This window comes from Streptomyces sp. NPDC039430, assembly GCF_055639435.1.
This window is the reverse complement of record NZ_JBVKAK010000008.1, coordinates 115344-230686: the sequence shown is the minus strand read 5'-3', so window position 1 is coordinate 230686 and position 115343 is coordinate 115344. Positions and strand designations below refer to the sequence as shown.

Sequence of the window (115343 nt, the reverse complement as noted above, 5' to 3'; positions counted from 1 at the left end):
CGGCCGCCCGGCGGCCCGTGCCGTCTCGGCCAGTTCACCCGCGACGCGCAGTTCCGCGGCGGCGAGCGCCGGGCTGTCGAGACCGTATCTGCCGAAGTACCCGGACAGGACGACGCTGTCGACCTCTCCGGAGCACAACAGGGCGGCCGTGACCTCGCGATAGGTACCGAGGTCTCGTTCACCGGCGCCCGCGAGGTCGACCGGGTTGGCGGTCGCCGCGCCGCCGGGCAGGGAACGGGCGAACGCCGAGACGACCGGCTCGCTCAGTTCCGGCACCGACAGCCCCCGCCGGCTCGCACGGTCGGCGGCCAGTGCGCCCTGTCCGCCGCTGTCGCTGACGATTCCGACGCGTGGCCCGGCGGGCATGCTGTCCGCGAGCAGGCACGCGGCCACATCGACCAGCGCGGACGGCGTCCGCACCCGCACCGCGCCCGCCGCCCGGCAGGCGGCGTCGACGAGTTCCATCGGCGAGGTGAGCGCGCTGGTGTGGGAGCGCGCGGCACGGGCCCCGGCCTCGCTGCCGCCGGCGGCGAGCAGTACGACGGGTTTGCCCGCGGCGCGCAGGGCTCGTACCGCGTCGAAGATCCGCCGGCCGTCCCGGAAGCTTTCGAGGTAGACGCCGACGGCACGGGTGAGGCCGTGGTCGGCGAGGTCCTCCAGCAGATCCGCCGCCGTGACGTCGGCCTGGCCGCCCACGGAGACGAACCGCGAGATCCCGAGGCCGGCCCGCCGCGCGAGCAACGCGATCTCGCTGCCCACCTGTCCGCTCTGCGACACCACGGCCAGCGCGCCGGACGGGAAGTCCCCCCACGCGATCCGCAGGGAGGAAGCGGCGTCGAACAGTCCGAGGCTGCTGGGGCCGATCATCCTGGCACCCGACGCGACGACCCTGGCGGCGAGCGCGGATTCGTCCGGCACCCCGGCGGTGATGCCCAGCAGCCCTCGGACACCCAGCGCGAGGGCCTCGTCGACCACCGCCGGGACGTCCGCCGCGGGTACGCAGAAGGCGACCAGCTCGGGCACTTCGGGGAGGTCGCTCAGCGAGGCGGCGGTGGGTGTGCCGAGGATCTCGCCACCACCGCGTGTGACCAGGTGCACCGCGCGCCGGGCCGAGCCCGTCAGGGCGCCGCGGGCCAGCCAGTACCCCCACTTCGCGGGGTTGGCCGACGCGCCGACGACGGCGACGGAGGACGGGTCACGGAAGACGGCCAGGCCGCTGTCTCGGGTTCCTCGGGCGGACGGGTTCGCAGGCATGGTGCCGGCAACTCCTCTCGGCGAAGAGGCGGTTGGGGGTGGGGCGGGGGTGGTCACCCGGAGGGGCACGGTCCGTACCGGCCCGGCCTCCGGTCCTCCTGTGGTCGCTACTGACTGACGGAACAGTCAGGTAGGGGAAGCATGTGGCGGCCCGGAAACCTTGTCAATGCCTCTCGCGCGATATTCCTGACCGAGGGATCGGTCACCGGGCCGGCGCCCGATCGCCACGGTGGGCGGGCACGGGATGGCGGTGGCCTATCCTCGGGGCGTGACACGAAGCCGCAAGGACGCTGGTCTGCGCCGCGGCGAGATTCTCGGCGCCGCCGTCGCCCAGATAGAGAAGCAGGGCATCCACCCGCTGCGGATCTCCGATGTGGCCCGCGATCTCGGGGTCAGCCCCGCACTCGTGATCTACCACTTCGGGACCAAGGAGGCGCTGATCGGCGAAGCCTTCACCTGGGCCGTCCAGCGCGACCTGGACCGTCTCGCCGGCCTGACCGACGGCTGCTCCACCGTGCTGGCACGGCTCACCACCGCCCTCGACTGGTACGCCCCGACCGGGGGAGCCAAGGGGTGGACGCTGTGGATCGAGGGCTGGGCCGCCGCGCTGCGCGAGCCGGCGCTGCGGAAGGTCGGCAGAGAACTCGACCTGCGCTGGAAGGAGGCGCTCACCGCGATCATCCAGGACGGTGTGGCCGCCGGGGAGTTCACGACGGACGACCCGCGCGGCGCCGCGTGGCGGATCACGGCCCTGCTGGACGGGGTGGCCGTGCAGACAGTGGTCCACCGAGGGGCGCACGACCGTGAGCAGACCGAGGCGTGGTCCCGCCAGATCGTCGCCCGCGAACTGGGCCTGCGCGCGACCGATCTGGAGCGCGGCTGATCCGGCGGCGCCGCCCCTGGACCGCTCTCCGCCGGCGGGCCGCGGACCGCGCGCCCCGTGCCGGCCGTGGTCCGTGGTCCGTGCGGGCGAAGGGCCGCCCACGCGAGAACACCGGCGAACCGCTCTTGACAGGCGTGAATCCGTTACTGCATCGTCGTTCAGTATTCGCGTCCTCGCGGAGGCCGCCCTCACGCGTCCGTCCCGCCCCGGGGCGCCGTTCCGATCACCGTGAGTGGTTCCCAAGCCCTTTCCGTCGTCGCCGTTCCCCCGGCCCGGTCCGGGGGCGCGCGACACGGGCTCCACGTCGAGAGGCCACCTATGAACGTGCACACAGGGACCGAGTCGTTCGATGTCATCGTCGTGGGTCTGGGAGGACTCGGCTCCGCCACGGCGTGGCAACTCGCGGATTCGGGGCGGCGCGTGCTCGGACTGGAACAGTTCGCGCTCGGCCACGAACGCGGCGCGTCACACGACACATCACGCATCCTCCGGCACAGCTACCACCGACCCGACTACGTACGCCTGACCCGCCACGCGTACGACGACTGGGCCCGCCTGGAGCAGGCCGCCGGTGAGCGGTTCGTCACGCGCACGGGCGGAGTCGATCTGTGCCCGGAGAACTCCGGCCTGCCGCTCGACGACTACTGGCAGAGCCTCGCCGCCGAGGGTATTCCCTACGAACTCCTGGACGCGGACGAGGTGCGCGTCCGCTGGCCCCGGATCGCCGTCCCCGACGGCACGACGGCGATGTACCAGGAACGTACGTCCATCGTGCCCGCGGCGCGGTCCACGGCCGCGATGCAGCGGCTGGCCGTGGAGGCGGGCGCCCGGCTGCGGGACAACACACCGGTCACCGCGATACGGCACGGCGCACACGGGGTGGAGGTCGTCACACCGCACGCGCGCTACTCCGCCGACAAGGTCGTGCTGTGCACGGACGCGTGGGCCAACACCCTTCTGGGGCCGCTGGGCTGGGACATCCCGCTGGTGGTGCTGGAGGAACAGGTCACCTACTTCGAGCCGGCGGACCCGGCCCCGTTCGCGCCCGGGATATTCCCCGTCTGGATCTGGCTCGACGACCCGTGCTTCTACGGCTTCCCGGCCTACGGCGAGGCGACGGTGAAGGCAGGCCAGGACTGCGGCGGCCCGGAGGTCCGGCCGGACGACCGGTCCGGTACGACCGATCCGGACATGCTGAGCCTGCTGTCCCGCTTCATGGAGGAACGGTTCCCCGGGAGCGGCAGGCCGGTCCGGTCCAAGCGCTGTCTGTACACCCTCACACCGGACCGCGATTTCGTGCTCGGTCCGGTACCGGGCGCGGAGCGGGTGCTGGTCGGCCTCGGTGCCGCGCACGCCTTCAAGTTCGCGCCCACGCTCGGCCGGATGCTGTCCGAGCTGGTGGGGGACCCGGCGCTCGCGACGGCCGAGCCCTACACCACGTTCCGGCTCGACCGGCCCGCGCTGACCGACCGCGACCACCCGGTCAACTGGATGACCTGACCGCTCCGGGCGTCCCGCCGTTCCCTACGGCGGCCCCGCTTCCCGGAACGGCGCCCCGCTTCACCGCAGCGGGCGGCCGTCCCCCCACGCCCCCTTGAGAACGCACCCGTCTGCGACGAGTGCCCGCACCGGACGGAAGCCATGACAGCCAGCCCACTCAGCACTCCCGCCGCGACCGCCGCAACTGTCGCCGCACCGCCGCACCTTCAGATGATCTGGACGGACCCGGTCACCGGACGGCGGGGATTCGTCGTCATCGACCGGCTGGTCAGAGGCGTCGCCAGCGGAGGCCTCCGCATGCGCGAGGGGTGCACACTCGACGAGGTGCGCGGCCTGGCGGCCGGAATGACCCGTAAGGAAGCGCTCCACTACGACCCGGTCAGCCGGTACATCCCGCTCGGCGGCGCCAAGGGCGGCATCGACTGCAGTCCGCACGACCCGGAGGCCCGTGCCGTCCTCGGCCGCTTCCTCGACGCCGTACGGTCCGTCCTGAAACACCACTGGACCACCGGCGAAGACCTCGGACTGCGCCAGGACACCATCGACGAAGTCCTCGCCGAACTGGGCCTGGACAGTTCCATCGAGGCCATCTACCCGCTGCTGGACGATCCCGTGGAGGCCCGCGAACGACTGGCGGACGCGTTCGGCGTCGACGTCGACGGCATCACGCTGCCCGAACTCGTCGGCGGCCTCGGTGTCGCCGAATCGGCCCTCACCGCCCTCGACCATCTCGGCATCGCCCGCACGTCGGCGCGGGCCGTCGTCCAGGGATTCGGGTCCATGGGCGGCGCGACCGCCCGCTACCTCGCGCGGGCCGGCGTCACCGTCGTGGGTCTGGCCGACGCCCGGGGCGTGATCGTCAACCCCGAGGGGCTCGATGTCGAGCGGCTGCTCCTCACCCGCGACGCCCTGGGCGGCATCGACCGCGCGCAGCTGAGCCCCGGAGACGGCCTGGCCGCCGCCGACGCGTGGCTCGACATCGACTGCGAGATTCTCGTTCCGGCGGCGGTCTCCTACTGCATCGACGCGTCCGACCAGGCGCGGATCAAGGCCCGCGTCATCGCCGAGGCCGCCAACATGCCCACGCTGCCCGAGGCGGAAGCCGCGCTGCACGCGCGCGGCACCCTGGTCCTGCCGGACTTCGTGGCCAACTCCGCTACCAACGCGTGGTGGTGGTGGACGCTGTTCGGCGACATCGGCGCCGACTCGGCCCAGGCCCACGCGAAGGTCAGGGAGGCCATGGGCCGCCTCACCACCGACATGCTCTCGTACGCCGGGAAGCACGGTGTCACACCGCGTGAGGCGGCGCTCGGGGTGGTCGACCGCAACATCGCTCACATCGAGGCCAGGTTCGGCCGGCACGCCGGGCCCGCCGGCACACACCCCACCGGAGGCGGCCATGACGACCCGTGCTGAACTCATCGTGATCGGCGGCGGGTTGATGGGCGCCGCCACCGCGTGGGCGGCCTCGCGCCGCGGCCTGTCGGTGCTCCTGCTGGAGCAGTTCGACCCCGGGCACCACCGGGGCAGCTCGCACGGCAGCGCCCGCATCGTCCGGCGCGGCTACGAGGACGCGCTGTACACCGAGCTGACCGGAAGGTCGTTCGAGCTCTGGCGGGAGCTGGAGTCCGACGCGGGTGTGCCGTTGCTGCGGATGCTCGGCAGTCTGGACTTCGGGACGGAGCAGTACGCCGGTGCGGTCGCCGCGCGGCTCGCCGCCGCGGCGGTGGCCCACGAGGTGCTGGACGCGCACGAGGCGGAACGCCGCTGGCCGGGCATGCGCTTCGAGGGCCCGGTCGTCCACCACACGCAGGGCGGTACCGTCGACGCCGCTTCGGCGGTGACCGCGTTCCTGGACTGCGCCGTCCGCAGGGGCGCGACCGTCCGCTACGGCACCGAGGTCCGGTCGCTCGACGCGGCGGCGGACGGAGTGCGCGTCCTGCTGGCCGACGGCGACACGCTACGGGCCGAGCGGGTCGTCGTCGCCGCCGGAGCGTGGACGGCGGGACTGCTCGGCGAGCATCTCGCCCTGCCCCCGCTGACCGTGACCCAACAGGACACCTTCCACTTCCCGCGGCTGGATCCAACGGCCCCCGCGTGGCCCAGCGTTCTCCATGAGCGGGGGGACGGGATCTACCACCTGGCGGGCGGGCGCGACGGCGGTCCTGGCGACGACCGCAAGATCGGCGAGCACTACAGCGGCCGGAAGACGACCGCCACCGGCCGGGACGGCGTGATCACCCCGCGGTCACGGGCCCGGGTCACCGAGTATGTGAAGCGGTGGCTGCCCGGTCTGGATCCGACACCCCGCGCCGAGACCAGCTGCCTGTTCACCTTCACGCCGAGCGAGGACTTCCTGCTCGACCGGGCCGGACCGTTCGTCGTCTGCTCGCCCTGCTCGGGGCACGGGGCGAAGTTCGCGCCGCTCATCGGCGAACTCACCGCGGACCTGGCGACCGGGGCCGGAGGACCGCCCGAGCGGTTCCGGCTCATCGCCCATGTCCTCGGCGCCGCGGGTTCCCGCTGACGGCGCCCGCCGACCGGCACCCGCCGGCCCGCCGGGTGTCCTGACACGCGAGTCAGGACACCCGGGTAAGGTGTCGTCCGTGGCACGCAAAAAGGTTGTCCTGAGGCGTGAGGAAATCCTCGAAGCGACAGTGGAGCAGATCAAGCAGCGGGGCATCGCGACCACGCGGATCGCCGACGTCGCCGGGGCGCTGAAGGTGAGCAGCGGACTGGTCCACTACCACTTCGCGACCAAGGAACTGCTCGTGGAGGAGGCCTTCGCCTACGCGGCGCGGCGCGAGATGGAGGCCCTGCGGACGACTGTCTCCCGGGCCGGGTCCGTCGTGGCCCGGATGAAGGCGCTGATCCGGCTGTACGCGCCGACGGGACAGGCGCCCGGCTGGCGGCTGTGGATCGACGGCTGGTCGGCGGGCATGCGGGACAAGGGTCTCCACGACGTGATGCGCGAGATGGACGAGGAGTGGAAGTCCCGGATCACCGCGCTGGTCCAAGAAGGAATGGACAGCGGCGAGTTCCACTGCGCCGACGCGCGGGCCGTGGCATGGCGCATCACACTCTTTCTCGACGGTCTCGCCGTACAGCTCGTCGCCCGGCGCGGAGCGCTGGAGAAGGCGGAAGCCTCCCAGTGGGTGCGCGAGCATGTGGCAGGGCAGCTCGGCATCGATCCCGCGCTCCTCGGCCCGCGCCGAGCCGCCGGCCGGCAGGCCGCCGACATCTCCTGAGCACCGCGACCTGACATCTCCTGAGCACCGGGACCTCAGCCGTACGCCGGGACCGGTGCACACCGTCACACCCCATCTATTGACTGACGGATCAGTCAATAAATACGCTGGGGGTGGGCGGACGCCCGTCGTGGCTCAACCGACCGCCGCGTACCGCGAGGGGGACTCAGTGGTGTCCACGCGTCAGACGAAGACCGTCTCCGACCGTACGGACTCGGGCCGTCGTCTCGCCTTCGTGGCGCTGACGTGTGCCACCGCGGTCTGGGGCTGGAGTTATCTGGCGACGGTCTGGCTCCTCCCGGAAATGGGCACGGCGAGTCTGGTCGCCGTCCGCTTCCTCCTCGCCGGACTGATCATGGTGGCGGTCCGGCCCCGCGCGATCCTGGCGCTCGGCCGCCGGCACACGCTCGTCGGACTGGGCCTCGCCTGCTTCCTCGGCTCCGGAACGCTCCTCCAGGTCCAGGGTCAGCACTACCTCCCCGCCTCCCAATCCGGCTTCCTCACCTCGCTGTTCGTGATCCTGACACCGCTGGTGGCGCGGATCCTCTTCAAGACGAAGGTGACGAGGGGCGTCTGGGGCGGTGTGCTCGCGGCGATGGCGGGCCTGGGCGTCATCGCCTTCAACGGGGTCTCCTTCAGCTTCGGCACCTGGCTGACCCTGGCCGGCGCGGTGTCGTACTCGGTGCAGATGGCGTTCCTGTCGGCGTACTCGTCGGCCGACAAGGTCTACGGGCTGGCCACCCTGCAGATCCTCGGCACCGGCGTGATCGCGTCGGTCTGGGCGGTACCGAGCGGGATCGACCTGCCGGACACCCCGGCCGGCTGGGGCTGGCTCGCCTACTCGACCCTGCTGGCGACACTCGGCATGTACGTGGTGCAGACCTGGGCGCAGTCCCGGCTCACCGCCGCGAGCGCCGCGGTCGTCATGGCCTGCGAACCGCTGTTCGTGGCCCTCTTCAGTCTGCTCGTCGGGGCGTCGCTGTCGGACCGGACGATCGTCGGCGGCCTGCTGATCCTGCTGGCGATGTACCTCGTCATCGCCGTCGACCGCCCGGTCGCGCCACCGCTCGCGGATCCGCTCGCCGTCAGCCCCGCGCCGTCAGACCGTTCTTGACGACCTGTCCGCCCTTCATGACGAAACGCACATCCGTGAACGCCGACAGATCGCCCGACGTGCCGGGGACGGCGATGAGGTCGGCGTACTTGCCAGGAGTGACCGAACCGACCCTGTCCTCCCAGCCCATGCACTCGGCGCTGGTGAGCGTGGCCGTACGCAGCGCCTGCGCCGGCGTCATACCGTACGCGCACAGGGTCATGAGCTGGCGGGCCTGCATGCCGTGCGGGAACCCGCCGGCGTCCGTTCCGAAGCCGATCTTCACGCCGGCCCGCACGGCCTTCGTGAACGCCTGGCGCTGCGCTTCGGTGGCGTGGTCGTTCTTCGCCTGCGACTCGGCGTCGAAGCCCGCGGCGTCCGCGTTCTCGGCCAGCCAGTCGCTCCACCAGAGGTCGGCGGAGAGATAGGTGCCGTGCTCCAGCATCAGTTCGATGCCCTCGTCGTCGAGGTAGCAGCCGTGTTCGATGGAACGGACGCCCGCGCGGGCCGCCATCCTGATGCCCTCGCTGCCGTGGGCGTGCACCGCGACGTACGCCCCGTAGAGGGCGGCCTCCTCCACCGCGGCGCGGATCTGCGCCTCGGTGAGTTCCGGAGCGCCGGGTACGGTGCCCGCCGCCATGACCGCGCCGGTGCCGATCAGCTTGATCAGATCGGCGCCGCCGTGCAGGATCTGCCGCACGCGCTCGCGTACGTCGTCCACGCCCCGCACGGAACCGAAGCGGAACTCCCGGGGCAGTTCGATGTCAGGGGCCAGGCCGGTGATCATCCCGCCCCCGGTGGAGACCGTCACATAGGCCCCGGCGACGGCCATGCGGGGCCCGACGACGATGCCGCTGTCGATCGCGTCCCGCAGGGCCGTGTCGACGAACGCGCGGAACGCTCCCACGTCCCGGACCGTGGTGAAGCCCGCGAGCAGGGTGTCGCGCGCGTGGCTGATCGACGCGAAGGCCTGCTGCGCCGCACTCTGCTTGATCTCCTGTACCGGGTCCCCACAGGCGGCGATGCCGACCAGATGCGTGTGCAGGTCGATCAGACCGGGGCTCAGCGTGGCCTCGCCCAGATCGATCACCTCGACACCTTCCGGAACCGGTGCCGCGCCGGGCAGCACCGCCCGGATCCGTTCCCCTTCCACCAGCACGGTCCGGTCGGTCAGCACCTCACCGGCCTCGACATCGATCAGGCGCGCGCATCGCAACGCGAGGGCCATCAGTCCTCCTCGACGGGTTGGACGCGGAGGCCGGGACCGTCCCGGCCTCCGCGCGACGACGGTACGAACGAACTCACCGCTCCAGCAGGGCCATGGCCGCGTTGTGGCCCGGGATACCGCTCACGCCGCCGCCGCGCACCGCGCCCGCGCCGCAGAGCAGCACGTTCTTGTGCGAGGTCTCGACTCCCCAGCGGCCGGTGCCCCTCTCCTCATCGGCGAACGGGAACGCCAGCGACCGGTGGAAGATGTTCCCCCGTGGCAACCGCAGCTCCTCCTCCAGGTCGAGGGGGGTCTTCGCCTCGACACACGGCCTGCCCTCCCCGTCCAGCGCCAGACAGTCGGCGATCGGCTCGTCCAGCACCGCGTCGAGCTCGGCGAGAGCCGTCTTGAGCAGGGCCTCCCGCTTCGCGGCGTTGTCCTCGGCGAACAGCCGCGCCGGTGCGTGGACGCCGAACATCGTCAGCGTCTGATAGCCGCGGGCGACCAGCTCGGGGGCGAGGATGGTGGGGTCGGTGAGCGAGTGGCAGTAGATCTCCGAGGGAGGCGACGACGGCAGCGAGCCGCCGGCGGCCTCCCGGTAGGCCGTGGCCAGTTGTCCGTAACCCTCCGCGATGTGGAACGTACCGGAGAACGCCTCGCGCGGGTCGACGGAGGTGTCACGCAGCCGCGGCAGCCGGCGCAGCAGCATGTTGACCTTGAGCTGGGCGCCCTCGGCCCGCTCGGCCGGGGGCTCGTCGCCGACGAGCTGGGCGAGGGCCTCGGGGGAGGCGTTCACCAGGACCTTGCGGGCCGCGACGGTGCCCTCTCCCGCCGTGGTGCGGTAGGTGACGACGGAGTGGGGATCGTCCGGGTCGACGCGGAGCACTTCGTGGCCGGTGACGATCTCGGCCCCGGCCGCGCGGGCCGCACGGGCCAGCGCGTCGGTGAAGGCGCCCATGCCGCCGACCGGAACGTCCCAGTCGCCCGTGCCCCCGCCGATCACGTGGTACAGGAAGCAGATGTTCTGGGCCAGAGAGGCGTCGTGCGCGTCGCTGAAGGTACCGATGATGCCGTCGGTGAGAACGACGCCGCGCACCAGGTCGTCCTTGAACCTCTCCTCGATCGCGACGCCCAGCGGCTGCTCGAAGAGCATGTGCCAGGCGGTGTCGTCGCCGATCCGCGCGCGCAGCGCCTCCCGGGTGGGCAACGGCTCGGTGAGCGTGGGGAAGACACTCCGGGCGACGCGCTCGGTCGTGGCGTAGAAGTCCTGCCACGCCTCGTACTCGGCGTCGGATCCCGTGAGAGCGCGGAAGGACGCGCGGGTGCGCTGCTCACCGCCGCCGATGAACAGTCCGGTGGCACGGCCGTCGCGCACCGTGGGCGTGTAGGAGGCCACCGTGCGCTTCCGTACGGCGAAGCTCAGGCCGAGGTCGTCGACGATCTTCGACGGCAGCAGGGAGACGAGATACGAATAGCGGGACAGGCGCGCGTCCACGCCCGCGAAGGCCCGGGTCGAGACGGCGGCGCCGCCCGTGACGCCGAGACGTTCGAGGACGAGTACGGAGCGCCCCGCACGGGCGAGATAGGCCGCGGCGACCAGCCCGTTGTGCCCGCCGCCGACAATGACGACGTCGTAGACGTCCCTGGTGAATTCCGTGTGTGCAGCCATGACGGTGATATTCCGTTCCTTTCGTGTCTCCTGGACATCCAGGGTCATGCGGGCGCCTGCTCCGCGCCCTTCGGAGCGGTCGGGGAGCCGGGGGTGAGCGGCGCGCCGATACGCCGTTCACGGGGCGAGACGGCGGGGACCGCGCCGAGCAGCCGCCGCGTGTACGCGTGCCGGGGACGGTGGGTGACCTGGTCCGCGCTGCCGCGCTCCACGACCGTGCCACGCAGCAGCACATCGACTTCGTCGCTGATCCGGCGGACCACGTCCAGATCATGTGTGATGAACAAGTAGGCCAGGCCGCGGCGCTGTTGGAGGTCCAGCAGCAGATTGAGGATCTGCGCCTGGACGGAGACGTCGAGCGCCGACGTGGGCTCGTCACAGATGACCAGGTCGGGGTCGGTGGCCAGGGCCCGTGCGATGCAGACGCGTTGTCGCTGTCCTCCGGAGAACCGGTGCGGGTAGGCGTCGGGCTCGACGCCCTCCATACCGACGGCGTCGAGCAGTTCGCGGACGCGGTCCCGTTCGTCGTGCCGGTGCAGCCGCTGGGCGCGCAGCGGCTCCGCGACGGCGTCGCCGATCGTCAGCCGTGGATCCAGCGACTCGTAGGGGTCCTGGAAGACCATGCCGACACTGCGGTGGAACGCCCGCCTGGCCCGACGGCCGCGGACCGTATCGCCGCGGAAGCGTACGGTGCCGCTGTCGGCGCGCTCCAGACCGACGAGGACCCGCGCGAGGGTGGACTTGCCCGAGCCGGACTCGCCCACGATGCTGACCGTACGGCCCGCCTCGATCCGCAGGTCCACCGCGTCGAGCGCGGTGTATCGGCCGTAGCGCTTGGTGATGCCGGTCGCCTCCAGCAGGGGCGCCGCTCCGGTGCCGGCGCTCTCGGCCTCCCTCACCGGACGTCCCGCCGTGTTCATCGGACCTCCTCCAGACGGTGGCAGGCCGCGATGTGGTCCGCCGACAGCCGCAGCGGCTCGGGGAGATCGGTGCCGCAGCGGACATCGGCGTGCGGGCACCGGGTGTGGAAGGGACAGCCCGCGGGAGGACCGCCGATGGGCGGGCTCCCGGAGATCGTGGTGAACGGCTCCTTGGGCCCGGCGCCGCGACCGCTCCGGAAGCACTTGAGCAGGGCCTGGGTGTACGGGTGCCTGGCGCCCTCGAAGAGGGTGAGCACATCGGTGTGCTCGACCAGCCGGCCGCCGTAGAGCACCGCGACATGGTCGGCGATCTCCGCGACGACCGACATGTCGTGGGTGATCCAGACGACGGTGAGTCCGTACTCCTGCTGGAGCCGGCTGATCAGCCCGAGGATCTCGGCCTGCACCGTCACATCCAGCGCGGTGGTCGGCTCGTCGGCGATCAGCAGCCGGGGATGGAAGGCCAGCGCCATCGCGATGATCACGCGCTGGCGCATGCCGCCGGAGAGCGCGTGGGGATAGAGCCGGGCGACGCGATCGGGGTCCGGGATACCGACATCGGAGAGGGCCTCACGGGCCAGCCGGCCGGACTCCGACCTGCCGGCGCCGTTGCGCACCCGGTGGACCTCCGCGATCTGTTTTCCCACGCGGATCACGGGGTTGAGGGCCGCGGAGGCGTCCTGCGCGAGATAGGCCGCGGTGCGGCCCCGCGCCTCGCGAAGGGCCGTGCCGTCGAGCGCCGTCAGCTCCACGTCCCCGACCCGGACGGACCCGGCGGTGATCCGCGCGCCCGCCGGGAGGATCCGGCCCGCGGCGAGGGCGAGCGTGGACTTGCCGGAACCGGACTCGCCCACGAGGGCCGTGGTGCTGCCGGCCGGTACGTGGAGCGTGACGTCCCGCAGGGCGGGAAAGTCGCCGTAGGCGACGCTGAGGCCGTCGATCGCGACGTCACTGCCGAGACGGCGCACGGTGGGTGTCTCCGGAGCGGGGGTCATGGTGTCTCCGATGCGGCACGGGGGTCGATGGCGGTCCTGATCAGGTCCACCAGCAGATTCGCCGTCACGACGAGGGACGCGGCGACGATCACCGTGCCGGTGAGCAGCGGACGGTCGAGGGCGGCGAACGCCGACGTCTGCAGCTGGCCGATGCCGGGCCAGCCGAAGATCGTCTCGACGAAGACGACGCCGGAGAGGAACACCGCCACGTCCATGCCGAGCAGGGTCGTCACCGGCGACGCCGTATTGCGCAGCACATGCCGGGTGACGATCCGGCGGCGGCTCAGGCCCTTGGCGACCGCCGTCCGCACATAGGCCGAGGACAGGGCCTCGCGCACACTGTCCCGGACGACGTTCGCGTAGTAGGGGGCGCCGAGGATCCCGAGCGTCATCGCCGGGAGCACGATCTGTGCCGGGCCGGTTCCGCCGTCGATCGGGAAGACCGGCAGCTGGTATCCGAAGAAGAGCAGCAGCAGGAAGCCGAGCGAGAACACGGGCATCGACAGCAGGCCCACGTTGATCGTCGCCAGCAGCCAGCTGCGCCTGGGCCGCAGCGCCTCCCACAGTCCCCACAGCCCGCCGAGGACCAGCTCCGTGGTGAGGGCGGCCGCCGCGAGGACGGCGGTGGCCGGCAGCCGTTCGAGGATCAGCGAGAGCACGGGACGGTCGTGGGAGTAGGAGGTGCCCAGGTCTCCGGTGGCCACGGAGCCCAGATAGTGGCCGAGCTGCGACCAGAGCGGGTCGTCCAGGCGCAGCCTCCCGCGGATCTCGGCGAGGACCTCGGGACTGGCCTTGGGACCGGCGATGCTGCGGGCCGGGTCGCCGGGGACGACGTACTGAAGGACGAAGGTGAGCAGGACCACCGCGGTGACGGTGAACAGGCCCAGCAGGATGCGTATGCCTATGCGTCGAGCCATGAGCGTCGCTCCGAGAGTGGGTTGCGGCGGTTCAGCCCTTCGGCGATCAGAACGAACGCCAGGACGGTCGCGATGACGAGGGCGAGGGGAACGAACAGGGTGTGCGGGGCGTAGGTCATGCTGTCGGAACCGTCCGCGAGCATGTTGCCGATCTCCGGGGTCGGCGGCTGGATCCCCGCCCCGAGGTACGACAGTCCGGCGCCGACCACCACGACGGCCGCGCCGTTGAGCGCCGCGACGTTGAGCAGGACGGTGGACAGATGGGGCAGCACATGGCGGCGCAGCGCGGTGTGGCGGCGCACACCGTGCGCGAGGGCCGCCTCGACGTACCCGCGGTTGCGCAGCCGCAGCGTCTCACCGTGCACCAGCCGCGCGGTCCAGGCCCAGTACAGGGCGGTGACGACGATGATGATGCCGGTGGTGCCGCGGCCCACGATGCTCGCGAGCGCGAGTCCCGACAGCACGGTGGGGATGGACAGGAACACATCGACCAGACGCATCAGGCACTGTTCGAGCCAGCCCTGGTAGAAACCGGCGACGAGCCCCACCGCGGCGCCCAGGCCGACGGAGGTGATGTTGGCGACGAGTGCGATGACCAGCGTGGCCCGCAGCCCGTGGAGCGAACGGGCGAGCAGGTCACGGCCGATGGCGTCGGTCCCGAGCGGGTGGCCGTCCGCGCCGATCCCGGCGGGCAGGCCGTTGGCGGTGAGGCTGTCGGTGTGGATCGTGTACGGCGATCCGGCCAGGGGGGCCAGCAGAGCCAGCAGGCCCAGCACACCGAGCAGGCAGAGCCCGGCGAGCCACAGACGGCTCCCCCTGTCCCGCGCGGACCGGGACCCCGCGGTGGCCGGCCCGGGGAGACCGTTCCCCGGGGTGGACTTCGCCGCGGTGGAGGCGGACGTCCGCGTGGTGACGGGAAGGGCGCTCATCGTTTCACCCACAACCGGTCGTAGTACGTGCCGGTTTCTCCGCGCATCTGGTAGTTGCGGATCCCCGGCGCGCGTGCGGCGAGGAAGTTCATGCTGCCGATGAAGATCCCGGCGGCGTCCCGGACGAGTTCCTCCTCGGTCTCCGCGAGGAGCGAGTTGGCCGCTTCGGCGGTGGGCGTCTTCCGGGCCCTGGCCGTCAGGGCGTCCACACGCGCGTTCGCGTACCCGGAGTAGTTCTGGGCGGCGGACGAGGTGAAGCAGGACGAGGCGGTTTCGAGGGCGCTGTCCAGCGTGACGTACAGGTGGGAGCCGTAGAGGTCGCCCTCGCCCTTCGACGTGGCCAGCTCGAACGCGGACTGGCTCATGGCGTTCAGGCTGATCTCCACCCCCACCGCCTTGAGCTGCTGCTGGAGGACCTGGCCCAGCAGCGGCCAGGGATCCTGGGTGCCGTGCAGGAAGTCCAGGCGGAGGCGGCGCACCCCCGCCTGTTCGAGGAGGCCGCGGGCCCGCCCGGGATCGTGGGTGTACGGCTTCGCCGTGCGCCGGTACCGGCTGAGCTGCTTGGGGAAGGGGCATCCCCATGGATCCGACAGGCCGAAGGACAGACGCATGAGCTGTTCCCGGTCGACCGCCCAGTTCAGGGCCTGCCGTACCCGTGGGTCGCGGAGTTCCGCGCGCTTGTTGTTCGCCGAGATCCACTGACTGCCGCGCACCGGGACGGTCTGTACGTACCGCTCGCGCATGGACGGGTCGGCGGTGAACTTGGCGGCCTGGCTGGCCACCAGTCCTTCACCGAGCACATCCACCCTGCCCCCGCTCAGCTGGAGCGTCTGAAGGGGATAGTCGATGCCCCAGCGGTATTCCAGGGTGTCGATGAGCGGGGTGCCGCGCCAGAAGTACCGGTCGAACGCCGTGAAGACGGCCCGCCGGCCCTTGCTGTCGTACCGGGCGATACGGAACGGGCCGTTGCCGACCGGGGTACGGCCGAAGTCCGGGCCGAGCCTGCGGATCTCCTCCTGGGGCAGGGCGGCGGTGTAGGGCATGCACAGCACCGCGAGCAGGAGGACGTCCGGCTCGGTGAGCTGGATCCGCAGCGTGTGCGCGTCCAGCGCCCGCAGCCCGCTGACCTTCGCCGCCTTTTGCTGGTTGACCGCCTCGGCCCCCTCGATCCCGAGGAGATAGCCGGACGCCCAGGACGCCAGTTCGGGATCCAGCAGACGCGTCCACGTATAGACGTAGTCCTGGGCGGTCACCGGCCGGCCGTTGTGGAATCGCACGTCCCGCCGCAGGGGGACGGTGTACACCCTCCGGTCCGCGGATATCCGGGGCATGGCCGCCGCGGCGTGCGGGGCGGGTCCGTCGTACTGACGCGCGTACTGGTACAGCGGGGCGTACAGCACCGTCGAGATCGCTTCCCAGCTGTGCAGATCCCAGCCGATCGCCGGGTCGTAGGACTGCGCCTCGTTCGACCACGCCGTGATCACCCGGCCCGTGCGCCGCGCGCCGACGGGGTCGCCCGGCCCCGGCGCCCATTCCACGACATCGGCCGCGGGTCCCAGCCGGGAGCGCGGCGGACCGGCGTCACAGCCGCTCAGCAGCGCGCCGGCGGCTCCCGCGGCCCCTGTGGCCAGAACCTGACGTCGGGTCGGTTTATGGTGTGGTCCGGCCATGAGAGTCCTCTCCTGAAGCTGCCGCTGCGCGGAATGACCGGACGGCGGGGCAAGTCCTGGCCTCGGATGTGAGGTATGGCGTTTCACCTGCGGGCACGCCATCGGGAGTATGGGGATGCGCGGGGGCCGGGGACGGTCCTCCCCGGGCGGTGGTGTGATCCGGATGGCACCGCGCCCGGCGGCGTCCGGGCCCATCCCACCTCATCCGGGGCCGTTCTGTCACCATTGGATTGTTTTCGTTTCCATATATTCGAGGAGGCCGTGTACGCCCAGTTCCCGGCCGATTCCGGATTGTTTGTATCCGCCGGTGGGGGCGAGGACGTTGAACTCGCCGTTGTTCACGGTGACGAGCCCGGCCCGGATCCGCCGGGCGATCCGCTCCGCGCGGAGCGGATCGGCACACCACACCGCTCCCGCGAGTCCGTAGATCGAGTCGTTGGCGATCCGGACGGCCTCCTGCTCGTCCCGGTAGCGCATGAGGCACACCACCGGGCCGAAGATCTCTTCCCTGGCGATCGTCATGTCGCCGGTGACGTCGGCGAAGACCGTGGGGAGGACCCAGTGGCCCGCGTCCAGGCCGTCGGGAATCCGGTCCCGCGGAGCGCTGCCGCCGGCGACCAGACGGGCGCCCTCCGCCACCCCCCGCTCGATATGGGACAGCACACTGGCGTACTGCCTGGCCGTGGCGACGGGACCGAGGTGGTCCCCGGCCGCGGCCGGATCGCCGAGCCGCCGGCGGCCGGCCTCCGCCGCGGCGAGCGCGACCGCCTCGTCGTACACCGCGTCGGGCAGCAGTACGCGGGTGCACGCGGTGCACGTCTGCCCGGAGTTGAAGAAGGCGTCGGCGAGCGCCACCCGTATGGCCCGGTCCAGATCCTTGACCGTCCGGCCGTCCCGCTCGTCGGCGAGGATCACCCGGGCGGACTTCCCGCCCAGCTCCAGACCCACCCGCTTGACGGTTTTGGCGGCGGCCGCCGCGACGGAGCGGCCCGCCGCGGTGGAGCCGGTGAACGAGACCGCGTCGACGTCGGGATGGGAGGCGAGGGCATCGCCGACCACCGCGCCCGAGCCCGTGATGAGGTTGAACACCCCGCCGGGCGCGCCGACGGCGGGGCACGCGTCGGCGAAGACCTCGGCCAGCAGGAAGGCGTTCAGCGGGGCGTCGCAGCTCGGCTTGAGGACGACCGTGCAGCCCGCGGCCAGCGCCGCCGCGACCTTGGCCGCGGCGAGGTAGAGGGGGTAGTTCCACGGTGTGATGGCGGCGACGACGCCCACCGGTTCCCGTACGACCTGGGAGGACCCGATGCGTTCCTCCCACGTGTGGCCGGCCAGGATGTCGGCGTAGGAACGGAACACCTCGGCCGCGAGACGCGTCTGCGCGTGGAGGGCGTTGTCGAGCGGGGCGCCCATCTCCGCGCCGATCACCTCGGCGAAGTCCGCCTCGCGTTCCCGGATTCCTGTCGCGACCGCGGTGAGCAGCGCCCGGCGGGTGGCGACATCCGCCGCCGCCCAGGCCGGGAACGCGGCGCGGGCCGCGGCCACCGCGCGGGACACATCCTCCGGCGTCCCGTCCGGCACCTGGCCCACCGCGCCGCGGCCGGTGGGATCGGTCACGACGGTGTACGGGCCGCCGGGCCCGCCGCAGGGAGCCTGCCACGCGCCGCCTATCCGGAAGTGCGCGCGTTCCGTATCGAGGCGGCTTCTGGTGGTGTGGGTGACCGGATGACCCATGGTCGTGCTCCTCAAGGGCGACTGGGGATTCGGTGGACGGCGCGACGGGGCGGCGGGGGGAGCCGTGCCTGGCTGGTTCCGAACGGTAGGTCGCTACTGATTCGAGAGTCAATAGAGGTCGCGTAATTGCTGACTCTCGAATCAATATCCGGCCGTGCGTTTCGCCGCCCGGGTGGGCTTGGCCTGGGTGAGCGCGTCCCGGGCATGCGCCGAGGGACGTGGTGGCGACGGACGTGACCGCGAGCGGAAACGGGAAGCGGAAACAGGAAGCGGGGCGGAAAGGTGAACGGAGGCGCAGGGGCTGGGTATTGGTCTAGGCCAAGCCGTCCTGTCCCTGTATCCTCATCCGTAGCCAGTAGCACACAATCCCCCCACCCAGGTTGCGTGCTGGCACGGGCGACGCCCCTGACAACTGCCCAAAGCAGCCGGGTTCCCCCCATTCGCCGACCAGGAGGGTCACGGTGAAAATCCGCACCAGAAGCTCGGCGGTCATCGGCTCCATCTGCCTCGTCGCTTCCCTCGCCTTCACCACGGCGTCCGCCGACGAGCCCGCGGCCCCGCGTCAGGCGGCGGCCGAAGTGGCGCTCACGAAAGTGGCCACAGCCCAGAATCCCATCGCCGGCGCCGCCGGGCCCGGTGGCACGGTCTGGATAGCCGAACGCGCGGGCACCGTAAGGGTCCTGGGCGATCAGGGGCTCGGCGCCCCCGTCCTCGACATATCGGGCGAGACCACCACCGACGGCGAACGCGGCCTGCTGGGCATCGCGTTCGACAAGAAGTTCGCGCACTTCTACATCTCGTTCACCGACCTCGAAGGCACCAGCACCGTGGACGAGTTCGCCGTACGGCGCGGCAAGCTCCAGCCGAACACCCGGCGCACGGTCCTCACCCAGACGCAGCCGTACGCCAACCACAACGGCGGCGACATCAAGTTCGGCCCCGACGGCTATCTCTACATCGCGTTCGGCGACGGCGGTTCGGGCGGCGATCCGCACGGCAACGGGCAGAAGCTCGACACGCTGCTCGGCAAGCTCCTGCGGATCGACCCGCGCGGCGGCGAGCCGTACGCGATCCCGGCGGACAACCCGTTCGTGGACGACCCGAACGCCAAGGGCGAGATCTGGGCGTACGGGCTGCGCAACCCGTGGCGGTTCTCCTTCGACGCGGACAAGGGCGACCTGCTGATCGCCGACGTCGGCCAGAGCGCCTGGGAGGAGATCGACTGGGCCCCGGCGGACAGCGAGGGCGGCGAGAACTACGGCTGGTCCTCGATGGAGGGCAACCACCCCTTCCGGGGCGGGACGGAGCCCGCGAACCACGTGCCGCCGATCCACGAGTACGACCGTAACGGGCTGGGCTGCTCGGTGACCGGCGGTTACGTCTACCGGGGCGACGCGATCCCGGAGCTCAAGGGACAGTATCTGTTCGCCGACTACTGCGACGGCACGGTCCGCGCTCTGCGGATGGAGAACGGCAAGGTGACCGGCGAGAGCGACCTCGGAGTCAACGGCGGCGAGACCATCTCGTTCGTGCAGGACGGCGACGGCGAGCTGTATGTGCTCGGCATCGGCGGCAGCATCTCCCGTATCGACCCGGCGTAACCAACGAGCCCGGTTCGACGGGGCGGCGGATTGCCGGCCCATCGCCCCGGCGGATGAAACACAGCAGGTCAGGCCCGGTGCTGAGAAATCAGCACCGGGCCTGATGTGGTGTACGCCCCCGACAGCGCACCACGGAACGTGACCACGCGGCCCCGGCCGGTACGGTGCGTCGCCGACCGTCTCGGGAGACCATGGAAGCACCGGAAGGGCACGGGGATCATTCCGGCGCCGCGGCTCCGGGGCCCGCGCCGGAAGCGCCCCGCACCGGCGGGTGGAAGGAGCGACCGGGATGGGTGGGACGGGACCCCGCGACGCCGGTGGCGCCGGCGACTTCTCCGGCCCTTTCCCGGAGTGGCCGAGCGGGGTGCTGGACGCCCTCGGTGTCGCGGTGGTGGCGCTCGGCAGAGCCGGGCGGATCATCCTCTGGGGCGCACGGGCCGAGGAGCTCTTCGGCTACTCCGCGCGGGAAGCGCTGGGACGGCACGCGGCACGGCTGCTGGCCGACGACCGGTGCGCGGACCTGGTGGCCGGCCGCGATCACAGCGGCGGCCCAGGCACGCCGGCGCCTGGCCCTGAGCGCCGAGGGCTCCGCCCGTATCGGAACCACGCTGGACATCACACAGACGGCCCGGGAGCCGGCCGATGTCCTGGTGCCCGGACTCAGCGACATCGCGGTGGTGGACGTACTCGACTCCACCCCGGGCCATCGCCGGCCCGCGGCACTCGACAGCGGCCCGGTGGTCGTGCGCCCCCTCGCGGTGAAGGCCGCCTGCCCCACAGAGGTGGCACCCGCCGTCGGCACCGCCGACGAGCTGGTCCGCTACGACGCCGACCGGCTGGTCACCCAGTGCCTGCGGACCGGTCACCCGGTCATGGTGGCGCACGTGGACGAAGGAGATCTGGCGCGCATCGCCCGTGACGCCGGAGCGGCCGCTGCCTGGCCGGGAGCGGCATCCAGTCATATCTCGCGATTCCGCTGACCGCCCAGGGCGAGCCATCGGGAGTGCTGAGCCTGACGCGCGGTCCCAACGCGCTCCCGTTCACGGCGGACGACTCGATCCTGGCCGGTGACCTGGCGGGCCGGACCGCGGTGTCCCTCGACAACGCGCGCCTGTACGAGAGCGTCCGCGACACGGCGGTGACACTCCAGCGCAGCCTGTTGCCGCGGCCGGCGCCGCCCGAGAGCCTGGAGGTGGCCACGCGCTGCCAACCCGCGGTGGCCGCCAACGAGGTGGGCGGCGACTGGTTCGATGTCATCCCCCTCGCGGAGGACAGGACCGCGCTCGTGGTGGGCGATGTGATGGGCAGCGGCATCGCCGCGGCAGCCGCGATGGGGCGCCCGCGCACCGCCACCGCCACGCCGGCCGACCTCGGCCTCCCGCCCTCCGAGGTGCTGCGACACCTCGACAAGATCACCGGTGCCTTCGCCAGGACGGGAAGGGCCTCGCCGAGCCGGTCGAAGTAGGAGGCGACGAGCAGTTTCGGCCGGTCGGCCGCACCGCCGAGGTCGCGGTACGCACGGGCGGCGGCGTTCAGCTCGGCGGGCGTGCGGTCCTGGGCCAGGGCGGGCTCGTCGAGCTGGACCCACTCGGCGCCGGCGGCGCGCAGTGCGGCGAGCACCTCGGCGTAGACGGGCAGCAGCCGGTCCAGGAGGGTGAGTGGTTCGAAATCGGCGGCCACCCCCGGGGCCGGCTTGGCCAGCAGGAGATACGTGACCGGGCCGACCAGCACCGGGCGGGCGGCCAGTCCCAGCGCGAGGGCTTCCCCCAGCTCGGCGACCTGCTTGGCGGAGTCGGCCGCGAAGACCGTGTCCGGCCCCAACTCGGGGACCAGATAGTGGTAGTTGGTGTCGAACCACTTGGTCATCTCAAGGGGGGCCACGTCCTGGTTGCCGCGCGCCATCGCGAAGTAGCCGTCGAGCGCGCCTGCTTCGACGGCCGCGCGGTGCCGCTGGGGGACGGCGCCGACCATGACACTGGTGTCCAGGACGTGGTCGTAGTACGAGAAGTCACCTGTCGGCACCTCGCTGATGCCGGCGTCGGCCAACTGCCGCCAGTGCGAACGGCGCAGGTCCTTGGCCGTCTCCTGGAGGGCGTCGGCGGTGACGCGGCCCTTCCAGTAGCCCTCGATGGCCTTCTTCAGTTCACGGTTCCGGCCCTGGCGGGGGTAGCCGCACACGGTGGCCCGTGCTGCCGCGGACTTCGCTGTCACGGAAATCTCCTTCGCGAGAAGATTCCTGAACTCCCGGAGACGGGACGCGAACGCGAAGGGGTGACGAACCGGACGGACCCGGCGCGCGCGTCGGCGCGGCCTTCCGTCTGGTGATGTACGCCGACCCGCCCACGAGGTCACCGGGATATCCGCACGCGATCGGTCACGTACGGGCAACGGGCAGGTCTTCGGACTCGCGGGCACGTCTGCCGGGGCAGATTCCTACTGGCCGTCGCTTCCCAGATCCACGGTCGGATCCAGTGCGTATGACGGCGGTCGTTCCCGCTCACCGCTGCGGGGCAGTCCCGGATTCCCACCGGGTTCCCTCTTACGACGCGCCTGCCTGGCGGACAGGGCGAACCAGCTGCACGGTCCACCCTGGAGGGCGGACCGTTTCTCGCGCACCACCGCTCACATTCCGGAACGTGACGTGGGACGCGGGATCCGCGTCGCCAGGGGCCGGTCCTCAGGGACGGCTGGTGAGGTAGCCGCCCATGGAGGTGAAGTACTCGGTCGCGGGCAGCTCGCGGCCGTCCTCCGTCCGTACGCGGGTGATGGCCAGGCCGTGGTTCCGTCCGGTGCGGGCGTCCGCGCCGGCGACGATCACCACGCCCTCGCCCTCGCGGTAGAAGACGCGGCCGGGCGTGCCTCCGTAGCGGCCCTCCGAAACGACCGCGGTCAGCACCTCCAGACGCTTGCCCCTGTGGAAGGTGAAGGCGCTCGGGTACGGCGCGGACTGGGCGCGGACCAGCCGCTCCAGGACGTCGGCCGGCCAGTCCCAGTTGATCCGGATGTCCTCCTCGGCCCGCTTGTGGAAGAAGGTGGCCCGGGAGCGGTCCTGCTGGGTGAACTCGGTCTGCCCGGAGGCGATCCGGTCCAGGGCGCCGACCGTCACGGGGGCGATGAGGCCGACCGTCTTGTGGAACAGGTCGGTGGCGGTGTCGGTGGGCTCCACCGGCACCGCGCGCTGGTCCACGATGTCGCCCGCGTCGAGCACCTCGTCCATCATGTGGGCCGTGACGCCGACTTCGGTCTCCCCGTTGATGAGGGCCCAGATCAGCGGCGAGAAGCCGGCGTACTTCGGCAGGAGCGAGTCGTGGATGTTCAGTGTGCCGAAGCGGGGAAGGCCGTAGATCCGCGGCGGGATCCATGTGCGCCAGTTGTTGGCCACGATGATGTCCGGGCCGGCTTCCTTGAGCCGCTGGAACAGCTCCTCGTCGTCCGGCCTGTTGCGGATGATGACGGGGACGCCGTGCTCCTCGGCCAGGTCGGCGACCGAGTCGCTCCAGATCTTCTCGTAGGCGTGCTCGCTCTTGGGATGCGTCACGACCGTCACCACGTCGTGCTCGGAGTCCAGGAGTGCTCGCAGCGTGCGATGTCCCCAGGTCTGGTAACCGAACATGACGACCCGCATGGGGTTCCTCCTCAGAAGAGCGAATGATCGCAGTAAGTAAAGCAAGCCTTACCTAAGGATGCAACGGGCGCCGTTTCCAGGCCCGTTCGACGCCGAGGTGGGCCGCTTGCCCGATTCGTCCGGTCGACAGGTCGAGCTAGGTCAGGTTAGCTTTACCTAAGTTCGACTGGCCGGTGTCCTCGGCGGGCTCGGCGTCTTCGTTTCTTCTCACCCACGCCTGACAGGCGGCTGTCCCGCACGATGGGAGTGACATGTCACAGGTTCTTCCTGGCGACGCACCTCTGATCCACGACCTCATAGGAATCGGCTTCGGGCCGTCCAATGTGGCCATGGCGATCGCGCTCAGCGAGCACAACGCGAGCGTCGGCAGGCAGGAGGCGGTCACTGCTCACTTCTTCGAGAGCCAGCCGAGCTTCGGCTGGCACCGCGGCATGCTGATCGACGACGCGACGATGCAGGTGTCCTTCCTCAAGGACCTGGTGACGCTGCGCAACCCGTCCAGCGAGTACACGTTCCTGCGGTACCTGCAGAGCAAGGGCCGGCTGATCGACTTCGTCAACCACAAGAACCTCTTCCCGCTCCGCGTCGAGTTCCACGACTACTTCGAGTGGGCCGCGGCGAAGGTCGACGACATGGTCTCCTACGGCCATGAGGTCGTCGCCGTCGCCCCCGTCATACGCGACGGAGTCGTGGAGTACCTCGATGTGACGGCCCGTTCGGGCACGGAGACGGTCGTCCACCGTGCCCGCAACCTCGTCATCGGCACGGGGCTGCGCCCCCTCCTGCCGGAGGGGATCGAGCGGACCGAGCGGGTCTGGCACAACTCCGACCTCCTCGCGAAGGTGGACGGCCTGGAGGGCGCGGACCCCACGCGCTTCATCGTGGTCGGCGCCGGCCAGAGCGCCGCGGAGAACGTGGCGTATCTGCACCGCCGCTTCCCGGGCGCCGAGGTCTGCGCGGTCTTCTCCCGCTACGGCTACAGCCCCGCCGACGACAGCAGTTTCGCCAACCGCATCTTCGATCCCGAGGCGGTCGACGAGTACTTCACGGCCCCCGACGACATCAAGCGCCGGCTGATGGACTACCACGGCAACACCAACTACTCCGTCGTGGACATCGATCTGATCGACGACCTGTACCGGCAGGCGTACCAGGAGAAGGTCCTGGGCACCGAGCGGCTGCGGTTCCTCAACATCTCGCGGCTGACCGCCGTCGAGGAGGCCGGGGACCAGGTGCGCGCCACCGTCACCTCCCTGGTCAACGGCGAGGAAGAGGTGCTGGACGCCGACGTCGTGGTCCTCGCCACCGGCTACAGCCAGGCCGACCCCCTCGGCCTCCTCGGCGGCGTCGCGGACAGCTGCCACCGCGACGACCAGGGCCGTGTCCGCGTCGAGCGGGACTACCGCGTCACGACGGACCCCGAACTGCGCTGCGGCATCTACCTCCAGGGCGGTACCGAGCACACGCACGGCATCACGTCGTCCCTGCTCTCCAACACCGCGATCAGGGTCGGCGAGATCCTGGACTCGATCCTCGACCGTGGCCAGGAGCCCGCGCGGGGCGAGTCCCGGCCGGTCGCCGACGGCATCGGCTCCGTCCGCTGAGGACTCCTTCGTCCCCGGCATCCCTCCCTGGCAGAACCCCCCGGCCCCGGCAGAACTCCCCGGCCCCACCGCCACGCTCGCCTTCCTGCGCCGTCGTACGCGACGGGCGTGGCACGCACCGTGCAATCCCCGTGAAAGGAACAACCGTGTCCACTGGTACGCGCCCCCGTCCGACGCGTCGCGTCAGCTACCTCCCCCGTGTGGCGGTCGCCATCGTCGCCGCACTCGCTCTGTCCGCCTGTGGGGGCGGTACCGACACGGCCGAGTCGAAGCCCTCGGACGCGGCGGGCGGCTCGTCGGCCGCCTTCCCGGTGACCGTGGAGCACAAGTACGGCAGCACGACGGTCGAGTCGGAGCCCAAGAGGGTGGTCACCCTGGGCCTGTCGGACCAGGACGCGGTTCTGGCGCTCGGCGTCAAGCCCGTCGGGGCGGTCGACTGGTTCAAGGAGCAGCCGTACGGCAAGTGGCCCTGGACGAAGGACAAGTGGGGGTCCACGAAGCCGGAGATCGTCGGCGAGCGTGACGAGTACAACATCGAGAAGATCGCGGCGCTGAAGCCGGACCTGGTCATCGCGCAGTACTCGGGGATGAAGAAGGAGCAGTACGACACGCTCTCGAAGTTCACCAAGGTCGTCGCCCAGCCCAAGGGCCTGCCCGACTACGGGGCGTCCTGGCAGGTGATGACCCGGCAGATCGGCAAGTCCCTCGGCAAGGAAGCCGCGAGCGAGAAGCTGATCGCCGGCATCGACGCGCGCTTCAAGGCCGTGCGCGAGAAGAACCCCGGATTCGCCCAGCAGACCCTCGCCGTCGCCGACAGCTTCGAGGCGGGCAAGTACTCGGGCTTCACGAAGACCGACCCGAAGTCCATCTTCTTCTCCGAGCTCGGCTTCAAGCTCAAGCCCGAGCTGGACACCCTGGCGAAGCCGGGCTGGAACGTGGCCGAACTGAGCGCCGAGAAGCTGAACGTGCTCGACGTCGACCGTCTCGTCTGGGTCACCTCCAGCACGGAGGCCAACGACCGCATCAAGGCCGAGCCGCTCTACCGGAAGCTGAAGGTCCACCAGGAGAAGCGCGACCTCTTCGTGCCCTACCAGGACCCGGACATCGGCGCGGCCTTCTCCTTCAACACCGTCCTCTCGATCCCGTACGCCATCGACGAGGTCGAGCCGCTGATCGCGGCCATCAAGTAGGCGCCGGTCCAACGGGGTCCCCGTCCCTCCGCGCCGGCAGCGCCGCGGACGGGCGGGGCCCACGACACACCTCACTGACGTACCACCAGGGAAAGGCCCTTTCGAACGATGCTTGACGTCGAGTCGGACCGGACATCCGCTTCCGGCATACCCGTCACGGGTGGGCAGTCCGGTATCTGGCTTGCCCAGCAGATCGACCCGGACAGCTCCGCCTACAACATCGTTTTCACCCTGGACCTGCGTGGTCACATCGACCTCGACCGCCTGGCCGCCTCCGTCCGGCAGGCCGTCGGGGAAGCCGAGAGCCTGCACGTGCGGGTCGGCGCCGGAGACGGCGGACCCCGGCAGACGCCCGCACCCGTCCCCTTCGACGTCACCGTCGTCGACCTGCGCAGCGCCCCGGACCCCGAGCGGGCCGCCGCCGACTGGATGGACGCCGAGCGCGACCGCCCGGCCGATCCGGCCCGGGGCGCCCTCTTCGCCCAGGTCCTGCTGCGCCTGACGGACGACCATGTCACCTGGTACCAGCGCTACCACCACATCGTCAACGACGGCATGGGCGTCGCGCTGATCACGCGCCGGGCGGGGGAGATCTACACCGACGGCGACCGGTCTCCCGCCCCCGGCGACTGGCGGATCTCCCGCTTGGTCGAGGCCGATCTCGCCTACCGCGCCTCGGACCGCCACCAGGAGGACCGCGCCTACTGGCTGGCCCGCATGGCCGGACGCCCCGAGCCCGTACGCCTCGTGGAACGCGCCCCGGCGCTCATGACACGGCGGCTGCGACGTACCTCGGAACTCTCCGCCGCGGACGTCCGGTCGCTGCACGCCGCCGCCGAGCGGGCCGGCACCCGCGTCTCCCGCCTGCTGATCGCGGCCGTGGCCGCCTACCTGCACCGCGTCAGCGGTGAGCGTGACCTCGTCCTCGGCCTGCCGGTCGCCGCCCGCCAGGACGCCGTGTCGGCCGGCATCCCCGGCATGGTGTCCAACATCGTCCCGCTGCGCCTCTCCGTCCGTCCGGACACGACCGGCGGCGAGCTGCTGGCCGGCGTACGTGCCGCGGTCGCCGAGGCCGTCGACCACGGGCGCTACCGCGCCGAGGACCTGGCCAGGGAACTGGGCCTGGCCGACGGCGTGCCCGAACTCGTCGGCCCGACGGTCAACATCCTGCCCCGCGGCGACGACCTGCGGTTCTCCGGCCACGCGAGCCAACTCGAACCGGTCTGGGTCGGCCCCGTCAGCGACCTGGCCCTCACCTTCGTCGAGACGCGGGGAGGACTCGGGCTCCGGGTCCACCTCGACGCCGACGCGGACATGTGCGACGCGGAGACCCTGCGCGCACACGAGCGCCGCTTCCTGGCGCTGCTGGCCGACCTGGCCGGGGACCCGGACCGCCCCGTCGGCCGTATCGAACTGACCTCCGACGCGGAACGCGCCCGGCTCCTCGACGAGTTCGGCGTGTCACCGCGTGAGACAGCGGAACTCTCCTGGCCCGCCGCGTTCGAGCGCCAGGTCCGCCGGGCCCCGGACTCCGTCGCCCTCGTCTGCGAGGACCGGGAGCTGACCTACGCCGAACTGAACGCGGCGGCCAACCGGCTGGCCCGCCTCCTCGCCGCCCGTGGCGTGGGCGCGGAGGACGTCGTCGCCGTGGCCATGCCGCGTTCCCCCGAACTCGTGGTGTCGCTGCTCGGGGTCATGAAGGCGGGCGCCGCCTATCTGCCGCTGGACGTCGACCACCCGCGGGACCGCGTCCGCTACATGCTGGACGACGCCGGGGCACGCACCGTCGTCACCACCCGTGAGCTGTCCGATGTCCTGCCGAACGCCGACGGCGTCGCCCATCTGCTGCTCGACGACCCGTCCGTGGCCTCCGAGTGCGCCGCCCTCGACGCCACGGACCCGGGTGTGCGCCTCACCCTGGACCAGGCCGCGTACGTCATCTACACCTCGGGCTCCACCGGTCGCCCCAAGGGCGTCGTCGTCTCCCACGACGGCGTCGGCAGCCTCGTCGCCACCGCCACCGACCGCGTCGGCATCACGTCCGACAGCCGCGTCGTCCAGTTCGCCTCCGCCGGTTTCGACGTGACGGTCTGGGACCTGATCATGTCGCTGTGCGTGGGCGGCCGCGTCATCGTCGTCCCCACCGAGCGGCGCGTCGCCGGACCCGCCCTCACGGACTACATCGCCCACCACCGCGCCACCCACATGATCCTGCCGCCGTCCCTTGTCTCGGCCCTGCCGCAGGAGTGCGACCTGCCCGACGGCGCCGTGCTGATCGTCGGCACCGAAGCGGTGCCCAGCGAACTGATCGGCCGCTGGTCCGGCCGGCTCCAGGTGGTCGTCGCGTACGGCCTCACCGAAGCCACCGTCAACTCCACCCTGTGGATCGCCGCCCCGGACAGGCCGGGACCCGCTCCCATCGGCGAGCCCGACCCCAACACCCGTGCGTACGTGCTCGACTCCGCGCTCCGCTGCGTACCGGTCGGCGCCGTCGGAGAGCTGTACGTCGCCGGACGCGGCCTCGCCCGCGGCTACCTGGGCAGGCCGGGGCTCACCGCCGAGCGCTTCGTCGCCGACCCGTACGCGGCCGAGCCGGGCGCGCGCATGTACCGGACGGGCGACCGCGTCCGCTGGGCCGCCGACGGCAACCTGGAGTTCCTGGGGCGCGCCGACGGACAGATCAAGATACGCGGCCACCGCATCGAGCCCGGCGAGATCGAGAGCGCCTTCATGGCCTGCCCCGGCATCGCCCAGGCCGCCGTCCTCGTCCGCGAGGACCACCGGAGCGCCAAGCGGCTCGTCGCCTACCTGGTGGCCGAGGGGGGTACGGACGCGGACGCCTCCGTGGCGGACGCGCGCGCCCGGATCGCCGGGGCGCTGCCCGACCACATGGTCCCTTCCGCCGTCGTACGCCTCGACGGGCCGTTGCCGCTGACGCCCAACGGCAAGCTCGACCACCGCGCCCTGCCCGAGCCCCGGTGGACCGCGACGGCCGGCGGCGACGCGCCCACCACCCCGGCCGAGACCGCGCTCGCCGCGCTGTTCGCCGAGGTGCTCGGACTGCCGTCGGCCGGGGTCCACGACAGCTTCTTCGAGCTGGGCGGCGACAGCATCGTCGCGATCCAGCTGGTCAACCGCGCCCGCGACGCCGGGCTCGTCATCAGCCCACGCGACGTGTTCCGGCAGCGGACCGTGTCGGCGCTCGCCAGGACGGCGGGCCCGGCCGGCGCGGCCGGGGCGCCGGGGGCCGGGACGGCCGTACGGGCGGTACCCCTCGACGAGGACGCCCTGCCCGTCTCCCCGCTCCAGGAAGGCTTCTTCTTCCACGCGGAGTTCGACCCGGAGGCCGGCGACCTGTACGTCGTGCAGGAACTCCTCGACCTCGCGGGCACCGTCGACCCGGACCGGCTGCGTCGGTCCCTTCAACTGCTGCTCGACCGGCACCCGCTGCTGCGCGCCTCGTTCCGCCAGCTCCCGGGCGGCGACGTCGTCCAGCGCCTCCCCGGCCACGCGGCCCTTCCGTGGCGCGAGGCGGACACCGCCGACACCGCGCTGGAGGACCTGCTGCGCCAGGACCGCGCCGAGCGGTTCGACCTCGCCCGGCCGCCCCTGCTGCGGGCCACCCTGATCCGGGACGGGCAGCGTCGGCGGCTCCTGCTCACCCTGCACCACATCATCGCCGACGCCTGGTCGGTCGCCGTCCTGCTGCGCGAACTCACCGCCGTCCACCGGGGCGAGGCCCTGCCCGAGCCGCCCGCCCCGCGGCCGTACCTCTCCTGGCTGGCCGGCCGGGACCGCGACGCCGCCCGCGACGCCTGGCGGCGGGCGCTGGCCGGTCTGGACGGCCCCACCCGGCTGACCGCCTCCCTCCCTGCCCCCGCCCCCGGCTCCGCCGTCGCGACGGCGGACGAGCAGGCGGCACCGGCCGCCAGGTCCGAGCATGTGGACGTCCGGCTGCCCGAGTCGCTCACCGCCGACCTGACCGCCTTCGCCCGCGGCCACGGCCTCACCCTCAGCACCGTCGTGCACGGCGCCTGGGCCCTGCTGCTCGGTGGCCTGACCGGCAGCCAGGACATCGTGTTCGGCACCACCGTCTCCGGACGCACCACCGAGGTCGAGGGCCTGGACTCGGCCGTCGGCCTGTTCATCAACACCGTGCCGGCCCGTGTCACCCTGCGCGCGGGGGAGTCGTCCGCCGACCTGCTGCGGCGCGTCCAGGACGAGCACGCGGCCCTCCTCGACCACCAGCACCTCGGGCTCGCCGAGATCCAGCGGATCGCGGGCGGCGGTGAACTCTTCGACACGCTCGTGGTGTTCGAGAACTTCCCGTCCGGTGACCAGTCCACCGGACAGGACGAGGACACGTTGCGCGTCACCGGCGCCGAGGTGTTCGACGCCGTGCACTACCCGCTCGCGCTGATCGTCGAACCCGGCGCCCATCTGTCCCTGCGGTTCACCTACGACGCGGTCCGGCTCGGCCAGCTGTCCGTGGCCGTGCTCGCCCGCCGGTTCGAGGCGCTGCTGCGGGCCCTCCTGTCCGACCCCGCCCGCCCGGTCGCCCGGATCGGGATGCTGTCCGGCCGCGAGCGGGAGCGCGTGACCGCGCTGAACGCCACGGCGCACCCGCTGCCCGACGCGGACGCGACCCTCGCCTCGCTTGTCGCCGCGCAGGTGGCACGGACCCCGCACGCCCCGGCCGTCGTCTTCGAGGACACCACCCTGACCTACGCCGAACTGGACCGGCGCGCGGAGGCACTCGCCCGGCGGCTGCGGGCGCGCGGCGCGGGCCCGGAGCGCTTCGTCGCGGTCGCGGTGCCCCGTTCGGCGGAGCTGATGGTCGCGCTGCTCGGCGTGCACAAGGCGGGCGCCGCCTACCTGCCCGTGGACCTCGACTACCCTGCCGACCGCGTGGCGTTCATGCTCGCCGACTCGGGGGCCCGGACCGTCGTGACCACCAGTGACTCGGCCGGGCGACTGCCCGGCGTGCCGGGTCTCGAACACCTCGTCGTGGACCACGACGAGGACGCACCCGACACCCCCGGCGCGCACGCGGGACCCGACCACCCCGCCTACCTGATCTACACCTCCGGCTCCACCGGGCGCCCCAAGGGCGTCACCGTCACCCACCGGGCGATCGTCAACCGCCTCGCCTGGATGCAGGGCGCGTACGGCCTCACCGCCGACGACCGGGTGCTCCAGAAGACCCCGTCCAGCTTCGACGTGTCCGTCTGGGAGTTCTTCTGGGCCCTGGCCGAGGGCGCGACCGTCGTCCTCGCCCGGCCCGACGGCCATCGCGACCCGGCGTATCTGGCCGGGCTGATCCACGCCCGGCGGATCACGACGGCGCACTTCGTGCCGTCGATGCTGGCCGCGTTCGTCCAGGCGATGGACGCCGCCGCCGACACCCCGGACTGGACGGCGAGCCTGCGCCGGGTGTTCTGCAGCGGCGAGGCCCTCACCGGACCGGACGCCCGCCGCTGGCGGGAGCTGACAGCCCGGGGCGCCCACGGACCCGTCCCGCTGCACAATCTGTACGGCCCCACCGAAGCGGCCGTCGACGTCACGTACTTCCCGTACGAGGGCGGTACCGAGCCCGCCGTCCCCATCGGCCGGCCCGTGTGGAACACCCGCCTCCACGTGCTCGACGCCTTCCTGCGCCCCGTGCCGGACGGCGTGCCGGGCGAGCTGTACCTGGCCGGCGTCCAACTGGCCCGCGGCTACCACGACCGGCACCGGCTGACCGCCGAACGCTTCGTCGCCGACCCGTTCGGCGGGCCCGGCGCGCGCATGTACCGGACCGGCGACCTGGTCCGGCGCCGCGCCGACGGCGCCGTCGAGTACCTGGGGCGCACCGACCGGCAGGTGAAGATCCGCGGCAATCGCGTCGAACTCGGCGAGATCGAAGCCGCCCTGGCCGCTCTGCCGGGTGTCGCCCGCCCCGCCGTGATCGTCCGGGACGGGGCGCTCCTGGGCTACGCCGTACCCGCCCCCGGCGCCGCCCCGGACGGCGAGGCCCTCCACGGGGCGCTCGCCGGAGCACTGCCCGCGGCGATGGTGCCGTCGGCAGTCGTGGTCGTCGGCGAACTGCCGTTGACCCCCAGCGGCAAGCTCGACCAGAACGCCCTGCCCTCGCCGTCCGTCGTTCCCGGGGCCGGTGGCCGGGCGCCACGGGACGAGTGCGAACGCGCCCTGTGCGAGACCTTCACCGATGTCCTCGGCCTGACCGGGATCGGTGCCGACGACGACTTCTTCATGCTCGGCGGCGACAGCCTCACCTCGGTCGCCGTCGCCACCGGGGCCCGTGAAAGGGGACTGACCATCAGCCCGCGCGATGTGTTCGAGCACCGCACACCCGCCGCGCTCGCCGCGGCGGCCGCGAGCGCGCCCGCGGAGCCCGCTCCCGCCGGCCGGGGCGGTACGGACGCGCCCACCGGCGCCGTGACCGTCTCCGCCGCCGAGGCCGGGCAGGCGGCCGCCGCCCTCCAGGCCGTACTGGCCCAGCAGCAGCGGTCCGGTGCGGCGGCCGACCCGGCCCTGAAGGCGCTCCTGGACCAGCTGACCGCCGGTCTGCCGGTGGCGGAGCCCCCCGCCCCCGCCCCGCTGGGCGGACTGGAGCTGTCCCCGGAGGAGAACGCCCGCGTCGAGGCCGTCGCCGGGCTGCCGGTCGCCGACATCTGGCCGCTCTCCCCGCTCCAGGAGGGCATGTACTTCCACGCCACCTACGACACGGGCGACGCGCTCGACGTCTACCTGTCGCAGGAGACCCTGGACTTCGGCCACCGCCTGGACATCGCCCGGCTGCGCGCCGCCTGCTGGGCCCTCCTGGAGCGCAACGCCGGCCTGCGCGCCGGATTCACCAGCGACGGCCCGCCCCGGCCCGTGCAGTTCATCGTGGACGGCGCCGAGATCCCGCTGGTGGAGACCGATCTGTCCGGGCTGCCCGCGGAGGAACGGCGCGCCCGCGTGGACGCGTTGCTGGCCGCCGACCGCCGCAAGCGCTTCGACCTGTCGGCGCCGCCGCTGTGCCGCCTCCAGCTGATCCGGCTCGACGACGGCCGCGACCGGCTCGTCGTCACCCACCACCTCATCCTGTGGGACGGCTGGTCCGCGTGGCTGTTCCTGGAGGAGCTGTTCACGCTCTACGAGCGGGCCGGTGACACCACGGGCCTGCCCGCCCCCGGCTCGTACCGCGACTACCTGGCATGGCTCGACGAGCAGGACACGACCCGGGCCGCCGGCGCGTGGCGCGGCGCGCTCCGCGGTCTCGACGAGCCGACCGTCGTCGCCCCGACGGGCCGCGACGCGGATCCGGTCATTCCCGCCGACTTCGACGCGGTGCTGACACGCGAGACCAGCGACCGGCTGCGCGCCCTGGCCCGGCGGTACGGCCTCACCCTGAACACGGTGCTCAACGCCGCCTGGGGACTGGTCCTCTCCGCCATGACCGGCCGCGACGACGTCGTCTTCGGCACGGCGGTCGCCGGCCGGCCCGCGGACGTGCCGAATGTCGCCGGCATCATCGGCATGTTCCTCAACACCATCCCGGCACGGGTCCGGTTCGCGCCCGACGAGCCACTGCCCGACCTGCTGCGGCGCATGCAGTCCGAGCGGGCCGCGGTCATGCCGTACGAGTACGTCGGACTCGGCACGATCCAGCAGGAGACCGGCCACCGCCGCCTGTTCGACACGCTCTTCGTGCTCCGTTCCGCCGACGGTGAGGACCGGGCGGCGGCGCTCCGGCAGCGGCACGGCATCACCGGCGTGTCGAACGTGGACGGCACCCACTTCCCGCTCACGCTCATCGTCACCCCCGAGAGCCGGCTGCGGGTGACCCTGGCGGCCCGGCCCGACCTGTTCGGCCCGGAGGCCGCGACCACGGTCCTCGGACGGTTCACGACCGTCCTCGAACGGCTCGGGGAGAGCCTCGCCGCCCCGGACGCCGCCTCCGCCCGTACCGTCGGCGTGGACCTGCTGCTGCCGCCGGAGCGCGCCGCCCTGACGGCCGAGTGGGCCGCCAGCCGGGAGCCCGTGCCGAACGAGACCATCGCCGACCTGCTGACGGCCCAGGTCGCCCGTACCCCCGACGCCGTGGCGCTGGTCTTCGGCGAGCGGGCCCTCACGTACGCCGAACTGGACGCGCGCGTCAACCGGCTGGCCCGCCTGCTCCTCGCCCGGGGCGCGGGGCCGGAGAAGGTCGTGGCGCTGGCGCTGCCCCGTTCCATCGACATGGTGGCCGCGCTGTTCGCCGTCCTGCGCACCGGCGCCGCGTACCTGCCGCTCGACCTGGACCACCCGGCCGACCGGCTGCGGCTCATGGCCGAGGACACCGGACCCCTGTGCCTCGTCTCCACCACGGCGGTCGCCCCGGCCCTCCGCGGTGACGCCGGTGCGGCGGCTCCCGAACTCCTGCTGGACGACGAGGCCGTGGCCGCCGAACTGGCCGCCCTGCCCGGCGGGGAGATCGCGGACGACGAGCGGCCCGCGTTCGCCCGCGACGTGCCGGACCGGCTGGAGCACCCGGCGTACATCATCTACACCTCCGGCTCCACCGGCCGCCCCAAGGGCGTCGTCACCCCCTACCGGGGACTGACCAACATGCAGCTCAACCACCAGAAGGAGATCTTCGACCCGGCCATCCGCTCGGCCGGCGGACGGCGGCTGCGCATCGCGCACACCGTGTCCTTCGCCTTCGACATGTCCTGGGAGGAACTGCTCTGGCTCGTCGAAGGCCATGAAGTGCACGTCTGCGACGAGGACCTGCGCCGCGACGCCGAGGCGCTGGTCGCCTACTGCGACCGGCACCAGGTCGACGTGGTCAACGTGACCCCCACCTACGCCCAGCTCCTCATCGAGGAGGGCCTCCTCGACCGGGACGCGACGGCCGGCAAGCACCGCCCGGCTCTCGTCCTCCTCGGCGGCGAGGCCGTCTCCGACACCGTATGGACGAAGCTGCGCCGCACCGAGGGCACCTACGGCTACAACCTGTACGGGCCGACCGAGTACACCATCAACACCCTCGGCGGCTCGACGACGGACAGCGCGACCCCCACGGTCGGCCTGCCCATCCGCAACACCCGCGCCTACGTCCTGGACGCGATGCTGCGCCCGGTTCCGCCGGGCTGCCCCGGCGAGCTGTACATCGCGGGCACCGGACTGGCCCGCGGCTACCACGACCGTCCCGCCCTGAGCGCCGAGCGGTTCGTCGCGGACCCGTTCGGGGAGCCGGGCGAGCGGATGTACCGCACGGGCGACCTGGTACGGCAGCGGCCCGACGGCCTGCTCGACTTCCTGGGCCGCACCGACGACCAGGTGAAGATCCGCGGCTACCGGATCGAACTGGGCGAGATCTCCACGGCCCTGTCCGCGCACCCCGAGGTCGCCCACGCCGCGGTCGTCGTGAACGAGAGCACCGGCACGAAGCGCCTGGTCGGCTACTTCGCGCCGGAGGACGGCCCGGAGCCGGGCGAGCACCTCCTCCAGCGGCTGCGCGACCACCTGAAGGCGGGACTGCCCGACTACATGGTCCCGTCCGCGCTCGTCCCCGTGGACACGCTGCCGCTCACCGTCAACGGCAAGCTGGACGTACGGGCCCTGCCCGCCCCGGACTTCGCCGCGACGGGCACGAGCCGCGCTCCCCGCACGCCGCGCGAGGAGACGCTGTGCGCCCTCTTCGCTGAGGTGCTGGGCCTGCCCGAGGGCAGCGTCGGCATCGACAGCGACTTCTTCGAGCTGGGCGGCCACTCACTGCTCGCCACCCGTCTCGTCAGCCGTGCCCGCACCGCGCTCGACGCCGAACTCGCGATCCGCGACCTGTTCGAGGCGCCCACCGTCGCCGAACTGGTCGAGCGCGCGGCCCGCTCCGGCGCCGCCGCCCGCCCGGCGCTGACCGCCGGTGAACGCCCCGACGTGCTGCCGCTCTCGTACGCCCAGCAGCGGCTGTGGGTCATCCAGCAGATCGAGTGTGCCTCCGCCGCGTACAACTTCCCGCTGGTCATGCGGTTGCGCGGCGACCTCGACAGCGAGGCGTGGGGCGCGGCGCTCGCCGATGTGACGGCCCGGCACGAAGCCCTGCGGACGGTGTTCGTGGAACCGGACGGCCAGGTAGTCCAGCACGTACTGCCCGCCGAGGAGGCGCGGCCCGTCGTGGAGCGGCTGCGCGCCACCGAGGACGAGCTGCCCGCCCTCGTCGACGCGGCCGTCAACCGGCCGTTCGACCTCGCCGTCGAACCGCCGCTGCGCACCACCCTCGTGGAGCTGGCACCGCGGGACCATGTCGTCGTCCTGCTGCTGCACCACATCACCACCGACGAGTGGTCGGACCGCCCGTTCCTCCGCGACCTCGCCACCGCCTACGCGGCCCGTGTCTCCGGCGCGGCACCGCGGTGGGAGCCGCTGCCGGTCCAGTACGCCGACTACGCGCTGTGGCAGCGGCGCCTGCTCGGCGACCCGGCGGACGCGGCCGGCCTGGCGGCCCGGCAGCTGGAGTACTGGCGCACGGCCCTGGAGGGCGCACCCGAGGAGCTGGAACTGCCCACCGACCGGCCGCGCCCGGCACGGCCCGCGTTCTCCGGCGCCGAGCTGGACCTCGCGTTCGACACCGGCGTCCACGAGGGGCTCAGGCGGCTCGCCCGCGAGACCGGCGCCACCATGTTCATGGTGGTGCACGCCGCCGTGGCCGCCCTGCTGCACCGCATGGGCGCCGGCACGGACATCCCCCTCGGCTCGCCGATCGCGGGACGCGGCGACGAAGCGCTGGACGACCTGGTCGGCTTCTTCGTCAACACGCTTGTGCTGCGCACGGACCTGAGCGGCGACCCGAGCTTCACCGAACTGCTGGCGCGGGTGCGGGAGACCGACCTGGCCGCGTTCTCCCACGCGGACGTGCCGTTCGAGTCGGTCGTGGAGAAGCTCAACCCCACGCGCTCACTGTCCCGGAACCCGCTGTTCCAGGTCATGGTCGGCTATCACGCCCGCACGGGCGACGGACTGGAACTGCCCGGCCTTCAGGCGGACTACGTGCCGTTCCGGGTCCGCTCGGCCAAGTTCGACCTGGTGTTCAGCTTCACCGAGCACACCTCCGCCGACGGGGGAGCGGGCTCACTGGGCTGCCGTCTCGAATACGCCACGGAGCTGTTCGACCACGAGACCGCCGCACGCTTCGGCGACCGCCTCCTGGCGCTCGTCGCGGCCCTCGTCGCCGCACCCGGGCAGCCCGTCTCGCGGGCGGAGATCCTCGCCGACGACGAGCGGCGGATGGTCCTGGAAGGCTTCAACGCCACGGCCCGCGCGGTCGAGGAGGAGTCGTTCCCGGCGCTGTTCGCCCGGCGCCTCGCCGAGCGCCCCGACGCGGTCGCCGTCGTCGACCGCGCCCGCTCCGTGACGTACGCGCGGCTCGACGCCCGCGCCAACCGCGTGGCCCGGCTGCTGGCCGCGCGCGGTGTGGGCGCCGGGAGCGTGGTCGGCGTGGCCGTGCCCCGCTCGGCCGACATGGTCGCCACGGTGCTCGCCGCGATGAAGCTGGGCGCCGCGTTCCTGCCGCTCGACCTGATCCACCCGGCCGACCGCCTCACGTACATGATCGAGGACTCGCGGGCGGCGCTCGTGGTCGGCACCGAGCCGGTCGCGGGGAAGATCCCGGACGTGGCGGGCGTACCGGTGGTGCTGCTCGACGAGCCTTCGGTCGCCGCCGAACTGGACACGCTGCCCGAGGCCGCGGTCGAGGGGACGCGGGCCGGCCTGGACCAGGCCGCGTACGTCATCTACACGTCCGGTTCGACCGGCCGCCCCAAGGGCGTGGTCGTCCCGCACGAGGGCATCGCCAGCCTCGTCGCCACCGCCGTCGACCGGATGGGCCTCGCACGCGACAGCCGTGTCCTGCAGTTCGCGTCCATCGGCTTCGACGTCTTCGCCTTCGAGCTGTCCATGGCGCTGTGCCAGGGCGGCCGGCTCGTTCTCATCACCGACGAGGCGCGGGTCGCCGGACCCGCGCTCACCGACTTCCTCGCGGACCAGCGGATCACCCATATGATCCTTCCGCCGTCCCTCGTGTCGGCGCTGCCGCCGGGATGCGAACTGCCCGAGGGGTCGACCGTCCTGGTCGGTACGGAGACGGTGCCGCCGGACCTGTTCGAGCGGTTCGGCCACACGGCCCACCTGATCTGCGCGTACGGGCTCACCGAGGCGACCGTCAACTCCACGCTGTGGCCCGCGCGCGAGCACGGCGGACGCCCGTCGGGCCGGGTGCCCATCGGCCGGCCCGACCCCAACACCCGCTGCTACGTCCTGGACGACGGCCTGCGGCCGGTCCCGCCGGGTGTGGCGGGCGAGCTGTATGTCTCCGGACGCGGCCTCGCGCGCGGCTACCTCGGCAAGGCCGCCCTGACGTCGGAGCGGTTCGTCGCCGACCCGTACGGCCCGCCCGGCGGCCGGATGTACCGCACCGGCGACCGTGCCCGCTGGCGCCAGGACGGCAACCTCGACTTCCTCGGCCGGGTCGACACGCAGGTCAAGGTCCGCGGCTTCCGCATCGAGCTGGGTGAGATCGAGGCGGCCCTCGCCGGACACCCCTCGGTCGCGCAGGCCGCCGTGGTGCCCGACCGCGACGGCGACATCGTCCGGCTCGTCGGCTACGCCGTACCGGACGCCGGCACCCTCGACCCGGGGGAGCTGCGCGCCCATGTGGCCGGTGTGCTGCCCGAGTACATGGTCCCGGCGCTCGTCGTGCCCCTGGACGGCCCGCTGCCGCTGACCCCCAACGGCAAGCTGGACCGCACGGCGCTGCCCGCGCCGGACTGGGCCGCGATGACCGGAGGCGCGCTCCCGGTCACCGGGACACAGGCCAGGCTCGCCGAGCTGTTCTGCGAGATCCTCAAGCTGGAGAAGGTCGGTATCCACGACAACTTCTTCGCGCTGGGCGGCCACTCCATGGCGTCGATGCGGCTGCTGGCCCGTATCCGCGCCGAGTTCGGGGCCGAGCTGAGCATCCGGGACGTCTTCGACGCGCTGACCGTCGCCGGTCTCGAAGGCAAGCTGAAGGACGCGTCGACGGCCCGCCCGGCACTGCGACCGGCGCGGGAGCGCCGGCAGCCGCCGGTGGCGGCCCCGGTCCAGCGCTGGCAGTGGGACGCCCACCGCCGTGCCGCGCGCTTCGACCACGCGCTCGTCCTGCGCTCGTCCGGCGGTCTGGACGCCGACGCGCTGTCCGCCGCGCTCGCCGATGTGGCCGCTCGTCACGAGCCGCTCCGTACGGCGTTCACGGAACGGGACGGCGCGCTGTACCACCGGGCCGCCGGGCCTCCGGTGCTGGCGCAGGAGGACTGCGACGACCTGGAGGCACGCCTGACGGAACTGGCGGCCGGGGAGCCGGACCCGGTCCGTGGAGCGCCGCTCGGGGCCCATCTGCTGACGGCGGCCACGGGGCAGCAGGCACTGCTGCTGACCATGCACTACCTGGCGGTGGACGAGTGGTCCGTCGTCCCGCTCTTCCGCGACCTGACGGCGGCGTACGCGGCCCGTGAGGAAGGCCGCGCGCCCGAGTGGCCCCCACTGCCGGTCTCGTACGCGGACTACGCCCAGTGGGCCGGTGAGATCCTGGGCGACCTGGGCGATCCGGACAGCAGGGGCGGCCGGCAGCTCGCCTACTGGCGCGAGACGTTGCGGGACATGCCCGCCGGACCGGTCCTCCCGGCGGACGGGCCGTCCGCCACCTCGCCCGGCGCCGGGCAGGTGGGCTTCGTCCTCGACGAGCGGACGCACGCCGCCGTGGACGGACTGGCCCGCGCCACCGGCACCAGCATGTTCATGGTTCTGCACTCCGCCCTGGCGGCGCTGCTCACCGCCCATGGCGCGGGCACGGACCTGCCCATCGGCACGATGGTCGCCGGCCGCACGGACGAGCAGCTGGCCGACCTGGTGGGCTGCTTCTTCAACACGGTCGTGCTGCGTACCGACGTGGCGGGCGACCCGTCGTTCGCGGAACTGCTGTCCCGCGTGCGGGAGACCACCCTCAGCGCCCTCGACCGGCAGGAAGTCCCGTTCGAGGAGGTCGTACGGGCGACCGGACTGCCTCCCGAGGGCCCGCAGGTGATGGTGATCCATCACGAGCAGGCGGACCTGGAGCGGCTGGAAGGCGGCGTCGGCTCCCTCGACGCCGTACCGACCGGTGCGCCCCGGGCCCGGCTGACCCTCAGCTTCTACGAGCCGCGGGGTGACGGTCCCGTTCACTGCGGCCTGATCCACGCCACCGACCTGCTCGGCACCGCCGCGGCACGACGGCTCGCCGACGAACTCCAGTGGCTGCTGCGTACCGTGGCAGCCGACCCGCGGCAGCCGCTCTCGGAGCTGTTCACCGCCCTGTCCACAAGGAGGGACACCGTATGACCACCAACCCGTTCGAGGACCCGCAGGGCCGCTTCCTGGTCCTGGTCAACGACGAGAACCAGCACTCGCTGTGGCCGTCCTTCGCGGAGGTTCCCGCCGGCTGGCGGACCGCCTTCGGCGAGGACACGCGCGAGGCCTGCCTCGCGTACGTCGAGGAGCACTGGACGGACCTGCGCCCGGCGAGCCTCGTCGCTCAGCAGGGCTGACCGGCGCGGTACGGCTGACCGCACAACACGCCTGACCCGCACGGCCGGACGCCGCCGCCCAGGGAGCACCGCTCCGCGGGCGGCGGCGTTCCGCACGCGGGCGGTCCGCGGATCTCCGGGGCCCGCGACAGCACGAGGCTCCCGCCCGGATGTCATGGGCGGGAGCCTCGCGCGACTGGAGAGGGGCGGCCGGCGCTACTTTCGCAACACGCCCTGGGCAGGCACGGCCGGTTCCTGTTCCGGTTCCTGGCGGCTGTCGGACCACGCCGACCAGAGTTCGGCGTAGCGGCCGCCCGCCGCGACGAGTTCGTCGTGGGTGCCTGTCTCGACGACGCGGCCCTCGTTCAGGACGACGACGCGGTCCGCGGTCGCCGCCTGGGGGAGGCGGTGGGCGACCATCACGCCCGTACGGCCCTCCAGCGCGCGCAGGGCGGCGGTTTCCAGCACACGGGCGCCCGCGCTGCCGGCGTCGGCGGTGGCCTCGTCCAGGATCGCGACGGGCGGATCGGCGAGAACGAGCCGGGCGAGGGCGAGTTGCTGGGCCTGGGTCACCGTGAGGCGGTGACCGCCCTCGCCCACGACCGTGGCCAGGCCCTCGGGCAGCGCGTCGGCCCAGTCCAGCGCGTCGACGCGGGCCAGCGCGGCGCGCAGCTCCTCGTCCGTCGCCCCGGGGCGGGCCAGTCGCAGGTCCTCGGAGAGCGGGCCGGCGAAGACATGGACCTCCTGGCTGATCAGGGTGACGGACTGGCGGATCCCGGCGGGGCCCAGCTCCCGGGAGTCCACGCCGCCCAGGGAGATCGCACCCGTCGCCGGGGTGTGGACGCCCGCGATCAGCTTCGCCAGCGTGGTCTTTCCCGCGCCGCTGGCGCCGACCAGGGCCACGCGTTCGCCGTCCCGCACCTCCAGGTCCACCGCGCGGAGCACCGGGTGGCCGTCCACGTACGCGTGGCCGAGGTCCACCACCTCGACCGAGCCGTCCGCCGGCGCGGCGGCCCGGCCGTCGCGCTCCCGTTCGGCCGGGAGGCTGGACACGCCGACGAGACGGGCGAGGCTCGCGCCGGCGGACTGGGCGTCGTCGATGAGGAAGAGCGCCGCGTTGATCGGGTTGAACAGCCCGTGGAAGTAGAGCGCCGCGGCGGTCGCCGTACCGATGCTCACCGAGCCGCTGTCGACGAGGAGGAAGCCGGTGACGAGGATCGACGTCATGCCCATGAACTCGGCGATGTTCAGCCGGGAGAAGAAGCCCGAGACGAGGCGCATGCCCCGCGCCGCCAGGTCGACGGCCGCCTGTGACCGCTGCTCCAGCAGCTCCCCGTGCCGCCCGTTCAGACGGAACGCCCGTACCGTACGCACCCCGCCGACGCTGTCGAGCAGCTGGTGCTGGAGGGCGCCGGTCGCCACCCGGTGCGCGGCGTAGATGCGCGCGGCGCGCGGGATGTACCAGCGCACCGTGAGGACATGGACCGGGACGGACACCAGTACGGCGAGCAGGAAGCGCCAGTCGAGGAGGGCGAGACCGCCCAGCGTCAGCACGATGGTGAGGAAGGCGCTGACGAACTCGGGCAGCGCCTGCCGTACCGCCCTGGCGATCAGGGTGACGTCACCTGTCACCCGCGAGGTCAGGTCGCCGGAACCGGCCTGTTCCACCCGTTCGAGCGGCAGGCGCAGTGCCCGCGCGATGAACCGTTCCCGCAGGTCCGCGAGGACCGTCTCGCCGAGCCTGGCGACGAGGGACTTGCCGATGGCGGTCGCGACGGCCCTGGCGACGGCGACGGTCAGGAGGAGCACCATCGGCAGGGTCAGCGCGCTCGCGCCGCGCTCGTCCACGACCAGGTCCACGATGTGTCCGAGCAGCGGCGCGGTCAGCAGCCCGGTGCCCGTGCCGATGACCAGGACGGTCAGCGCGCCCATCGTCAGCAGCCGGTGCCTGTGCAGCAGTCCGCGGACGACGGCCAGGGTCCTGGCGCCGGTGGCGGTGGGCAGGAGCTCGCGTTCTGGCGTGCCGGGTCCGCTCATCGTCCGTGCGTCGTCCTTCTCGTCCGGGTCGTGTGGGTCTGGGTTCCGAGGGGTGGTCGTCATGCCAGCACCGCCGAGCGGTACGTCTCGTGGGCGCCGGCCAGTTCGGGGTGGCTGCCCCGGGCGGCCACCCTGCCCTCGTCGAGCATGAACACGACGTCGGTTCCGGCGAGCAGGGCGGGGCTGGTGGTGACCAGGACCGTGGTGCGGCCCCCGCGCAGGTCCCGCAGCCGGGCCGCGATACGGGCCTCGGTGACCGTGTCGACGGCGGTGGTCGGGTCGTGGACGACGAGCACCGGCGGGCCGGCGGCCAGGGCCCGCGCCAGTGCCACCCGCTGGCGCTGGCCGCCGGAGAGCGAGCGGCCCCGTTCGGTGAGGACGGTGTCCACTCCCTCGGGCAGGGCCTGGGCGACGTCGTCCGCCGCCGAGGCGGCCAGCGCGGCGCTCATGTCCGCCTCCTCGGTGTCCGATCCGGCCCGTACGTTGGCGAGGAGGCTGTCCTCGAAGAGGTCGGCGTCGTGGTGGGCGACCAGGATCGCGCGCCGGACGTCGTCCGGGTCGAGGTCGGTCAGGGGTACGCCGTCGAGTTCGACGGTGCCTTCGTCGGGGTCGAGTTCGCGGCCCAGGCAGAGCAGCAGGTCGTTCGCGGCGGCCGGGTCACGGGTGACCACACCGACGAGGCTGCCGGGGGCGATGTCGAGGTCGACGCCGCGCAGCGCGCCCTGGGTGACGCCGCGCAGCCGCAGCCGTCCGGCGACCGGCTCGGGGAGCGCGGACTTCCCGGCCACGACGGCGGGAGGCGAGGCGAGGATCTCGGCGATCCGGTCGGCCGAGGCGCGGCCCTGCGCGAACTCGCCGTTGACGAACGTGAGGAGCTGGAAAGGACCGAGGAGGTACTGGGCGAGACCGACGGCCGCCACCAGGTCACCCACGCTGATGGTGCCTCGCATCGCCAGATGGGCGCCGACGAGCCCGATCACCGCGATGAAGATGCCCGTCAGGGCGAGGATCGCGCCGTCGTGCCAGGCCCGGCTGCCGGCCGCGCGCAGCGCGGCGGACAGCGAGTCGCGGCTCGTCTTCCGGTACCGGTCGACCGCCGCCGGTTCGGCGCCGATCCCCTTCAGTACGCGCAGGCCGCTCACCAGATCGGCGGCGACCCCGGACGCGTGGGCCGCGTGCTCCTGCTCGGCCTCGCTGCGCCGTTCGAGCGGGCGGCTGATGAGATGGCCGATCCACAGCAGGGGCGGGACGCCGAGGAGGACGAGCAGGCCGAGCGGCACGGAGATACGGAGCAGCGCCACCGCGCTGATGGCCAGCCCGGCGAGCGCGGACAGCGCGTACGGCAGCGCGGAGGCGACGGAGCCGACGCGCCGGGCGTCGCCGGTCGCGACGGCGGTGAGCGCGCCGGGCAGCCGTCCGGAGTCGGCGCCGCCCCGCGGATCGAGCACGCGGGCGGCGAGGTCCTGCCGGATCCGGTGCGCGGCGCCTTCGCCCGCGCCTTCGGTGAGCCGCGCGGAGTTCCGGTAACACGTGGACAGCACGAGGAAGAGACCGGCGAGCACCAGCAGCCAGCGCAGGAGGGCGCCGGAGGAACCGGTCGCCACCGCCTCGTCGATGACCAGGCCGATGACCACGGGGACGAGCGCCTCGCACGCCTGGTGCGTCATGCCGAGGACTGATGCTCCGACGACGGGGCGGCGCTGGTCGGCGAGCGCTCTCCGGAGGACCAGGCCCCCCGTTGGTCCTCCAGCGGGTGGTCCTCCAGCGGGCATGCGCGGCCTCCACAAGAACAGGGCAGGATAGTTAGGTAAGCCTACCTTAATCGGGGACGGGATCGAGGGGGTGCGCGCGGCACCGGCGGTGGTCCGCGGTGCGGGCCTCGGCGCAGGCGGCACCGCCGCGTTGACCCCGTAGCGGCCGTACGGTTAGGCTCACCTAAGTTCCTCGTTCGTATGTCATATCGCTTGCGGCACCCCCATGTTCAACGCCTCGCGCGCTGCGTGGGGCTCGAAATCGCCGCCAGGGGAGTGGTCCTTGTCTGTCGAAGTCCGGGCGGCGTCCGGAAGCGAGACCGATGGTCCCGTCGTGCCCGCGGCACGTCCGGCCACGGCGGCCCTGCGCGGGCTCGGGCTGCTCGTGACGCTCGGCGCGCTCGTCCTCGTCTCGCTGATCAGTGTCTGGGTGGGCACCAGAGGGATTCCGTTCGCGTCGACATGGGACCTGCTGTGGAACCCTGACGGGTCGGAAGCCTCCGTCATCGTCCACGACTACCGCATCCCCCGCACTCTCCTCGGCGTCATCGTCGGAGTGGCCCTCGGGCTGTCCGGCGCCCTGATGCAGGCCCTGACCCGCAATCCGCTCGCCGACCCGGGACTGCTCGGAGTGAATCTGGGCGCCTCCGCGGGCGTCGTCGTGGCCATCGCGTTCATGGGCGTGGCCGCGCCGCTCGGCTATGTGTGGTTCGCCCTCGCCGGGGCGGCCGTGGCGTCCGTGGGCGTCCATCTCCTCGGCTCCTCCGGGCGGAAACTGGCCACCCCCGACCGGCTCGTCGTCGCGGGAGCGGCGGTGACCGCCGTGCTGTACGCCTTCAACTGGGGCGTGCTGCTCTTCGACCCGGAGGCGTTCGACCAGTTCCGCTTCTGGACGGTGGGCTCCCTCGCGGGCCGGTACTACGACATCGTGTTCCTCGTCCTGCCGTTCGTCGCCACCGGAACGATCATCGCGTTCCTCCTTGCCCCGTCCCTCAACGCCCTCGCCATGGGAGACCAGTTGGGGCGCGCCCTCGGCGTGAACGTCGGCCGTACCCGCGTGCTGGCGGCGGTCGCCGTGATGCTGCTGTGCGGCGCCGCCACCGCCGCCGTCGGGCCGATCAGCTTCGTCGGCCTGGCCGTTCCGCATGTCGCCCGGTTCCTCTCCGGAACCGACCAGCGCTGGGTGCTCGCGTACTCGATGCTGCTCGCACCGGTCCTGCTCATCGGCTCGGACGTGCTGGGCCGTGTGCTCGGCGCGCCGGGCGAGGTGCAGGTCGGCATCGTCACCGCGTTCATCGGCGCACCCCTGTTCATCGCGCTGTGCCGCCGTCGAAAGCTGGTCATGCTGTGAGTGCCGTGGAGGAGGCGGACACCTCCGTGCCCGGATCCGCCGAGACCCCCGCCCCCCGTGTCATCAGCGGCCGGGTCCTGCGCACCGCAGCGGGCGGTGTCTCGCTGCGCCTCCAGGGCCGTGTGTTCGCCGTGACCGCCCTGCTGTTCCTCGCGCTGATCGCCGTCATGGGTGTCACCCTGACCACCGGCGACTTCCCGCTCTCCGTCACGGAGGTCTTCCAGGCCCTGACCGGCACCGGATCCGACGCCGCGGGCTTCGTCGTCAACACCCTGCGCATGCCGCGCGTCCTGACCGCCGTCTTCGTCGGCGCGGCCCTCGCGGTGAGCGGTGCGATCCTGCAGAGTCTCACCCGCAACTCCCTCGGCAGCCCCGACATCATCGGCTTCACCAACGGCTCCGCCGTGGGCGCGCTCGTCGTCATCATCGTGCTGCACGGCAGCATGACCCAGATCGCGTTCGGCGCGCTGACCGGCGGTCTCGCCACGGCGCTCGCCGTCAACCTCCTCCTGGTCGGCCGGGGGTTGCAGGGTTTCCGGCTGGTCGTCATCGGCATCGGCGTCAGCGCCCTGCTGCTGGCCGTCAACTCGTACCTGGTCACCCGGGCGACCTTCCAGGAGGCACTGGAGGCCCAGGCATGGCTGATCGGCAGCCTGGGGAACCGGCTGTGGACGCACGCGAACGCCATCGGTCTCGCCCTCGCCGTTCTGCTGCCGCCGGCCTTCCTGCTCTCCCGCCGGCTCACCATGGTGGAGATGGGCGACACCACGGCCATGGCGCTCGGCGTCGACGTGCGGCGCACCCGCACCATTCTCCTCGTCATCAGCGTCGCGCTGGCCGCGTTCGCCACCGCCGTCACCGGACCCATCTGGTTCATCGCCCTGGCCGCGCCCCAGGTGGTCCGCAGACTCACCGGTTCGTCCGGGCCCGCGCTGCTGCCGTCCGCCCTCATGGGCGCCTTCCTGCTCGCCCTGAGCGACCTCGTCGTGCAGCGGGTCTTCGCACCCGCGCTCCTTCCCGTGGGCACGGCGACCGGCGCCATCGGCGGGCTCTACCTCATCTGGCTGCTGATCACCGAGTCGCGAAAGAGCCGCGTATGACTGCAACGAACGCCCCGCGGCCCCGGCTGCGTGCCGAGGACCTCACGCTCTCCTACGACCAGCGGACGGTCGCCACGTCCCTGAGCGTCGACATCCCCGACCACTCCTTCACGGTGATCATCGGGCCCAACGCCTGCGGCAAGTCGACGCTGCTCACGGCGCTGGCGCGGATGCTCAAGCCCAAGGCCGGACAGGTCTACCTCGACGGCGCCGCCATCGCCTCGTACCGCTCCCGCGAGGTCGCACGCCGCCTCGGCCTGCTCCCGCAGTCCTCCAGCGCGCCGGGCGGGATCACGGCCGGCGACCTCGTCGCCCGCGGCCGGTACCCGCACCAGCGGCTGCTGAAGCAGTGGTCCGTCGAGGACGAGGCGGCCGTCACCGAGGCGATGCGGCAGACCGGCGTACTCGAACTCGCCGACCGCCCCGTGGACGACCTCTCCGGCGGCCAGCGGCAGCGCGTGTGGCTGTCCATGGTGCTCGCTCAGCAGACCTCCATCCTTCTGCTGGACGAACCCACCACCTTCCTCGACATCGCCCACCAGGTCGAGGTGCTCGACCTGTGCGCCGAACTCCACGCCCGCGAGGGCCACACCGTCGTCGCGGTCCTGCACGACCTCAACCAGGCGTGCCGCTACGCGACTCACCTCATCGTGATGCGGCCGGGCGGCGTCATCGCCGCCGAGGGAGACCCCGCCACCGTCATGACCGCCGAGCTCGTCGAGGACGTGTTCGGCCTGCCCTGCCGCATCATCGCCGACCCCGAGACCGGCACCCCGCTGATGGTTCCGGCCGCCCCCAGGCGGTACCGGCCGGAGGACGGCGGCGCGGCCGGCGTCCCGTACCCGGCCACCGACTCCGTGCTCGCCGAAACCTCCTGAGGACGGACGACCGCCCATGATGCTCTGCACGAGGCTGACGAACGCGCGCTTCCTCACCATGGATCCGGAGCATCCGGTCGCTCACGACCTGGGCATCTGGCGGGGGCGGATCGCGGGCCTGGACGAGGCCGTCACCGCACTGCCCGCCCGCGAGGTGATCGACCTCCAGGGCGCCACCGTCCTGCCGGGATTCATCGACAGCCATGTCCACCTGGCGTGGACGGGGCTCAAGGCGGGCACCCCGAGCATCGCCGGCCTCGAACGCGTCGAGGACGTCCTCGCCGTCGTGGAGGAGGCCGTCTCCCGCGAACACGCCCCCGGGGAGTGGGTGCACATCGGCGGGTACGACCAGCGAGCCCTCGGGCGGCATCTGACCGCGGCGGATCTCGACCGGGTCAGCCACGGCCGGCGGGTGTTCGTGATGCACGACTCCGGCCATGCCTGCGTGGTCAACAGCACCGTGCTCGGCCTGCTGCCGGCCGAAGTCCCTCATGACAACGGCGTTCTCGTGGAGGGCGCGATGAGCGCCGTACGGCGCCTGCGGCTGCCGTACTCCCAGCGGGAGCTGGCCGACGCCATCGAGTACGCCGCGCACGCCTGCCTCGCCGAAGGCGTCACGGGCTGCGCCGAGGCCGGCATCGGCGGCGGCCTGCTGGGCCACACCCCCGTCGAACTGGGCGCCTACCAACTCCTGCGCGACCAGGGCCGCCTGCCCCTGCGGATCCAGCTCATGCCGGGCGCCGACATTCCGCGTCCGCTCGGCGCGCACGAGGACGACGGTATCCCGCGCGCGCTCGACCTCGGCCTGCGCACGGGATTCGGTGACGACTGGCTGTCCATCGGCGCTCTCAAGATCTACACCGACGGCGGCATGATGGCCCGTACGGCCGCCCTCACGGAGCCGTACGAGGGGATGACGCACACGGGCCGGCTCCAGGACGACCCGGAGCACCTCACCTCCCTCATCGTCGACGGCCACCTGGCCGGCTGGCAGCTCGCCGTCCACGCCATCGGCGACCGGGCCGCCGACCTCGCCCTGGACGCCCTGGAGCGGGCCCAGGCGCTGCGGCCCCGCACCGACGCGCGCCACCGTGTCGAGCACGCCGGGCTCATCCGGCCCGACCAGCTGCCCCGCTTCGCGCGGCTGGGACTCAGCGCCGTGATCCAGCCCAACTTCCTGCGTTACTTCGGCGACGACTACGCGACGATCATGGGCGCGGAGCGTGCGCCCTGGATGTATCGCGGCCGGGCCTTCCTCGACCACGGCATCACGCTCGTCGGCAGCTCCGACCGTCCCGTCACCGACGGATCGCCGCTGAGGGCCATTCAGTTCATGGTCGAGCGTGCCTCGCTCTCGGGGCAGCTCATCGGGCCCGACGAGGCGATCACCGTCGACGAGGCCCTGCACGCCTACACGGTCGCCGGGGCGTACGCCGCGCGGTGGGACGACAGCGCCGGCAGCCTCACCCCCGGCAAGCGCGCCGACTTCGTCGTCCTGGGCGACGATCCGCGTCGTGTCGACACGTCCAGGATCGGCGACATCGAGGTCGTCGCGGCCTTCGTGGACGGACGCGAGGCGACGCGGGCACGGAGGCTGTGAGCGCACCGGCCACGACTTGGCCTCAAGCTTAGGTAAGGCTAACCTTACTTCGACTGAGCTTCGCTGGCGTGAGCCGACGCACCACAGGGGTGTCTCACGCGGTGGAGCCGAGGAAGGAACGCCTTGATCACGGCCAGGCCGCGCCCCGCATCGCAGCAGCTGTCCGACACGCGTCACCCGATATCTCCGCCTCCGGCACCCGTCTGTTCGGTGCGTACCGCCCGCCCCCGGGACGCCACGGCGCTCGCCGCTCTCTCCGAGCCCTTCGTCCGCTCGGGCGCCCTGCGTGCCCGGCCGTCGCGGGTCTACGCCTGGCACGCCGCCGACTTCCTGGTCGCCGAGGCGCCCGACGGGTCGTTGGCGGGCTGCCTGGCGCTGCGCGTCCACCCCGAACCGACGCGCGACGGGCGGGTGACCGGCGTGCTGTACAACTTCTGCGTCGCGCACGGCAGTCAGGGCGGTGGCCTGGGCGCACAGCTCCTGACCGCCGCCCTCACCGAGGGGAGTTCGCGGGCACTTGACGCGCTGTTCACCGCGACGACCGGAAGCGGCCGCCTCTTCCTCCGCCACGGCTTCGCCCCCGTCCCCCCTCGCCTCGCCCCGGAGGCCTGGGCGCGGTCGCTGGATCCGCGACGCGGCGCCACGGTCCTCGCCCGCGTCCTGTGACCACGCCCCGGCGCGGGGGCGGCGCAACGACGCCCCCGCGCGGGGGCAGCACAACGACGGGGGCCCGAGCCGGATGGCTCGGGCCCCCGTCGGTCCCGCGGTCTATACCCGGGGCTCCTCGTCCGGGACGACCGTCGTGCCCGTGCCCTCCTCGGCGAAGACACCGCGCAGCAGCGCGTGCGGCACCCGGCCGTCCAGTACATGGGCCCTGCGGACACCCGCGCGAACCGCCCGCAGGCACCCCTCCATCTTCGGGAGCATGCCGCTCTTGAGCCCCGGGAGCAGCGCGTCCAGTTCACCGGCCGTGAGCCGGCCGATCACCTCGGTGCTGTGCGGCCAGTCCGCGTACAGCCCCGCGACGTCGGTCAGCACCACCAGTCGCTCCGCTCCGAGCGCGGCGGCGAGCGCCGACGCCGCGAGATCGGCGTTGACGTTGTAGACCTCTCCGTCCGTACCCCGGGCGATGGGGGAGACGACGGGGATGCGGCCCGCGTCGAGCAGTGTGCGCAGGGCGCCGGGGTCCACGGACACCACCTCTCCGACGAGGCCGATGTCGACCGTGCGTCCGTCCACCCGCGCCGGGCGCCGTACGGCCGTCATGGTGTGCGCGTCCTCGCCCGACATGCCCACGGCGTAGGGTCCATGGGCGTTGAGCGCGCCGACCAGCTCCCGCTGGACCCGGCCGGTCAGGACCATGCGCGCCACGTCCATGGTCTCGGGCGTGGTCACCCGCAGCCCCGCCTCGAACCGGACCTCCAGTCCGAGGCGGTCGAGCATCGCGCTGATCTGCGGTCCGCCACCGTGCACGACGACCGGCCGCAGCCCCGCGCGCCGCAGCTCCACGACGTCCTGCGCGAACGTCCGGTGGAGCGCGGTGTCCACCATGGCGTTACCGCCGAATTTGATGACCACGGTGCGGCCCCGGAGGTCCTTGAGCCACGGTGGATCCGCTGTGACCAGACCGGCGGCGGTGTCGGGCCGGCTGAAAGGGAGTGATCTCATCCGCGTCTTCGTTCCGTCTTTCCGCGTGGGGAGGAGCTGTTGAGTGGGGGCGAGAGGGGGGAGGGCCTTCATGCGATCCGTGTCGATTTGTGGAGAAGCGGGTCGCGCGGCAGCGCGTCCGTCGTGCGGACCACGCCGCACCTGGCCGCCCACCGCAGCGCCATGGTGTGGTCCTCCGCGGAGAAGTCGGCCACGGCGTCCGCGGCGGCGAAGGGCTGAATGTCGTTCATGAAGGCGTCGGCGGCTGTCAGGAGAACCCCGAGGTGTGCGCGCACACCGCAGATGATCAGCTGATCGCGGTTCTCCAGCCGCAGCAGTCTGCCCAGATGGCTCCGGAGAAAGGCGTTGTGGCGCACGTTCGTCATCAGATGTTCGCCGGGTCGTGGGGTCAGCGGGGCGGTGATGGCCGAGGCACCGGGTCCGTCACCGATTCCGGGACCCCAGACGTCCCCCATGAGCCCGCGCCGGCCGGGCGGTTGGGCCGCCGGTTCGGCGGTGAACACCACCGGCGTGCCGAGCGTCCTGGCGAGCCGGCGCAGTGCGGCGATGTTGCGGACCAGGTCGATGACAGGGGGCGCGAAGGCCGGAAAGGCCCGTACGAAATGGTTCTGCATGTCGTGCACGAGGAGCGCCGTCCGGTCGGGATCGGCGTCCCACGCGGCGCACGACGCGGGGAGCGCGGAGCGGTCGGGCATCGGATACGACGCGATGGCCGACAGGCCCATGGCTGTCCCTCCCCGGTCGACGTGCTATGCCCCACCGAATGAACTTAGCTAAGCCTAGCCTAACTTGCATGGTGTTCGGTCGGCTCGCCCCCAGGGACCCGGCGGTGCGCGGCCCTCGTGTCCCGGCAGGGGCTGAGCTCCGGCCGCCTCACCCGCGGGGGCTGACCCCCTCCATGGTCAGACCGAGCAGCCGGTGTGCCTCGGCGGCGGGGTCCGGATGGTGTTCCGTGGCCAGGGCGATGCCCGTGACCAGCGTGACCAGGTCGGCGGCGGTCACGCCCGGTGCCACCGCGCCGGCCTGGGCGGCGCGGTGCAGCAGCGGGTCGGCCGCCCAGGAGAGCTTGGCCGAGCAGGCGTTCACCTGGCCAGGACCGTCCGTCTCGTCCAGGGCCAGCGCGTCGCCCATGCCCCGCGCGGAGGCGGCGTAGGCGGTGAGCGCGCCCAGCCACTCCAGCAGAGCTGCCCGCGCGTCGGCCGCCGAGGCCAGCTCCACGGCGCGGGCGCACAGGGCCTCGATCCGTTCGCCGAACACCGCCTCCAGCAGCGCGCGCCGGCCGGGGAAGTGCCGGCGCACCGTGGCCGATCCGACGCCCGCGACGCGGGCGATCTGTTCCAGGGAGGCGTCCGCGCCGTGCGCGGCGACCTCCTCCTCGGCCACGGCGAGGATCCGTGCGTAGTTGCGCCGGGCGTCCGCGCGCTGGACGGTCATGGCGTCATCTCCGGGGTTGCTAAGTGGCGGGGCCCTCCGTATCGTACCCGAGCATAAGTGGCGGGCCTCGCCGCTTAGCCCTGTCCGGCCGGTCCTCGCAGGTCCGCGACGCGACCGGACGGCACCTGGCTGCCTCTCACCACCCGAGGAACCACCATGACGTCACATTCCGCCCCCGCCCTGGTCGTCGGCGCCACCGGCCGGCAGGGCGGCGCCACCGCCCGCGCCCTGCTCGCGAAGGGCATCCCCGTCCGGGCGCTGGTCCGTGACCCGGCCACCGACCGGGCGAAGGCCGTCGAGGCGCTCGGCGCCGAACTGGTCACCGGCGACCTCGACGACCGCGACTCCGTGACCAGGGCCGCCGAAGGGGCCCGCGCCGTCTTCTCCGTCCAGATGCCCGACATGAACGGACGCGCCTTCGAGGGTGAGGTCGCCCAGGCCGTCCGGCTGATCGAGGGCGCGAGGGCCGCGGGAGTGCCGCAGTTCGTGCACACGTCCGTCTCCGGCGCCGGGCAGCACGCCGGCTCGGTCAAGGGCCGTTGGGCCTGGATGGATCCCTACTACGCCGCGAAGTCCGGGATCCAGGACCGGGTCCGTGAGGCGGGCTTCACGCACTGGACACTCATCAAGCCGGGCTTCTTCATGGAGAACTTCCTCCCCTCCGAGGAAATCCTGTTCCCCCGCGGGGTCCGGGGCGGCCTGGTGAGCCTCCTGAAGCCCGCGACCCGGCTGTCCCTCGTCGCGGTCCAGGACATCGGCACGGCGGCCGCCGCGGCCATCGCCGCGCCCGAGCGGTTCGACCGTGTCGAACTGGAGCTGGCCAGTGACTATCTGACGATGACGGACATCGCCGAGGTCCTCTCCCGTGCCCTGGGCGCCGAGCTGGCCGCGCCCGACATGACCGCGGAGGAGGCGACCGCCGCCGGGATGCCCGACATGGGCTTCGGGCAGGCGCATGTCAATGAGTTCCCGCAGCCCGCGCTCCCGGAGTTCGCGCGGGACCTCGGTCTCCCTCTCACGACCTTCGAGGTGTGGGCGCGAGACCACCTGCGGCCAAGTTTCAGTTAATTAGTAATAATTATTGACACGGTGTGGATGGGGCAGCACAGTCATCGACGTGGCGCCGCCCCCCTTGAGTTGGGGAGCGCGGCGCCCGTCATCCCCAACTCTCGGGAGTGTCAAGTGACTTCGCATCGTGCAGGGATGGTGCGCGCCCGCCGGGCCGTCGCCGTGCTCGGGGCCGCCGCACTGGTCCCGTTGGCGGCGCCCGCGGCGCGGGCCGCCGAACCCGTGGCCGCGGAAGCCCCGCGGTTCCACGACAGTGTGCTCGCCCCGACGCCGTACATGGGCTGGAACACCTACTACGGCCTCGGCGCTCCGACGGAGGCCCAGGTCAAGGGAGTCGCCGACTATCTGGTCAGCAGCGGTCTCAAGGACAGCGGCTACGACATCGTATGGCTCGACGGCGGCTGGCAGGCGGACGAGCCGCGGGACGGCGCGGGCCGGCTGGCCGCCCATCCGGGCCGTTTCCCCTCCGGCATCCCCGCACTGGTCACCTACCTGCACCAGCGCGGGCTGAAGGCTGGGATCTACACGGATGCCGGTACCTACGACGGCGGCAGGACCTGCGGCCTCGGCAGCCGCGGCCACTACCAGGAGGACGCCGACCAGTTCGCCGGCTGGAAAGTCGACGCCATCAAGGTCGACTTCCTCTGCGGGATCACCGAGAAGGCCGACCCGGGACCGGCGTTCAGGGAGTTCAGCGACGCCGTGGCCAAGTCCGGCCGGCGCATGCTGCTCAATCTGTGCAACCCGCTCACCGACGACTGGGGGCTCCCGCACACCCCGGCGCAGGACGCGCACAACGCCTACGTGTACGGACCGACGACCGGCGACTCCTGGCGCACCGGTACCGACATCGCGTGGGGCACGCCGTCACCAGGTCAGTGGCCCAACGTCCTGCGCAACATGGACGCCAACGCCTGGCACCCCGAGGCACAGGGCCCCGGCCGCTACAACGACCCCGACTACCTCATACCGATGCGCAAGCTGGCGGACGGTTCGTACGAGCTGACCGAGGAGGAGTCCACCACCCAGCTCGTCATGTGGGCCGTGATGGCCTCCCCGCTGGTCATCGGCTCCGACCCGCGTACGCTGCCGCAGTCGATGATCGACACCCTGCGCAACCCGGAGATCCTCGCCGTCGACCAGGACCCCCTCGCCATCCAGGGGGTGCGCGTCGCCACCGACGCCACCGGCGACGTCTACAGCAAGGTGCTCCAGGGCTCCGGCAGGCGTGCGGTCGCGCTCCTCAACCGCTCCGACCGGCCGGCCGAGCGCACCGTACGGTTCGCCGACGCCGGCCTCGCGGGCGAGGTGGCCGTGCGGGACCTGCGGGCCGGACAGGGCCGGGGCACCCACTCCGGTACGTACACCGTGACCGTGCCCGCGCACGGTACGGCGTTCCTCTCGCTGAGCGGCACGGACGACGCGCCCGGTGCCTCGCTCGGGGTACGGACCGACGCCACTCCCGCCCTCGTGCGCGACGGTGACCGGCTGACCGCGTTCACCCGCGGCAGGGACGGTTCGCTGCGGCAGCAGACCGGCCGGGACGGCCACTGGTCCCCGGCGACCACCCGTCTCGGCGGTCCCACGGACGGCCGGATCGCCGGACAGCCCGCCGCCTACGCCACCTCGCCCGGCCGTATCGATGTCTTCGTACGCGGCACGGACGGCGCCGCGTACCTGCTGAGCCATCGCGACGGGCGGTGGGGCCGCTGGCAGCAGCTCGGCGGGCGGCTCGCCGACGCCCCGGGCATCGCCTACGAGGGCCCGGACGACTGGACACTCTTCGCGCGGGGCGCGGACGGACGGATCCACACGCGCGGCGCGGCGTCCGGCTGGGCCTCCTTCGAGGGGCCGGACGGGATGGCGCTGTACGGGCGGCCCGCCGCCGTCACCGATTCCGCGGGACGCGCGCACCTCGCCGTGCGAACCGCCGACGACTCGGTCCGGACCCGGGTGCGTGACGCGGCGGGCACCTGGTCCGACTGGTCCTCGCTGGGCGGGACCGTGAGCGGCGGCCCCACACTCGTCGCCGTCGGGGACACCGTACGGCTCTACGCGCGCGCCGGGGACTACACCCTCTGGCAGCGCGCCTACGACGCGGGCGGCGCGGGCCGTTGGGGCGACTGGTCGAAGCGCGGGGAATTCGCCAGCGGAGTCTTCGACGGCGAACTCGGCGCGGTCGCCGGGGCCGACGGCGGCGTGCTCACCGTGTTCCGCGGCGTGGGCGGACTCGTCCGCCAGGGCCGCGACTGACGGACCGAACGACCTCGTACGACCGATGGACCGAACAACCTCGTACGACCGATGGACCGAACCGCCTCGTGCGGGCCTGGCCGAAGCACCAGTGAATAAATTAGTAATTAATCTTGACGCTGGCTTGGTGCCACGTCAGTCTGGAGCAGCCGAACGAGAGCCCGGCCGTCAGGGGGCCGGGCCTCGTGGGCGCATAGGGAGACCCATGAACACCACAGCACACAGCCGCCGCGGCTTCCTCGCGGGTGCCGGCGCCGTCGGCGCCGCCGCGCTGATGTCCGGCTGCGTCACCTCGTCACCGTCGGGCGGCACGAGCGCGTCGGGCGGCGCCGTCACCCTGCAGTCCAACCTCTCCGCACCACAGGCCAAGTCCGCGATGCGGGACGTCATCGACGCCTTCAACAAGCGGGGCGGCGCGAGGGGTTCACTCAACACCGTCGCCTCGGAGACGTTCCGTACGCAGCTGCCGACGTACCTCACCTCGGCCAACCCGCCGGACCTCTACACCTGGTACCCCGGATCGGTCGCCGAGTCGTACGCGGGCAAGGACCTGCTCCTCGATGTCGGCGATGTCTGGCAGAAGCCCGAACTCGCCGGATACTCCGACGCGTTGCGGAAGCTGTGCACCGACTCCTCCGGCAAGAAGGTCTTCGTCCCCACCACCTACTACTGGTGGGGTGTGTTCTACCGGAAGTCGAACTTCGCCACCTGGGGCGTCAAGGAGCCCAAGACCTGGGACGAGTTCCTCGGCCTGTGCGACACGCTCAAGAGCAAGGGGGTCGCACCGATCGGCCTCGGGGCCGGCGGCAACACCCCCTGGGTCGCCGCCTCCTGGTTCGACTACCTCAACATCCGGATCAACGGAGCCGCCTACCACCGCGAACTGCTCGCCGGCAAGCACCGCTTCGACGACCCCGAGGTGCGCAAGGTCTTCGACCGCTGGGGCGAGGCCCTGCCGTACTTCGACCCGAACGGGACCGCGCTGCCCTTCCAGGACGCCACCACCGCGCTCCTCCAGGGCCGTACGGGCATGATGCTGATCGGCACCTTCTTCGCCGACTCCACCCCCAAGGACCAGCTCGACGACATCGACTTCTTCCGCTTCCCGGTGATCGACCCCAGGATCCCGCTCGCCGAGGAGGCGCCCACCGACGGCTACTTCGCCAGCGCCCGCACCGGCCGCCCCGACGCGACCAAGGAACTCCTGCGCTACCTCGCCACCGCCGAGTCCCAGGAGATCTACCTCAAGGGCTCGTCCGGCACCTCGCTGCCCACCCACCCCGACGCCAAGGACAGCGGAACGCCCCTGGTGACCAAGGGCCGCAAGCTGATCGAGGACGCCGCGGACATCACGCAGTTCTTCAACCGCGACTCCAGCGACGCCCTCGCCCCCACCGCCGACACCGCGCTGACCCGCTTCCTGGCCAAGCCCAAGGAGATCGGCTCCATCCTCACGACGTGGCAACGCGACGCGCAGAAGATCTGGAGCCAGTGACATGGCGGTCCTCACCGCACCCCGGAAGACGGCGCGCGGCCGGACCGCCGGCCGGCCCCCGGCCCGCAAGCGGGCGACGCGGGTCCCGCCCGTCGTGCTCGCCTTCGTGCTCGTACCGCTGCTGGCCGAGGCGTTCTGGGTGTTCTGGCCGGCGATCCAGGGGGTCTATCTCTCCTTCACCAAGTGGGACGGCGTCAGCGCCCCCGAGTTCATCGGCCTCGGCAACTTCCGCGAGATGTCCGGCGACGCCGTGTTCCGCACCGCCGCCCTGGACACCGTCATCTGGCTGGTGCTGTTCGGCGGACTCTCCGCCGCCCTCGGCCTCGGCGCGGCGCTGCTGCTCCAGCAGGAACGCCGGGGCGTCGGTTTCTACCGCGCCGCGCTGTTCCTCCCCGTGGTGTTCTCGCTGGTCGCGACGGCCCTGGTGTGGCAGGCGATGTACCAGCCCGACGGGCTGATCAACAAGACGCTCGAAGGGATCGGGCTCGGCAGCCTCACCCATGCCTGGCTCGCCGACCAGGACACCGCCCTGTACGCCGTGATCGTGCCCGCGCTGTGGCGCCAGATCGGCTATGTGATGGTGCTCTACCTCGCCGGGCTCAAGGGCATCGACCCGGTGCTCTACGAGGCGGCGAAGGTGGACGGCGCCACCCGCGGGCAGCAGTTCCGGCACATCACACTTCCCCAGCTGAGCAGCGTCAACGCGGTGGTCCTCTCGGTCATCGTCATCGACTCGCTGCGCTCCTTCGACGTGGTGTGGGCCCTCACCCGCGGTGGCCCCTACCACTCCTCCGAACTGCTCAGCACGTACATGTACTCCACCGCCTTCCAGTCGCTGCGACTGGGCTACGGCTCCGCTCTCGCGGTCGTGATCTTCGTTCTGGCCTTCGGCGTCATCGCGTCCTACCTCGTCCGCGCCTTCCGGGAGGCCGACTCATGAGCGTCACCCACGCCTCCGCACCGCCCGCCGGCCGGCATGGCACCGCTCCGGCCCCGCCGGCCCGCGCCCGGCGGCGCAACCGCCGCGGGATGTGGCGGACCGCGGGGTTCCATCTCAGCGCCGGGCTGCTCTCCGCCCTGTGGCTGCTGCCCATCGCGCTCGTCCTGGTCACCAGCACCCGGTCCTTCGACGATGTGGCCGCCCACGGCGTCGGCAGCCTGCCGCACTCCTTCACCCTCGACGGTTTCCGTCAGGCATGGGTCGACGGCGGCCAGCAGCGCGCACTGATCAACAGCCTGCTCGTCACCGTGCCGACGGTGCTCCTGTCACTGCTCCTCGCCTCGATGGCCGCGTTCGGCCTCAGCCGCTACAACCTGCCGCTGCGCCGCACCCTCCTGCTGCTGATGCTCGGCGGCAACCTGCTGCCTCCGCAGATCCTGCTCGTACCGGTCTCCAAACTCAGTGAGCTGCTGGGCCTGTACGACTCGCTGTACGCGCTCATCGGCGTCCAGGCCGGCTTCGGCGTCGGCTTCTACGTCTTCGTCCTGCACGGCTTCATGCGGTCCGTCCCGCCGGAGATCCAGCAGGCCGCGGTCATCGACGGCGCGGGTCCATGGCAGATCTACACCAGGATCATCATGCCCCTGGCCAAGCCCGCCATGGCCGCGCTGAGCGCCCTGTCGTTCACCTGGATCTTCAACGACCTGCTGTGGGCCATCACCGTCCTGCGCACGGACAGCCAGATGCCCATCACCGCCTCGCTGATCGGACTCCAGGGGCAGTACGTGTCCATGTGGAACGTCATCGCCGCCGGCTCCGTCATCGCCGCGGCCCCGACCGTCGTCGTATTCCTCATGTTCCAGCGCCACTTCGTCGCCGGACTCAATCTGGGAGCAGTGAAGTGACCTCGCACGACCGCTGGCTGCTGCGCACCGAGAACACCACCTACGCGGTACGGATCGCCGGCCAGGGACGCTGGGCCGAGCTGGACGTCTGGGGCCCGCACGGCGCAGAGACCGGCCCCTCGCCCTTCGAACACCCGCACCGCACCCACTTCCTCACCCCCGCGGACGCCGCCCCCGCCGAGTACATCCCGTACGGTCTGCGGCCGTTCACCGGAGCCGACCTGGTGGCCCGGCGCCCCGGCGGGGAACGCGGCGTCTGGTGGACGTTCGACACCGCCACGCACGACGGCGACCATGCGCTGCGCCTCGACTTCGCCGACGAGGAACTGGGGCTGCGCACGGCGCTCCACTACGAGACCGTGCCCGGCACCGATGTGATCCTGCGGTGGACGGAGCTGACCTGCACCGGCGACGAGGGGCTGCGGCTGGAGCGCGCCGACTCCGCCGCCGTGAACATTCCCGTCGCGGGCGGCGCCCGGCTCACGTACCTCACCGGCCAGTGGTCCCAGGAGTTCCAGCGCACCCAGCTGGAACTCACCCGCGGCCGCTTCGAGATGGCCTCCACCCAGGCCGTGCCCGGCCACGCGTACGCCCCCTGGCTCGCCGTCCAGGACGCCTCGGAACCGGACGAGGGCAACACACCCACGTACGGCATCGCCCTGGAGTGGCCGGGGAACTGGCACATGGCCGCGGACGCCGAGCCCGGCGGCGCCGTCCGGGTCCGCGCGGGCCGGGTGCCCCACGAGGGCTCCCTCGGCCTCGCCCCCGGCGCCACCCTCACCACCCCCCGGCTGGCCTGCGCGTTCAGCCCGGAAGGGCTCGACGGCCTGGCCCGCGTCTGGCACACCTACGAACGCCGGCTCAGCGGCGAGCGCCTCCACCGGCCCCGCAAGGTCCTCTACAACTCCTGGGAAGCGACCGGCTTCGACGTCGACGCCGCCGCCCAGCTGGAGCTGGCCACGATCGCCGCCGAGATGGGAACCGAGGTGTTCGTCGTGGACGACGGGTGGTTCACGGGACGCCAGGACGAGACCGGGGGACTCGGCGACTGGTACCCGGACCCGGCGAACTTCCCCGACGGCTTCGACACCTTCATCGACCGGGTCCGTGCCACCGGCATGGACTTCGGCCTCTGGGTCGAGCCCGAGGCGATCAGCCCCCGCTCCGCGCTCCACGCCGAGCACCCCGAGTGGGTCTACCGCGTCGACGGACGGCCCGCCACGCTGGTGCGCGAGCAACTCGTCCTCGACCTGGGCCGCGAGGACGTCCAGGACTTCGTCCTCGCCACCTTCGACCGGCTGCTCGGCGAACACGCCATCAGCTACCTCAAATGGGACATGAACCGCCCGCCCACCGAACGCGGCAGGCCCGCCACCGTCCCCGTCGAAGAACAGGACCTGGACGCCGCGCACGTCGCCGGATACCTGCGCGTACTCGACCATCTGCGCACCCATCACCCACGGGTCACCGTCGAAGGGTGCGCCGGCGGTGGCGGCCGGATCGAGCACGCCACCCTCGCCCGTACCGACGTGGTGTGGCCGAGCGACAACACCGCGCCGCTGGACCGTCTCGCCATCCAGTACGGCTATCTGCACGCACACGCCCCGCACACGATGAGCTCCTGGGTCACCGACTCGCCGGGCGTCTTCGACCCCCGGCCCCGGTCACTGGCCTTCCGTTTCGTCACCGCCATGGCCGGCGTCCTCGGAATCGGCGCCGACATCCGCACCTGGCCGGCGGAGCGGCGCGCCGAAGCCGCACGCTGGGTGGCCCGCTACAAGGAGATCCGCGACGTCATCCACCACGGCGAGGTCCGGCTGCTGAACACGCCGTCCGACGCCGGCTGCGGCGTCCAGTACGACGCGCCGGACGGCGCCCGCACCGTCGTCACCGCCTGGAACACCGGCCGCCTGGACGGGGCGCCCCTGGTCCCCGGGCGCCCCGCCCGGCTGCGGCTGCGCGGCCTCGACCCGACCGCCCGCTACACCGCCCGCTACACCGGCCTGGACACCGGCACCGTCTACAGCGGAGCACATCTGACGCACTACGGCCTGCCGTTCGCGTGGACCTCGCGGTACGACGCGGAACTGGTAGTCCTGGTCCGGACGTAGTCGCCACCAGCCCCGGCACACCGTCACGGGAGTGACCGATGCCGCCGGATACTGTTCACGAACCCGAGGAGTCGACCCGCCCCATGAACGGACCCACCCGCTTCGCCGGCCACGTGGCCGTGGTCACCGGAGCCGCCTCCGGCATCGGCGCGGCCACCGCCGAACGCCTCGCCGCCGAAGGGGCCTCCGTGATCCTCGCGGACATCGCGGCGGCACCCGGCGAACGCGTCGCCGGGGACATCCGCGCACAGGGCGGCCACGCGCGGTTCCTCCACGCGGACGTCGCGGACCAGGGCGACTGGGAGCGGATCGTGTCCGCCGCGCACACCTTCGGACCGGTCTCCGTACTCGTCAGCAACGCCTTCACCGTGGACGTCACCCCCGCACACGAGATGACCGTCGCCTCCTGGGAACGCCAGCTCGCCGTCAATCTCACCGGCGCGTTCCTCGGATTCCGGGCCGCGCTGCCCGACCTGCGCGCCCACGACGGCGCCGTCGTCCTGACCTCCTCCGTCCACGCGCACAAGGGCATCCCCGGCCACCCCGCCTACGCGGCGTCCAAGGGCGCGCTGCTCTCGCTGTGCGGACAGCTCGCCGTGGAGTACGGGCCCGAGGTCCGGGTCAACGCGGTACTGCCCGGACCCATCCTGACCGGGGCCTGGGACCGGGTACCGGAGGAGGACCGGAGGAGGAGCGTCGCCGAGACCGCCGCGCGACGCTTCGGCACCCCGCAGGAGGTCGCCGCCGCCATCGCCTTCCTGGCAGCCCGGGAAGCCTCCTACATCACCGGGTCGAGCCTGCTGGTCGACGGCGGCTGGTCCGTCGTCAAAGCCTCGGCCTGACCGTCGCCGTCCCTCATCCCACCAGCAGAAAGGCACAACAACATGACGCCATACGCGCGCCGCGGAGTGCACGGCCAGACCGTGGAGACTCTCGCGCGCCGGGTGCTCAGCGGTGAGATCCCCGAAGGGGCGACACTCGATCTCGTGTCACTGCAGGGCGAGCTGGACGTCAGTCTGACCGCGCTGCGGGAGTCCCTGAAGGTCCTCGCGGCCAAGGGGATGGTCGACGCACGCCAGAAGCGCGGCACCTTCGTCCGCCCGCGCTCCGACTGGAACCTCCTCGACGCGGACGTGCTGCGCTGGCAGTTCGCGGGCAGCGCGGGCACCGGCACCGATCTGGCCCTGCTGCGCAATCTGGGTGAGGTCCGCGGCATCATCGAGCCGGCCGCGGTCAGGCTGGCCGCCGAGCGCCGTACCGACGCCGACCTCGACGCGCTGGAGGCCGCCCTGTCGGCGATGGGCGAGGACGAGGGAGGCGCGGCGCACGCCGTCGAGGCGGACCTCGCCTTCCACCGCGCGCTCCTCGCGGCCACCCACAACGAACTCCTCGAACGCATGGAGATGGTCATCGAGTCCGGTCTCGCCCACCGCGACGAGATCGTCCACAGCACGCTCCACGGCGAGGACCCGGTCCCCAGCCACCGGGCCGTCCTGGACGCCGTGCGCGACCAGGACCCGGAAACCGCGGAACGCGCCATGCGAGCCCTCCTCGCCCAGGCGGTCCGCGACCTCGACCGTGTCCGCGGAAGCGAGAGCGACAGCGCGCCGGCGACCGCCGGCGACACGCACAACGGGAGCACGGACCAGTGAAGATCACGCGCATCGAGACCTTTCTCGTCCCGCCCCGCTGGCTGTTCTGCCGGATCGAGACCGACGAGGGAATCGTCGGCTGGGGCGAACCCGTGGTCGAGGGCCGGGCCGAGGTGGTGCGCGCCGCGGTCGACGTCCTGGCCGAGTATCTGATCGGCCAGGACCCCCTGCGCGTCCAGGACCACTGGCAGGTACTCAGCAAGGGCGGCTTCTACCGCAGCGGCCCCATACTCTCCAGCGCCGTCGCCGGAATCGACCAGGCCCTGTGGGACATCGCGGGCAAGGCGTACGGGGCACCGGTGTACGCCCTGCTCGGCGGGGCGCTGCGTGACGAGGTCCGGGTCTACGCCTGGGTGGGCGGCGACGAACCCGCCGGGCTCGCCGACGAGATCGCCGCCCAGGTCGAGGCGGGCTTCACCGCCGTGAAGATGAACGCGGCGGCCCGCACCTCACCGATTCCCACCCCCGCGGAGACGGCCGCCGTCGTCGAGCGCGTGGCCGTGGCCCGCGAGATCCTGGGCCCCGACCGCGATGTGGCCGTCGACATGCACGGCCGGTTCGGACCGGCAGCGGCCCGGCGAGTCCTCCAGGCCATCGAGCCGCTGCACCCGCTGTTCGTCGAGGAGCCGCTGCTGCCCGAGCAGGGGCAGCTGCTCGCCGCGCTCGTGGGCGCCACGTCCGTACCCATCGCCACCGGTGAACGGCTCTACGGCAGGGCGGAGTTCCTGCCCGCCCTGCACGCGGGCATCGCCGTCGCGCAGCCGGACCTGTCGCACGCCGGCGGCATCTCGGAGGTCCACCGCATCGCGTCGCTCGCCGAGACGTACGGCGCACAGCTCGCCCCGCACTGCCCCCTCGGTCCGATCGCCCTCGCAGCGAGCCTCCAGATCGCCTTCTGCACCCCGAACTTCCTCATCCAGGAGCAGAGCCGGGGCATCCACTACAACAGGGACGCCGATCTGCTCTCGTACGTCGTCGATACGGATCCGTTCCGCTTCATCGCCGGGCACGCGCCCCGTACCGCGCTTCCGGGACTCGGCATCACCGTCGACGAGGCCGCCGTACGCGCCGCCGACCGCACCGGGCACGCCTGGCGCAACCCGGTGTGGCGCCACCCCGACGGATCGTTCGCCGAATGGTGAACACCCAGGGCCCGGTCCGGATCACCACCGACCCCGCCCACGGCGGGCGCTGGACCTCGCTGTGGGCGGCCGGCCGTGAATGGCTCTGGCACCGCCAGGAACCGCGCCGCCCGTACGTCGTACCCGGCGACGCCTTCGCCGACGCGGGCGGCCTGGAGGAGTGTGTTCCCACGGTCCGGGGCACCCCCGACCACGGGCACGCCTGGACCGGGCCATGGCGGCGGGACGGTGACACCGAGTCCGTCACCTGCCCGGACTTCCGGCTCAGCCGCCGAATCCGTCACCAGGAACGGCGGGCCGTGGTCGACTACCGGCTCACCGCCCGGCCCGGCTACCGCTTCCTCTGGGCCGGGCACGCCCTGCTGGACCTCTCCGGGCACGCGCGCCTCGGCATGCCCGACGGGACGCCCACCCGCGTCTACCCGGACGGCGGATCCCGGTGGACCCCCTGCGCGTGGCCGCGGTGGCCGGCGGGGCCGGCCGCGCTCGACCGGCTGGGACCCGACGACGGCACGGCCGTGGGCGCGATCGTCGACACCTCTCAGGTGGACGTCCACGAAGGAACCGCCGTACTGCGCCTGGCCGTTGAGGCCGAGGGCCAGCCGGTGTCCGTCGCCGTGTGGCGCAACCTCCGCGGCTTCCCCGACGACGATCCCTACCGGTCCATCGGGGTCGAACCGATGCTGGGACGCGTCTTCGATCTCGCCGAGGCCGGGGAAGCCGACGCGGCATGTGTGCCGGCCGGCGGGGAAGTCCGGTGGCGGCTCAGCGTGAGCGCCACGACAGAACGAACATGACAGCACCTCGGACTCGGAAGGAAGCCCGCACGTGGATCTGCTGACCGCGCTGCGTACCCACCGGATCGTCGCCATCGTGCGCGGCGACGACGCGGACGCCGCACTCAGGACCGTCCTCACCCTCGCGGAGGAGGACATCCCGCTCATCGAGGTCTCGCTCAGCGGCGCGGACGCGCTCGGCGTCATCCGCCGGGCACGCGCGGCTCTCGGCCCCGCCGCCCCGCTCGGCGCGGGAACCGTCCTGACGGCGCGGGACGCGCGGGCCGTACGCGAGGCGGGCGCCGACTTCGTCGTCACCCCGGCCGTCTGCGAGGGGATCAGCGAAGCGAAGCGACTCGAACTGCCCGTTCTCGCCGGGGTGATGACCCCCACGGACATCGTCGCCGCACAGCGGCTCGGCGCCGACTCCTTCAAGATCTTCCCGGCGGCGCAGGCGGGCGGCCCCGCGTATCTGCGAGCCCTGCGCGGCCCGTTCCCGACCGCGCCGTTCGTACCCGTCGGGGGAGTGGACACCGAAGCCGCGCACGCCTACCTCGCACACGGCGCGACCGCGGTGGGAGTGGGGTCGCCGCTCATCGGTGACGCCGCCGACGGCGGCAGCGTCGACGCCCTGCGCGTCAGAGCCCGCGCCTTCCTCGACGCGGTCCGCGCCACCGGCCCCGGGGCGGCGGAACGATGACGGGCGGCACGTCCGTCGCGCGCGGGACCGGCGCCGGCCCGCACGGCGGCTTCCCGAAGAAGGCCGCATGAAGGAAAACCTCCACGACACCCCCATGTGGCGGCCGGCCCACACCCCGGTGGCCTGCGTCGGCGAGACGATGGCCGCTCTCGTACCGGATCCCGTCGCCCCGCTGGACGGCGCCGACCTGCTCCGCGTCCGGATCGCCGGCGCCGAGTCGAACGTGGCGATGTACCTGGCCGACCACGGAGTACCCGCGCGCTGGGTGTCCGCTCTCGGCGACGACCCGTTCGGCCGCCGGATCCGCGACGAAGTGGCCGCGTCCGGCGTCGACATCAGCGGCGTACGCACCGATCCGCACCGCCCGACCGGAATCCTCCTGAAGAACCCGGGCCCCGGCGGAACCACCGTCCACTACTACCGGCGCGGCTCGGCCGCCTCCGCCCTGGACCCCGGCGTCCTCGACGACGAGGCCGTGCGCGGCGCCGGGCTCGTCCATCTGACCGGTATCACCCCCGCGCTCTCACCGGACTGCCTGGCTCTCGTCGCCGCGCTGCTGCGCCCGGCGCCCGGGGCACGCCCGTGCCCCGTCAGCTTCGACGTCAACCACCGGCCGGCCCTGTGGTGCGACGACACGGCCGCCGCCGTGCTCCACGACTTCGCGAACCGGGCGGACATCACGTTCGTCGGACTCGACGAGGCACAGGCGCTCTGGGGGAACGGGCTGGCCGGACCCGCGGACGTACGGTCCCTGTTGCCAGGACCCCGCATCCTCGTGGTCAAGGACGGCGGGCACGCCGCGACGGCGTTCGAAGGCGCCCGCGTCCACACCGTGCCCGCGCCGGAGGCCGAGATCGTCGAACCGGTCGGGGCCGGCGACGCGTTCGCGGCCGGGTTCCTCGCGGGGCTGCTGCGCGGCGAGGACATGGTACGGGCCCTGCGGCTCGGACACCTCACGGCGGGCGCCGCGCTCGCTGTGACCGGCGACCACGGCCCGCTGCCGGACCGGGGCCGTATCGCCGCTCTCCTCGACACGCCCACCGAGATGTGGGCGTGAGTCCGCGCCGGCCGGCGGCGCCCGAAGGCCGATGTGGCCGGTCGGGCCGTACGTGATGACATTCGGCCCAGGGTCGGTCAGCAGGGGGCGGGAGCGCGGTATGAGCAAGAGGCCGGGGCCGGGACTCAGGGCGCGCCCGAGGAGCCGTCGGCACGGGCCCGGATGGTGACGCGGAGGCTGGAGGGGGAGACCGGTCCGCCGGAGGGGTGGCGGACTCACCAGCCGGCCCGGCGGCGGCGACGGGGCAAGGGCTGGTACGTCGACCCGTACGACCGGAGCACGTCGATGGCCTCCCGCATGCGGGAGGCCGGCGGAACGGGATGCGGCACCGCCACACGGTCGTGAGCGAGGAGACGCGGACGCCGGGGTGCTGTTCGGCACCCCGGCGTCCACGAAGAGGGCGAGGAAAGCGGAAGGACTAATTCATTGGAAGAAGGAGAAGGAAGTCCCTCCATGGCCTCGCCGGGGCCAACGCTAGCAGTCAGCCGGGGATCAGGTCGCGCAGATTTTCCGGGGTGACGATCAGGGAATCCGGGTGCAGTCCGTCCGGGCGCTCCAGGCCGATGTAGGTCACCGGGCCGTCCGGGACCGTCGTACCGTCCCACAGCGTGGTGCCCGTGGCGCGGTCGGCCATCAGGCCGGTGAGGTACCGGACCGTGAGGTGGTCACGCTCGACGATGCCGCGCACCAGCGTGGCGACCGACACCCGGTTGTCTTCGACGCGGTTGGAGTCCGGGGTCCCCTTGAGGTACAGGTGGAGCCACTTGGCGCGCCAGCGGCCGTCGTTCCCGCGCATGAACACCAGCGGCAGCGCGACTCTCCCCGGGCCGCGCAGCTCCGACTTCATGCGCACGGTACGCGGCTCGAAGGGGCGGCCCCGCTGCCCGGCATCGCGCCGCATGAAGCCGAAGAACGACTCCTCGACCGCCTCGAAGTCCTCCCCCGCGTAGATGTTGACCTGCGGGACGATGAAGGTGCCGCGCACGGCGTCCAGGCGCAGGTTGATGAACTCCGAGGCGCCGTCGGGCGCGTCCGTGATGTCGCCGGAGTGCTCGCCCCCGACGTCGGTAAGAGCGGTGTACGACAGCCAGCAGACGGTCGCGTACGCGGCGTCGAGCATCAGCGCCGACAGGTCGTAGTCGGTGCTGTGGCTCTTCTGCTTCCAGTAGACGAAGAAGCGCAGCAGCTCACCGTCGACGGGGGAGAGGGAGCCACGGGGCAGCACGCCGAACCCGGCGGCCGACGCCTTGCCGCTGAGCGGGAGCGCGACATCGAGGACGTCGGGGTCGATCAGCAGATGCCCGGGGTCCGGAAGGCGGCGGCTCGTCTCGGCGTCCACCGCGGCGATCAGGCGCCGCCGCTCGGGCGGCAGTACGGGGGCACGGGTGTCGGCGGTGACCCAGGCGCGGCCGCGCTGGTTGACGAAGACGCGACGCCCGCCGGTCTCCTCCGCGCGGTTGTGCAGGTGCTCGCGGACCGACAGCAGGACACGGCCGGAGACCCGCGAGGCGACCTCCTCGGCGGCGGCCACGACGGCATCGCGTTCCTCCTGGGTGACGCACGCGCGCAGCAGCCGGTCCAGAGCGCGGAACAGCTTGCCGGGAGCGGCGGTCAGCAGCCGTGCCGCCCCGGTGACGTCGCGCACGCCGAGCAGTTCCTCAAGACGGCCGTCGAGGGACCGGGCCTCCGTCTCGCCCCGGGCGACGGCGAACACCTCGGCGGCATGCGGCCAGCGCGGGTACTCGTGCGGGTGGAGGCGCTCGCCGAGACGCTTGAACGGTTCGCGCCGCGCGGTGACATCCGCGAGCTTCGCGGGAGCGGCCGCGACCACGGCGTCCAGGCCGGCGAGCAGGGCGCGGCGGACCGGTCGGGACAGCCGCCGGAAGCGGGTGGGTTCCACGAGGGTCACGTCGCCGTCCGAGAGCGCGCAGGCCAGCCGGAGGACATCGGTGACGGTGTCCAGAAGGAGATCCCGGCCGGCTTCGAGACGGGCGACGTTGATGACGGCTCGGTTCTCGCGCACCGGTATCACCTCGGGCTGCGGGCCGTCGACTCGGTGCTCCGCGAGCGAGTGGAGGTCGCGCAGTCCCTCGTCGTCCAGCGGAGTGGCGCTGCCGGCCAGGGCCAGATACAGGGCGTCGACCTCGTCGTCCGAGGCGCCGCCCAGGTGCAGCGGCGTCATGCGGTCGCCCGCGGCGGCGATCAGCTCGTCGTGGGCGGCGAGCATCTCGGCGTACGTGTGCCGGTAGTCGCCGTACGACGGGAGCGTCAGCAGGTCGACCACACCGCTGCGCAGCTGGGCGAGCGTGCTGTCGCGCGAGGCGTCGTCGGCGAGCGCCTCGGCGACGCACCGCCGCCAGAAGTCGAACGTGTCCGGCACGTTGGCGGGGAAGTCGACGAAGTAGACGTTGTGCCGCACGTGATCGCCCACCATTTCGCGGACGGTGTCCAGTGTGCGCGCGGCGGTGGCGACGACTGCTTCCTCTGACAGCCCCGACAGGCGCTCCAACACGGCCGCGGAGAGTTTGAAGCCGACGGACATCAGCGCGGCATCGAACTGCCGCGCCGCGACGTCGCCGTGCCCGGCGGGTCCTGAGGGGGCGGGGATGCGGTGGGTGTGCCGGATGACAAGGGCGTCGAGAGGGTGGGCCATCCGGGCATGATCCCAGAACCACCCGAGCCGGGGCATGCGGGTTTTCGCACGCGGTGAGCGCCGGTCGGCGGGCGCTTCCGGCGGCTACGGCGGTTCTGGCGGTTCCAGCGCTCACGATCCGGCGGGGGCGTGCGCGAGCGGTGGGGCGGTGGCAACGGTTCGGCAGCTGGGACAGGCAACAGGTCGCGGCTATAGACTCGTTGAGCGGCGCGCGGACCGGCTCGGGCACAACGCGAGGGACGGACGCGAGCGACAAACGCGGGTGACGGACAGGGCCGTCACCCGGTACCGCACGGTTTCCGCAGGCCACGGACATGGAGCTGAGTACGTGCTTTCTGACCTGGACGGGTGGCTGGCGGACACACGCAGCTCCTACGACACGGTGGCGGTCAGCTACGCCGGCCAACTCCGCGAGGCGCTGGCAGGGGAGCCGCACCTTCGGGCGGCACTGGCGCTGTTCGCCGGCATGGTTCAGGCAGCCGGCGGCGGGCCGGTGGCGGATGTGGGGTGCGGCCCCGGGCATGTCACCGCCCACCTGCGTGAGTTGGGCGTCGACGCGTTCGGTATCGACCTCTCACCCGCGATGATCGACGTGGCCCGGCGGGACCACCCTGACCTGCGGTTCGAGGTGGGCTCGATGACGGATCTCGACCTCGCCGACGCGTCGGTCACTGCCCTGCTCGCCTTCTGGTCGCTGATTCACGTCCCTGACGACGCGATCCCCACGGTCTTCGGCCAGTTCCGACGGGTGTTGCCCGCCGGCGGACCGCTGCTGCTCGGCTTTCACGTTGGCGACGAGTCGCGACTGAAGACACAGGGATACGGTGGCCACCCGATGAACGTCTATGTCCACCGCCGCCGGCCCGACCAGGTGACCGCCTGGCTGCACGATGCCGGATTCACTGTCGAGGCTCAATGGCTGCTCGACCTCGACGGGAGCCGTCCAGGCGCCGTCCTGTTCGCACGCCGCCGGCCCTGACACCGCGAGAAATCGGTGGCCGGCCGGCCACCGCCTACCGGTCCCCGCCCGCCGACCGGGTGCCCGCCCGGCCCGCGCCCGGCTGATACGCCTGCTCGCCCTGCTCGCCCTGCTCGCCCTGCTCGCCCTGCTCGCCCTGCTCGCCCTGCTCGCCCTGCCCGGCGCCGGGGTGCGCTCACCCGCGCCGCCCCGTGTGGCGGGGTCCCTCCCCCTCCGGGACGGGGAGAAACGCGGCTGAGTGGCGGCGCTCTTCAGGCAGGCGTCGAATGGAAGGAGAGACCCGTCCCCCGTCACGAGGGCCCCGTCTCCGTTGGGTGTGCCCGATCCCAGGAGTCCACGTGTCTGTCGTGCCGCTTACCGACATCCTGTCCGACGCCTTCAAAGAGCGTTACGGCGTGCCGGCCATCAACGTGTTCAACGACCTCACCATGGAGGCGGTTCTCGCGGCCGCGGTGGAGAACGCCTCGCCACTGATCGTGCAGACGTCCGTCAAGACGGTCAAATCGATCGGAAGCGATGTGCTCTTCGCGATGTGGACGTCGATGACGGCCGGTATCGAGGTGCCCGTCACGCTCCATCTGGACCACTGTCCGGAGCGCGAGGTCATCACGGAATGCCTGCGGCGGGGCTGGAACTCCGTCCTGTTCGACGCCTCGAACCTGCCGGTGGAGGAGAACATGCGCCAGACGGTCGAGGTCGTCGCCGAGGCCCGGGGACACGGCGCCCACGTCGAGGGCGAGATCGAGTCCATCACCGGCGTCGAGGACGACGTGGGCACCGACAGCGTGGCCGCCCAGCAGGATCTGGAGGTGGCTCTGGAGTTCCTCAGAACGACACACGTCGACGTCTTCGCGCCCGCCATCGGCAACGCCCACGGAACGTACAAGCGCCCGCCGGTACTCGACTTCGAACGGGTCTCCGACATCGTCGCGGCGTACCCCCTGCCGATCGCGCTCCACGGCGGAAGCGGTCTCTCCGAGGAACAGTTCCGCGATCTCATCTCCCGGGGCTGCGCGAAGGTCAACATCTCGACCGCCCTCAAGGAGAGGTTCATGAAGTCGAGTCTGGCCTTCCTCGAATCGGCGGCGGAGAAGGAGAAGTGGGACCCGCCCTCGCTGTTCCGGTCCGTCCGCCAGGAGGTCATCGGGATGACCGGCTCCCTCATGACACTCTTCGGCAGCGCCGGCCGGGCCGGGTGACACCGTGCCCGCCCTCCTCTTCGACTGCGACGGCGTCCTCGCCGACACCGAGCGCTACGGGCACCTGCCCGCGTTCAACCAGACCTTTCAGGAGTTCGGCCTGCCCGTACGGTGGAGCGACAGCGACTACGCCGAGAAGGTGAAGGTCGGCGGGGGCAAGGAGCGTATGAAGACGCTTCTCACCCCCGACTTCATCGCCGCGACGGGGCTGTCGAGCGACGCCGACGCGCTCGACGAGCAGGTCGCCCGGTGGCATCGGCGCAAGACCGAGATCTACACCGGGATCATCGGCAGCGGCACCGTTCCGCCCCGGCCCGGCGTACGGCGGATCGCCGCCGAGGCCGACGCCGCCGGATGGACACTGGCCGTCGCCTCCACCTCCGCGGAGCCGTCCGTACGCAGTGTGCTGGAAGTCGCCGCGGGCCCCGGACTCGCCCGGCGCTTCAGTGTGTTCGCCGGAGACATCGTGCCGCACAAGAAACCCGCGCCGGACATCTACACGTACGCGGCGGACCGGCTCGGGCTCGACCCGGCGGGCACGATCGTCATCGAGGACAGCCGCAACGGGCTGCTCGCGGCACAGGGCGCGGGCCTCGGCTGCGCCGTCACGACCAGCGCCTACACCGCGCTGGAGGATTTCACCGGTGCGTGGCTGGTGGTGTCGTCACTGGGCGACCCCGAGCCGGACGAGACCACCACGAAGGTGCTGAGCGACCCCTTCGGCGCGGACCCCCGCCCCTTTGTCAGGCTCGCCGATCTCGAATTCCTGCTCGCCGCCGGGACGACGTGACGGCCGGGACAGACAGTCAGGAGAGCCATGCCATCGACAACAGACAGTGATCTTGAGTTCGTTGTCAGGACGATCGCCAGGACGGCGGTGGACAACGAGCGCGAATTCGGCGAACTCGACGCCGTCGTGGGTGACGGGGACTTCGGATACTCGCTCGCGCGCGGCTTCGAGATCGTTCTCGCCGACTGGGACTCGCTGGACCACGGCTCCCCGTCGGCGTTCCTGAAGAAGGTGGCCCTGGTGATCTCCAGACGGGTCGGCGGGACCTCAGGCCCCCTCTGGGGCACCGCGTTCCTCCGGGCGGCCGGAGCCGTCGACGACCGCTCCGAGCTGCACGGTGAGGACGCGGTCGCCATGCTGCGCGCCGCCGCCGAGGGCATCAAGGTGCGAGGCAAGTCCGATCTCGGTGACAAGACACTGCTGGACGCGCTGATCCCGATGACCGACGCACTGGAGAACGCACTGGAGAACGCGCTCGAGAACGAGATGAAGACCGGCGAGGGCCCGGCGGGCGGCCCCGCCGGTCTCGCCAGGGTCGCGGCCTCGGCGGCACGTACCGCCGCCGAGGCGACGACACCGATGATCGCCAGGCGCGGCCGGCCGAGCTACACCGGGGAGCGCAGCATCGGTTCCCCGGACGCGGGAGCCATGGCGATCGCCGTCATGGCGGAGCGCGTCGCCGATGAATGGGCCGTACGTACCTGAACCGCCGCGAGTCGGGACCGGGCCCCCACCGGTCCGGTACCGGGCCCGTACCCGAGCCAGTCCGTGTCCCCACGCCGAGATCCAGGAGCGATCGTATGAAGAAGTTCGTCAACGACCCGAAGAACTACGTGTCCGAGATGCTCCAGGGACTGGCCCTCGCCAACCCCGGCACCCTGCGGTACGTCCCCGAATACAACCTGATCATGCGCGCCGACGCGCCGCGGCCCGACAAGGTCTCCCTCGTCCAGGGCTCGGGCTCCGGACATGAGCCCTCACATGTCATGACCGTCGGCAAGGGGATGCTCGACGCCGCCTGCCCGGGTGACGTCTTCTCCGCGCCGCCCACCGACTACGTATACGAGACGGTCAAACTCGTCTCGTCCCCCAAGGGCGTCCTGTTGCTGGTCAACAACTACACGGGCGACCGCATGGCCTTCGAGATGGCCGAGGAGCTCTCGCAGGCCGACGGTGTCACCGTTCGTACGCTGTTCATCGACGACGACGTTTCGGTGCAGGATTCGACCTACACGGTCGGCCGGCGCGGGGTGGCCGGAAACTTCTTCGTGATGAAAGCCACCGGCGCGGCGGCCGAACGTGGGGCCGGTCTCGACGAGGTGTACCGGATCGGCGAGAAGGTGAACTCCGTCACGCGCACCATGGGCATGGCGCTCACCGCGTGCACGCCGCCGGCCAAGGGGTCCCCGCTGTTCGAACTGCCCGACGACGAGATCGAGATGGGCGTGGGGATCCACGGCGAGCCGGGCCGGCGGCGGGAGAAGATGCAGCCCGCGGACGCGATCGTGCGGGAGCTGGTCAGCGCTGTTGTCGACGACCTGCCCTATGTCCCGGGCGACGGCGTCGCCCTCATGGTCAACGGCCTGGGCGGCACCCCGATCGGCGAGCTCTATCTGGTGTACGGGCTGGCCCACAGGCAACTGGCCGAACGGGGCATCGAGATCCGCCGCAGCTACGTGGGCGAGTACTGCACCTCGCTCGACATGGCCGGCGCGTCCATCACCCTGGTCCGCCTGGACGACGAGATCTCCGACCTGCTCGCGGACCCGGCCGAGATCCCGGTCCGTGTCTTCTGACCGACGCGCGTTGTGGAGGAGGTCACCGACGGTGGCGAACAGGCTGCCGTCACAGCCGGGTTGAACACTTCATGGCTGCCGGGGGGCGTCCCGCGTGTACGGGCCGCATGAAGTCCACCGCGCGTCGGCTGTTGCGGCCGTGGCGCCCGATTCGGGTGTGCGGGACGTGCGAGGTGACCGCTGCGAGCGGGGTACGGAACCGAAGCGGGCAGTAAACAGGCATCCGGAGAGGTGAAACGGGCGCCACCCGGTCGCGCGTGCTGGTCCCCGGAGGCGGTGCCCGGCGCGTCGGGTGCTTCGACGTCAGGTTTCGCAGATGTGAACGGCGCGAAGCAGTCCCAGGTGGTGGCGCCGTGGTGATTCGTGGCGGCGGACGCGTGGGTGTATTCGTCACGTGGGGGGAACACTCCCGCGCACCGGTGTGGAAGTGTTATTCCGCCGCCAATAACCACAAGGGGAGAGGCTGGAGCGGGCAACGCCGATTTTGATACTCTTGAGGCAGGCAGGGGATCGCTGGGCTTTCGCATTCATTGCGGCCTTGTTGCATCCACCGGCGCATCCAATCGGGTTTCCCGTGGCGCCGCCTCCTTGGCCCTCTCCGTATCGAGCGCGATACCCGGAGTTCATATAAAGGGGCTGAGGCCCGGTTACTCGCGATGCGGGATCCGGCACTTCCCGGTGTGTCCTCGGCCACTGCGTGGAGAACCAGGCGGGCTGTTTGCCCCACTCACGCGCCGACCATCCTGCGGTATCAGCGCATTCATCGCGAACCTCTGCTCCGACTTTCGTTTCGGCGAGGTAAACAGGGTGTTCTTTGTAATACGTTTTCACGTCCTCCACAAGTGGCCGATTAGCTGCCATGGATATGGCCTGATCGGTCGCCCCGCTGTCATAACCATTCACTCCGGCCGCGGGGTGATGAGTGGCGTGACCGTCGCTATTCAGCCGGGCGGTGCCGAGGCCGAGCCGCTCGGGCCCCCTGGCCTGCCCTGTGATCAGCGGCCGGGCCGTGTCCATCCTGGATGTGCGTATTGCCGAGGTTATTGCTGCTGAGGCTTCGGCCGTACGGTTCGCGCCAGGATCCGCTCCGGCCGCGGCGGAGCGTCGGGTGCCGGCTTTCGTCGCCGCTGCGCGGGCATCGCAGTTCAGCCAGCATGCCTGGTGTCTCTGGCCTATGCCGCTGGTCTTGAGGCGCAGGCGCGTGCCCAGATGGCGCGAAGGGATTCCGTCGAGTTGAAGCCACGCCTCCCCGGCTTGAACCCATGCTTCGCCGACCGGATGGCATTTCGGGCGTTTCCGTGGGAACCCGACGCGTCCGGCTGGATGAGGTCGGTTTTCTGTCTGTATACAGTTGGTGATTCAGGGTGAATATATGCAAGGACCGGTGCGCGGACAGTGCCCGCCCAGTCATTTCCTGGAGGCGCCGGGCGGCGGGTAAATTTCGGAAGTTCGCGCGGTAAATTTCGAGAGTCCAGGCGCTCGGAAACGCGCCCGCGTGTCCTTGACGGTCATTCCCGGCCTGGGGCGCTACCGTCAACGCAGCCGGCCATGCGCTGGTTGACAATTCCCGAAGCGCTGGCTTGAATTGCGCCCGTTATGGCGGCGGCGTCGCCAAGAAAAGCGTTTCGATTCTGGTGGACGACTGACGAGAGCAGAGGCTGCCATGTGCGAATCAGCACGAGTGGACACCGGCACTGTCGCCGTCATCGGGGCCGCGCCCGCGGTGCCGGTGCGGACCGAGCGCGATGCCGGCGCGCTGACCGAACTGGCCGGTATGCCGCTTCCCGCGGACCGAACGGCCGACGTGGAGTCCGCGTGGGCGGCGTGTGAAGACGCGGGCGTCGGTGCCGACGACCCGTCAGGCGTCGGTGTCTTCCTGGCCGCCGACGGATCGGGCGGGGACGACGCCGCCTGGCTGACGCGCGCGCTCGGCCTCCACGGTCCGAGCCGGACCGGGCACGACCCCGTCGCCGAGGCCGCCGCCGCGGTGCGGTCAGGTGAGTGCGACCTGGCCCTGGTCGGGGCCGACGGAGCCTTCGCCGTGCTCACACGCGGGGACGGTGCGCGGACCGGGACCTTCGCCTACCGAATAACCACCGACGAGTGGCCGGCCGGCGTCCCCGCTCTGGTCGAGGCAGCGTTGCGTTCGGGCCGTCCCGGGCCGGGCCGCGCCGCGCCGGACGGGCCCGCCGTCCCGGTCACGCTGTCGGCGCACAACCAGGACGCGCTGCGCGCACGGGCCGCCGACCTGCACGCTCTCCTCGACGCCGAGCCGGACCTCCCGCTCGTCGACCTCGCCTTATCCCTCGGCCTGTCCCTCGCCACGACCGGTCCCGCGCTCGCTCGGCGCGCTGTGTTCGTCGGCGGGGACCGGGCGCGGCTCTCCGACGAGCTGCTCGCCGTCAGCGAGGGCCGCCCGGTGCCGGGGCTCGCGACCGGAGATCCGACGCCGTTCGCCGCGGCGAACGGCGTCGCCTTCGTCTTCCCCGGACACGGGCCGCAGTGGCTGGGCATGGCCGACGAATTACTCGAAGCGTCGCCGGTGTTCGCCGAGCAGCTGCACGCCTGTGTGGAAGCCCTCACGCCGTTCGTGGACTGGCCCGTGATGGACGTGTTGCGCGGCAGGACGGACACACCGTCGCTCGACCGGCCGGATGTGGGCCAGCCCGCGCTCTGGGCGATGATGGTCTCCCTGGCCGCGCTGTGGCGGTCCTGGGGCGTGGAGCCCGGCGCCGTCATCGGCTCCAGCGTCGGCGAGATCCCCGCCGCCACGGTCGCGGGCGCGCTGTCCGTCGAGGACGGCGCACGGGCCGTGGCCCTGTTCAGCCAGGCGCAGGTGCACCTGCTCGAACGCGGTGTGATGGTCTCCGTGCTGGCGTCCGCCGACGAGGTACGCGAGCGGCTGACCCGCTACGAGGGGCTCGACCTGGCCGCCGTACACGCCCCCGGCTCCGTCCTGGTCTCCGGGACCGAGGACGCCGCCACCGCGCTGATGGCCGAACTGGCCGCCGACGGCATCAGGGCCAGGAGCATCGCGATCCGCCTCGCGGCGCACGGCCGCCAGGTCGACTCCGTGCTCGACGCGGTGCGCGACGGCCTCGCCCCGATCACACCACGCCCGACGGATGTGCCCATCTACGCGGCCACGACGGGCGCGAGGGTCGACCCGCTCACCCTCACCGCCGACCACTGGTGCCGCAATCTCCGCAACACCGCGGACTTCGAGAGCGCCACTCGCGCCGCGCTCGCCGCGGGGCACCGCCTGCTGCTGGAGTCGAGCCCGCACCCCGTCCTCACCAGGGCCATGCAGGAGACCGCCGAGGACGCCGCCGTCGAGGCCACCGTCATCGGTACGCTGCGCAAGGGCAAGGGCGGCGTCGGCCAGATGGTCTCCGCGCTGGCCGAACTGCACGCGCACGGTGTGCTCCCCGACTGGCGGTCGGTGTTCGCGGGCCGGGACGCGCGTACGGTGCCGCTGCCCGCGTATCCGCTGCACCCGGCGCCCGCGGCCGGCCCCGCCCCGTCGCTGGCCGACCGGCTCGCGGACGCCCCCGACCGCATCGAATTCCTGATCGACCTGGTCCGCGCGCAGGTCGCCGCCGTCGTCGGCGGGGACATCGACTCCTCCGCCTACGCGGACGCCCCGCTGCTGGAGCTGGGCGTCGACTCGGCGGGCGCCGTGGCGCTGCGCAACCTGGTGAACGCGGCCACCGGCCTGAACCTGCCCGTGTCGGCGGTCTTCGACAACCCGACGTGCCGCGGCCTCGCCACGCTCATCAGCCGGGTACTGCTCGGCGAGCCGGCCGAGGACGACGAACTGGTCGCTCCCGCACAGCTCGGGGACGACGAGCCGATCGCCATCGTGGCGATGAGCTGCCGCCTGCCCGGCGGTGTACACAGCCCCGAGGACCTGTGGGAGCTGCTGTCCGCGGGCGGCGACGGCGTCACCGCGTTCCCCACCGACCGCGGCTGGGACCTGGACGGGCGCTACGACGAGGACGCCGAGCGCGCGGGCGGGTACTACCAGCGCGAGGCCGGATTCCTGCCCGACGTCACCCAGTTCGACCCGGAGTTCTTCGGCATCGCGCCCCGCGAGGCGCTGGCGATGGACCCGCAGCAGCGGCTGCTGCTGGAGATCGCCTGGGAGGCGCTGGAGCGGGCGGGCCTCGACCCGAAGGAACTGCGCGGCAGCCGGGCGGGCGTGTTCGTGGGCGCCATGACGATGGACTACGGGCCGCGGCTGCACGAGGCGTCCGCCGACCTGGAGGGCTACCTCCTCACCGGCAACACCGGAAGCGTCGCGTCCGGCAGGCTCTCCTACACATTCGGGTTCGGCGGGCCCTCCATCTCCGTCGACACGGCGTGCTCGTCGTCGCTGGTCGCCCTGCACCTGGCCGTGCAGTCACTGCGGCGCGGCGAGTGCCCCCTCGCGCTGGCGGGCGGCGTCACGGTCATGCCGTCGCCCGGCATGTTCGTGGAGTTCAGCCGGCAGCGCGCGCTGGCCCCCGACGGGCGCTGCAAGGCGTTCTCGGCGAGCGCGGACGGTTTCGGCCTCGCCGAGGGCGGCACGATGGTGCTGCTGGAGCGGCTGTCCGACGCGCGGCGCAACGGGCACCCCGTGCTCGCCCTGATCAAGGGCACCGCGATCAACCAGGACGGCGCGTCCAACGGCCTCACCGCCCCCAGCGGTCCCGCGCAGCGCAGGGTGATCCGGCAGGCGCTCGCCAACGCGGGCGTGCCGGCCGCCGAGGTCGACGCCGTCGAGGCGCACGGCACCGGCACCCGGCTGGGCGACCCGATCGAGGCGGACGCGCTGCTCGCCACCTACGGCCGGGAGCACCCGGCCGACCAGCCGCTCCTGCTCGGTTCGGTGAAGTCGAACATCGGCCACACGCAGGCCGCGTCCGGCGTCGCCGGCCTGATCAAGATGGTGCTCGCGCTGCGCCACGGCGAGCTGCCCAGGAGCCTGCACATCACCGAGCCCAGCCCCCACGTGGACTGGGCCTCGGGCGCGGTGTCCCTGGTCACCGAGCACATGCCGTGGCCGGAGTCCGCGCACCCCCGGCGGGCAGGCGTGTCCTCGTTCGGCATCAGCGGCACCAACGCCCACGCCGTGCTGGAGCAGGCGCCCGACGAGACCCCCGTCGAGCCGGCGCTGGCGTCCGGGCCCGTCCCGCTGGTGTTCTCCGCGTCCACGGAGGACGCCCTGCGCGCCCACGCCGCCCAGCTCGCCGCCGCCGCGGAGAAGCTGGCACCGGCCGACATGGCGGACGCCCTGCTGTCCCGGTCGGTGTTCGACCACCGGGCCGTGGTGGTGGCGGGCGGAGCCGACGCGCTGACGGCCGTGGCCCGAGGGGGCGAGTCCGCCCGCATGGCGATAGGCGTCGCACGGCCCCCGGGCAAGGTCGCGTTCGTCTTCCCCGGCCAGGGCTCGCAGTGGCTGGGCATGGGCGCCGCGCTGGCCGAGTCCTCGCCGGTGTTCCGCGACTCGCTCGACGCGTGCGCCGAGGCACTCGCCCCGCACGTGGACTGGTCGCTGTGGGACGTCCTGGCCGACGGCGCGGAACTGGACCGGGTCGACGTCGTACAGCCCGCGCTGTTCGCCGTGATGGTGTCGCTGGCCGCGCTCTGGCGCTCGTACGGTGTGGAGCCGGACGCGGTGGTGGGGCACAGCCAGGGCGAGATAGCCGCCGCCCATGTCGCGGGCGCGCTGTCGCTGGCCGACGCCGCCAAGATCGTCGCGCTGCGCAGCAGGGCGCTGCCCGCACTGTCCGGCCAGGGCGGCATGGTGTCGCTGGCCGCGACGGTCGACGACGCCCGCGCGCGGATCGCACGGTGGGACGGGCGGATCTCCGTCGCCGCGATCAACGGCCCCGGCTCGGTGGTCGTGGCGGGCGACGCCGACGCACTGGACGAACTGGTCGAGTCCTGCGCCGCCGACGGCGTACGGGCCCGGCGCGTCCCCGTCGACTACGCGTCCCACTCACCGCACGTCGAGCGCATCCGGGACACCCTGGCCACCGTGCTGGCCGGGGTGGAACCCATGCCCGCGCGCGTGCCGATGCTGTCCACCGTCACCGGGGAGTGGCTGACCGGGACCGAGGTGGGCGCGGACTACTGGTACCAGAACCTGCGGGAGACCGTACGGTTCGAGGACGCCACCCGCGGCCTCCTCGACCGGGGCGTCGGCGTGTTCGTCGAGTGCAGCCCGCACCCCGTGCTCACCATCGGCGTGCGCGAGACGCTGGACGCGACCGGTGCCGACGCCGTCGTGGTCGGCACCCTGCGCCGCACCGACGGTGACCTCGACCGGTTCCTGCTCTCCGCCGCCGAGGCGTACGTGGAGGGCCTGCCCTTCGACTGGCGCGCCGTGGTGCCCGCCGGACGGCCCGTGGACCTGCCGACCTACCCGTTCCAGCGCAGACGGTTCTGGATCGACGAGCCGGCCCGCCCGACGGCGGGCGGCGACCCGGCGCTGGAGGAGTTCTGGTCCGCGGTGGAGCGGGGCGACCTCGCCGAGACGCTGGACGTCCCCGCCGACGCGCCGCTGACCGACGTCCTGCCCAGCCTGGCCGGCTGGCGCCGCCGCAGCCAGGAGCGGTCCGCCGTCGACTCGTGGCGCTACCGGGTCACCTGGCGCCCGCTCGCCGCCGCCCCCGCCACACCGGCCCTGACCGGCACCTGGCTCGTGGTCGGCCCGCCGGCCGAGGCGGAGCATCCGTGGCACGCGGCGGCCGTCGAAGCGCTGCGCGCGCACGGCGCCGACGTCCTGGAGACCGACGGCTCCCCGGAGTCGCTGCGCGCCGTGGGCGTCGAGCCCAGTGGTGTGCTCTCCCTGCTGGCGCTGGACGAACGGCCCGACCCCGCGTCGCCGGCCGTCCCGAGCGGACTGTCCGGCACACCGGAGCTGGTACGGGCGCTCGGCGAGGCCGGCATCGGCGCCCCGCTGTGGCTGGCCACGACGGGCGCGGTGTCCGTCGGACGGTCCGACCCGCTGACCCATCCGGCGCAGAGCCAGATGTGGGGCCTCGGGCTCGCAGTCGGCCTGGAACACCCCGACCGCTGGGGCGGCATCGTCGACCTCCCCGTGACCCCCGACGCCAGGACCGCGACCCGGCTCGCCGCCGTCCTGGCCGCGCGGACGGACGAGGACCAGCTGGCGATCCGCGCCTCCGGCGTGTCCGTACGACGGCTGACCCCGGCCCCCGCACCCGCGGCTCCGGCCGCCTGGCGCGCCCGCGGCACCGTACTGATCACCGGTGGCACCGGCGCCATCGGCGGCCAGGTCGCCCGCTGGCTGGCGGCCAACGGCGCCGAGCACATCGTGCTGACCAGCCGCAGCGGCGCCGACGCCCCCGGCGCCCGCGAGCTGGAGGCCGAGCTGACCGCGCTCGGCGTCCTGACCACCGTCACCGCCTGCGACGCCGCCGACCGCACCGCGCTGGCCGACCTGTTCGCCCGGTTCGACGCCGACGGCACACCGATCCGCTCGGTCTTCCACGCGGCGGGCACCGTCCCGTCCCTGCCGCTCGCCGACACGTACACCCCCGACCTCGCGTACGCCCTCGCGGCGAAGGCCGTCGGCGCGGCCCACCTCGACGAACTGTGCGCCGGACGCGAGCTGGACGCGTTCGTCCTGTTCTCCTCCGGGTCCGCGGTCTGGGGCAGCGGCGAACTCGGCGCGTACGGCGCCGCCAACGCCTTCCTCGACGGCCTCGCGCAGCGCCGCCACGCCGACGGCCTGCCCGCCACCTCCGTCTCCTGGGGCATGTGGGCGGGCGAAGGAATGGCCGCGGGCGACCTCAACGATCAGCTGCGCCGCAGGGGCATGCGCCCCATGCGGCCCGGGCTCGCCGTCGGCGCGCTCGCCACCGCCCTCGCGACGGGCGAGACGACCCTGACGGTCGCGGACGTCGACTGGGCCCGCTTCGCCCCCGGCTTCACAGCGGCCCGCTCGCGCCCGCTGATCAGCGAGATCCCCGACGTCGTCGCCCTGGCGGAACAGGACACGGCGGAAGCGCCCGCCTCCGGCGGGGCGCTGGCCGACCGGCTCGCCGGGCTCACCGAGGCCGACCAGCACCGGCTGCTGCTCGACCTGGTCCGCGGCCACGCCGCGGCCGTGCTCGGCCACGACGGCCCCGACGCCGTCACCCCGGACCGGGCCTTCCGCGAGCTGGGCTTCGACTCCCTCACCGCCATCGAGGTCCGCAAGCGCCTCAACACCGCCACCGGCGTACGGCTGCCCACCACCGTCGTCTTCGACCACCCGACGCCCGAGGCGCTCGCCCGCCATCTGCACACCGTGGTGCTCGGCGAACGGGAGACCGCCGCGCCGGGCGGCCGGACCGCGACCCGTGACGCCGACGAGCCGATCGCGGTGGTGGCGATGAGCTGCCGCTACCCCGGCGGTGTGCGCGGACCCGAGAACCTGTGGTCCCTCGTCCTGGACGGACACGACGCCATCGGCGCCTTCCCGGACGACCGGGGCTGGGACCCCGACCGGCTGTACCCGGCCGACGCGGAGGCCCAGGGCCACAGCCGCACCCTGGAGGGCGCCTTCGTCGACGACGCGGGCGGCTTCGACGCGGGCTTCTTCGGCATCGCCCCGCGCGAGGCGCTGGCGATGGACCCCCAGCAGCGGCAGGTACTCGAACTGGCCTGGGAGGCCTTCGAGCGGGCGGGCATCGACCCGTCCTCGGTACGCGACAGCCTCACCGGCGTGTTCATCGGTGCCTCGCCGCAGGGCTACGCCGGCACCCTGGAACAGGCGACGCCCGAGATGGACGGCTACCGGCTGACCGGCGACGCGCTGAGCGTCATGTCGGGCCGGATCGCCTACTCGCTTGGCCTGCGCGGGCCCGCCGTCACCGTGGACACCGCGTGCTCGTCCTCGCTGGTCGCCCTGCACCTCGCGATGCAGGCGCTGCGGTCGGGCGAGTGCTCGATGGCCCTGGCGGGCGGCACGGCGATCATGGTGACGCCGACGCCCTTCGCCGAGTTCAGCCTCCAGGGCGGCCTGGCCCCCGACGGCCGCTGCAAGCCCTTCGCCGACGCCGCCGACGGCGTCGGCTGGGGCGAGGGCGCGGGCCTGGTCCTGCTGGAACCGCTCTCCGCCGCGCGCGCCAACGGCCACGAGGTACTCGCCGTCGTCCGGGGTTCCGCGATCAACCAGGACGGCGCGTCCAACGGCCTGTCCGCACCGAACGGCCCCGCGCAGCAGCGGGTCATCCAGGCGGCGCTCGCCAACGCCGGCCTGACCCCCTCGGACGTGGACGCCGTCGAGGGCCACGGCACGGGCACCCGGCTCGGCGACCCCATCGAGGCACAGGCACTGCTCGCCACCTACGGCCAGAACCGCCCCGCCGACCGGCCGCTGCTGCTGGGCGCGCTGAAGTCGAACATCGGCCACACCCAGGCGGCATCGGGCATCGCGGGCATCATCAAGATGGTGCAGGCGCTGCGGCATGGCGTACTGCCGCGCACCCTGCACCTCGACCGCCCGTCCCAGCACGTGGACTGGACGACCGGCGCCGTGGAACTCCTCGCCGACCAGCGCGCATGGCCCGAGACCGGCAGGCCGAGGAGGGCCGCCGTCTCCGCGTTCGGCGTCAGCGGCACCAACGGCCACGTCATCCTCGAACAGGCCGAGCCCGTCGCCCCCGCCCCCGCGGACGAGCCCGACGGCCGCACCCTGGCGTGGGCGCTGTCCGCCCGCGACACCTCGGCGCTGCGCGAGCAGGCCGTACGCCTGGCGTCCGCCATGGACGAGCGGCCCGAGCTGTCGCCCGTGGACATCGCCACGACCCTCGCGGCCGGGCGGGCCGCACTCGACCACCGCGCGGTCGTCCTCGGCACCGGCACCCCCGAACTGCGCACCGGCCTCGACGCCCTGGCCGAGGGTGTGGACGACCCGGCCGTGGTACGGGGCGCCCCCGACGGCGGCAGGCTCGCCGTACTGTTCTCCGGCCAGGGCTCCCAGCGCATCGGCATGGGCCGGGACCTGTACGAGACGCATACCGTGTTCGCCGACGCCCTCGACGAGGCGTTCGCCCACCTCGACCCGCTGCTGGCCGTGCCGCTGCGCGACGTGGTCTTCGGCGACGACCAGGCCATGCTGGACCGCACCGAGTACGCCCAGCCCGCGCTGTTCGCCGTCGAGGTCGCGCTCTACCGGCTCTGGGAGTCCTGGGGAATGCGGCCCGACGCGCTCGCCGGCCACTCGATCGGCGAACTGACCGCCGCGCACGTGGCGGGCGTCTTCTCGCTGGCCGACGCGTGCGCGATAGTCGCCGCGCGCGGCGCGCTCATGCAGGCGCTGCCCGCCGGCGGCGTCATGGTCGCGGTGCAGGCCACCGAGGAGGAAATCGCGCCCGAGTGCTCCGAGGACGTCGGTATCGCCGCCATCAACGGTCCGAACTCGCTGGTCCTGTCCGGCAGCGAACTGGAAGTGCTGCAACTCACCGACCGCCTCAAGGCGCAGGGCCGCAAGGTGAGCCGACTGCGGGTCAGCCACGCGTTCCACTCGCCGCTGATGGAACCGATGCTGGCGGAGTTCCGCGGCGTCGTGGCGAGCGCGACCGCCAACCCGCCCGCGCTGCCGATCGTGTCCACACTGACCGGCGCACCGGTCGACGCCGCGGAACTGGCCTCGCCGGAGTACTGGGCACGGCACGTACGCCGGCCCGTGCGGTTCGCCGACGGTGTCACGGCGCTCGTCGCGCAGGGCGTGACGACGATGGTGGAGGTCGGGCCCGGCAGCGTGCTCACCGCGATGGGCCAGGACAGTGCCCCCGACGCCGTGTTCGTGCCGACGCTCCGCTCCGACCGGCCCGAAGCGGACGCGCTGACCCTCGCCGCCGCGCAGCTCCACGTCCGGGGCGCGCGGCTGGACCTGGCCGCCGCGCTCGGCCTCCGCGGCAACCGCGTCGACCTGCCCACGTACGCCTTCCAGCACGACCGGTACTGGCTGACCGCGGCCGTCGCCCCCGCGGGCGACGGGGCGACGGCGGCCCTCGGTGTCGCCGCGGGCGACCACCCGCTGCTCCGCGCCGCCGTCGCGCTGCCCGACTCCGACGGCGTCGTCTTCACCGGTCGGCTGTCCACACGGACCCAGCCGTGGCTCGCCGACCACGGTGTCGGCGACCGGGTTCTCTTCCCCGGCACGGGCTTCCTCGACCTCGCCCTGCACGCCGCGGGCCACTGCGGACTCGACGAGGTCGAGGAGCTGACCCTCCAGGCCCCACTGGTCCTGCCCGAGCGCGGCGGCGTCGCCCTGCGGGTCGCGGTCGGCGCGGAGACCGACGACAGGCGGAGCATCCGGGTCCACTCGCGGGCCGAGGACGCCGACCGGGACGCGCCTTGGACGGAGCACGCCACCGGCACGCTCACGGCCGGCGACGCACAGCCGACCGAACTGGCCGCGTGGCCGCCGGAGGGCGCGACCCCGATGGACGTCGACGACGTCTACCACCGCCTCACCGAACTCGGCTACGACTACGGGCCCGTGTTCCGCGCGCTGCGCGCCGCCTGGCGCCTCGGCAGCGACGTATACGTCGAGGTGGCCCTGGAGGACGGGACCGGCGGCGAGGGCTTCAGCCTGCACCCCGCCCTGCTCGACGCCGCGCTGCACGCACCCGTGCTGCGCGCACTGGACGAGACCGGCGGCGGCCCCCGGCTGCCCTTCAGCTTCACGGGGGTACGGCTGCACGCCGTCGGCGCCTCGGTGCTGCGGGTGCGCTGGACGCCCACAGGCCAGGACGAGATGGCACTGGCCGTCGCGGACCAGGCAGGCAGGCCCCTGGCCACCGTCGAATCGCTGGTGATGCGGCCGGCGGAGCTCAAGAGCGTCGCCTCCCGGACCGCCGAATCCCTGTTCGCCCTGGAGTGGACGCCCGTCGAAGGGACCGGGGACAGGCCCGTCGCGCTCGCCGTGCTCGGCACCGGCGCGGACAGCCTCGGACTCGACGCGCCGGCGGTGTCGGGCTTCGACGCCCTCGACGGCGTGACCGACCTGCTCGCCCTCTGCCCCCGGCCCTCCGGCACGGACGACGGCACGGCGGCGAGGGAAGCGGTGTCCTGGGCACTGACACGGGCCCAGGACTGGCTCGCCGACGAGCGGACCGCGAACACCCGCCTGGTGTTCGTGACCCGCGGCGCCGTCGACACCGAAGAGCCCGACCCGGCGCACGCCGCCGTGTGGGGGCTCGTACGGTCGGCGGCGACCGAGAACCCCGGCCGGTTCGCGCTCCTCGACCTCGACGACGCCGAAGAGTCCGCCCTCGCCGTGCCCGCGGGACTGGCCTCCGGCGAACCCCAACTGGCCGTACGGGCCGGGCTGGTGACGGCGCCCAGGCTCGTACGGGCCGCCACCGGCACGCCGCCCGCCCCGCCCGCCGACGGCCCATGGCCGGCGGACCAGGACCGCCCCGTCCTGGTGACCGGCGGCCTCGGCACACTCGGCGCACTCGTGGCACGCCACCTGGTCGCCGACCAGGGCGTCCGCAACCTCGTACTGGCCGGGCGCAAGGGCCCGGCGACCGAGGGCGCGGAGGAACTGCGCGACGAACTGGTGGCGCTGGGCGCCGAGGTGTCCGTGGTGGCCTGCGACGTGGCCGACCGCGACGCGGTGGCCGCTCTGCTCGCCTCACTGGACCGGCCGCTCGGCGCGGTCGTCCACACGGCGGGCGTCGTCGACGACGGCGTGCTGGAGTCGCTGACACCCGAACGGGTCGACCGCGTATTCGGCCCGAAGGTCGACGGCCTGCTGCACCTGGACGAGCTGACCAGGGGCACCGACCTGACCGCGTTCGTCGTGTTCTCCTCGGCGGCCGGCATCCTCGGCAGCGCGGGCCAGGCGAGCTACGCCGCCGCCAACGCGGCGCTCGACGCGGTCGTACAACGCCGGCACACGCTCGGCCTGCCCGGCGTCTCACTGGCCTGGGGCATGTGGGCCGCCGCGAGCGGCATGACGGCGGGACTCGACACGGGCGACCGGGCCAGGCTCGGCCGCTCCGGCATCCTCGAACTGCCCACCGACGACGCGCTCGCGCTGTTCGACACCGCGGCGCGGGACGGCCGCGCCACGCTCGTACCGGTCCGGCTGGACACCGCGGCACTGCGCGGACAGGCGGCGGACGGCACACTGCCCCTGATACTGCGCGGCCTGGTCCGCGCCCCCGCCCGCCGCGTCACGACCGCGGCTCCCGTCGCGACCACGACGTTCGCCGACACCATCGCGGGCCAGTCCGCCGCGGACCGCGAACAGACGGTGCTCGACCTGGTCTGCGCGCAGGTCGCCGCGACGCTCGGCCACTCGGGCGAAGCACAGGTCGATCCCGGCCGCGCGCTGCGCGACCTCGGGTTCGACTCGCTGACCTCGGTCGAGCTGCGCAACCGGCTCACCGCCGCCACCGGGCTGCGGCTGCCCTCGACGCTCGTCTTCGACCACCCGTCGGCCGCCGCGATCACCCGGCACGTGCTCACGCTGCTCCCGCGCACCGAGCCCGATCCGGGGACCGGCGTGCTCGACCAGCTCGACCGGCTGGAGAGCGCGCTGCTCGCCCTCACCGACGACGGCGCCGCCACAAAGGCGGACCTGCGGCTGCGCGCCCTGCTGGCCAAGTGGAGCGACACACGGACCGGTGACGCCGACGAGGACATCGAGTCCGACCTCGACTCGGCCACCGACGACGAACTCTTCGGCTACCTCGACAACGAACTCGAAACCTCGTGACCGGGTCGGACCGCGTCGATCTCGCCCCCACCGCTGTAAGGAGCGCACGCCAGATGGAGAACGAGGACAAGCTCCGCGACTACCTCAAGCGGGCCACCACCGACCTGCGCACCACACGCCGGCGTCTGCGCGAGGTCGAGGAGCGGGAGAACGAGCCCATCGCGATCATCGGGATGAGCTGCCGCTATCCCGGTGGTGTCGAGTCGCCGGAAGACCTGTGGCGGCTGCTGGCCGACGGCGGGGACGCCGTCGTGGAGTTCCCGGCCGACCGCGGCTGGGACACCGACGCGCTCCACAACCCCGACCCCGATCACGTCGGCACGTCGATCACCCGGCACGGCGGATTCCTCCAGGGCGCCACGGGCTTCGACCCGGCGTTCTTCGGGATCTCACCGCGCGAGGCGCTGGCGACCGACCCGCAGCAGCGACTGCTGCTGGAGACCTCCTGGGAGGCCTTCGAGCGCGCGGGCATCGACCCCGTACAGGCCAGGGACACCAGGACCGGTGTGTTCGCGGGCGTCATGTACAACGACTACGCGACGCGGATGTCGCAGGCGCCCGAGGGATTCGAGGGCTTCCTCGCCAACGGCAGCGCGGGCAGCATCGCCTCCGGCCGGATCGCCTACACGCTCGGCCTCGTCGGGCCCGCCGTGACGGTGGACACGGCATGCTCGTCGTCACTGGTCGCCCTGCACCTCGCGATGGTCGCGCTGCGCCGCGAGGAGTGCTCGCTCGCGCTCGCCGGCGGCGCCACGTTCATGTCCACACCGCGCACCTTCGTCGAGTACAGCAGGCAGCGCGCCCTGTCCGTGGACGGCCGCTGCAAGGCGTTCTCGGACAGTGCCGACGGCACCGGCTGGGGCGAGGGCGTCGGGATGCTGCTCGTGGAGCGGCTGTCCGACGCCCGCCGCAACGGCCACCGCGTGCTGGCCGTCGTGCGCGGTTCCGCGGTGAACCAGGACGGCGCGTCCAACGGCCTGACCGCGCCCAACGGACCCTCCCAGCAGGCGGTGATCCGTCAGGCGCTGGCGAGCGCACGGCTCACCCCCGAGCAGGTGGACGCGGTCGAGGCACACGGCACCGGCACCACGCTCGGCGACCCGATCGAGGCGCAGGCCCTCATCGCGACCTACGGCGCCGAGCGGGACGCCGAGCGGCCGCTGTGGCTGGGGTCGCTGAAGTCGAACATCGGCCACGCCCAGGCGGCGGCCGGGGTCGGCGGCATCATCAAGATGGTCATGGCGATGCGGCACGGGGTGCTGCCCAAGACCCTGCACGTCGACGAGCCGAGCAGCCACGTCGACTGGTCGGTGGGCACCGTGGCGCTGCTGACCGAGGGACAGCCGTGGCCGGAGACCGGCGAACCGCGCCGCGCCGGTGTGTCCTCGTTCGGCGTGAGTGGGACGAACGCCCACGTCATCCTGGAGGAGCCGCCCGCCGACGACGAGCCGTCCACCGCGGACGCCGACCCGCGGGTCACCCCTGTCGCGCCGTGGGTGCTGTCCGCCCGCACCCCCGACGCGCTGCGCGCGCAGGCGGACCGCCTCCTGTCCGCCGTGGAGGCTTCCGACGGCTTCGACCCGGTGGGGGTCGGCTTCTCGCTGGCCACGACACGGAGCGTGTTCGAGCACCGCGCCGTACTGCTGGCCGAGGACCGGGCCACCACCACCGACCGGCTCGCCGCTCTCGCCGAGGGGCGTGGTGGTCCAGGCGTCGCGGTGGGTGAGGCGACGCCGCATCGACTCGGTTTCCTGTTCTCGGGTCAGGGCTCGCAGCGGCTCGGTATGGGGCGTGAACTGTCCGCGCGTTTCCCGGTGTTCGCGGAAGCGCTGGACGCCGTACTGGCGGAGTTCGGCCCGGAGGTCCGCGAGGTCCTGGTGGGCGAGGACGCCGACGCGCTGAACGAGACGGGGGTGACGCAGCCGGCGCTGTTCGCGGTGGAAGTGGCGTTGTTCCGTCTGCTGGAGTCGTGGGGTGTGCGGCCGGATGTGCTGGCCGGTCATTCGATCGGTGAGCTGGCCGCGGCCCACGTGTCGGGTGTGTGGTCGCTGGCGGATGCCGCCAAGGTGGTGTCGGCGCGTGCCGGGTTGATGCAGGCGCTGCCGTCCGGTGGTGCGATGGTGGCCATCCAGGCGACCGAGGCCGAGGTCGCCGCGGATCTGCCGGAGACGGTGGGTATCGCCGCGGTCAACGGCCCGAACTCGGTGGTCGTCTCCGGTGACGCCGCCGACGCCGAGGCGGTCGCCGAGCGCTGGCGCGAGGCGGGGCGCAAGGTGACGCGCCTGCGGGTGAGCCACGCCTTCCACTCGCCGCTGATGGAGCCGATGCTCGACGCGTTCCGCCAGGTCCTGGAAGGCGTGTCGTACGGGACGCCCGCGATCCCGATCGTGTCGACGCTGACCGGCGCGCAGGCGAGCGCCGAGGAGCTCGCCTCGCCGGAGTACTGGGTGCGGCACGTACGCGGGTCCGTACGGTTCCACGACGCGGTCGTGGCGCTGCGCGAGCGGGGCGTCGATGTCTTCCTGGAGATCGGTCCCGGCGGGGTGCTGTCCGGTCTCGGGCAGTACACCGCCCCGGAGGCCGCCTTCGTACCCGCCCTGCGCGGCGACCGGCCCGAGCTGGTCGCACTGACCACCGCCGTCGGCCAACTGCACGTGCGCGGCGTCTCGGTGAACCTGGCCGCCTGTTTCGACGACAGCGGCGCGCGGCGGGTGGATCTGCCGACGTACGCGTTCCAGCGTGAGCGTTACTGGCTGGAGGCTCCGGCCGACGACGAGGCCGTCGAGCGCATGTCGCCGGTGGAGGCACGGTTCTGGGAGGCCGTGGAGGAGGGCGATCCCGCTGATCTCGCCCGCACGCTTGATGTGTCGCCCGACGATCCGCTGAGCGCCGTGCTGCCCCGGCTCTCCGCCTGGCGCAGGAAGCAGCGGGACCGGTCCGCCGCCGACGACTGGCGGTACCGGGTCGACTGGCTGCCGGTGACCGCCGGGAGCCGGCAGCTGGACGGTGCCTGGCTGGTGGTCGCGCCGACTGGTGAGGCGCGCGCCGAGTGGGTTCGCGACACTTTGGTCCGGAACGGTGCGGACGTGCGGGTCCTGCACGTGGATCCGGAAAGCGTGGACTGGGCCGGGCAGTTGGCGGAGTCACCCGCGCTCAGCGGTGTGGTGTCGCTGTTGGGGCTCGCGGGCGCGGGCGGTTCGGTTGTGCCCGTGGGTGTGGCGGCCACGATCGGTCTGCTGCGCGCGCTGGGCGACGCCGAAAAGCCGGCGCCGTTGTGGTGTGTGACGTCGGGCGCGGTCTCGGCGGGCGCGGATGACACGGTCGCCGGGTTCGAGCAGTCGATGCTGTGGGGCCTGGGCCGAGTGGCCGCGCTGGAGCACCCCGACCGCTGGGGCGGCCTGGTCGATCTGCCGGACGTGCGGGACGAGGCGACCGGGGACCTCCTTGCCTCCGTGCTCGCCGGAACGGCCGGCGAGGACCAGGTCGCCATACGCGGCGGCGCGATCCTCGGCCGCAGGCTGGTGCCCGCGCCGCTGGGCGAAGTTTCCGGGGAGGGCTGGTCGCCGCGTGGCACGGTCCTGGTCACCGGCGGTACGGGCGCCCTCGGCGGCCGGGTGGCACGCTGGCTGGCGGCGCACGGGGCCGAGCACATCGTGCTGGCGAGCCGGCGTGGCCGGGCCGCCGAGGGTACGGGAGAACTGGAGTCCGAGCTGACCGAGTTGGGCGCGGACGTCACCTTCGCCTCCTGTGACATGGCCGACCGGGAGTCCGTCGCGGCGCTGCTGGAGAGCATCCCGTCACTCACCGCCGTCTTCCACACGGCGGGCATCGAACGCTCGGCGACTCTCGCCGACCTCGACCCCGACGACCTCACCGACGTCGCCGATGTGCTGGCGGCCAAGGCCGACAGCGCCAGGAACCTGCACGAACTCCTGGCCGGCACGCCGTTGGACGCGTTCGTACTGTTCTCGTCCATCGCCGGTGTGTGGGGCAGTGGTGGCCAGGCCGCCTACGGCGCGGCCAACGCCTACCTGGACGCCCTCGCCGACCACCGCAGGGCGGCGGGTCTGCCCGCCACGGCGGTCGCGTGGGGCCCGTGGGGCGGCGGCGGCATGGTCGCGGACTCCGGGCAGGCCGCACACCTCCAGCGCAGGGGCCTGACCACGATGGCCCCTGAGGCGGCGCTCGCCGGACTCGGCACGGCCGTCGAACACGGTGACGCGAAGGTCACCATCGCCGATGTCGACTGGTCCCGGTTCGCGGGCACCTTCATGGCACGGCGGCCGAGCCGGCTGCTGCGTGAACTGCCGGAGGTCCGCGCCGCGTTCGACACCGCTCCGGCGGCGGACGGCGGTACGTCGGCCCTCGCCCAGCGGCTCGCGGGCCTGGACGAGGCCGAGCAGGAGCGGGAGCTCACCGAGCTGGTCCGGTACGAGGCTGCCGCTGTACTCGGCCATGTGTCCACCGCCGCGTTCTCCGCGACGCGCGCCTTCAGGGAGCTGGGCTTCGACTCGCTGACGGCGGTGGAGCTGCGCGCCCGGCTCAGCGAGGCCACCGGCGTCGCCCTGCCCGCGACCGTGGTGTTCGACTACCCGACGGCCGGGGCGCTCGCGGCCTATCTGCGGACCGAGCTGTCCGGTGTGGTCGGGGCCCCCACCGCCTCCGCTCCGGTCGCCGTCTCCGGTGTGACCGACGAGCCGATCGCGATCGTGGCGATGGCGTGCCGGTTCCCCGGCGGGGTCGAATCGCCGGAGGACCTGTGGGACGTACTCCTGTCGGGCGGCGACGCGGTGTCGGAGTTCCCGGCCGACCGAGGCTGGGACGTGGAGGCGCTGTACGACCCGGAGGCCGCCCGTGTCGGCACGTCGTACACCCGCATGGGCGCTTTCCTCGACCGGGTGGCGGACTTCGACCCGGCGTTCTTCGGGATCTCGCCGCGCGAGGCGCTGGCGATGGATCCGCAGCAGCGACTGCTGCTGGAGACGTCGTGGGAGGCGTTCGAGCGCGCGGGCATCGACCCGAACTCGTTGCGGGGCAGCCGCTCCGGTGTGTTCGTCGGCACCAACGGCCAGGACTACACGACGCTGATGATGGCCGCGCCGGAGAGCGTCGAGGGCTACTTCGGCACCGGCAGCGCGGCGAGTGTCATCTCCGGCCGGCTGTCCTACACATACGGCCTTGAGGGCCCGGCCGTGACGGTGGACACGGCGTGCTCGTCGTCGCTGGTGGCGCTGCATCTGGCGGTGCAGGCGCTGCACAAGGGCGAGTGCGAGCTGGCGCTGGCGGGTGGCGTGACCGTGATGTCGACGCCCGCCGCGTTCGTGGAGTTCAGCAAGCAGCGCGGACTGTCGGTGGACGGCCGGTGCAAGGCGTTCGGGGCGGACGCGGACGGTACGGGCTGGGGCGAGGGCATCGGGATGCTGCTCGTCGAGCGGCTGTCCGACGCCCAGCGCAACGGCCACCAGGTGCTCGCCGTCGTGCGCGGTTCCGCGGTGAACCAGGACGGCGCGTCCAACGGTCTGACCGCGCCGAACGGTCCGTCGCAGCAGCGGGTGATCCGGGCCGCGCAGGCGGCCGCGGGCCTCGCGCCGTCCGACGTCGACGCCGTCGAGGCGCACGGCACCGGCACGACGCTGGGTGACCCGATCGAGGCGCAGGCCCTGCTGGCCACGTACGGCCAGGACCGGCCCGCCGACCGGCCGTTGCTGCTGGGGTCGGTGAAGTCGAACATCGGCCACACGCAGGCCGCGGCCGGTGTGGCCGGTGTGATCAAGATGGTCATGGCGATGCGGCACGGTGTGCTGCCGCGCACCCTCCACGCGGACGAGCCGTCGCCGCACGTGGACTGGTCCGCGGGTGCGGTGGAGCTGCTGACGGAGGCGCGGCCGTGGCCGGAGACCGGTCAGCCGTGGCGGGCGGGTGTGTCGTCGTTCGGGTTCAGCGGGACGAACGCGCACACCATCATCGAGCAGGCCCCCGCGGTGGAGCGGGAGGAAGTCCCCGAGCCGTTGCCCGCCGGGACGATCGTCCCGTGGCTGGTGTCGGCGAAGAGCCCCCAGGCATTGCGGGAGCAGGCCGCGCGGCTCGCGGCGTTTGTTGATGCGTCCGTCGACGCGTCTGTGGAAGAAGCGTCGGATCTGTCCGTGGCCGACGTGGGCCGCACGCTGGCGTTCTCGCGCGCGGCGCTGGAGCACCGCGCGGTGATTGTCGCGGCGGAGCCCGCCGCGTTCCGGTCGGCTCTGGGCGCTGTCGCCGAAGGGCGCGGCGGTCCAGGCGTTGTGGTGGGCGAGGCGGCGCCGGACCGGCTGGGTTTCCTGTTCTCGGGTCAGGGCTCGCAGAAGCTGGGCATGGGCCGCGAGCTGGCCGCCCGTTTCCCGGTGTTCGCCGAGGCACTGGATGCCGTACTGGGTGCGTTCGACCCGAGGGTGCGCGAGGTGCTGTTCGGTGAGGACGCCGACGCGCTGAACGAGACGGGCGTGACGCAGCCGGCGCTGTTCGCCGTTGAGGTCGCCCTGTTCCGGCTGCTGGAGTCGTGGGGTGTGCGGCCCGACATGCTGGCGGGCCACTCGATCGGTGAGCTGGCCGCGGCTCATGTGTCCGGTCTGTGGTCGCTGGCGGACGCGGTGAAGGTGGTGTCGGCGCGTGGTGCGCTGATGCAGGCGCTGCCCGAGGGCGGTGCGATGGTGGCGGTCCAGTCCTCGGAGGCCGAGATCGCGCCGGACCTGCCGGAGACGGTGGGTATCGCCGCGGTCAACGGTCCGAACTCGGTGGTCGTCTCGGGTGTCGCCGCCGACGTGGACGTGCTGGCGGAGCTGTGGCGCGAGGCGGGCCGGAAGGTGACGCGGCTCCGGGTGAGCCATGCGTTCCACTCGCCGCTGATGGAGCCGATGCTCGACGCGTTCCGCGCGGTGGTCGGGGGCATCGAGTTCGGTGAACCCGAGATCCCGATCGTGTCGACGCTGACGGGCCGGCCGGCGAGCGCCGAGGAGTTGTCCTCGCCGGAGTACTGGGTGCGGCACGTACGGGAGTCGGTGCGGTTCGCCGATGCGGTGGGCACGCTCGTGAGCGAGGGTGTAGGCACGTTTGTCGAGGTCGGTCCTGGTGGGACGCTGTCGGCGCTGGGCCAGGAGTCCGCGCCCGACGCGGCCTTCGTACCCGTGCTGCGTGGTGACCGGCCGGAGGCGGTGGCCGCCACGACAGCCGCGGGACAGCTGCACGTACGCGGCGTCCGGGTGGACTGGGAGGTGTTCTTCGCCGGTCGTGGCACACGACGGGTGGTCCTGCCGACGTACGCGTTCCAGCGCGAGCGCTACTGGCTGGACGCTCTCGCCGTCGATGACGGCGCCCAGCGGATGTCGCCGGTGGAGGCGCGGTTCTGGGAGGTCGTCGAGGGAGGTGACCTCGATGATCTCGCCCGTACGCTGGACGTGTCGTCGGACGATCCGCTGAGCGAGGTGCTGCCCCGGCTGTCCGCGTGGCGCAGGGAGCAGAGGGACCGTTCCATCGCTGATGGCTGGCGCTACCGCGTCGACTGGCGGCGGATAACCGCTGGAAGCCGGCGGCTGGACGGTGCCTGGCTGGTCGTCGCGCCGTCCGGTGAGGACCGCGCGGAGTGGGTCCGTGACGCGCTGGCCCGGAACGGTGCGGACGTGCGCGTCCTGGACGTGGATCCGGAAACCGACGACTGGGCGGGGCCGCTGACCGACCTGCCCGCTCCCAGTGGTGTGGTCTCGCTGCTGGGATTCGCGGACGTGGGTGTGGCGGCCACGATCGGTCTGCTGCGCGCGTTGGGTGACGCGGATGTGCCGGCGCCGTTGTGGTGTGTGACGTCGGGTGCGGTGTCGGTGGGCGCGGATGACGTGGTTGCCGGGTTCGAGCAGTCGATGCTGTGGGGTCTGGGCCGGGTGGCGGCGCTGGAGCACCCGGGTCGTTGGGGTGGTCTGGTGGACCTGCCGGATGTGCGGGACGAGGCGACCGGTGATCTGCTGGCCTCGGTGCTCGCCGGAACGGCCGGGGAGGACCAGGTCGCCGTACGCGGCGGCGGGATCCTCGGCCGCAGGCTGGTGCCCGCGCCGCTGAGTGCGGCCCTCTCCGGCGCCGGCTGGACGCCGCGCGGGACGGTCCTGGTCACCGGTGGTCTCGGTGCCCTGGGTGGTCACGTGGCGCGCTGGCTGGCGGCGCACGGGGCCGAGCACATCGTGCTGGCGGGCCGGCGTGGCCGGGCCGCCGAGGGCGCGGGGGAACTGGAGTCCGAGCTGACCGAGTTGGGCGCGGACGTCACCTTCGCCTCCTGTGACATGGCCGACCGGGAGTCCGTCGCGGCGCTGCTGGAGAGCATCCCGTCGCTCACCGCGGTCGTGCACGCGGCGGGCATCGAGCGCTCGGCCGCCCTCGCCGACCTCGACCGGGACGACCTCGCCGATGTGCTGGCGGCCAAGGCCGACGGCGCGAGGAATCTCCATGACCTGCTGGGCGACACGCCGTTGGACGCGTTCGTACTGTTCTCGTCCATCGCCGGTGTGTGGGGCAGCAGCGGGCAGGGCGCGTACGCGGCCGCCAACGCCTACCTGGACGCCCTCGCCGACCACCGCAGGGCTGCCGGTCTGCCCGCCACGGCGGTCGCCTGGGGCCCCTGGGGCGGCGGCGGCATGGTGGCGACCGCCGAGCAGGCCACGCTGCTGCACCGCTGGGGCCTGTCGACGATGGCTCCGGCCGGGGCCATCGCGGGTCTGGCCACGGCGCTGGAACGCGGTGACGGGAACGTCGTCGTCGCCGATGTCGACTGGGAGCGGTTCGCGGGCACCTTCATGTCGCAGCGGCCCAGCTCGCTGCTGGGTGAACTGCCCGAGGTGCGCGCTGCGTTCGAGGCCGCTCCGGCGGAGCAGGGCATGTCGGCGCTCGCTCAGCAACTCGCCGGCCTGGACGAGGCCGAGCAGGAGCGGCAGCTCACCGAACTGGTCCGGTACGAGGCTGCCGCCGTGCTCGGTCACGTGTCCGCCGACGCGTTCTCCGCGACCCGTGCCTTCAAGGAGCTGGGATTCGACTCGCTGACGGCGGTGGAACTGCGTACGCGGCTCAGCGAGGCCACCGGCGTCGCGCTCCCCGCGACGCTCGTCTTCGACTACCCGACGGCCGCCGTACTCGCCGCCTATCTGCGGACCGAGCTGTCCGGTGTGGGCGTTGTCACCCCTTCCGCTCCGGTCGCCGTCTCCGGTGTGACCGACGAGCCGATCGCGATCGTGTCGATGGCGTGCCGCTTCCCCGGCGGTGTGTCGAGCCCGGAGGACCTGTGGGACGTACTGCTGGCGGGCGGGGACGCCGTGTCGGAGTTCCCGGCGGACCGCGGCTGGGACGTGGAGGCGCTGTACGACCCGGACCCGGACGCGGTGGGGACCACGTACCTTCGTTCGGGCGCGTTCTTGTCGGATGTCAGCGGGTTCGACGCACGTTTCTTCGGGATCTCGCCGCGTGAGGCGCTGGCGATGGACCCGCAGCAGCGGCTGCTGCTGGAGACCTCCTGGGAACTGCTGGAACGGGCGGGAGTCGACCCGGAGTCGCTGCGCGGTGAGCGCGTCGGTGTGTTCGTCGGCTCGAACGCGCAGGACTACGGGCTGGTGCTGGGCAAGGCCACCGAGGACGTCGGCGGTCACATGGCGACCGGCAACGCGGCCAGCGTGGCCTCCGGCCGGCTGTCCTACACGTTCGGCTTCGAAGGTCCCGCGGTGACGGTGGACACGGCGTGCTCGTCGTCGCTGGTCGCCCTGCACCTGGCGGTGCAGGCGCTGCGGTCCGGCGAGTGCTCGTCGGCACTGGCGGGCGGTGTCACCGTGATGTCCACGCCGGGCGCGTTCATCGAGTTCAGCCGCCAGCGCGGGCTGTCGATGGACGGCCGGTGCAAGGCGTTCTCCGCCGACGCCGACGGCACGAGCTGGGGTGAGGGCGTCGGCATGCTGCTCGTGGAGCGGCTGTCGGACGCCCAGCGCAACGGGCATCCGGTGCTCGCCGTCGTGCGTGGTTCCGCGGTGAACCAGGACGGCGCGTCCAACGGCCTGACCGCGCCGAACGGCCCCTCGCAGCAGCGGGTCATCCGGCAGGCGCTCGCGAGTGCCGGTCTGGCGCCGTCCGACGTGGACGCGGTCGAGGCGCACGGCACCGGTACGAGGCTCGGCGACCCGATCGAGGCGCAGGCCCTGCTGGCCACGTACGGCCAGGACCGGCCCGCCGACCGGCCGTTGTGGCTGGGGTCGGTGAAGTCGAACATCGGTCACACGCAGGCGGCCGCGGGTGTGGCCGGTGTGATCAAGATGGTGATGGCGATGCGCCACGGTGTGCTGTCGAAGACACTGCACGTGGACGAGCCGTCGCCGCACGTCGACTGGACGGCCGGGGCGGTGGAACTGCTCACCGACCAGCGCGCGTGGCCCGCCGTGGACCGGCCGTGGCGGGCCGGTGTGTCGTCGTTCGGGTTCAGCGGGACGAACGCGCACGCCATCATCGAGCAGGCCCCCGAGGTGACACCGGCCGAGACCGAGCCGGGCGAGCAGGGTGTCGTGCCCTGGGTGTTGTCGGCGCGGTCCGGCGAGGCACTGCGCGAACAGGCGTCCCGGCTCCGGGAGGAGTGCGAGCACGAGACGGCCGCGTCGGTCGCCGACGTCGCCCACTCCCTGCGGTCCCGGACGGTGTTCGAACACCGGGCCGTGGTGGTGGGGCTGGACCGGGAGGAGTTCCTCTCCGGGCTCACCGCGCTCGCCGACGGCCGTGAGGCGCCGAACGTCGTGACCGGTGTGGCGGAGAACCCCGGCGCCGGCGTGGTGTTCGTGTTCCCCGGCCACGGTTCCCAGTGGGTCGGCATGGCGCAGGAGCTGCTGGAGTCCTCCCCGGTGTTCCGCACGCGGATGGAGGAGTGCGCGAAGGCACTGGACGAGTTCGTCGACTGGTCGCTGCTGGACGCGATCGGCGATGCCGGCCTGATGGAGCGGCTGGACGTCGTCCAGCCCGCCCTGTTCGCGGTGATGGTGTCGCTGGCCGCCACCTGGCGGTCATGGGGCGTCGAGCCGAGCGGCGTACTGGGGCACTCGCAGGGCGAGATCGCGGCCGCGTGCGTCGCGGGCGCCCTGTCCCTGGAGGACGCGACGCGGCTCGTCGTCGTACGGAGCAAGGCCCTGGCCTCGCTGTCCGGCCAGGGCGGCATGGTGTCGGTCGCGCTCGGCGTGGACGCCGTACGGGAACTGCTGACGCGATGGGACGGCCAACTCGCGGTCGGCGTCGTGAACGGCCCCGCCTCGGTCGTCGTCTCCGGCGACATCGCCGCGCTCGACGAACTGGTGGAGGTCTGCGCCGAGGAAGGGGTGTGGGCACGGCGGGTCCTGGCGGACTACGCCCCGCACTCCCACCACATCGAGCGGATCGAGACGCGGCTCATGGAGGCGCTGGCGGACGTGTCGCCGCGCTCCGGCGACGTGCCGTACTACTCCCCGCTGACCGGCGGATGGCTGGACACGCGTGAGATGGACGCCGCCTACTGGTACCGGAGCCTGCGGCAGACGGTGGAGTTCGCCGACTCCGTATCCGCCCTGGTGGCGGAGGGCTTCAAGACCTTCGTCGAGGTGAGCCCGCACCCGGTACTGGTCGCCGGCCTGGGCGAACTGGTCGGCGCCGACGGTGTGGTGGTCGGCTCGTCCCGGCGCGGGGACGGGAGCCTGGCCCGGCTGATGACCTCGGCGAGCACACTGTTCGTACGCGGCGGCCGGGTGGAGTGGGAGCTGTCCGGGGCACGGCGGGTGGACCTGCCGACGTACCCGTTCCAGCACGAGCGCTTCTGGCCCACGACGACACACACCGCGCCCGGCGACGTGACCTCGGCCGGGCTGGGGCGGGTGGACCACCCCCTGCTCGCCGCCGTCACCGAACTCGCCGACTCCGAGGGCCTGGTGTTCAGCGGCAGGCTGTCCCCGCGGACCCACCCGTGGCTCGCCGACTACCGCGTCCTGGGCGCCGCGGTGCTCCCCGGCGCGGCCTACACGGACCTCGCACTGCGCGCCGGCGACCACGTCGGCTGCGCGTCGCTGGACGACCTGGTGCTCGGAGTGCCCCTGGTGCTGCCCGAGCGGGACGGCGTCCAGGTGCGGCTCAGCCTCGACGGGCCGGACGCGTCGGGCAAGCGGGCCTTCACCGTGGATTCCCGGGGGGACGAAGGCGGAGACTGGACCCGCCACGCCACCGGCACCCTGGCGGCCGAGGCGGAACCCGTCACCGACGACCTCATCGCCTGGCCGCCGAGCGAGGCCGAACCGGTCGAACTGGACGGCCACTACGCCACCCTCGCCGCCTCCGGCCTCGACCACGGCCCCGCCTTCCAGGGCCTGCGCGCGGCCTGGCGCAAGGGCGACGAGGTGTTCGCCGAAGTGGTCCTGCCGGACGGCCTCGCGGACGAGGGCTTTGGCCTGCACCCGGCTCTCCTGGACGCCGCACTGCACGTCATCGGGCTCGGGGTGAGTTCGGAAGGGCTCCCGTTCTCGTGGGCCGGAGTGCGGCTGCTGGCGACCGGCGCGACCGAGCTGCGGGTCCGGCTGACACCGGTCGGCGTGGACGCCGTCGCGGTGCTGGTCGCCGACGGCCACGGCGAGCCGGTCGCCGCTGTCGACGAACTGACCCTGCGGCCCATCTCCGCCGACCAGCTCACCCTCGCGCGGTCCGCCCACCGCGACTCGCTGTTCGAGGTGAAGTGGGTGCCGATGCCGGACGCCGCTCCCGACAGCGGCACATGGGCGGTGCTCGGCGGCGACACCGCCCGGCCGGCCCACGCGCTCACCGCGGCCGGTGGACCGGTCGACGAACACGACGACCTGGCCGCGCTGCTGGCAGCCGTCGATGCCGGCGCGCCGGTGCCCCGGTTCGTGGCCGTGACACCGGGCGAGGGCGCGACGACCCCCCGCGAGGCGACGCGCCTCACCCTCGAACTGCTCCAGAAGTGGCTCGCGGACGACCGGTTCGCCGCGTCGCGGCTCGTACTGCTGACCAGCGGCGCGGTGGCGGCCGGGCCGGACGAGGACGTGCCCGACCTGGTGCGCGCTCCCGCGTGGGGCCTGGTGCGGTCGGCGCAGTCGGAGCACCCGGCGCGGTTCGTACTGGTCGACGTGGACGGGCAGGAGAAGTCGCTGCGCAGGCTGCCCGCCGCGGTGGCGACCGGGGAGCCGCAGGTCGCGGTCAGGAACGGCGCCGCCTCGATGGCCAGGCTGGCACCGCTCGCCATCGCGGCCGACGCGCCCGAGCCGCCGGCCTTCGCCCCCGACGGCACGGTGCTGATCACCGGGGGTTTCGGCATGCTCGGCGGCTTGACCGCCCGGCACCTCGTCACCCACCACGGAGTCCGGGACCTGGTACTGACCGGCAGGCGCGGCGCGGCCACACCGGGTGCCGAAGGACTGTGCCGGGAGCTGACGGAACTGGGCGCGCGGGTCACCGCCGTGGCCTGCGACGTGAGCGACCGCGCAGCGGTCGCCGCGCTGCTGGCCGAGCACCCCGTGACCGCCGTCGTCCACACGGCGGGCGTGCTGGACGACGGTACGGTCGAATCCCTGACCCCGGAGCACGTCGACGCGGTGTTCCGCCCCAAGGCCGACGCCGCGCTGCACCTGCACGAGCTGACCCGGGGGACGGACCTCACGGCGTTCGTGCTGTTCTCCGCCGTCGCCGGTGTGTTCGGCAGCCCCGGCCAGGGCAACTACGCGGCCGCCAACACATTCCTCGACGCGCTCGCGCAACACCGCCGGGCCACCGGTCTGGCGGCGACGTCGCTGGCCTGGGGCCTGTGGGCCGAGGCCAGTGGTATCACCGGCCACCTCGACGACGCCGACGTACGGCGGATGGCGCGGGGCGGCATGGCCCCGCTGTCCTCCGAGGACGGCATGGCGCTGTTCGACGCGGCGCGCGCGACCGGCGCCGCGACCGCGGTACCCGCCGCGATCGACCTGGCGGCGCTGCGGGCCCACCCGGACCAGGTGCGGCCGCTGCTGCGCGGTCTGGTACCCACGCCCGCCCGCCGGTCCGCACGGTCCGGCAACGGCTCAGGGCCGGTACCGCTCACCCAGCGGCTCGCGGGCCTCACCGAGGCGGAGCAGGACCGGGCGCTCGTGCACCTCGTACGTACCCACACCGCGGCCGTGCTCGGCTTCGCGGGGCCGGAGACCGTCGAGGCGGACCGGGCGTTCAAGGAACTCGGGTTCGACTCGCTCACGGCCGTGGAGCTGCGCAACAGGCTCGACGCCGAGGTCGACTCGCGACTGCCCGCCACCCTGGTCTTCGACCATCCGAACCCGGCGGCGCTCGCGGCCCACCTGCGGACCACGGTGCTCGCCGGCCACGGCACACCCGCCGCCGCGGTGCTCAGCGAGCTGAACAAGCTGACGATCGACATCTCCAAGCTCGACCCGGACGACGCACTGGTCGGGGACATCCGGCTGAGGCTTCGGTCGCTCCTGTCCACATGGGACGACAAGGAGGCCGAGGTCGCGGTGGACGACCTGAACTCGGCAACGCTGGACGACGTGTTCGACATCATCGACGAGGAACTCGGCAACTCCTGATCCACGGGTCCCGAGTCTCACCAAGAGGGGTTAGCAAGAATATGTCGAATGACGACAAGGTCCTCGACTACCTGAAGCGCCTGACCGCGGATCTGCGGCAGACCAAGCAACGGCTTCGCGAGGTCGAGGAGAAGGCCAGCGAGCCGATCGCGATCGTCGGTATGAGCTGCCGTTTCCCCGGTGGTGTGGGGTCGCCGGAGGACCTGTGGCGTCTGGTGGCCGAGGGCGGGGACGCGGTGTCGGGGTTCCCGGCCGACCGTGGCTGGGACGTGGAGTCGCTGTACGACCCGGACCCCGACCGCTCGGGCACCACCTACAGCCGTAGGGGTGCTTTCCTCGACCGGGTGGCGGACTTCGACTCGGAGTTCTTCGGGATCTCGCCGCGCGAGGCGCTGGCGATGGACCCCCAGCAGCGGTTGTTGCTGGAGACGTCGTGGGAGGCGTTCGAGCGGGCGGGTATCGACCCGAACTCGTTGCGGGGCAGCCGGTCCGGTGTGTTCGTCGGCACCAACGGCCAGGACTACGCGTCGCTGTTGCTGGCCGCGCAGGAGACCGTCGAGGGATACATAGGCACCGGTATCTCGGCGAGTGTCATCTCCGGCCGGCTGTCGTACACGTTCGGCCTTGAGGGGCCCGCCGTCACGGTGGACACGGCGTGCTCGTCGTCGCTGGTGGCGCTGCATCTGGCGGCTCAGGCGCTGCACAAGGGTGAGTGTGAGCTCGCGCTGGTCGGCGGTGTGACGGTGATGACCACGCCGGGCTCCTTCGTGGAGTTCAGCCGCCAGCGCGGGCTGTCGGTGGACGGCCGGTGCAAGGCGTTCTCCGACAGTGCCGACGGCACCGGCTGGGGTGAGGGTGTCGGCATGCTGCTCGTGGAGCGGCTGTCGGACGCCCAGCGCAATGGGCATCAGGTGCTGGCGGTCGTGCGTGGTTCCGCGGTGAACCAGGACGGCGCGTCCAACGGTCTGACGGCGCCGAACGGTCCGTCGCAGCAGCGGGTGATCCGCCAGGCGCTGGCGAGTGCGGGTCTGGCGCCGTCCGATGTGGACGCTCTGGAGGCGCACGGTACGGGTACGACGCTGGGTGACCCGATCGAGGCGCAGGCGCTGCTGGCGACGTACGGGCAGGACCGCGGTGGTGAGCCGTTGTGGCTCGGTTCGGTGAAGTCGAACATCGGGCACACGCAGGCCGCGGCCGGTGTGGCCGGTGTGATCAAGATGGTCATGGCGATGCGGAATGGCGTGCTGCCGCGGACGCTGCACGTCACCGAACCGTCGTCACACGTGGACTGGTCCGCCGGCGCCGTGGAGCTGCTGACGGAGGCGCGGCCGTGGCCGGAGACCGACCGGCCGCGCCGGTTCGGTGTGTCGTCGTTCGGCGTGAGTGGTACGAACGCGCACACCATCATCGAGCAGGCTCCGGAGGCCGAGGAGCCGGCTCCTGTGGTGGCGTCGGTGCCGGTGGGTCTGGTGCCGTGGGTGTTGTCGGCGCGGAGTGCGGAGGCGTTGCGGGTCCAGGCTGAGCGGCTGCGTTCGGGTGTGGTCGGTCTGGACCGTGTGGATGTCGGTTTCTCTCTTGCGACGTCGCGTGCGTCGTTCGAGCAGCGTGCGGTGGTTGTCGCGGAGGATGCGGAGTCCGGGCTGAGCGCTCTGGCCGCGCTGGCCGAGGGCCGGCAGGCGGCGGGTGTGGTGACGGGCTCTGTTGTCAGCGGGATGCTGGGCTTCCTGTTCTCGGGTCAGGGCTCGCAGCGGCTGGGTATGGGGCGTGAACTGTCCGCGCGTTTCCCGGTGTTCGCGGAAGCGTTGGACGCGGTGCTGGGTGAGTTCGATCCGCGGGTGCGTGAGGTGCTGTTCGGTGAGGACGCGGACGCGCTGAACGAGACGGGTGTGACGCAGCCGGCGTTGTTCGCCGTTGAGGTGGCGTTGTTCCGTCTGCTGGAGTCGTGGGGTGTGCGGCCCGGCATGGTGGCGGGTCATTCGATCGGTGAGCTGGCCGCGGCTCATGTGGCGGGTGTGTGGTCGCTGGCGGATGCGGTGAAGGTGGTGTCGGCGCGTGCCGGGTTGATGCAGGCGCTGCCGTCCGGCGGTGCGATGGTGGCGGTCCAGGCATCAGAGGCGGAGGTCGCCGCGGACCTGCCGGAGACGGTGGGCATCGCGGCGGTGAACGGTTTGTCGTCGGTGGTCGTCTCGGGTGTTACCGCCGATGTGGAGGCGGTCGCGGAGCGGTGGCGTGAGGCGGGGCGGAAGGTGACGCGGCTGCGGGTGAGTCACGCCTTCCACTCGCCGCTGATGGAGCCGATGCTCGACGCGTTCCGCCAGGTCCTGGAAGGCGTGTCGTACGAGGCACCCGCGATTCCGATCGTGTCGACACTGACGGGCGCGCACGCGACGGCCGAGGAGCTGTCCTCGCCGGAGTACTGGGTGCGGCACGTACGGGAATCCGTACGGTTCGCCGACGCCGTGAGCACGCTGCGGGACGAGGGCGTGACCACGTTTGTCGAGGTCGGTCCCGGTGGGACGCTGTCGGCGCTGGGCCAGGAGACCGCACCCGACGCCGGGTTCGTGCCGGTGCTGCGTACCGACCGCCCGGAGGAGTCGGCGCTCACCGCCGCGATCGCGGACGCACACGTACGAGGCGTCCACGTGGACTGGGCCGCCTACTTCACGGGCAGCGGGGCTCAGCGGATCGATCTGCCGACGTACGCGTTCCAGCGCGAGCGCTACTGGCTGGACGCGCTGCCGCTGATCGGTGATGTCTCGGCGGCCGGGCTCGGTTCGGCGGAGCACCCGTTGCTGGGTGCGACGGTTGCCTTGGGTGACACGGACGGTGTACTGCTGACCGGCCGGCTGTCGGTCCAGACCCATCCGTGGCTGGCCGACTACCTGGTCCAGGGCTCGATCCTGCTGCCCGGTACGGCGTTCCTTGAGCTGGCGATCAGGGCCGGCGACCAGGTCGGCTGCGACCTGGTCGAGGAGCTGACGCTGGAGACGCCGCTCGTCCTGCCCGAGAACGGCTCGGTGCGGGTGCAGGTGTGGGTCGGTGCCGAGGACGAGTCGGGCCGGCGCGAGCTGACCCTCTACTCCAGCACGGGCGACGACGACCGCTCATGGACCCGGCACGCCACCGGCGTGCTGCGCGAGGGCGGCCACTCCGGTGGGACGTCCCTGGCCGAGTGGCCCCCGGCCGGGGCCCAGCCCGTGGACCCGGACGGAGCCTACGACCGGCTGGCGGAGCTGGGCTTCGGCTACGGACCGGTGTTCCAGGGCCTGCGGTCGGCGTGGCGCAAGGGTGACGAGGTGTTTGCCGAGGTGGCCCTGCCGGACGGTGTGGGTGCGGACGGGTTCGGTCTGCATCCGGCGCTGCTGGACGCGGCGCTGCATGGCGTCGCGCTGATGGATGACGCCGACGCTCTCGGCGGGTTGCCGTTCGCGTGGTCGGGTGTGCGGCTGCACGCCTCGGGTGCGACTGTCCTGCGGGTGCGGTTGTCGCCCGCCGGGGCGGACGGGGTGGCGTTGGCGGTCGCTGACGGGGCGGGAGCTCCGGTGGCCACGATCGACTCGCTGGTGCTGCGCCCGGTCTCGCCGGAACAGTTCACCGGTGACGACCGCGGTGACGCGCTGTTCGGCATCGACTGGGTGCCGGTGCCCTTAACTGACGGCGCCGCTCCGACGACCGAGTGGAGCGATCTGGAGGCGCTGGCGGCGCGGTCGGTGGAACTGCCCGACTTCGTCGTTCTGCGGTGCCCGGTCACCTCGGTGTCCGACCCGGTGGCCGGCGCGCACGAGGCGGCGCACTGGGCGCTGAACGCGGTGCAGAGCTGGCTCGCCGACGAGCGGTTCGACGCGGCGCGTCTGGCCATCGTGACCAGTGGTGCGATTGCCACGTTGCCCGACGAGGATGTACGGGACGTCGCCCAGGCAGCGGTGTGGGGCCTGGTGCGCTCCGCGCAGTCGGAGAACCCGGACAGGATCGTCCTGGTCGATACCGACGACGAGGGCGCCTCGCTCGACGCGCTGCCTTCGGTGCTGGCCACGGGAGAGCCGCAGTTGGCGGTGCGTTCGGGTGCTGCCCGTGCGCCGCGCATGGCGCGGGTTCGGCAGTCCGTGGTGGATGACACCGGGTTCGGTTCGGGTGCGGTGCTGGTGACGGGTGCGACGGGCACATTGGGCGGCCTTCTCGCCCGGCACCTCGTCGCGGAGCGGGGCGTACGGGACCTGCTGCTGGTCAGCAGGCGCGGCGCCGCGGCCGAGGGCGCCGAGGAACTGCGCGCCGAACTCGTCGCGCAGGGCGCTGAAGTGGTACTCGCGGCGTGTGACGTGGCGGATCGCGACGCGGTGGCGGCGCTGCTGGCCGAGCACACTGTGACCGCTGTCGTACATACGGCGGGTGTCCTGGACGACGGCACGATCGGCTCGCTGACGCCTGAGCGGATCGATGGTGTGTTCCGGCCGAAGGTCGACGCGGCCTGGCACCTGCACGAACTCACCCGCGACCTGGACCTCACGGCGTTCGTGCTGTTCTCCTCCGCCGCCGGTGTGTTCGGCGGGGCCGGCCAGGGCAACTACGCCTCGGCGAACGCCTTCCTGGACGCTCTCGCGCAGCACCGCCGGGCGGCCGGTCTGGCGGCGACGTCGCTGGCCTGGGGTCTGTGGGCCGAGGCCAGTGGTATCACCGGCGAGCTCGACGAGGCCGACATACGGCGGATGACCAGCGGAGGCATGATCCCGCTCGGTTCGGCCGAGGGTCTGGCGCTGTTCGACGCGGCGGGTTCGACGGGGCGTGCCGCACTGGTGCCGGTGCCGGTGGATCTGACCGTGTTGCAGCGGCGGGCGCGTTCGGCCCCCGTACCGCACCTGCTGCGCGGTCTCGTACGCGGTACGGCACGCAGGACCGCCGAGTCCGGGTCCGCCGTCGGCGGGTCCGCGCTGGCGCGGTCGCTGGCCGGCATGAGCGCCGGGGAGCGGGAGAAGGCGCTGCTGGACCTCGTGCTCGGCCATGTGGCCGTGGTGCTCGGCCACAGCTCCGCGCATGCCATCGCACCCGACCGGGCGTTCAGGGAGCTGGGCTTCGACTCGCTCAGCTCGGTCGAGCTGCGCAACCGTCTCAACGCCGCCACTGAGCTGGCTCTGCCGGCCACGCTGGTCTTCGACTACCCGACACCCGCTGTTCTGGCAGGGCGACTTGGCGCTGAGCTGCTGGGTGGCGTACTCGACGCGGTGACCGACGGCCCCGCCGTCGCCGTGACCGACGAGCCGATCGCGATCGTCGGTATGAGCTGCCGCTTCCCCGGTGGTGTGGAGTCGCCGGAGGACCTGTGGGGTCTGGTGGCCGAGGGCGGGGACGCGGTGTCCGGGTTCCCGGCCGACCGTGGCTGGGACGTGGAGGCGCTGTACGACCCCGATCCCGCTCACATGGGCACCAGCTACAGCCGTATGGGTGCCTTCCTCGACCGGGTGGCGGACTTCGACTCGGAATTCTTCGGGATCTCGCCGCGCGAGGCGCTGGCGATGGACCCCCAGCAGCGGTTGTTGCTGGAGACGTCGTGGGAGGCGTTCGAGCGGGCGGGTATCGACCCGAATTCGTTGCGGGGCAGCCGGTCCGGTGTGTTCGTCGGCACCAACGGCCAGGACTACGCGTCGCTGTTGCTGGCCGCGCAGGAGACCGTCGAAGGCTACGCGGGCACCGGCATCTCGGCGAGTGTCATCTCCGGCCGGCTGTCGTACACGTTCGGGCTTGAGGGTCCTGCGGTGACGGTGGACACGGCGTGCTCGTCGTCGCTGGTGGCGCTGCATCTTGCGGTGCAGGCGCTGCAGAAGGGTGAGTGTGAGCTGGGGCTGGTCGGCGGTGTGTCGGTGATGTCGACGCCGGGCTCCTTCATCGAGTTCAGCCGCCAGCGGGGTCTGTCGGTGGACGGCCGGTGCAAGGCGTTCTCCGCCGACGCGGACGGCACCGGCTGGGGTGAGGGTGTCGGCATGCTGCTCGTGGAGCGGCTGTCGGACGCTCAGCGCAATGGGCATCAGGTGCTGGCGGTCGTGCGTGGTTCCGCGGTGAACCAGGACGGTGCGTCCAACGGTCTGACGGCTCCGAACGGTCCGTCGCAGCAGCGGGTGATCCGCCAGGCGCTCGCCAGCGCGGGCCTGGCAGCGTCCGATGTGGACGCTCTGGAGGCGCACGGTACGGGTACGACGCTGGGTGACCCGATCGAGGCGCAGGCGCTGCTGGCGACGTACGGCCAGGACCGCGGTGGTGAGCCGTTGTGGCTCGGTTCGGTGAAGTCGAACATCGGGCACACGCAGGCCGCGGCCGGTGTGGCCGGTGTGATCAAGATGGTCATGGCGATGCGGCACGGTGTGCTGCCGCGGACGCTGCACGTGAACGAGCCGACCCCGCAGGTCGACTGGTCGACCGGGGATGTCGCGCTCCTCACCGAGTCCCGTTCCTGGCCGGAGACCGACCGGCCGCGCCGGTTCGGTGTGTCGTCGTTCGGATTCAGTGGTACGAACGCGCACACCATCATCGAGCAGGCTCCGGAGGCCGAGGAGTCGGCTCCTGTGGTGGCGTCGGTGCCGGTGGGTCTGGTGCCGTGGGTGCTGTCGGCGCGGAGTGCGGAGGCGTTGCGGGTCCAGGCTGAGCGGCTGCGTTCGGGTGTGGTCGGTCTGGACCGTGTGGATGTCGGTTTCTCTCTTGCGACGTCGCGTGCGTCGTTCGAGCAGCGTGCGGTGGTTGTCGCGGAGGATGCGGAGTCCGGGCTGAGCGCTCTGGCCGCGCTGGCCGAGGGCCGGCAGGCGGCGGGTGTGGTGACGGGCTCTGTTGTCAGCGGGATGCTGGGCTTCCTGTTCTCGGGTCAGGGCTCGCAGCGGCTGGGTATGGGGCGTGAACTGTCCGCGCGTTTCCCGGTGTTCGCGGCAGCGTTGGACGCGGTGCTGGGTGAGTTCGATCCGCGGGTGCGTGAGGTGCTGTTCGGTGAGGACGCCGACGCGCTGAACGAGACGGGCGTGACACAGCCGGCGCTGTTCGCCGTTGAGGTCGCGTTGTTCCGGCTGCTGGAGTCGTGGGGTGTGCGGCCCGGCATGGTGGCGGGTCATTCGATCGGTGAGCTGGCCGCGGCTCATGTGGCGGGTGTGTGGTCGCTGGCGGACGCGGTGAAGGTGGTGTCGGCGCGTGGTGCGCTGATGCAGGCGCTGCCCGAGGGCGGTGCGATGGTGGCGGTCCAGGCCTCGGAGGCCGAGGTCGCGCCTGAGCTGCCGGAGGCGGTCGGCATCGCGGCGGTGAACGGTCCGTCGTCGGTGGTCGTCTCGGGTGTTACCGCCGATGTGGAGGCGGTCGCGGAGCGGTGGCGTGAGGCGGGGCGGAAGGTGACGCGGCTGCGGGTGAGCCACGCCTTCCACTCGCCGCTGATGGAGCCCATGCTCGACGCGTTCCGCCAGGTCCTGGAAGGCGTGTCGTACGAGGCACCCGAGATCCCGGTCGTGTCGACACTGACCGGCCGGCTGGCGAGCGCGGAGGAACTGTCCTCGCCGGAGTACTGGGTGCGGCACGTACGGGAATCCGTACGGTTCCATGACGCCATCCTGACGCTGCGCGAGCAGGGCGCCGGTGTGTTTGTCGAGGTCGGTCCTGGTGGGACACTGACCGCTCTCGGTCTCGGCGGGGCGCCCGACGCGGTGTTCCTGCCGGCGCTGCGCGCGGACAGGCCTGAGGAGAACGCACTCGTCACCACGGTCGCCGCGCTGCACGCGCACGGCGTGGCGGTCGACTGGACCGCCTACTTCGCGGGCAGCGGGGCCCGGCGGGTGGACCTGCCGACGTACGCGTTCCAGCGCGAGCGCTACTGGCTGGACATGCCCGCCGACGCGCGCGCCCAGCGGATGTCGCCGGTGGAGGCACAGTTCTGGGAGGTCGTGGAGGAAGGCGACCTCGACGATCTCGCCCGTACGCTGGACGTGTCGTCGGACGACCCGCTGAGCGCCGTGCTGCCCAGACTGTCCGCCTGGCGCAGGGAGCAGCAGGGCCGCTCCGCTGTGGATGGTTGGCGGTACCGGATCGACTGGCGGCCGGTATCCGCCGAGGGCCGGCGGCTGGATGGTGCCTGGCTGGTGGTCGCGCCGGCCGGGGAGCCGCGCGCCGAGTGGGTCCGTGACGCGCTGGTCCGGAACGGCGCGGACGTGCGCGTCCTGGACATGGATGCGGAAAGTGTGGACTGGGCCGGGCAGTTGGCCGGGTTGCCCGCGCTCAGCGGTGTGGTGTCGCTGCTGGGGCTCGCGGATGCGGGCGGTTCGGTTGTGCCCGTGGGTGTGGCGGCCACGATCGGTCTGCTGCGCGCGTTGGGTGACGCGGATGTGCCGGCGCCGTTGTGGTGTGTGACGTCGGGTGCGGTGTCGGTGGGCGCGGATGACGTGGTCGCCGGGTTCGAGCAGTCGATGCTGTGGGGTCTGGGCCGGGTGGCGGCGCTGGAGCACCCGGGTCGTTGGGGTGGTCTGGTGGACCTGCCGGATGTGCGGGACGAGGCGACCGGTGATCTGCTGGCCTCGGTGCTCGCCGGAACGGCCGGGGAGGACCAGGTCGCCGTACGCGGCGGCGGGATCCTCGGCCGCAGGCTGGTGCCCGCGCCGCTGGGCAAGGCGTCCGGGGCGGGTTGGTCGCCGCGTGGCACGGTCCTGGTCACCGGCGGTACCGGTGCGCTCGGTGCGCGTGTCGCCCGATGGCTGGTGGCGAAGGGCGCCGAACACCTGCTGCTGACCAGCAGGCGTGGGTCGGCGGCCGAAGGCGCGGAGGAACTGCGTGCGGAGCTGACCGAGCTGGGTGCCCGCGTCACGATCGCGGCCTGTGACGCCGCCGACCGGGACGCCCTCGCGGAGGTGCTCGCCTCGGTGCCCGGCGAGTTCCCGCTCACCGCGGTCGTGCACGCGGCGGGTATCGAGCGTTCGGGCGCCCTCGCCGGCCTTGATCCGACCGACCTCGCCGAGTTCGCCGATGTGCTGGCGGCCAAGGTCCTCGGCGCGAGGAATCTGCATGACCTGCTGGGCGACACGCCGTTGGACGCGTTCGTACTGTTCTCGTCCATCGCCGGTGTGTGGGGCAGTGGCGGGCAGGGCGCGTACGCGGCCGCCAACGCCTACCTGGACGCCCTCGCCGACCACCGCAGGGCTGCCGGTCTGCCCGCCACGGCGGTCGCCTGGGGTCCGTGGGGCGATGGCGGAATGGTCGCCGACGCCGGGCAGGACGCGGCGGCCCAGCTGCGGCGCAGGGGCCTCATCACGATGGCCCCGGCTGTGGCGATCGCGGGTCTGGCCACGGCGCTGGAACGCGGTGACGGGAACGTCGTCGTCGCCGATGTCGACTGGGAGCGGTTCGCGGGCACCTTCATGTCGCAGCGGCCCAGCTCGCTGCTGGGTGAACTGCCCGAGGTGCGCGCCGCGTTCGAGGCCGCTCCGGCGGAGCAGGGCATGTCGGCGCTCGCTCAGCGGCTGTCCGGCCTGGACGAGGCCGAGCAGGAGCGGCAGCTCACCGAGCTGGTCCGGTACGAGGCTGCCGCGGTGCTCGGTCACGTGTCCGGTGACGCGTTCTCCGCGACCCGTGCCTTCAAGGAGCTGGGGTTCGACTCGCTGACGGCGGTGGAACTGCGTACGCGGCTCAGCGTGGCCACCGGCGTCGCGCTCCCCGCGACGCTCGTCTTCGACTACCCGACGGCCGCCGTACTCGCCGCCTATCTGCGGACCGAGCTGTCCGGTGTGGTCGGGGCCCCCACCACCTCGGCTCCGGTCGCCGTCTCCGGTGTGACCGACGAGCCGATCGCGATCGTGTCGATGGCGTGCCGGTTCCCCGGCGGGGTCGAGTCGCCGGAGGACCTGTGGGACGTACTCCTGGCGGGCGGGGACGCCGTGTCGGACTTCCCGACCGACCGCGGCTGGAATCTGGAGGCGCTGTACGACCCGGACCCGGCGGGTGTGGGCACGTCGTACAGCCGCATGGGTGCCTTCCTCGACCGGGTGGCGGACTTCGACTCGGGCTTCTTCGGGATCTCGCCGCGCGAGGCGCTGGCGATGGACCCGCAGCAGCGGCTGCTGCTGGAGACCTCCTGGGAACTGCTGGAACGGGCCGGGGTCGACCCGGAGTCGCTGCGCGGAGAGCGTGTCGGTGTGTTCGTCGGCTCGAACGTGCAGGACTACACGCTGGTGCTGGACGGGGCCGCCGATGACGTGGGCGGATACGTCGCGACCGGCAACGCGTCGAGCGTGGCGTCCGGCCGGCTGTCGTACACGTTCGGCTTCGAGGGCCCCGCGGTGACGGTGGACACGGCGTGCTCGTCGTCGCTGGTCGCGCTGCACCTGGCGGTGCAGGCACTGCGGTCGGGTGAGTGCTCGCTCGCGCTGGCGGGCGGCGTCACCGTGATGTCCACGCCGGGTGGGTTCATCGAGTTCAGCCGTCAGCGCGGGCTGTCGGTTGACGGCCGGTGCAAGGCGTTCTCCGACAGCGCCGACGGCACGGGCTGGGGTGAGGGCATCGGGATGCTGTTCGTCGAGCGGCTGTCCGACGCCCAGCGCAACGGCCACCAGGTACTGGCGCTGGTACGGGGCTCCGCGGTCAACCAGGACGGCGCGTCCAACGGCCTGACGGCGCCGAACGGCCCCTCGCAGCAGCGGGTCATCCGCCAGGCCCTGGCGAGTGCCGGTCTGGCGCCGTCCGATGTGCAGGCGGTCGAGGCACACGGCACCGGTACCACGCTGGGTGACCCGATCGAGGCGCAGGCACTTCTCGCCACCTACGGCAAGGACCGCGAGGGTGAGCCGCTGTGGCTCGGCTCGATCAAGTCGAACATCGGTCACACGCAGGCCGCGGCCGGTGTGGCCGGTGTGATCAAGATGGTCATGGCGATGCGGCACGGCGTTCTGCCGCGCACACTGCACGTCACCGAGCCGTCCACGCACGTGGACTGGTCCGCCGGTGCGGTGGAGCTGCTGGCGGAGGAGCGGCCGTGGCCCGAGACCGGGGAGTCGTGGCGGGCCGGTGTGTCGTCGTTCGGGTTCAGTGGGACGAACGCGCACACCATCATCGAGCAGGCCCCCGCGGTCGAGCGGGAGGAAGCCCCCGAGCCGGTACGCGACGGTCTGGTGCCGTGGGTGCTGTCGGCGGGTGGCGAGGGCGCCCTGCGGGGTCAGGCCGAGCGTCTGATGTCGATGGTGGAGGGGCACGCGCCTGTTGATGTCGGGTACTCACTCGCGACCTCGCGGGCGGCGTTGAACCACCGTGCGGTGGTGGTCGCCGCCGACCGGTCCGAGTTCCTGGCCGCTCTGGCGGCTGTGGCCGACGGTCAGGCGAGTGGCGCCGTGGTCGCGGGGGTCGTGGACGAGCCTGGCCGGGTGGGTTTCCTGTTCTCGGGTCAGGGTTCGCAGCGGCTGGGTATGGGGCGTGAACTGGCCGCCCGTTTCCCGGTGTTCGCCGAGGTGCTGGATGCCGTGCTCGCGGAGTTGGACCCGCGGGTGCGTGAGGTGCTGTTCGGTGAGGACGCGGACGCGCTGAGCGAGACGGGGGTGACGCAGCCGGCGTTGTTCGCGGTTGAGGTGGCGTTGTTCCGGCTGCTGGAGTCGTGGGGTGTGCGGCCCGACATGGTGGCGGGTCATTCGATCGGTGAGCTGGCCGCGGCTCATGTGGCGGGTGTGTGGTCGCTGGCGGATGCGGTGAAGGTGGTGTCGGCGCGTGGTGCGCTGATGCAGGCGCTGCCGTCCGGTGGCGCGATGCTGGCGGTCCAGGCGTCCGAGGCCGAGGTCGCGCCTGAGCTGCCCGAGACGGTGGGTATCGCCGCGGTCAACGGTCCGAACTCGGTGGTCGTCTCGGGTCCCGCCGCCGATGTGGAGGCGGTCGCGGAGCGGTGGCGTGAGGCGGGGCAGAAGGTGTCCCGGCTGCGGGTGAGCCATGCGTTCCACTCGCCGCTGATGGAGCCGATGCTCGACGCGTTCCGCGCGGTGCTGGAGGGTGTGTCGTTCGAGGCGCCCGTGATTCCGATCGTGTCGACGCTGACCGGCATGCGGGCGAGCGCTGAGGAGTTGGCGTCGCCGGAGTACTGGGTGCGGCACGTACGGGAGTCGGTGCGGTTCGCCGATGCGGTGGGCACGCTCGTGAGCGAGGGTGTGGGCACGTTTGTCGAAGTCGGTCCTGGTGGGACGCTGTCGGCGCTGGGCCAGGAGTCCGCGCCGGACGCGGCCTTCGTACCCGTGCTGCGTGGTGAGCGGCCGGAGGCGGTGGCCGCCACGACGGCCGCGGGACAGCTGCACGTACGCGGCGTCCGGGTGAACTGGGAAGCGTTCTTCACCGGTCGTGGCGCTCAGCGGGTCGACCTGCCGACCTACGCGTTCCAGCGCGAGCGCTACTGGCCGGACGCGCTGCCGCTGATCGGTGACGTCACCGCGGCCGGGCTCGGTGCGGCGGAGCATCCGTTGCTGGGTGCGGCGGTCGCGGTGGGTGGCACGGACGGTGTGCTGCTGACGGGCCGGTTGTCGGTCCAGACCCACCCGTGGCTGGCCGACTACGTGGTCCAGGGCTCGACCCTGCTGCCCGGTACGGCGTTCGTCGAGTTGGCGGTGCGCGCGGGTGACCAGGTCGGCTGTGACCTGGTCGAGGAGTTGACGCTTGAGGCGCCGCTCGTCCTGCCGGAGAACGGTTCGGTGCGGGTGCAGGTGTGGGTCGGTGCCGAGGACGAGTCGGGCCGGCGCGAGCTGACCTTCCACTCCAGTGCGGGTGACGCGGAGGACGGCCGTTCGTGGACCAGGCACGCCACCGGTGTGCTGCGTGCCGGCGAGAGCTCTGGTGGTACGTCCCTGGTCGAGTGGCCGCCAGTGAACGCCGAGTCCGTGGACCTGGACAGGCTCTACGACGGCATGGCGGACGGTGGGTTCGCCTACGGGCCGGTGTTCCAGGGACTGTGCGCGGCATGGCGCGGCGGGGACGAGACATTCGCTGAGGTCGTGCTGCCGGACGGTGTGCGTGCGGACGGGTTCGGTCTGCACCCGGCGCTGCTGGACGCGGCACTGCACGCGATCGGCCTGGCGGATGGCGATGCCGATCGGCTGCCGTTCGCGTGGTCGGGGGTGCGG

At 72.4% G+C, this 115343-nt stretch carries 54 protein-coding genes, 2 pseudogenes and 1 riboswitch (2 of these 57 cut by a window edge); of the genes and pseudogenes, 39 read left to right on the top strand and 17 right to left on the bottom strand.

The features are described from left to right. Positions 1–1254: the 5' portion of an acetate--CoA ligase family protein gene (locus ACZ7LS_RS21490; protein ID WP_385130346.1), read on the bottom strand. The gene continues 837 nt to the left of window position 1, outside the view; the window shows 1254 of its 2091 coding nt (coding positions 1–1254); its start codon is at positions 1252–1254; the stop codon falls past the left edge of the window. Between the two features lie 268 nt (positions 1255–1522). Here ACZ7LS_RS21490 and ACZ7LS_RS21485 point away from each other — a divergent pair, with 268 nt between their 5' ends. The 6 genes from ACZ7LS_RS21485 to ACZ7LS_RS21460 all read left to right on the top strand — a co-directional run bounded on the left by ACZ7LS_RS21485 (position 1523) and on the right by ACZ7LS_RS21460 (position 7999). Then, positions 1523–2137 carry a TetR/AcrR family transcriptional regulator gene (locus ACZ7LS_RS21485; RefSeq protein WP_382519555.1) on the top strand — a complete coding sequence of 205 codons (615 nt, stop codon included), beginning with the start codon at positions 1523–1525 and terminating at the stop codon, positions 2135–2137. A 318-nt stretch (positions 2138–2455) separates the two neighbouring features. Beyond that, positions 2456–3637 carry an N-methyl-L-tryptophan oxidase gene (solA, locus tag ACZ7LS_RS21480; protein ID WP_385130343.1) on the top strand — a complete coding sequence of 394 codons (1182 nt, stop codon included), beginning with the start codon at positions 2456–2458 and terminating at the stop codon, positions 3635–3637. A 141-nt stretch (positions 3638–3778) separates the two neighbouring features. Then, complete coding sequence (locus ACZ7LS_RS21475; protein WP_382667455.1) at positions 3779–5053, top strand: Glu/Leu/Phe/Val dehydrogenase dimerization domain-containing protein; 1275 nt, start codon at positions 3779–3781, stop codon at positions 5051–5053. Further along, the gene (locus ACZ7LS_RS21470; protein ID WP_382878181.1) at positions 5037–6164 is read left to right on the top strand and encodes an FAD-dependent oxidoreductase; all 1128 of its coding nucleotides are present in this window, start codon (positions 5037–5039) and stop codon (positions 6162–6164) included. Before ACZ7LS_RS21475 ends, ACZ7LS_RS21470 begins: the two co-directional genes overlap by 17 nt. A gap of 79 nt (positions 6165–6243) precedes the next feature. Further along, positions 6244–6885, top strand: a complete 642-nt coding sequence (locus tag ACZ7LS_RS21465) for a TetR/AcrR family transcriptional regulator (protein ID WP_382519548.1) — start codon at positions 6244–6246, stop codon at positions 6883–6885. Between the two features lie 169 nt (positions 6886–7054). Next, positions 7055–7999 carry a DMT family transporter gene (locus ACZ7LS_RS21460; protein WP_385130340.1) on the top strand — a complete coding sequence of 315 codons (945 nt, stop codon included), beginning with the start codon at positions 7055–7057 and terminating at the stop codon, positions 7997–7999. Here ACZ7LS_RS21460 and ACZ7LS_RS21455 read toward each other — a convergent pair. The 8 genes from ACZ7LS_RS21455 to ACZ7LS_RS21420 all read right to left on the bottom strand — a co-directional run bounded on the left by ACZ7LS_RS21455 (position 7971) and on the right by ACZ7LS_RS21420 (position 18016). Next, the gene (locus tag ACZ7LS_RS21455; RefSeq protein WP_385130337.1) at positions 7971–9206 is read right to left on the bottom strand and encodes a metal-dependent hydrolase family protein; all 1236 of its coding nucleotides are present in this window, start codon (positions 9204–9206) and stop codon (positions 7971–7973) included. The two genes, ACZ7LS_RS21460 and ACZ7LS_RS21455, sit on opposite strands and share 29 nt — an antisense overlap. Before the next feature lie 73 nt (positions 9207–9279). Next, positions 9280–10854, bottom strand: coding sequence for a phytoene desaturase family protein (locus tag ACZ7LS_RS21450; protein WP_382519542.1), 1575 nt, complete (start codon positions 10852–10854; stop codon positions 9280–9282). A 44-nt stretch (positions 10855–10898) separates the two neighbouring features. Further along, positions 10899–11774, bottom strand: a complete 876-nt coding sequence (locus ACZ7LS_RS21445; protein WP_385130332.1) for an ABC transporter ATP-binding protein — start codon at positions 11772–11774, stop codon at positions 10899–10901. Further along, complete coding sequence (locus ACZ7LS_RS21440) at positions 11771–12769, bottom strand: ABC transporter ATP-binding protein (protein WP_385130330.1); 999 nt, start codon at positions 12767–12769, stop codon at positions 11771–11773. Before ACZ7LS_RS21440 ends, ACZ7LS_RS21445 begins: the two co-directional genes overlap by 4 nt. After that, complete coding sequence (locus ACZ7LS_RS21435) at positions 12766–13686, bottom strand: ABC transporter permease (RefSeq protein WP_382519536.1); 921 nt, start codon at positions 13684–13686, stop codon at positions 12766–12768. Before ACZ7LS_RS21435 ends, ACZ7LS_RS21440 begins: the two co-directional genes overlap by 4 nt. Beyond that, a complete protein-coding gene (locus ACZ7LS_RS21430) occupies positions 13671–14615 on the bottom strand; it encodes an ABC transporter permease (RefSeq protein ID WP_382519534.1) in 945 nt (314 codons plus the stop codon). The genes ACZ7LS_RS21435 and ACZ7LS_RS21430 overlap by 16 nt, the downstream gene beginning before the upstream one ends. Further along, complete coding sequence (locus ACZ7LS_RS21425; RefSeq protein ID WP_385130325.1) at positions 14612–16285, bottom strand: ABC transporter substrate-binding protein; 1674 nt, start codon at positions 16283–16285, stop codon at positions 14612–14614. Before ACZ7LS_RS21425 ends, ACZ7LS_RS21430 begins: the two co-directional genes overlap by 4 nt. A gap of 219 nt (positions 16286–16504) precedes the next feature. Continuing rightward, positions 16505–18016 carry an aldehyde dehydrogenase family protein gene (locus tag ACZ7LS_RS21420; protein ID WP_382667434.1) on the bottom strand — a complete coding sequence of 504 codons (1512 nt, stop codon included), beginning with the start codon at positions 18014–18016 and terminating at the stop codon, positions 16505–16507. Between the two features lie 461 nt (positions 18017–18477). On the opposite strand from ACZ7LS_RS21420, the gene ACZ7LS_RS21415 reads away from it, so the two are divergent. The 3 genes from ACZ7LS_RS21415 (at position 18478) to ACZ7LS_RS21405 (ending at position 21082) form a co-directional block, all read left to right on the top strand. Beyond that, positions 18478–19617 carry a PQQ-dependent sugar dehydrogenase gene (locus ACZ7LS_RS21415; RefSeq protein WP_382667431.1) on the top strand — a complete coding sequence of 380 codons (1140 nt, stop codon included), beginning with the start codon at positions 18478–18480 and terminating at the stop codon, positions 19615–19617. Positions 19618–19906: 289 nt separating this feature from the next. Continuing rightward, entirely contained in the window at positions 19907–20536 is a 630-nt protein-coding gene (locus ACZ7LS_RS21410; RefSeq protein ID WP_385130321.1) for a PAS domain S-box protein, read from the top strand. A gap of 18 nt (positions 20537–20554) precedes the next feature. Continuing rightward, positions 20555–21082: a PP2C family protein-serine/threonine phosphatase gene (locus ACZ7LS_RS21405; protein ID WP_385130560.1), complete on the top strand. Its 528-nt coding sequence runs from the start codon at positions 20555–20557 to the stop codon at positions 21080–21082. Here the strand turns inward: ACZ7LS_RS21405 and ACZ7LS_RS21400 are convergent. Further along, positions 21031–21828, bottom strand: a pseudogene (locus ACZ7LS_RS21400) (5-methyltetrahydropteroyltriglutamate--homocysteine S-methyltransferase); the annotation flags it as partial. The gene ACZ7LS_RS21405 and the pseudogene ACZ7LS_RS21400 sit on opposite strands and share 52 nt — an antisense overlap. 162 nt (positions 21829–21990) lie before the next feature. After that, positions 21991–22208, bottom strand: a riboswitch (cobalamin riboswitch). 86 nt (positions 22209–22294) lie between these two features. Further along, the gene (locus tag ACZ7LS_RS21395; protein ID WP_382519526.1) at positions 22295–23242 is read right to left on the bottom strand and encodes a methionyl-tRNA formyltransferase; all 948 of its coding nucleotides are present in this window, start codon (positions 23240–23242) and stop codon (positions 22295–22297) included. 251 nt (positions 23243–23493) lie between these two features. On the opposite strand from ACZ7LS_RS21395, the gene ACZ7LS_RS21390 reads away from it, so the two are divergent. The 4 genes from ACZ7LS_RS21390 to ACZ7LS_RS21375 all read left to right on the top strand — a co-directional run bounded on the left by ACZ7LS_RS21390 (position 23494) and on the right by ACZ7LS_RS21375 (position 40621). Further along, positions 23494–24846, top strand: coding sequence for a lysine N(6)-hydroxylase/L-ornithine N(5)-oxygenase family protein (locus ACZ7LS_RS21390; RefSeq protein WP_382519524.1), 1353 nt, complete (start codon positions 23494–23496; stop codon positions 24844–24846). A 146-nt stretch (positions 24847–24992) separates the two neighbouring features. Further along, a complete protein-coding gene (locus ACZ7LS_RS21385) occupies positions 24993–26036 on the top strand; it encodes an iron-siderophore ABC transporter substrate-binding protein (protein WP_385130318.1) in 1044 nt (347 codons plus the stop codon). A 108-nt stretch (positions 26037–26144) separates the two neighbouring features. Then, on the top strand, positions 26145–40415 hold the full coding sequence (locus tag ACZ7LS_RS21380; RefSeq protein WP_385130315.1) for an amino acid adenylation domain-containing protein: 14271 nt from the start codon (positions 26145–26147) through the stop codon (positions 40413–40415). Then, complete coding sequence (locus tag ACZ7LS_RS21375) at positions 40412–40621, top strand: MbtH family protein (protein WP_356631317.1); 210 nt, start codon at positions 40412–40414, stop codon at positions 40619–40621. The genes ACZ7LS_RS21380 and ACZ7LS_RS21375 overlap by 4 nt, the downstream gene beginning before the upstream one ends. A gap of 195 nt (positions 40622–40816) precedes the next feature. On the opposite strand, the gene ACZ7LS_RS21370 is transcribed toward ACZ7LS_RS21375, so the two are convergent. Continuing rightward, positions 40817–42700: an ABC transporter ATP-binding protein gene (locus ACZ7LS_RS21370; RefSeq protein WP_382667418.1), complete on the bottom strand. Its 1884-nt coding sequence runs from the start codon at positions 42698–42700 to the stop codon at positions 40817–40819. Next, positions 42697–44409 carry an ABC transporter ATP-binding protein gene (locus tag ACZ7LS_RS21365; RefSeq protein WP_385130310.1) on the bottom strand — a complete coding sequence of 571 codons (1713 nt, stop codon included), beginning with the start codon at positions 44407–44409 and terminating at the stop codon, positions 42697–42699. Before ACZ7LS_RS21365 ends, ACZ7LS_RS21370 begins: the two co-directional genes overlap by 4 nt. Before the next feature lie 262 nt (positions 44410–44671). Between ACZ7LS_RS21365 and ACZ7LS_RS21360 the strand changes: the two genes are divergently transcribed. The 5 genes from ACZ7LS_RS21360 to ACZ7LS_RS21340 all read left to right on the top strand — a co-directional run bounded on the left by ACZ7LS_RS21360 (position 44672) and on the right by ACZ7LS_RS21340 (position 49983). Further along, on the top strand, positions 44672–45739 hold the full coding sequence (locus ACZ7LS_RS21360; RefSeq protein WP_382519514.1) for a FecCD family ABC transporter permease: 1068 nt from the start codon (positions 44672–44674) through the stop codon (positions 45737–45739). Next, positions 45736–46839, top strand: coding sequence for a FecCD family ABC transporter permease (locus ACZ7LS_RS21355; RefSeq protein ID WP_385130307.1), 1104 nt, complete (start codon positions 45736–45738; stop codon positions 46837–46839). Before ACZ7LS_RS21360 ends, ACZ7LS_RS21355 begins: the two co-directional genes overlap by 4 nt. Then, positions 46836–47717 (top strand): ABC transporter ATP-binding protein, encoded by an 882-nt coding sequence (locus tag ACZ7LS_RS21350; protein WP_382519510.1) that lies wholly within the window; start codon positions 46836–46838, stop codon positions 47715–47717. Before ACZ7LS_RS21355 ends, ACZ7LS_RS21350 begins: the two co-directional genes overlap by 4 nt. A 19-nt stretch (positions 47718–47736) precedes the next feature. Further along, positions 47737–49317: an amidohydrolase gene (locus ACZ7LS_RS21345; RefSeq protein ID WP_382667634.1), complete on the top strand. Its 1581-nt coding sequence runs from the start codon at positions 47737–47739 to the stop codon at positions 49315–49317. Between the two features lie 210 nt (positions 49318–49527). Further along, the gene (locus ACZ7LS_RS21340) at positions 49528–49983 is read left to right on the top strand and encodes a GNAT family N-acetyltransferase (protein ID WP_382519508.1); all 456 of its coding nucleotides are present in this window, start codon (positions 49528–49530) and stop codon (positions 49981–49983) included. Between the two features lie 102 nt (positions 49984–50085). Here the strand turns inward: ACZ7LS_RS21340 and argB are convergent, their stop codons facing one another. From argB to ACZ7LS_RS21325, 3 genes are all read right to left on the bottom strand, one after another. Beyond that, complete coding sequence (gene argB / locus ACZ7LS_RS21335) at positions 50086–50985, bottom strand: acetylglutamate kinase (RefSeq protein ID WP_385130303.1); 900 nt, start codon at positions 50983–50985, stop codon at positions 50086–50088. A gap of 68 nt (positions 50986–51053) precedes the next feature. Next, entirely contained in the window at positions 51054–51710 is a 657-nt protein-coding gene (locus ACZ7LS_RS21330; RefSeq protein WP_385130300.1) for an isochorismatase family protein, read from the bottom strand. Between the two features lie 148 nt (positions 51711–51858). Then, positions 51859–52419 carry a TetR/AcrR family transcriptional regulator gene (locus ACZ7LS_RS21325; RefSeq protein WP_382519502.1) on the bottom strand — a complete coding sequence of 187 codons (561 nt, stop codon included), beginning with the start codon at positions 52417–52419 and terminating at the stop codon, positions 51859–51861. A gap of 156 nt (positions 52420–52575) precedes the next feature. Here ACZ7LS_RS21325 and ACZ7LS_RS21320 point away from each other — a divergent pair, with 156 nt between their 5' ends. The 13 genes and pseudogenes from ACZ7LS_RS21320 to ACZ7LS_RS21260 form a co-directional block, all read left to right on the top strand. Then, the gene (locus ACZ7LS_RS21320) at positions 52576–53487 is read left to right on the top strand and encodes an NmrA family NAD(P)-binding protein (RefSeq protein WP_382519500.1); all 912 of its coding nucleotides are present in this window, start codon (positions 52576–52578) and stop codon (positions 53485–53487) included. Between the two features lie 114 nt (positions 53488–53601). Then, complete coding sequence (locus tag ACZ7LS_RS21315; protein ID WP_471065147.1) at positions 53602–55740, top strand: DUF8189 domain-containing protein; 2139 nt, start codon at positions 53602–53604, stop codon at positions 55738–55740. A 205-nt stretch (positions 55741–55945) separates the two neighbouring features. Beyond that, complete coding sequence (locus tag ACZ7LS_RS21310) at positions 55946–57235, top strand: ABC transporter substrate-binding protein (protein ID WP_382519496.1); 1290 nt, start codon at positions 55946–55948, stop codon at positions 57233–57235. A 1-nt stretch (position 57236) separates the two neighbouring features. Then, positions 57237–58175 carry a carbohydrate ABC transporter permease gene (locus ACZ7LS_RS21305; RefSeq protein ID WP_385130293.1) on the top strand — a complete coding sequence of 313 codons (939 nt, stop codon included), beginning with the start codon at positions 57237–57239 and terminating at the stop codon, positions 58173–58175. 89 nt (positions 58176–58264) lie between these two features. Then, positions 58265–59080 (top strand): carbohydrate ABC transporter permease, encoded by an 816-nt coding sequence (locus tag ACZ7LS_RS21300; protein ID WP_385130556.1) that lies wholly within the window; start codon positions 58265–58267, stop codon positions 59078–59080. Beyond that, positions 59077–61191, top strand: coding sequence for an alpha-galactosidase (locus ACZ7LS_RS21295; RefSeq protein ID WP_385130290.1), 2115 nt, complete (start codon positions 59077–59079; stop codon positions 61189–61191). The genes ACZ7LS_RS21300 and ACZ7LS_RS21295 overlap by 4 nt, the downstream gene beginning before the upstream one ends. An 83-nt stretch (positions 61192–61274) precedes the next feature. Then, positions 61275–62033: an SDR family NAD(P)-dependent oxidoreductase gene (locus ACZ7LS_RS21290; protein ID WP_382875959.1), complete on the top strand. Its 759-nt coding sequence runs from the start codon at positions 61275–61277 to the stop codon at positions 62031–62033. A 42-nt stretch (positions 62034–62075) separates the two neighbouring features. Continuing rightward, positions 62076–62843, top strand: a complete 768-nt coding sequence (locus tag ACZ7LS_RS21285; RefSeq protein ID WP_382519488.1) for a FadR/GntR family transcriptional regulator — start codon at positions 62076–62078, stop codon at positions 62841–62843. Then, positions 62840–63985: a galactonate dehydratase gene (dgoD, locus tag ACZ7LS_RS21280; RefSeq protein WP_385130285.1), complete on the top strand. Its 1146-nt coding sequence runs from the start codon at positions 62840–62842 to the stop codon at positions 63983–63985. The genes ACZ7LS_RS21285 and dgoD overlap by 4 nt, the downstream gene beginning before the upstream one ends. Then, the gene (locus tag ACZ7LS_RS21275; protein ID WP_382519484.1) at positions 63979–64782 is read left to right on the top strand and encodes a hypothetical protein; all 804 of its coding nucleotides are present in this window, start codon (positions 63979–63981) and stop codon (positions 64780–64782) included. The genes dgoD and ACZ7LS_RS21275 overlap by 7 nt, the downstream gene beginning before the upstream one ends. A gap of 31 nt (positions 64783–64813) precedes the next feature. Further along, positions 64814–65461 (top strand): bifunctional 4-hydroxy-2-oxoglutarate aldolase/2-dehydro-3-deoxy-phosphogluconate aldolase, encoded by a 648-nt coding sequence (locus ACZ7LS_RS21270; RefSeq protein WP_382519482.1) that lies wholly within the window; start codon positions 64814–64816, stop codon positions 65459–65461. A 67-nt stretch (positions 65462–65528) separates the two neighbouring features. After that, a complete protein-coding gene (locus tag ACZ7LS_RS21265; protein ID WP_385130281.1) occupies positions 65529–66518 on the top strand; it encodes a sugar kinase in 990 nt (329 codons plus the stop codon). 60 nt (positions 66519–66578) lie between these two features. Next, a pseudogene (locus ACZ7LS_RS21260) lies at positions 66579–66773 on the top strand (hypothetical protein); the annotation flags it as partial. A gap of 226 nt (positions 66774–66999) precedes the next feature. Here ACZ7LS_RS21260 and ACZ7LS_RS21255 read toward each other — a convergent pair. Then, positions 67000–69171 carry a hypothetical protein gene (locus tag ACZ7LS_RS21255; RefSeq protein ID WP_385130279.1) on the bottom strand — a complete coding sequence of 724 codons (2172 nt, stop codon included), beginning with the start codon at positions 69169–69171 and terminating at the stop codon, positions 67000–67002. A 328-nt stretch (positions 69172–69499) separates the two neighbouring features. On the opposite strand from ACZ7LS_RS21255, the gene ACZ7LS_RS21250 reads away from it, so the two are divergent. The 8 genes from ACZ7LS_RS21250 to ACZ7LS_RS21215 form a co-directional block, all read left to right on the top strand. Continuing rightward, entirely contained in the window at positions 69500–70150 is a 651-nt protein-coding gene (locus ACZ7LS_RS21250) for a class I SAM-dependent DNA methyltransferase (RefSeq protein ID WP_382667371.1), read from the top strand. Between the two features lie 338 nt (positions 70151–70488). After that, positions 70489–71349, top strand: a complete 861-nt coding sequence (locus ACZ7LS_RS21245) for a class II fructose-bisphosphate aldolase (RefSeq protein ID WP_382519474.1) — start codon at positions 70489–70491, stop codon at positions 71347–71349. Positions 71350–71353: 4 nt separating this feature from the next. Further along, positions 71354–72139 carry an HAD-IA family hydrolase gene (locus ACZ7LS_RS21240; RefSeq protein WP_385130276.1) on the top strand — a complete coding sequence of 262 codons (786 nt, stop codon included), beginning with the start codon at positions 71354–71356 and terminating at the stop codon, positions 72137–72139. Between the two features lie 27 nt (positions 72140–72166). Continuing rightward, the gene (dhaL, locus tag ACZ7LS_RS21235) at positions 72167–72844 is read left to right on the top strand and encodes a dihydroxyacetone kinase subunit DhaL (RefSeq protein ID WP_382667363.1); all 678 of its coding nucleotides are present in this window, start codon (positions 72167–72169) and stop codon (positions 72842–72844) included. Between the two features lie 95 nt (positions 72845–72939). Then, a complete protein-coding gene (gene dhaK / locus ACZ7LS_RS21230; RefSeq protein WP_382519468.1) occupies positions 72940–73935 on the top strand; it encodes a dihydroxyacetone kinase subunit DhaK in 996 nt (331 codons plus the stop codon). 1681 nt (positions 73936–75616) lie between these two features. Then, positions 75617–87667: a type I polyketide synthase gene (locus ACZ7LS_RS21225; RefSeq protein WP_385130271.1), complete on the top strand. Its 12051-nt coding sequence runs from the start codon at positions 75617–75619 to the stop codon at positions 87665–87667. 53 nt (positions 87668–87720) lie between these two features. Then, the gene (locus ACZ7LS_RS21220) at positions 87721–102252 is read left to right on the top strand and encodes a type I polyketide synthase (protein ID WP_385130268.1); all 14532 of its coding nucleotides are present in this window, start codon (positions 87721–87723) and stop codon (positions 102250–102252) included. Next, positions 102249–115343: the 5' portion of a type I polyketide synthase gene (locus ACZ7LS_RS21215; protein WP_469448324.1), read on the top strand. 11604 nt of this gene lie beyond the right edge of the window; only the first 13095 of its 24699 coding nucleotides appear in the window; its start codon is at positions 102249–102251; its stop codon lies off the right edge, out of view. Before ACZ7LS_RS21220 ends, ACZ7LS_RS21215 begins: the two co-directional genes overlap by 4 nt.

Bases quoted from the DNA above. Each gene is read 5' to 3' on its own strand.
- solA (WP_385130343.1), top strand. From the start codon at position 2,456: ATGAACGTGCACACAGGGACCGAGTCGTTCGATGTCATCGTCGTGGGT.
- ACZ7LS_RS21475 (WP_382667455.1), top strand. From the start codon at position 3,779: ATGACAGCCAGCCCACTCAGCACTCCCGCCGCGACCGCCGCAACTGTC.
- ACZ7LS_RS21470 (WP_382878181.1), top strand. From the start codon at position 5,037: ATGACGACCCGTGCTGAACTCATCGTGATCGGCGGCGGGTTGATGGGC.
- ACZ7LS_RS21455 (WP_385130337.1), bottom strand. From the start codon at position 9,206: ATGGCCCTCGCGTTGCGATGCGCGCGCCTGATCGATGTCGAGGCCGGT.
- ACZ7LS_RS21450 (WP_382519542.1), bottom strand. From the start codon at position 10,854: ATGGCTGCACACACGGAATTCACCAGGGACGTCTACGACGTCGTCATT.
- ACZ7LS_RS21445 (WP_385130332.1), bottom strand. From the start codon at position 11,774: ATGAACACGGCGGGACGTCCGGTGAGGGAGGCCGAGAGCGCCGGCACC.
- ACZ7LS_RS21440 (WP_385130330.1), bottom strand. From the start codon at position 12,769: ATGACCCCCGCTCCGGAGACACCCACCGTGCGCCGTCTCGGCAGTGAC.
- ACZ7LS_RS21435 (WP_382519536.1), bottom strand. From the start codon at position 13,686: ATGGCTCGACGCATAGGCATACGCATCCTGCTGGGCCTGTTCACCGTC.
- ACZ7LS_RS21430 (WP_382519534.1), bottom strand. From the start codon at position 14,615: ATGAGCGCCCTTCCCGTCACCACGCGGACGTCCGCCTCCACCGCGGCG.
- ACZ7LS_RS21425 (WP_385130325.1), bottom strand. From the start codon at position 16,285: ATGGCCGGACCACACCATAAACCGACCCGACGTCAGGTTCTGGCCACA.
- ACZ7LS_RS21420 (WP_382667434.1), bottom strand. From the start codon at position 18,016: ATGGGTCATCCGGTCACCCACACCACCAGAAGCCGCCTCGATACGGAA.
- ACZ7LS_RS21410 (WP_385130321.1), top strand. From the start codon at position 19,907: ATGGGTGGGACGGGACCCCGCGACGCCGGTGGCGCCGGCGACTTCTCC.
- ACZ7LS_RS21395 (WP_382519526.1), bottom strand. From the start codon at position 23,242: ATGCGGGTCGTCATGTTCGGTTACCAGACCTGGGGACATCGCACGCTG.
- ACZ7LS_RS21390 (WP_382519524.1), top strand. From the start codon at position 23,494: ATGTCACAGGTTCTTCCTGGCGACGCACCTCTGATCCACGACCTCATA.
- ACZ7LS_RS21380 (WP_385130315.1), top strand. From the start codon at position 26,145: ATGCTTGACGTCGAGTCGGACCGGACATCCGCTTCCGGCATACCCGTC.
- ACZ7LS_RS21375 (WP_356631317.1), top strand. From the start codon at position 40,412: ATGACCACCAACCCGTTCGAGGACCCGCAGGGCCGCTTCCTGGTCCTG.
- ACZ7LS_RS21370 (WP_382667418.1), bottom strand. From the start codon at position 42,700: ATGACGACCACCCCTCGGAACCCAGACCCACACGACCCGGACGAGAAG.
- ACZ7LS_RS21365 (WP_385130310.1), bottom strand. From the start codon at position 44,409: ATGCCCGCTGGAGGACCACCCGCTGGAGGACCAACGGGGGGCCTGGTC.
- ACZ7LS_RS21350 (WP_382519510.1), top strand. From the start codon at position 46,836: ATGACTGCAACGAACGCCCCGCGGCCCCGGCTGCGTGCCGAGGACCTC.
- ACZ7LS_RS21345 (WP_382667634.1), top strand. From the start codon at position 47,737: ATGCTCTGCACGAGGCTGACGAACGCGCGCTTCCTCACCATGGATCCG.
- argB (WP_385130303.1), bottom strand. From the start codon at position 50,985: ATGAGATCACTCCCTTTCAGCCGGCCCGACACCGCCGCCGGTCTGGTC.
- ACZ7LS_RS21330 (WP_385130300.1), bottom strand. From the start codon at position 51,710: ATGGGCCTGTCGGCCATCGCGTCGTATCCGATGCCCGACCGCTCCGCG.
- ACZ7LS_RS21325 (WP_382519502.1), bottom strand. From the start codon at position 52,419: ATGACCGTCCAGCGCGCGGACGCCCGGCGCAACTACGCACGGATCCTC.
- ACZ7LS_RS21320 (WP_382519500.1), top strand. From the start codon at position 52,576: ATGACGTCACATTCCGCCCCCGCCCTGGTCGTCGGCGCCACCGGCCGG.
- ACZ7LS_RS21310 (WP_382519496.1), top strand. From the start codon at position 55,946: ATGAACACCACAGCACACAGCCGCCGCGGCTTCCTCGCGGGTGCCGGC.
- ACZ7LS_RS21305 (WP_385130293.1), top strand. From the start codon at position 57,237: ATGGCGGTCCTCACCGCACCCCGGAAGACGGCGCGCGGCCGGACCGCC.
- ACZ7LS_RS21300 (WP_385130556.1), top strand. From the start codon at position 58,265: ATGTGGCGGACCGCGGGGTTCCATCTCAGCGCCGGGCTGCTCTCCGCC.
- ACZ7LS_RS21290 (WP_382875959.1), top strand. From the start codon at position 61,275: ATGAACGGACCCACCCGCTTCGCCGGCCACGTGGCCGTGGTCACCGGA.
- ACZ7LS_RS21285 (WP_382519488.1), top strand. From the start codon at position 62,076: ATGACGCCATACGCGCGCCGCGGAGTGCACGGCCAGACCGTGGAGACT.
- ACZ7LS_RS21275 (WP_382519484.1), top strand. From the start codon at position 63,979: ATGGTGAACACCCAGGGCCCGGTCCGGATCACCACCGACCCCGCCCAC.
- ACZ7LS_RS21265 (WP_385130281.1), top strand. From the start codon at position 65,529: ATGAAGGAAAACCTCCACGACACCCCCATGTGGCGGCCGGCCCACACC.
- ACZ7LS_RS21255 (WP_385130279.1), bottom strand. From the start codon at position 69,171: ATGGCCCACCCTCTCGACGCCCTTGTCATCCGGCACACCCACCGCATC.
- dhaL (WP_382667363.1), top strand. From the start codon at position 72,167: ATGCCATCGACAACAGACAGTGATCTTGAGTTCGTTGTCAGGACGATC.
- dhaK (WP_382519468.1), top strand. From the start codon at position 72,940: ATGAAGAAGTTCGTCAACGACCCGAAGAACTACGTGTCCGAGATGCTC.
- ACZ7LS_RS21220 (WP_385130268.1), top strand. From the start codon at position 87,721: ATGGAGAACGAGGACAAGCTCCGCGACTACCTCAAGCGGGCCACCACC.